Below are 115,343 nucleotides of genomic sequence, written 5' to 3' on the forward strand. Positions count from 1 at the left end.
TCGGCGGCGCCGGCGTCGTTCGCGTCGGGAGGCGTCTTATATGCGGGACACACCGAACCGCGCAAGCACTTTTTTCAGCCCCATGACGATTTTCTGAGTGACCCGCTCAGAAGGCGGCAGACGGGATTTCGTCGTCGTGCCAGGTACGACCGTCGCGCTCGATCAGGGCGATCGACTGCGAGGGACCCCAAGTGCCGGCGATATAGGGCTTCGGCATCTCATGCCGGGCCGCCCAGCCGTCGATGATCGGCTCCGCCCACTGCCACGCAGCCTCGACCTCGTCGCGGCGCATGAACAGGGTGGAGTTGCCGCGCACCACGTCCATCAACAGCCGTTCGTAGGCATCGGGGAAGCGGCCTCCGAAGGTTTGGGCGAAGCTGAGGTTGAGGGCGGCCGGCCGCAGACGCATGCCGCCCGGTCCGGGCTCCTTGGTCATCAGGTGCAGGCGGATGCTCTCGTCGGGCTGCAGCCGGACGATCAGGCGGTTGGCCTGTAGCTCGCCGGCGGCCTGCGGGAAGATCGAATGGCGGATCGGCCGGAACTGGATGACGATCTCCGACATCTTGGCCGGCAGGCGCTTGCCGCTGCGCAGGTAGAAGGGCACGCCGGCCCAGCGCCAGTTGTCGATCTCCAGCTTCAGCGCGACGAAGGTCTCGGTGCCGCTGCCGGCCGGGATGCCTGGTTCGTCGAGATAGCCGGGCACGGCGCCGCCGGCGACCGCACCGGCGCGATACTGGCCGCGGACAGTGCAGCCGCCGATCTCGTCGGCCCCGATGGGCTTGAGCGAACGCAGCACCTTCAGCTTCTCGTCGCGCACCGATTCCTGGGCCAGCGAGATCGGGCACTCCATGCCGACCAGACAGACGAGCTGCAGCAGGTGGTTCTGCACCATGTCGCGCAGGGCGCCGGACTGGTCGTAGTAACCGCCGCGCTCCTCCACGCCGACCGTCTCGGCGACGGTGATCTGGACATGATCGATGTGGTTGGCGTTCCACAGCGGCTCGAACAGCGAGTTGCCGAAGCGCAGAGCCAGCAGATTCTGCACCGTCTCTTTACCCAGATAATGGTCGATGCGGTAAATCTGCTGTTCCGAGAAGACGGCGCCGACCTGATCGTTGATCTCCTGCGCCGATGCGAGGTCGCGGCCGATCGGCTTTTCCAGCACGACACGGGAGTCCGCCGTGGCGAGACCGAAGGCCCGCAGTTGGTCGCAGATCGGGCCGAACAAGCCGGGCGAGGTCGCGAGATAGAAGATGCGCACCGCGCCGGCGCGCTGGGCCGGCGGGTTTTCCAGCCGCTCCGCCAGATCGCGCCAGCCGTCGTCGGAGGTGGCGTCGACCGGAACATAATCCAGCCGCTCCAGGAAACGCGCGATCAGTGCGATGTCGCGTTCGTCGGCGTGGACATGCTGGAGGATCGCCTGCTCCGCCTTGGCGCGGTAATCGGACGGGCTCAGCGGGCTGCGCGAAACGCCGATGATGCGGCTTCCGTCGGCCACCTGCCCCGCCTTGTCGCGCAGATAGAGCGCCGGCAGCAGCTTGCGCAGCGCCAGATCGCCGGTGCCGCCGAACACGGTGTAGTCGAAGGGAGGCAGTGCGGGGGCGGCGACGGTGGAGCGGGGTTGCATCTTCGGACCTCTCGACATCGGTGACACGGTGCCTCAGGCAACCCGTGCGTCATGGTGCCACAGGGATGGGCCGGTCACAATCCGGGGCGGGCATGGCCCGGCGCCGGCCCGAACGTCCATGGAATTCCGCCGGATCAGCCCAGTAGGCTGAGGACCGAGGCGCCGCTCTCCGCCGGGCCGGCATTGTTGCGGAACAGGGAGAACAGCTCGCGACCGCAGCCGTGGGAGGCATCCTCGCTCGGCGGCGGCGGGGCGCCGCGGCCCTCCCACTCCGCCGCGTCGACCAGGGCGTCGAGCGTCCCGGCCTCCGCGTCCAGCCGCAGGATGTCGCCGTCGCGAACGCGGCCGAGCGGGCCGCCGCCCTTCACCTCCGGCGTGACATGGATGGCCGCCGGCACCTTGCCCGAAGCACCGGACATGCGGCCGTCGGTCACCAGCGCGACCTTGAAGCCCTTGTCCTGCAGCACGCCCAGCGGCGGGGTCAGCTTGTGCAGTTCCGGCATGCCGTTGGCGCCGGGCCCCTGGTAACGGACGACGACGATCACGTCGCGGTCGAGTTCTCCGCCACGGAAGGCGGCCTGGACGGCCTCCTGATTGTCGAAGACGCGGGCCGGCGCCTCGACGATACGGTGCTCGGGCTTGACCGCCGAGGTCTTGATGACGCCACGGCCGAGATTGCCGGTCAGCACACGCAGACCGCCTTCGGCCGCGAAGGGCGCCGCGGTGGTGGCGACGACCGTCGGATCGCCACTCTGGTCGGTGGCGGCGCGGGTCCAGGTCAGGGCTCCGCCCTCGTCGAGGTCCGGCATGTTGCGGTAGGGCTCCAGCCCGCCCTCGCCCAGGATGGTGGAGATGTCGGTATGGACAAGGCCGGCGTCGATCAGCTGGCCGATCACGAAGGGCATGCCGCCGGCCTGATGGAAGCGGTTCACGTCGGCGCTGCCGTTGGGGTAGACCCGGGCCAGCAGCGGGACGACCGCCGACAGTTCCGAGAAATCCTCCCAGTTCAGTTCGATGCCGGCGGCGGCGGCGATGGCCGGGATGTGCAGGGTGTGGTTGGTCGACCCGCCGGTGGCCAGCAGCCCGACGATGCCGTTGACCAGCGCGCGCTCGTCGACGATGCGGCCGATGGGGATGCCGGCGCCGGGCGCGGTCATCGCCACCACCCGGCGGGCCGCCGCATCGGTCAGCGCATCGCGCAGCGGTGTGTTGGGATTGACGAAGCTGGCGCCCGGCAGGTGCAGGCCCATGATCTCCATCAGCATCTGGTTGGTGTTGGCGGTGCCGTAGAAGGTGCAGGTGCCGGGCGCGTGGTAGGATTTGGACTCGGCGTCCAGCAACTCCTCCCGGCCGACCTTGCCCTGGGCATAGAGCTGGCGCGCCTTGGCCTTGTCGGCATTGGACAGGCCGGACGGCATCGGCCCGGCGGGCACGAAGATGGTCGGCAGATGGCCGAAGGCGAGCGCGCCGATCGTCAGGCCGGGGACGATCTTGTCGCAGATGCCCAGGCACAGCACGCCGTCGAAGGTGGCATGGGACAGCCCGACACCGGTTGCCAGCGCGATGACGTCGCGGCTGAACAGTGACAGCTCCATCCCCTCATAGCCCTGGGTGACGCCGTCGCACATGGCGGGCACGCCGCCGGCGACCTGCGCCACGCCGCCGGCCGCGCGCACCGATTCCCGGATCATGGCGGGATAGCGCTCGTAGGGCTGGTGGGCGGAGAGCATGTCGTTATAGGCGGTGACGATGCCGATCGACGGCTGGGTCTCGCCGCGTAGCGCCGCCTTGTCGTTCGCCCCACAGGCGGCGAAGGCGTGGGCGAGGTTGGCGCAGCCCAGGCGATGGCGGCGCGGCTTCGCGCCGGCGCTTTCCAGCCGCGCCAGATAGGCCGCACGGCGGTCGCGGCTGCGCTCGGCGATGCGCTCGGTCACGCGGGCGACGACAGAATTCAGGGGGGCGGGCTTGCTCATGATCGCGTCTCGACCGTTAGAGGGAGGCGATGATTTCCGGAACGGACCATACGCCAGGGGCGGCGGCATGTGAAGAAAATTTTTTTCATATATGGGGTTCCAACGCCGGATTTCTCGCCATTTGCGGAAAAATTCTTCATAATGACCGCCGCCTTCCGGCAGGGATGCCGTCCCCCGCGGGGCTTTCCAGGAAAGTAACTTTACGCCATGCCACCCCCGGTCAACAGCGCTGCCGCAAACACTGCACCATTGGATATACTGGACGAGATCCGCCGGCTGCGAGGCGAGTTGAAGCGCTCGGAGGGACAGATCGCCGATCTGGTGCTGGCGGAACCGCGCCGGGTGCTGGACCTGAACGTCACGTCCCTCGCGCAGGCGGCGGAGGTGAGCGAAGCGACTGTCGTGCGCTTCTGCCGCAGCGTCGGCTGCGCCGGCTTCCCGGACTTCAAGCTGCGTCTCGCCGAATGCCAGGCACGCGACGCCCTGCGCGACGAGGTGCGGAGCGGCACGCCCTATGTCAGCCAGGACGTGGCGCCCGACGATGACGTCGGCACGCTGGCACGAAAAATTTTTTCATCGAGCGCCGCCGCACTGACGGCTGCCTCGGCCACGCTGGACGAACGGGCGCTGGAGCAGGCCATCGCCCTGTTGGCCGCCGCACCGCGGGTTCTGTGCGTCGGCACCGGCGGGTCCAGCGCGTTGGCGCAGGATGCGGCGCACAAGCTGCTGCGCTTCGGCGCCGATGCCCAGCCCTGCGCCGACCCGGTGCTGGCGCGCATGCTTCTGGTCAACATGGGGACCGGCGGGGTGCTTCTGGCGCTGTCCAACACCGGGCGCAGCGGGGCGATCAACGAGCTGGCGGCAGCGGCGCGGGCACAAGGCACGGCGGTGGTCGCCATCACCGCCCCGCGGTCTCCGCTGGCCAGCATGGCGAGCGTGGTCGTCGCCAGCCGGCCGGTGGAGGATACGGAGATGTACACGCCGATGGCCTCGCGGCTTGTGCACCTGACGCTGATCGACGTGCTGTCGACGGGCGTGGCACTGCGGCTGGGCGATCCGGCGGTGCGGCAGTTGGCGAAGGTGAAGGCGGCGATCAATGCCGGGCGGCTCCCGCCGCTGGCGTGACCGGAACGCGTGACCCTGCCGCATGCGTCATCCGACCATCGTCCAGGATGCCGCCGGACGATTCAGCCGGGCGTGAGCCTGGCGGTGCTCCGCGGCCTTGTACCATTGTCGAATAATTAAGCGAACGAACGATTGCTATCCTCGGCCGCAATTCGGCCCTGCAACCGTCCCGCATGCCCGCAAATCCTTGGGCAACAAGCAATCGGACTGCGGCGGAGCCACAAGAAGGATGCAGGAAGAGGACGCACCGATGACGCACAGCCCGGCCATGCCGCCTCCCCTCCCCCGCCGCCGTCCGGCACTGCATGCCGCCGCCCTGGCCGGCGTGCTGGCGCTGGCGATGCCCGGTCTTGTCCACGCCCATGGCGATGTCGTGCCGCAGGCGGTCGATACCAGCGGTCTGGAGAAGCTGGGCGACAAGTGGCGCGACAGCAATCCCTACCGCAGCAACCAGCGCGCCATCGAGATCGGCGCTTCCGCTTTCAACCAGAATTGCGCGCGCTGCCATGGGCTGGGCGCGGTCTCCGGCGGCATTGCCCCCGACCTGCGCTATCTGGAAAAGGGCGATGCCGGCGAGGAATGGTTCAAGGAGCGCGTGATCAACGGGTCCATCCGCAACGGCGTGACCTACATGCCGGCCTTCGGCGAGGCGCTGGGGCAGGAAGCGCTGTGGGCCATCCGCTCCTGGCTGGAAACCGTGCACGAGGAGTGAACACAGAGTCCCGGACCGAAGGGAGTAACACCGATGGCTGTGCGGCATGTTCGCGCACAAAACAATTCGCGTCATTCGCGGTGTTGCGCCTTCCCATTTCGGTCTGACACAATGACCGAGAGACTTTTTACCAAAACCCGTCCCGCCCGCCGCTGCACAGGGAACCGCAGGCCATGACCCGGATCCTGATTGCCGATGATCACCCGATGGTGCGCGATGCCTTGCGCAGCGCGGTTCTCTATTCCTGCCAGGCCACCGACGTGATGGAGGCGGACCGGCTCGACAGCGTCATGCAGGCGTTGGAGGAGCGCGGCGACCTCGACCTCGTGCTTCTCGACGTCAACATGCCGGGCATGAACGGGCTGGGCGGGCTGCGCACGCTGCGCCAGCGCTTTCCGGCGACGCCGGTCGTCGTCGTGTCCGCCCATGAGGAACGGCGCTGGGTTCGCGAGGCGATGGAGAGCGGCGCCGCCGGCTTCATTCCCAAATCGACCCCGCGCGACGCCATCGCCGCGGCCCTGCGGCAGGTGCTGAACGGTGAACTCTATGTCCCGCCGCAGGCCGGCGATGACGGCGTCGAAGAGGCGGAGGACGCCGAAACAGCGGAGATCGCGCGACGCATCGCAACCCTGACCGCGCAGCAGCTGCGGGTGCTGGAATTGCTCGGCACCGGCAAGCTGAACAAGGAGATCGCCTTCGACCTCAGCATCACCGAAACGACGGTGAAGGCGCATGTCTCCGCCATCCTGCAGAAGCTGAAGGTCTACAGCCGCACCCAGGCGGTGGTGATCGCCAACCGCGTGCTGGCCGAGCGGCGGTGAGGGGCAACTGCGAATTGCCCCCTCCCCGACCCTCCCCCGCTCTCGGCGGACCTACGGTCCGCCTGCCGCGTCAGCACAAAGCGAAGCTTTGTGCGAGAGCTTTGCGGGAGAGGGAGTTGAGTGCGGGAGCGGCGGAGTTCCCCCTCCCTCGAAGAGGGGGAGGGTTAGGGAGGGGGCACAGCTTCCCAAAACTCACCATCCTCCTCCTTCTACTCGCCTTCACCACCCCCACTCTCGCCGCCGGCATCCCCCAGCCCGATGGCTACCGCCTGTCCGACTACCGCTCCCCAACGCCGGACGGCATCACCGGAGGCGAGACGGTCGACACGCCGGCCGTACAGACCCTGCTGTCGCAAGGCCGCATCATCCCGATCTTCGTCCAGCGGCTGGAGCGCAGCACTCTGCCCGGCGCGCCCTGGCTGCAATCCAAGCCATACCGCCAGATTCCCGGCAGCGTATGGCTGCCCAATGTCGGCATGGGCGCGCCCGACGACGCGACCCTGACCTGGTTCGAATCGCAGCTGGAGCGGCTGACCGCAGGCGACCGGACCCGCGATCTGCTGTTCTATTGCCTATCCGATTGCTGGCTGTCGTGGAACGCGGCCAAGCGCGCAGTGTTGCTTGGCTATGCCCGGGTCCATTGGTACCCGACGGGCATCGACGGCTGGATGGAGGCCGGGCTGCCGACGGAGGAGGCGCATCCGCTGCCGCCCCCGCCGCCCGGCGCCGCACGCAGCCCGTCCGCACCCTGACGCGCTTGCGGACGGCGTCGCCGAAAGGGGTGGCGGATTGCACCATCGTAGCATGGCGGTCCTCCGCCCCGGACGGCTACTCTTCAACTCGCCAACCATCTTGGTAGGCAACAGTCAGCAAACAGGAGCATCACGCAATGAAGACCTGGCGCAAACCGAAGACCACCGAGATCGCCGTCGGCACCGAGATCAACGCCTACGCCTGCGCCGGTCTCTAAGCCGGTCGATGCGGAGCCGGGGAGACGGGATGCCGGCATCCCCTCCCCCGGCATCCAACCAAGAAACCGCGGCAAGACGGTTTTCAGATAAGACGTGAAGGCGGTGGCGATGAAGATTCTCGTCCTCGGTTCGGCGGCCGGCGGGGGCTTCCCGCAGTGGAACTGCGCCTGCGAGGGCTGCCGCCGTGCCCGCACCGGTGACCCGGCGGCCAAGCCGCGCACCCAATCGTCGCTGGCGGTGACCGCCGATGGCGAGCGCTGGCTGCTGCTGAACGCCTCGCCTGACCTGGGCGCGCAGCTGCTCGCCAACCCGCAGCTTCATCCGAAGGGGGGCTTGCGCGGCAACCCGGTCGCCGCGGCCCTTCTGACCAATGCCGACATCGACCATGTCGCGGGTCTGCTGACCCTGCGCGAATCTCATCCCTTCGCCGTCTACGCCACGCCGCGCGTCCATGGCGTGCTGGCCGCAAACAGCGTCTTCAACGTGCTGAACCCGGAGTTCGTCCCCCGCCGCCCGATGGCACTGGGCGAGCCTTTCCAGCCCGCCGGGGCCGACGGCCGCCCGCTGGGACTGGAAGTGGAGGCCTTCGCCGTGCCGGGCAAGGTCGCGCTCTATCTGGAGGATGCCTCGGCCGGTCCCGGCTTCGGCTCCGTCGCCGAGGACACCGTGGCGCTGCGCATCCGACCGACCGACGGGACTAACGAGGGCTTCTTCTATATCCCCGGCTGCGCCGGGATGCCGGGCTGGCTGGCCGACCGGCTGCATGGCGCGCCGCTGGTGCTGTTCGACGGCACGACATGGACCGACGACGAGATGATCCGCAGCGGCACCGGCGTGAAGACGGCGGCGCGCATGGGGCACATGCCGATGTCGGGGCATGCCGGCAGCATGGCCGCCTTCGCGCCGCTGAATGTCGGCCGCAAGATCTACATCCACATCAACAACACGAACCCCGCCCTGCTGGAGGATTCGCCCGAACGGGCGGAAGCCGAGGCGGCCGGCTGGCGCATCGCCCATGATGGGCTGGAGCTGACCCTATGACTGATTTGATGACCCGTGAGGAGTTCCGCGCCGCCCTCTATGCCATAGGCGAGCGGCAGTATCACGACCTCCACCCGTTCCATCAGCTGCTGCACGGCGGCGGGTTGAAGAAGGGGCAGATCCAGGCCTGGGCGCTGAACCGCTTCTATTACCAGGTGTCGATCCCGCGCAAGGACCTGACCATCATGTCCCGCATGGACGACCCGGCGCTGCGCCGCGCCTGGCTGCAGCGGGTGCTGGATCATGACGGGCTGACCCAGACCGGCGAGTTGGACGAGACCAAGGTCGGCGGCATCGAGCGCTGGCTGCGGCTGACCGACGGGCTGGGGCTGGACCGCGATTATGTGAAGTCGCTGGAGGGCATCCTGCCCGCCACCCGCTTCGCGGTGGACGCCTATGTCAACTTCGTCCGCGACCATTCGCTGCTGGAGGCGGTGGCGTCCTCGCTGACCGAGCTGTTCGCGCCGTCGATCCACCGCGAGCGCATCGCCGGATTCGAGCGCAACTACGCCTTCGCCAACGACAGCACCCTGTCCTACTTCCGCAAACGGCTGGACGAGGCGCCGCGCGATGTGGAGTTCGGGCTGGATTATGTGCTGACCAATGCCCATACAGCGGAACAACAGCGCCAATGCCTGCGCGCGCTCCGTTTCAAGACGGAACTGCTGTGGGCCCAGCTGGACGCCCTGCACCACGCCTATGTCACCCCCAACCTGATCCCGCCCGGCGCCTTCGTGCCGGAGGACATGGAACCGACACGGTACAGCCGGTGAACGCACTCACTCCCCATATCGGCGAAACCGACCGGCTGCGGCTGGCCCCCGGCGTCATGCTGCGCAACGACCGCCGCCGCGGTGAATGGATGCTGATGGCGCCCGAACGGCTGCTGGTGCTGGACGAGATGGCATTGGCGGTGGTGCGCGCCTGCGTCGGGGCGGAGGTCGCCGACGTGGCCGCCGGCATCGACCGGCTGACGGCGGAATACGACGCCCCCCGCCCGGAGGTCGCCGCCGACGTGCTGGAGATGCTGACCGACCTGCGCAACAAGGGCTATGTCGTCACATGAGGTGCGTCCAATGAGCTGCGCCCTGCCCGCCTTCGCCGCCGTAAGCCAAACCGACCCGGCACCGCCCTTCGCCGTGCTGATGGAGTTGACGCACCGCTGCCCGCTGCGCTGCCCCTATTGCTCCAACCCGGTGGCGCTCGACGCCGCCAGCGCCGAGTTGGACACCGCCACCTGGAAGCGGGTGCTGGACGAGGCGGCCGATGTCGGCGCCCTGCAGGTCCATTTCTCCGGCGGCGAGCCCTGCGTCCGCAAGGACCTGGAGGAGCTGGTCGCCCACGCTACGGAGATCGGGCTCTACAGCAACCTGATCACCTCGGCCGTCCTGCTCGACCGGGCGCGGCTGGAACGGCTGCAGCGCGCCGGGCTTCAGCATGTGCAGATCAGCCTGCAGGATTCGGAGGCCGCCGGTGCCGACCGCGTCGGCGGCTACAAGGGCGGTCATGTCAAGAAGCTGGAGGTGGCGCGCGCGGTGGTGGCGCAAGGACTGGCGCTGACCATCAATGCCGTGCTGCACCGCCACAACATCGACCGGGTCAACGACGTCATCGATCTGGCGATGGATCTCGGCGCCGGGCGGATCGAGATCGCCAACGTCCAATATTACGGCTGGGCGCTCGCCAACCGGGCGGCGCTGATGCCGTCGCGCGACCAGCTGCTGGCGATGGACGCCGCGGTTCGCGCGCGCCTGCCGGAACTGGCCGGGCGGATCGTCGTCGATTACGTCGTGCCCGATTACTACGCCCGCCGGCCGAAAAGCTGCATGGGCGGCTGGGCCCGGCGCTTCATGAACGTCACCCCGCGCGGCCGCGTCCTGCCCTGTCACGCTGCCGAGACCATTCCTGGCATGGAATTCGAGACGGTCCACGACCGCAGCCTGTCCGACATCTGGCGCGACGGCCCGGCCTTCACCCGCTACCGCGGCACCGCGTGGATGCCGGAACCCTGCCAATCCTGCGACCACAAGGAAGAGGATTGGGGCGGCTGCCGCTGCCAGGCGTTGGCGCTGGCGGGCAGTGCCGATGCGACCGACCCGGTGTGCGAACTGTCCTCCGCCCATGCGGAGGTCGCCGTGCTGCGCGACCGCGACGCCGCGGCGCTGGAGGCGGAGTGGCGGTATCGGGGGGTGTGAGGGGCGTCGGCAGGTTTAGGAGCGTCGGCTTCGAATGCCCCCTCCCCGATCCTCCCCCGCTACGCGGGAGAGGGAGTTGAGTGGAAGAGCGGCGGCAGTCCCCTCTCCCGCGTAGCGGGGGAGGGTTAGGGAGGGGGCACCCGCTCCAACCACTCCCCATCACTCATCCCGCCCTGACCCGCCCTTCTTCCCCCCGCCGTCCTGCTTGTTGACGGTGGCCCAGGCGCGCCGCTCCGCTTCATCGTGGGATACGCCGCGCTTCTCGTAGCCCTCCTCGATATGCTCCGCCTTGCGCTTCTGCTTGTCGGTGTATTTGTCCTTGTCGCCTTGGGACATCAGATCCTCCTGTCGCGATTTTCCGCTCAACAGCATCGACTGATGGAAGGTTCCCCACCGGATTAGGCTGAATCTCATATCCGGGACTGGACAGTCGGAAAGCGCGTCTTGCCGCGAGCGCTGCCGTCGCCCATCCTTTCCCCAAAGCTTACCGGGGGAGGATCAGGGGTGTTCACACTGTTCAACAGGGGCCGTGCCGTGATGGGCGCGGCGGCGCTGGCTCTGGGCCTGATCGCCGGGGCCGCGCAGGCGGCGGATGCGGTCCGCGTCGGCTCCAAGCTGGATGCGGAGAGCGGACTGCTCGGCACCATGATCCTGCAGATGCTGCAGGCCAACGGCATCCCGACGGAGAACAAGATCCAGCTCGGCCCGACCAAGATCGTGCGCGGCGCGCTGCTGTCGGGCGAAATCGACGTCTATCCCGAATACACCGGCAACGGCGCCTTCTTCTTCAATGTCGACAGCGATCCGGTCTGGAAGAATGCCGGCGCCGGCTATGAGAAGGTCCGCCAGATGGACCAGGAGAAGAACAACATCGTCTGGCTGAAGCCGGCCCCCGCGAACAACACCTGGGCGCTGGCCGTCCGCCGCGACGTGGCCGACGCCAACAAGTTGAAGACGATGGAGGATTTCGCCAAGTGGGTCTCCGGCGGCGGCAAGGCGAAGGTCGCGGCCTCCGCCGAGTTCGTCGAAAGTCCGGCCGCCCTGCCCTCCTTCCAGCAGACCTACGGCTTCGCGCTGAAGCCCGACCAGATGCTGATCCTGGCCGGCGGCGACACCGCCGCGACCATCCGCGCGGCGGCGGAGCAGACTTCCGGCGTCAACACCGCCATGGTCTACGGCACCGACGGCGCCATCGCCGCGCTGGACCTCGTCGTTCTGACCGACACCAAGGGCGCGCAGATGGTGTATGAGCCGGCGCCGACCGTCCGCGCCGCGGTGCTGACGGCAAATCCGAAGATTGCCGACCTGCTGAACCCGGTATTCGCCAGCCTCGACGCCGAGACGCTGCGGGGTCTGAACGCCAGGATCTCGGTGGACGGACAGGACCAGAAGCAGGTCGCCACCGATTACCTGAAGTCCAAGGGCTTCCTGAAGTAAGCCGGTGACGTGACCTTCCGGCTTCCCCTGTACAACCGCGTCGCCCTGCTGATGGCGATGGCCGCCGCCATCGCCGCCGTTGTGCTGCCCTTCCTGGGCTTCGCGCCCAACCGGCTGCTGTCCGGCCGGCCGGTGCCACTGTGGGCGGCGGTGCAGGGTCCGGGCGGCCTCGCCATCCTGCCGGGACTGGTCCTGCTGGCGACGCCGTTCCTGCGGCCGACGCGCATCGGGCTCGGCCTCACCGTGGCGGCGGGGGGGCTGTTCGCGGCCGGGCTGGTCTGGCTGGCGGGACACCACGCGACAGAGCTGGCGCAAGGGGCCTCGGCGGCGGCGCGCACCTCCTTCGCCTCCGGTTTCTGGGTGATGGCGGCGGCGGGGCTGCTGACTGCGGTCGATGCCGCGCGGTGGATGGGGCTTGGTGCCGTCGGCCGTCTGGCTGTCGGCGGGGCCGTCGCCGGGCTGGTGGCGCTGCAACTGGCGACCGGCCATCTCGACGCGCTGTCGATCCTCAAGGAATACGCCAACCGCCGCGACGTCTTCGCCGACGCCGTGCTGCGCCACGCCATGCTGGTCGCGGCGGCGCTGGTGCCGACGCTGCTGGTCGGCATCCCTCTCGGCGTGGCGGCGCACCGGTTCCAGGCGGTCGGGCGCGCGGTGTTCCCAGTGCTGAACGTCGTGCAGACGGTGCCGTCCATCGCCCTGTTCGGGCTGCTGATGGCGCCGCTGGCCGCACTCGGCGCCCTGCTGCCGGGCTCCGGCATCAGCGGGGTCGGGCCGCTGCCGGCGGTGATCGCGCTGACGCTCTATTCGCTGCTGCCCATCGTCCGCAACACTGCGGTCGGGCTGGACGGCGTTCCCGCCCCGGTGCGGGAGGCGGCGCGCGGCATGGGCCTGACGCCACGGCAGATCTTCCTGCGCGTCGACCTGCCGCTGGCCCTGCCGGTCTTCCTGTCGGGCCTGCGCATCACCGTGGTCCAGGCGGTCGGGCTGGCGGCGGTGGCGGCGCTGATCGGTGCCGGCGGCTTGGGAGCCATCATGTTCCAGGGGCTTTTCGCCAACGCGCTGGACCTTGTGCTGCTGGGAGCCGTTCCCGTCATCCTGCTGGCCGTGGCGGGCGACGCCCTGCTGTCCATCGGCATCGCCGCCGCCACCAGCCATATCGGCCTGTCGCCGGGAAGGAATGCGCCATGATCGATTTCGAGCGCGTGAGCAAGCGCTTCGGCTCCTGGACGGCGGTGGACACCGTGTCCTTCACCGTGGCGGAGGGCGAGTTCCGCGTGCTGATCGGGCCATCGGGCTCCGGCAAGTCCACCGTGCTGCGCATGATCAACCGGCTGATCCCGGCGGACGAGGGCGCCATCCGCATCGACGGCGAGGACATCGCCTCCCTGAGGCCGGAGGAGTTGCGCCGCCGCATGGGCTACGTCATCCAGTCGGTCGGCCTGTTCCCGCACTGGACGGTGGAGCGCAACATCGCCACCGTCCCCGCCTTGCTGGGCTGGCCCAAAGCGCGCATCCGCGACCGGGTGACGGAACTGCTGGAACTGCTGAACCTCGACCCGCGCCGCTACCGAACCGCCTATCCGCACCAGCTGTCCGGCGGGCAGCAGCAGCGCGTCGGCGTCGCCCGCGCCCTGGCGGCGGAGCCGCGCATCCTGCTGATGGACGAGCCGTTCAGCGCGCTCGACCCCATCACCCGCGCCAGCCTGCAGTCGGAGCTGTCGGCCATCCACCGCCGCACCGGCACGACCGTGGTCTTCGTCACCCACGACATGGACGAGGCCTTGCGGCTGGGCGACAGCATCGCGGTGATGGACCATGGCCGTCTGATCCAGTGCGCTACCCCGCTGGAAATCCTGACCCGCCCCGCCAGCCCGCTGGTGCGCGATCTCGTGGGTCGCGAGGAATGGGGACTGAAGCGGCTGGCGGTGGAAACGGCCGGCGACCGCGCCCGACCGCAGGAACGGGTGGGTGGCGAGCCGCTGCCGTCCGAAACCCCGCTTCACCGCGCCCTGTCGGAAATGGTCTCCCGCGGCGCGGAGCGGCTGCCGGTGGTGGATGGCGATGGCCAGCCGGCCGGGGTGCTGCACCTGTCCGACCTCGTCCGTCCTGCGCCGGACCGGGCGGCATGACAGTCGCCGGCATGGCCCCGCGGGAGTTTCTGACCGACCGGCTGATGCTGGGGCTGGTGGCGCTGGTGGCGCTGGTGCTCGGCATGCCCTCGCTGAAACCGCTGTTCGCCACGCTCTATCCCGGCCTCGACCGCCCGCTCTACGAGGCGGAGAGCTTCGTCCGCCTGACGTTGGACCATATGGCGCTGGTCAGCCTCTCCAGCCTTGCCGCCATCCTGCTGGGCGGCGGGGCCGGCATCGCCGTCACGCGCCCCTGGGGGCGGGAGTTCCGCGGCCTGCTGGAAACCGTCGCCACCATGGGCCAGACCTTCCCGCCGGTGGCGGTCCTGGCGCTGGCCGTGCCGGTGATGGGCTTCGGTCCCGAACCGGCGCTGATCGCGCTGACGCTCTACGCCCTGCTGCCGGTGGTGGAGAACACGGTCGCCGGTCTGGACGGCGTCTCCCCCGCGGTGCTGGACTCCGCCCGCGGCCTCGGCATGGGACCGGCTGAGGTGCTGTTCAAGGTGGAGCTGCCGCTGGCCGCCCCGGTGATCCTGGCCGGTGTGCGGACCGCCGTCATCATCAATGTCGGCACCGCCGCCATCGCCTCCACCGTCGGGGCGAAGACTCTCGGCCTGCCCATCATCGTTGGGTTGAACGGATCCAACCAGGCCTACGTCATCCAGGGCGCTTTGATCGTTGCCGCACTTGCGGTGGTGATCGACGCCGGGTTCGACCGGATGGCCGGATGGCTGACACGCTGGTCGCGGCGCTGAGAAAAATCGATATAATTCAGATAATTATATCGGCCGGGACACTTAATAAACATTTAGCATTCCGGTAAGAAACAGTTAGTACCGGAAATTCGATTAGCGTGCCTATGGTCGTTTCCGAACACGGACCGTTCGGAATGCAACATCGTCGCACGCCCCGCCGCTTGGCGGAAGAGGGGGCATCAGGCGCCGCAACGAAGAATCCCCGCATCCCAACGGTCCCCCGAATTCAGGGAGACCACCATGAGCATTCATCCACTGGACCCCGTCCAGGCTCTGGAACGCATGATGCTGATCCGGGCCTATGAAGAGACGTTGATCGACCTGCATGGCCGCGGCCGCGCCGCCGGAACCTGCACCTCGGTGGGGCAGGAGGCGCCGGCCGTTGGCGTCGTATCCGCGTTGACCGCCGACGACCTGATCCTGACCAACCACCGCAGCGCTGGCCATCTGCTGGCCCGCGGCGCCGATCCCGGCCGCATGCTGGCGGAGGTGATGGGCAAGCGCGACGGTTATTGCGGCGGCAAGAGCGGGTCGCTGCACATCTCCGCCAAGGAATTGGGCGTCGTGCTGACCTCCACCATCGTCGGCGGCGAACTGGCGCTGGCGACGGGGGTCGGGCTGTCGCGCAGCATGCTGAACAAGCCGGGCATCGTCGCCTGCTTCTTCGGCGACGGTGCCGCCACCGAGGGGCGTTTCCAGGAATCGCTGAACCTCGCCGCGGTGTGGACGCTGCCGATCCTCTATGTCTGCGAGAACAACCAGTGGCAGGCCTTCGTCCACCGCAAGGAGACCATGCTGGCCGACGGCATCGCCGGCCATGCGGCTGCCCTGGGGGTGGAGAGCGCGGTGGTCGACGGCAACGACCCGCTGGCGATGTTCGATGCCGCCTGCACCGCCATCGACAGCATCCGCCGCACCGGCAAGCCCTTCCTGCTTGAGGCGATGACCTACCGCCTGCGCGGCCATTTCGAGCCCGACGATCAGGCCTATGTCGACCGGACCGAACTGGCCCACTGGCGGGAGCGCGACCCGATCCTGCGCCTGCGGGCAAAGCTGGAACGCGAAGGCCGCCTGAGCGCCGACGGCATCGCCGCCATCGAGTCCCGCGTCCGCGCGACGATGAAGGCCGCGACCGCCTTCGCCGACGCCAGCCCCTATCCGGGCCCCGACGCCCTGACCACCGACGTCTACGCCTGAGCGGAGGCCAGCAATCATGACCACCATGACCGTCAACGACGCGATCTCCGCCGCCCTGGCCGAGGAGATGCAGCGCGATCCCACCGTGATGATCTTCGGCGAAGGCGTCGCCACCAAGCGCCGCGACCTGCTTGAGCGGTTCGGCGCCGCCCGCGTGCGCAACACCCCGCTGGCGGAGGGCATCATCGCCGGCACCGCCGCCGGGGCCGCCGCCACCGGCCTGCGCCCGGTGGTGGACCTGCTCTTCGCGCCCTTCCTCTGCTATGCCATGGACGAGATCGTCAACAGCGCCGGCAAGCTCCGCTACATCTCAGGCGGGCAGTTCAATTTCCCGATGGTGGTGCTGGCGATGACCGGCGCCGGCTGGGGCGTCGGCGCCCAGCACAACCACAATGTGGAGAGCTGGTTCGTCCACAGTCCCGGCCTGAAGATCGTCATGCCCTCCACCCCCGCCGATTTCAAGGGGCTGATGAAATCGGCGATCCGCGACGACAACCCGGTGCTGGTCTTCGCCGACATCGCGCTCGGCTACAGCACCGGCGAGGTGCCGGAGGAGGCCGACGCCATCCCGCTGGGCAAGGCGGCGGTGCGGCGCGGGCCGCGACGTGACGCTGGTGTCCTACGCCAAGACCGTCGGCACCTGCATGGCCGCCGCCGACACGCTGGCCGCCGCCGGCATCGACGCCGAAGTGATCGACCTGCGCAGCCTGAAGCCGCTGGACGAGGCCGCCATCCTGCGCTCCGTCGCCAAGACCGGCCGTCTGGCGGTCGTGCATGAGGCAAGCCGCCTGTGCGGCGTCGGCGCGGAGATCGCGGCACTGGTGGCGGAAAAGGCCTTCGCCAGCCTGCGGGCGCCGGTTCTGCGCCTGACCGGCCCCGACTCCCCGGCCCCGGCGAGCTTCCCGCTGGAGCAGGCCTTCGTCCCGCAGGCCGACGCCATCGTCGCTGCCGTCCGCTCGCAGATGGTCGGCTGACGCAGCGCCCGATCCTCCGCCATGTCCATTTCCCGGAGCACATCCCGATGATCCGCCACACCCTGTCCGCCCTGCTTCTTTCCGCGACCCTCACAAGCCCCGCCCTGGCCGACGACGCCGTCGCCCGCGGCAAGTATCTCGTCACCGTCATCAGCTGCGGCGACTGCCACACGCCGGGCCATCTGCTGGGCAAGCCGGACCTCGCCCGCGCGCTGAGCGGCTCGGATGTCGGGTTCGAGATCCCCGGCCTCGGCGTCTTCCACGGCTCCAATCTGACGCCGGACAAGGAGACCGGGATCGGCAACTGGACGGAGGAGCAGATCGTCACCGCCATCCGCACCGGCAAGCGCCCGGACGGGCGCATGCTGGCTCCGGCCATGCCCTGGATGTCCTTCGCCGCGCTCAGCGATGAGGACGCCCGCGCCATCGCCGTCTATCTGAAAAGCCTGCCCCCGGTCGCCAACAAGGTCGCCGGCCCCTTCGGTGCGACCGACAAGCCATCAGGCTTCGTCATGCGGATCTCGGCCCCGCAATGACAATAAATTCCGCACATCAAAATTATATTCCGAAAACTTGAAAAGGACGGATCGTCTGTTAGACTGACCGTCCGCGGGCCGACGTGCCCTGACTCAAGGTTTTCGGAGAGCGCCGATGCCGTCGCCGGCCCATACTGAAGCGGTTCCGTCCAATCCTGTCCAGTACGCGCGCCAGGGACGCATCGGCATCATCACCGTGGATTATCCGCCGGTGAACGCCGTCGGCCATGGCGTGCGCAGCGGGCTGGTGGCGGCGCTGGATGCGGGGCTCGCCGATGCGGAGGCAGCGGCGCTGCTGCTGGTCTGCGCCGGGCGCACCTTCATGGCCGGGGCGGACATCCGGGAGTTCGGCAAGCCATCGGCCCCGCCGACCCTGCCGGAGGTGGTGGCCCGCATCGACGCCTCGACCAAGCCGGTGATCGCCGCCATCCACGGCACGGCACTGGGCGGCGGGCTGGAGGTGGCGCTGGCCTGCCATGTCCGCGTCGCGCTGAAATCGGCAAAGCTCGGCCTGCCGGAGGTGAAACTCGGCCTGCTGCCCGGCGCCGGCGGCACCCAGCGGCTGCCGCGGCTGGTCGGTGCGGCCAAGGCGCTCGACATGATCCTGTCCGGCGACCCGGTGGGCGCGGAGGAGGCCCTGGCCATCGACCTCGTCGATGCGGTGGAGGACGGCAATTCGCCGCTTGAGGCCGGCCTGCGCGCCGCCGACCGGCTGCTCGCTGACGGGCGGATGCCGCAACCGGTCAGCGCCCGCACCGACCGCATCGCCGGGACCGACCCCGCCCTGTTCGCGGCGAAGCGGGCGGAATTGGCGAAACGTCATCCGCACCTGTTCTCCCCCCACCGGATCGTCGATGCGGTGGAGGCCGCCGTCACCCTGCCCTTCGCCGACGGCACCACGCGCGAGCGGCAACTGTTCCTGGCCTGCATGGACTCGCCCCAGCGCGCCGGCCTGATCCACGCCTTCTTCGCGGAGCGCGAGGTGGCGAAGGTCCCCGGCCTGCCCGCCGACACGCCGACGCGCAACATCCGCAAGGTCGGCGTGATCGGGGCCGGCACCATGGGCGGCGGCATCGCCATGTGCTTCGCCAATGCCGGCATCCCGGTGGTTCTGGTCGACAGCGCGCAGGAAGCCCTCGACCGCGGAACAGCCGCCATCCGCCGCAACTACGAAGCCACCGCCCGCAAGGGCCGGCTGACCGCCGCGCAGGTGGAGGAGCGGATGGGCCTGATCCACCCCACCCTGTCCTACGGCGATCTCGCCGACGCCGATCTGGTGGTGGAGGCGGCGTTCGAGAGCATGGAGGTCAAGCGGACCATCTTCCGGACGCTGGACGACACCTGCAAGCCGGGCGCGATCCTCGCCACCAACACCTCGACGCTGGATGTCGATGCCATCGCCGCGGCGACCGGCCGGCCGCAGGACGTGCTGGGCATGCATTTCTTCAGCCCGGCCAACGTCATGCGCCTGCTGGAGGTGGTGCGCGGCGCCAAGACTTCCGACACCGTGCTGGCGACCGTGATGACGTTGGCGCGGCGGATCGGCAAGGTGGGCGTGGCGGTCGGCGTCTGCTATGGCTTCGTCGGCAACCGCATCCTGCACCAGCGCGGGCGTGAGTCGATGGCGCTGGTCGAGGAGGGCGCCAGCCCCGAGCAGGTCGACCGCGTGCTGACGGAGTTCGGCTTCCCGCTCGGCCATTTCTCGATGACCGACCTCGCCGGAATCGATGTCGGCTGGCGCATCCGCGAAGAGCGCCGCAAGGCCGGCGATCCGGAGGCGCAGGCGCCGAACTGGCTGGACGTGCTGGCGGAACGCGGCCGCTACGGCCAAAAGACCTCGGCCGGAGTCTACCGCTACGAACCCGGCAGCCGCACCCCCATCCCCGACCCGGAGGTCGCGGCGGTGATCGAGGAGGACCGCCGGCACCGCGGCATCACCCCGCGCACCGTCAGTGACGAGGAGGTTCGCGAACGCTGCCTCTACGTCATGGTCAATGAAGCCGCCAAGATCCTGGAGGAGGGCATCGTCGCGCGTCCGGTCGACATCGACGCCATCTGGCTGCACGGCTACGGCTTCCCATCCTGGCGCGGCGGCCTACTGTTCTGGGCCGACCGTGAGGGGCTGGGCAAAATCGAAGCATCCGTGCAGCGTTACCACCGCGACATCGGCGGACCGCAATGGCGCCCATCCGCTTTGCTTCTGCAACGGGCGGCAGACGGACAGCCGATCGGATGCTGAATCCGGAATGTGGATTACAGCCTGGAAACTAGTTTGCGTTACCGATTGTTAGGGATCTTCCCTATACTCTTCACAGAGCCGCTCCACCGGCCCCCTCCCGTCCCCCCAGGCGGCGGAACCGGCGGAGCGGTCCTGAAAGCGACCCGGACCTGACCGAAGGGGAAGAGCATGAAGGACATCACCGTCGCAGCCACCGACTGGGGGCTCCACGCCGTCGCCTGCACCGGCCTTCCTCTTGCTCCCCCCTCCGCCTGGCTCGGGACGCTGCGCAACGCGCTGTCCGGCACCGGCACGGGCTCCCGCCTGTTCCTGGATTTGCGGGAAGTCGGCATTTCCCCCCTGCCGCCGTCCCATCTGGGAGCTTTGGCGTCGGTCCTGACCCAGGCCGGGTTCAGTGCGGTTCTGGTGCCGGACCTCCGGCTCGGCCACGCGCTGTGCGATGCGGTCCGCCGCAGCGGCGGCACGGGCGGCAGTGAGACAGCCACCGGCCTGCGCGTCCTCCCGACGGAGGGCCGCGACCGGGTCGCCATCGCCGCCGCCTACCAGTGGCTGCTGAACGGCCGGGAGCCTGCGGATGCCCTAAGGGTGTCCGATGGCCGCCCATCGGTCCTGGCCTTTCCCGTCACCGCCGCTCACCGGCCCGCGACCTCCCCCGGTCGTTCCGACCTGCGCCGCGCCGGCTGACGGGTTTCCCGTAACGGCTGTTTCTCAACCGTTTTTCCTGCAGTCATCGTCGTCTCACCTGCCTCTTCGCCCCGGTCGGACCTTGTCCCGCCGGGGCTTTTTATGTGGGCCGCAACTTGCCCCGAAAAAAAGAAAGCCCCTCCCCGCGCTTGGCGGAGAGGGGCAAGGCTTCGGGAGGACGCCCGAGAGGAAACGGTCAGATAAGGCCGGAGTCAGGCATGCGCGCCTGCGCCCTGCACCGCCGGCTTCGGCACGGCCACGGCGGCAACCGGCTTCTTCAACAGGCGCAGCGCCAAAGCCGTCACGACGGTGCCGACCACCAGGGCCACGACATAGCCCAGCAGATGCGTGACCGCGTTCGGGATGGGCAGCACGAAGATGCCGCCATGGGGGACCTTCAGCTCCGCCCCGATCGCCATGGAGATGGCGCCGGTCAGCGACGCCCCGATCATCAGCGCCGGAATGACGCGCAGCGGGTCGCGGGCGGCGAAGGGGATGGCGCCCTCGGTGATGAAGGCGATGCCCAGCACGGCGGCGGCGTTGCCGGCCTCGCGCTCTTCGGCGGTGAAGCGGTCGGCGAACAGCTTGGTGGCCAGCGCCAGGCCCAGCGGCGGGACCATGCCGGCGGCCATGGCGGCGGCCATCGGGGTGTAGACCTGCGACGCGATCAGGCCGGTGGAGAAGGCGTAGGCCGCCTTGTTGACCGGGCCGCCCATGTCGAAGGCCATCATGGCGCCGATCAGCAGGCCCAGCAGGATGGCGCTGCTTCCCTGCATGCCCTTCAGCCAGGCGCTCATCCAGGCCAGGGCTTCGGCGACGGGGGTTCCGACGACGTAGATCATCAGCAGACCGGTCAGCAGCGAGCCCAGCAACGGCAGGATCAGCACCGGCTTCAACCCTTCCAGATTGCGGTGCAGCTTGATGTGCCGGTTGAGGAAGGCAGTGCCGTAGCCGGCGATGAACCCGGCGACGATGCCGCCCAGGAATCCGGCGCCGATGGTGCCGGCCAGGATGCCGCCCACCATGCCGGGGGCGATGCCGGGGCGGTCGGCGATCGAATAGGCGATGTAGCCGGCCAGTGCCGGAACCATCAGGGCGAAGGCCCCCTTGGCTCCGATCTGGAACAGGGCATAGCCCAGCGTCCCGGCGTTGGATTCCTCATACACGTAGATGCCGCCCAGCGCGAAGGCGAGCGCGATCAGCAAACCGCCCGTCACCACGAAGGGCAGCATGAAGGACACGCCGGTCATCAGGTGCTTGTAGGGGCCGGTGCGCTGGGCCGACCGCTCCGCCTTGCCGGCGGCAACCGCATCGACCAGCGGGGTCGCGCCGCCGGAAGCGCTGCCGGAAGCGCCATGCGGCTTTGCTTCCGCCAGAGCGCGGGTGACCAGGGCCTTGCCGTCGTTGATGGCGGGCTTGGTGCCGCTCAGGAACACGCGCTTGCCGGCGAAGCGGGACAGGTCGATCTGGGTGTCGGCGGCGATCAGGACGATGTCGGCGTCGCGGATCTCCTCGTCGGTCAGCGTGTCGCGCGCACCGACGGAGCCCTGCGTCTCCACGCGGACCTTGTGGCCCAGCGCGGTGGCCGCCTGCTGGATGCCTTCGGCCGCCATGAAGGTGTGGGCGATGCCGGTCGGGCAGGAGGTGATGGCGACGATCCGGCGCGGTCCCGCGGCGGACGCCGCCGCAGACGCGGCGCCCAGCGCCCGTTCCAGCACCGCCGCCGGGCCGGCCAGCACTTCGTCGAGCGAGGCGCTGCTGCGCTTCAGCGCGGCGAAACGCCCCTCGTCGAGGTCGCCGCCGCCGACCAGGATGACGCCCTCGGCCTTGGACGGCGCCGCGGGGTCGAGCGGGGACTGGATGCCGAGGCTGGTGCGGATCTCCACCTGGATGCCATGGCCCAGCGAGGCCGCGGCCTTGCGCAGGGCTTCGGCCGCCAGAACGGCCTGGGTGGTGAGATCGCCCGCCGCGATCACGGCCAACAGGTTCGCCATTGTTTCCTCCTGGCGGGTTCGGTCCCGCCCCTGTCACTGTGTTTCAATCTCGTCCGATGTCATCAGCAAGGCAAAGTAGGCACACCCCGATCAGTCGGGTCCTGATCAGTCAGGCGACGTCAACGCCACCTGTGCGGCCAGCGACCGCACCGTCGCCGGATCGGGCAGGTTCGGGCCGAAGCAGCCCAGCTTGGCCGCGGCGAAGGCCACCGACAGGCGCGCCACATCCTCCAGTCCGCCATTCATCTGGAAGGCGGCGATCAGCCCGGCAACCATCGCGTCGCCCGCCCCGACGGTGCTCAGCGCCGTCACCGGCGGCAGCCGCCCGTGCAGCGCGCGCTCGCCGCTGACGAACAGCGCGCCGTCCGCCCCCAGCGAGACCACGACCACCGCCACCCCGCGCCGGTGCAGGCCGCGCGCCGCCTCCAGCAGGTCCGCGTCGGTCGGCAACGGCCGGCCGGCCCAATCCTCCAGCTCGTGGCGGTTGGGCTTGATGCAGTGGGGCAGCGCGGCGGTGGAGGCCAGCGCCGCCGCCAGCGGCGCCCCGCTGCTGTCCAGCACCACGCGGGCGCCGGCCGCCGTGAAATCGGCGGTCAGCCCGGCATAGGCGTCGGCCGGCAATCCGTCGGGCAGGCTGCCGGCCAGCAGGACCGGCGTCCCCGGCTCCACCAGCCCCAGCACCGTCTCGCGCACGCGGTTTAGAGCGTCCGCATCGGCGCTCAAGCCCGGCAGGTTGATATCGGTGGTGTCGTTGGCGGCGAGATCGGCGATCTTGATGTTGACGCGCGTCTCTCCCGGCAGCCGCAGGAAGGCGTCGGCGATGCCCTTGGCCGCGAACAGCGCCTCGAACGGCGCGGCGTTGCCGCTGCCGAGCAGGCCGGTGGCGACCACCGGCGTTCCCCAGTCGGCAAGGCAGCTGGCGACGTTCACGCCCTTGCCGCCGGCATTGTGGCGCACCGCCTTGGCCCGGTGGACGCTGCCGGGCTTCAGCACCTCCACCGTGATGGTCTGGTCGATGGCCGGGTTCAGCGTGACGGTGACGACCGGTTTCGTCATGACGCACCCCCCTCCAACGCCCGCACCTCGTCGGAGGATTCGCAGTCCAGCGCGCGCCGGGCGAGATCCTGCAAACCGGCGAGGTCGCTGTCGCGCAGCCGGTCCTTGACGCCGGGGATGTCGCGCGGGGTCATCGACAGCTCACGCACGCCCAGCCCCGCCAGCAGGGCGGCACCGAACGGGTCGCCGGCGATGCCGCCGCAGACGCCGACCCAACGGCCATGCTTCTCGGCACCGTCCACCGTCATGCGGATCAGGCGCAGCACCGACGGGTGCAGGCTGTCGGCCTCCGCCGCCAGTTCCGGATGCTGGCGGTCGATGGCCAGCGCGTACTGGGTCAGGTCGTTGGTGCCGATGGAGAAGAAATCGACATGGCGGGCCAGCACGTCGGCCTGGATGGCGGCGGCCGGCACCTCCACCATGATGCCCAGCGGCACCGCCGGCGCGTCCAGCTCCGCCCGGATGCGGTCGCAGACGGCGCGCAGGGTCTCGATCTCGCGCAGGGTGGTGATCATCGGGAACATGATCAGCAGCGCGCCCTCGCGGGCGTGCTTGGCGGCGCGGAAGAGGGCGCGCAGCTGCGGCTCCAGCAGTTCGGGATGGCGCAGAAGCAGCCGGGCGCCGCGCACGCCGAGGAAGGGGTTCTCCTCATGCGGCAGTTGCAGGTGCGGCACCTGCTTGTCGCCGCCGATGTCGAGCGCGCGGACGATCAACGGGCGGCCATCCAGCGCCTCCAGCATGGCGCGGTAGGTCTCGTACTGCTCCTCCTCGCCGGGGGCGTCGCCGCGCTCCAGGAACAGGAATTCGGTGCGCATCAGGCCGACGCCCTCGGCACCCTGGGACAGGGCCATGGCCACCTGATCGGGCCGGTTGACGTTGGCGCCGATCTCCACCGTGTGGCCGTCGCGGGTGCGGGCGGGCAGGCCGCGCCGCTCCTCCTGCTGGGCCTTCCTGACGCGCTGCTCCTCGAACCAGCCATGGGCGGCGGCGAGGTCGGCGTCGGAGGGCTCCAGGTACAGGCGGCCGGACTGGCCGTCGAGGATGGCGGTGGTGCCGTCGGCAAGCCCGGTCAGCGCACCGCCGCCCGCCACCATTGCCGGCAGCCCCAGCGTGCGCGCCAGGATCGCGGTGTGGGAGGTCGGGCCGCCCTGCGCCGTCGCCAGCCCGATGACCCGGCCCATGTCGAGCGCCGCGGTGTCGGACGGCGACAGGTCGTCGGCGATCAGGATGCAGGGGGTGTCCGGCAGGTCGCGGATCGAGCCGCCGCGCAGATCCGGGTCGATGCGGGTCAGCACCCGGCGGCCGACGTCGCGCAGATCGGCGGCGCGGGCGGCCAGCACCGGGTTGGGGTTGGCGGCCAGCGTCGCAGCGCTGCGTTCCACCGCCTCGTTCCACGACCAGCCGGGGCCGTGCCCCTCCACCATCAACTGGCAGGCCAGCGTGATCAGGTCGGTGTCGTTCAGCAGCTCCGCCTGCGCGGCGAAGATCCCGGCCTCGGCAGGCCCAAGGCGGCGTGCGGTGTCGTCGGCCAGCGCCTTCAACTGCTGCCGGGTCAGGTTCAGCGCCTCGTGCAGGCGGTTGCCGCCCTCCAGCAGCGGGGCCGGACGGTCGGGCACGGTCAGATCGGCCTTCGGCATCACATGGACCGCGCCGATGGCGAGGCCGGGGCTGGCGCCGATGCCGGCGACCACGGGCATCTCGCGGCCGGAAGCGGCAGGAGGCGTCCAGCCCTGCACCACCGCCTTGGCCTTGCGCGCCGCGGCGGCGGCATCCGCCTTCTCCCGCGCGCTCAAGCCGGTGATGGTCGCGCGCAGGCGGTTCAGCACCGCGCGTGCATCCGGGCCGTCGGTGGAGACGGTGATGCGGTCGCCGGGCCGCAGGCCCAGTTGCAGCAGCGCGACCAGCGTCTTGCCGTCGGCCGCCTCCCCGCCATGGCGGATGCGGACGCGGCCGGCAGCGGCACGGGCGGTCTCCACCCAGGCGGCGGCCGGGCGGGCATGCAGGCCGGTCGGGTAATCGACCACCCACTCGAACGTCTCGGCGAGGTCGCCGGCTTCCGAAGCAGGCGTCGCCGGCATCGAGGACTCGTCCGACAATGCTGCGACCAGATCGGCCGGATCGGTGGTGGCGAAGAGCGCCTCCAGCCGCGGCTCGTCCTGCATCAGGCGGGTCAGGCGGCGCAGGATGGCGATGTGGGCATCGGACTGCGCGGCAATCGCCACGACCAGCCGGGCGGTCTGCCCCTCGTTCCAGACCACGCCGTCCGGCACCTGCAGGATGGCGATGCCGTTGCGGCGGACCAGATTGCGATCGTCGACCATGCCGTGCGGGATGGCGACGCCATGGCCGAGGAAGGTGTTCGCCACCGTCTCCCGCCGGATCATGCTGTCGGCATAGGCGGGATCGATGCAACCCGCGGCGATCAGAAGCTGCGCCGCCTCGCGGATCGCCGCCTCCTTCCCGGCCGGAGCGGCGCCCAGGCGGACCAGATCAGGGGGAAGGCTAAGGGGGTGCGTGTCGGTGGCCATGGCAACCGTCTCCTCCGCATGTTCTTGTGTCGTCTCTTGAGAGCAAGTGAAAACGATTACAGTTCGCCTGTCAACGCTTGTTGCGTTGCAGCATTTGGACTTTTCCGGATGGACGGCTTGTCAGCCGCACGAAAATGGGGGATGTTCAGACGAAAGCACTGGAAACGTTTTCAGTAAGCTCGTCAAAATGCGTCGCGCTCTGGTCATCCCCGGCCGGCGCCGCTAGGGTTGCACCCCCATTCGGGGCATCCGCCACACGATCGGTCTGGACATGAGCGTCTCGGGAAAAACCGCCGGCATCAAGGATGTGGCCCTGGCCGCCGGGGTATCGGTCGCCACCGTGTCGCGCGTGCTCGGCAACGGCCCGGTCAGCGAGGCGCTGCGCAAGCGGGTGGAAGACGCGGTGCGCGCCACCGGCTACCGCCCCAACCTGTCGGCGCGGCGGCTGCGCTCCCAGCATTCGCAGACCATCGGGCTGGTGGTGTCGGACATCCGCAACCCCTTCTTCACCGCCGTCAGCCGCGCGGTGGAGGATGCGGCCTACCGGGCCGGCATGCGCGTCATCCTGTGCAACAGCGACGAGAATCCGGAGCGGGAGGAGTTGTATCTCCGCCTGATGCAGGAGGAGCGGATCACCGGCCTGATCTTCGCCCCCACCCGCAGCACGTTGGACCGGCTGGACGGGCTGGACCTGGATTTCCCCGTCGTGCTGATCGACCGCAATGCGCCGACCGGGCGGCACGACGCTGTGGTGCTCGACAATCCGCGCGCCGCGGCGATGCTGGTCGAGCATCTGCATGCCCAGGGCTACCGCCGCATCGCCGGCCTGTTCGGCAACACCAGCACCACTGGGCAGGAGCGTCATGACGGCTATCGCGCCGCCATGGCCGCCCGCGGCCTGACGCCCGCCGCCCGCTTCCTCGCGCCTTATGCGGACGCGGCGGAGGAAGCGGTGGTGGAGTGGATGGCCGAACCCGACCGGCCGGAGGCCTTCATCGTCAGCAACAGCCTGTTCCTGATGGGCGTGGTGAAAGCCGCCCGGCGTCTCGGCCTGTCGATCCCGGACGGGCTGGCGGTGGCCGGCTTCGACAACGAGCCCTGGACCGAACTGGTCGGACCCGGCCTGACCGTGATCGAACAGCCGGTGCAGGACATCGGCCGGTCCGCCATGGCCCTGCTGTTCGAGCGGCTGAAGGCGCCGGACCGCCCCAGCCGCCGCCTCGTTCTTGGCGGCACCTGCATCGTGCGCGGCTCCACCGCCGCCAGGATGGCTCCCGTGTTGAACCCCCGGCTGACCGACGCGGACTGAGCGTCCGCTCGTTATTGCCCATCGGCACTTCGGACATGGATCGAAGGTTCCATTTCACCGCCCTCCCAACCCTGGGGGCGGAGCGCGGTGGAGCGCTTGCTTCACCGGCCGTGCGCAGCCGGCGCATGTCCGGGGTAATCCCGCCGCTTTGAAATTGGTGTCGCCGATAATCGAGATCCGAAAGATACGTCGGGACTCCGGCAAATCTCCAACGAACGCCCAATAAAAAATACCCTTGCAGTGTGTTGGAAGAACAGTTCCGAAAGCGGCGTTGACCATCGCCGCGGTCTCCCACTACCGTTCGGTGTGCAAATGCGAAAGAACAAACCCGCTCAAGACTGAATAACGCTGTCGGAGAGAGTTTGTTTCTTCACGAGAAAATAATCGAGATCAGCGGAATTTTTGTTGGCAACGCCAGCAATCTTCGCGCGGGACCCGGTGTGACCGGTTCCTTGACTGAACATGCTGGGACTGAACATCCGGGCCACCGAAAGGGATGAACCATCCACCGCACATGCCCATCGCCGCAGCCTCAGGGGAGGGGCCGGCGCCGAATCCCGGACAAGAGCCGCGACGCCGCCGGGATGACGCGGGACCGACGCTTCAGGGGACACCAACGGGGGTGAGAGCGTAATGCAAAATGGTTCCACCGGTCAGTCTGCGGCGGCAGCACCGGCCCGGCGCAGCTTTGCGCGGGACGGCGTCGCCACCATTCTCGTCACCGCCGCCACCATGGGGCTGGGCCTGCTGACAGGCGTCCTGGTCGCCCGCACGCTGGGGCCGGACGGCCGGGGGGCGCTCACCGCGGTGCTCACCACGGCGCAGCTGCTGGGCTGGCTGTTCGGCATGGGCTGCGGCAAGGCGGTGACCTATGCCCTGTCCCGCGACCCGTCGGCCGGCGGGCGGCTGCTGACCACCTGGACGCTGATGCTGTTGCCGGTCGCCACGGCGGCGGTGCTGGCGGGCCACCTGCTTCTGCCGACCCTTCTGGCGGCCCAGCCGCCGGAGACGCTGGAGTTGGCCCGCCTCTATCTTCCGATGATCGCGCTGGCGCTTCTGTCGGAACTGGCGATGGGGCTGGTCCTCGGCGATCAGGATTTCCGCAGCTTCAACGCGCTGAACTTCCTCCAGCCGGCGGGGGTGGCCGTCTCCTATGCCGTGCTGTGGGCCGTTGGCCTGTTCACGGTCGAGACCGCGGTGATCGCCCAGGCGGCGATGAGCACGCTGGTGCTGGTCGCGGCATTGCTGCTTCTGCTGCGGCGCCACGGCATCGGCCGGCTCGACCTCTCGCTCGGCCGCAGCACCGCCTGGTATGCGATGCGCACCCACGGCGATGTGGTGGGGGGCGTCATCACCCAGCGGCTGGACCTGCTGATCATCCCGGCCTTCCTGCCGGCGGCGCAGGTCGGGCTCTATGCGCTGGCGACCAGCCTGTCCTGGCTGATCGTCAACCTGTCGAGCGCGCTCGCCACCGTGGTGATGCCGGCGGCCACCCGGCGCGGCCGGTCGGGACGCGATCTGGTGCTGAACAGCCTGCAGGCGACCTTCGCCGTCGGCGGGGTGCTGGGGGGCGGGCTGTTCCTGTTAGCCGACATCGCCATCGGCCTGGTCTACGGCCCCTCCTTCGCCGACAGCGCCCTGCCGCTGCGGCTGCTTCTGCCGGGCGCGGTGCTCTATGCCGCGGCGTCGATCCTGCTGAACGGCCTCTATGCCGAGAACCGGCCCTTCACCGCCACCCTCGCCAACCTGCTGGGCATGGTGGTCACGGTGGGCGGCCTGCTGCTGTTCCTGCGCAGCGGCGGGATCCTGGCGGCGGCGGTCGTGTCCACCATCGCCTATGCGCTGGTGTTCGTCGCCGCGGCGGCGCTCTACCGGCGGGCGACCGGGCTGCCCTGGCGGGCCTTCCTGCCGGACCCGGCGCTGCTCGCCTCGCTACCGCGCCACCTGCTCAACAAGCCGCCGCCGGCCGCCGCCACCGCGGCCGGGCCTACCGGCAAATAGCCCGGCCGGCAAATAACCCGGCGAAAAGCCTGAACCCGGAATTTGAGGAAACCCACAATGCGACTGTCGCTCTTGACGCCCGAATATCCGCCCGGCGAAAAGCTCGGCGGTATCGCCACCCACACCCACACGATGGCGCGCGCGCTGACCCGGCTGGGCCATGCGGTGCAGGTGGTGACTCCGTGGAAGGCCGGCGGTCCTGCGGCCGGCACCGCGATCGAGGACGGGGTGACGGTCCAGCGCGTCGATCCCGGCCCGCGCATCCAGCCGATGCTTGACCGCTTCCGCACCAACCGCCGTCTGGCCGACGCCGTCCGCTCCTTCCGCCCCGATGTGGTCCATGCGGCGGAGTTCGATGCCGACGCCTGGTGGCTCACCCGCTTCAGCACCATCCCGGTGGTGACGCGGCTCGCCACCCCGACCGGTCTGGTGGTGGACACCAACACCGGCAGCTGGGGTCCGCACACCCACCTGCTGAACGCGCTGGAGCGCGACCAGACCAAGCGCAGCGCCGCGATCTACGCCTCCACCCGCGCCATCGCCCGCCGGGTCGCCGACTACTGGCACATCGCGCCGGAGCTGATCCAGGTCATCCCCAACAGCATCGACCTCGCCGCGGTCAAGGCCGCCGGGGCCGGCCAACCGCCCATTCCCCTGCCCCAGCGCTTCATTGCCTTCTTCGGCCGCCTGGAAGGGCGCAAGGGCATCGCCGCCCTCGGCCGCGCCATCCCCGCCGTGCTGGCCGCCAACCCCGACCTGCATCTGGTGATGGTCGGCGGCGAGGACCCGGCGAGCGCCGCCGTCATCGACCAGTTCCGCCGCGACGTGGCCCCGGTCGCCGACCGCGTTCACTTCACCGGCGCCCTGCCGCGCGAGGACGCGCTGGCCGTGGTGGCGCGGGCGGAACTGGCCGTCGTGCCGTCGCTGTGGGAAAGCTTCGGCTTCGTGGTGGTGGAGGCGATGGCGCTGGGCGTGCCGGTGGTGGCCAGCGACTGCGGCGGCTTTCCCGAGATCGTCGAGAACGGCCGCTCCGGCTGGCTGGTCCCGCCGGGCGAAGCGGAACCGCTGCGCGACATGCTGATCGCCCGGCTGGCCGACCCCGCCGGATTGAAGGCGGCGTCCGATGCCGGGCTGGAGCGCGCCAAGGCCTTCGACGTCGACACGGTGGCCGCGCAGGTCGCCAGCCTGCTGGAGCATGCCAAGGCCGAGCGCACGCAGGCCGCAAGCTCCGGCATCTACAACAACGGCTACCGCCGCCATTTCCGCCCCGACCATCCGACCACCCCCTTCTACCGCATCTATGACGAGAAGCGGCGCGCGGTGGCGGCGGAGTTGGAGCGGGCGCCGCGGATGCGCATCCTCGATGTCGGCGGCGGCTATGGCCGCATCACCGGTCCCTTCGCCGAACGCCACGACGTGACCCTGGTCGACATCTCGCACGAGATGCTGGCCGAGGCGAAGGAGCGGTTCCCCGCCCTGGCGGTGCAGCAGGCCGACGCCCGCAAGCTGCCCTTCCCGGACGACAGCTTCGACCTCGTCATCGCCATGGATCTACTCTGCCACCTGCCGGATCTCGAGGCCGGCGTGCGCGAGCTGCAACGGGTGGTCAAGCCCGGCGGGCGGATCGCCTGCGACACCACCAACGCCAACCCTCTCTGGGTGATCGCCTATCCCCGCTACTACCGCTGGCGGCCCGACCGGCTGCTGGCGACCATGCGCTGCCACGGCGTCCTGCCGGAATGGAAGGCGCTGGTCCGCCACCACTGGGCGCCGGAGATGCGCAAGGCCATCGCCGCGACCGGCCTGACCCTGCAGAAGACCGATCACTTCGGACCGCCGGGGGTGGCGAAATGGCATCTGTGGTGGTGCCAGCGCGGCAATCAGGCGGGCAGCACCCTGGGCAAGGGTCCGGAGGGGCGCGCATCGTGACGAAACCGTCCCTGCTCCTCTTCCTCGCCCATGGCGGCGACCCGCACCGCGTCGCCATCGCGCCGGTGCTGGCCGCCGCGGCGGAACGCGCCGGCTGGGCCTTCGACCTCTATTATGACGGGCGCCGCAGCGGCCGCCATTTCGGCGGCTGGGAAGACGGCAACCGCACCGAGGCGACCGGCACCGGCAGCCTGATGGCCGGCGGCCGGCACCTCGACCACGCGCTGTGGCTGACCACCAGTTACCGTGTCGTGGCGCTGGGCGATCCAGCTTCGCCGCTGTGGCCGGTGGTGGAATCCTGCGGCGAGTGCGCCCTGCGCGGCACCGACCCGGCCGCCATCTACGAGACGGCCTTCCGTCTGCTGGAGCAGCCGTTGCCGGAGGAGGTCGCGGTGCTGGACATGGCGCCGCAGACCCCGCTCGGCATCGTCGCCGCCCCCTTCCTCTACCCGCGCCTGCTGGCCGAACCACGCCTGGGCATCGACGCCAGCGCCGACGCGGGACTGCGCGAGCGGCTGGAAGCCTTGGGTGCAAGGCGCTTCGTCGGCTTCTGCGTCGACCCGGTGCGCGCCCGCCATTTCCCCGGCGGCCTCGACGCCGTGGAGGGCAAAGTCGCCGGCGAAAGCTATGCCAGCTTCAGCGCCGGCCTCGCCCACCGCCTTGCGGAGTGGGGACGCGGCACCCTGCTGGGCGACCCGGACCTGATCGCGGCACAGCTGCCGCTGGCGGCGGCCAAGCGCCTGCTGCCGCTCTACGGCCGGCCGCAGACCGACGTGATCGACCGCGCCGCCGACCTGATCCGCGCCGGGGCCGACCCGGTCTATGGCCGGCAGTTCGACGACCACGACTTCTTCGCGCTGGGCCGGCTCGGCCGCGGGCTGCAGATCGTCGATCCCGACCCGCCCTTCGCCAGCGCCGCCGCGGTGCCGCTGCGCATCCAGGAGCCGCCGCAGCCCTTCACCGATTACGAGCCTGACGACGCCACGCTGCGCCGCTGGGCGGAGGAGGGGCGGGTCCTGACCACGCTGGTTCTGTGGTCGGGCATGATCCGCGAGCTGCACTGCATCCCGCGCATCCTCGATCTGGTGGCGGCGACCGGCCTGCGCTGCGGCCTGGTGGTCACGGTCGACAGCCTGACCCAGTCCAGCCCCGCCGACCTCGCTTTGCTGGCGGTGCCGGAGGAGCGCGGCGGCGTGCTGGGCCGGGTGGAGCTTCTGCTGGGCAGCACCGGCCGCGGCGTCTGCGCCGAAGGCGAGATGCAGGCGGACGAGCTGGCCCGCCTGCTGGCCGACGCGCGGGCGGAGGTGGCGACCATGCTGCCGCCCGGCCTGATGCCGCGGGGCTGGTGGCCGCTGGTCGACTCCCCCCTGGTGCCCGGCAGCACGCCGCGCCTGCATTGGGAGGAGGGCCGCCCGGTCCTGCGTATCTCCCCCCGCCCGCGCCCGTCGGAAACGCCGGCCGCAAGCGCCGAGAGCGCCGAGCCCGGAGTCGCGGCGCCGCGCAGCGCGCCCACCGCTCCCCGGACCGCCGCCCCGGCGATGGATGCCCGGCGGATGATCGGCAACGCGCTGCGCCGCTACCGGCTCGACCGCTTCTACGAGGCGTGGCGACCCTATGACGACGCCCGTCCCGGCCCGGTCCGGCCCGACATCGCCGCCGCCGTGCACTCCGCCGGCTTCGACTACATGTGGACCAAGGCCGGCTTCGGCAGCGCCGCGCCGGCCCTGGTGGACGGCGACTTCGTCGCCCTGCCCTTCACCGCCGGCGACTGGGACGGCTGGTCGCCCTTCTACACCATCCGCAACACCGCCCAGGTCCGCTCGGCCGAACGCCGGCTGACCCGCGGCGGCAAGCCGGGATGGCTGGCGTCCAACATCGATTCCATCCTGTGGATGCTGCCCGGCGAGGTTCTGGAGAAGGGCCGCGCGCTGTTTCAGGTCGCACAGCTCGTTGCCGGTGGCGGCGGGACCGGCAAGCTGGTCAACGTCACGCCCAACACCGTCGCCCGCTACGCCCGCATCCTGGCGGAGGCGGAGACGGAGGAAAAGACGGGAGAGCGGGCCGCCGCACATCCCGGACAGGTTCCGCCGCCGAACCAGCCGTCCGGCACGTCCGGGGCCGCACGCGACATCGCAGCAACCAACGCTGCCGGCTCCAAAACCGCAAAGGATCCGGCCGAAGTCGGCTGAGCCGCCGCCCGTTCCACCCATCGGACTTTCCCGCGCACAGTCGTTCGAGATAGAGGAGTTCAGCCCATGGAAGCACCGGAACACCGCCTGCCATCCGGCGCGGCCGGTTTCGCCTCCGGTCTGGTCGCACCGCCGGTCGGTTCGGGCGCCGACAAGGTCGACGTCAAGCGGCTGGCTCAGACCCTCTGGCGCCAGAAATGGCTGATCCTGGGCATCACCGCGGTCCTGTGGCTGCCGGCGGTGCTTCTGATCAACTCCATGACGCCGCTCTACAGCGCCTCCACCGTGGTGGTGATCGACCCGCACCCGAACCGGGTCATCAACATCCCCTCGGTGTCGGAGCCGATGGGCATCTATCAGGACACCGTCAACACCGAGGTCGAGATCCTGCGGTCCCGCGATCTCGCCCGCCGGGTGGTGGAGGCGCTGAACCTGGGGCAGGAACCGGAATACGCGGCGACCGCTGCCAAGCCTGGCCCGCTCACCCCGCTTCTGGAGGACGGCCGCGACCTGCTGATCGACGTGGCCGGCGCCCTGCCGGAGCCGCTGTCCGCCATGCTGACGCCGCCGCCCCGCCCCGCCGCCCCCACCGGCGACGCGGCCGAGGTGGAAAGCGCCCGCCTGATCGACGCCTTCCAGAAGAACCTGCGGGTCAGCCCCGGCGTGCAGTCGCGCGCGATCCGCATCACGGTGGAGGCCAAGGATCCGCAGCTGGCCGCCCGCGCCGCCAATGCGGTGGCCGACGCCTATATCGCCATCCAGGTGGAGGCGAAGCGCAATGCCACCCAGCGCGCCAGCGAATGGCTGCAGAGCCGGCTGGACGAGCTGCGCCAGGACATGACCGCCACCGGCCGCGCCGCGATCGACGCGATGCGGTCTGAAACCGGCATGGTGAAGGGCCGCGACGCCCCGCTGGTGAACGAGGAGATGTCGGCGCTCAACGCCCAGTTGGCGGAGGCGCGGACCGCCCACGCCAACGCCCAGGCCCGGCTGCGCCAGTTGCAGGCCGTTCGTCCCGGCAACCCGGAATCGCTGACCGGCGCCGACATCGGCGGCGATCCGCTGATCACCGGCCTGCGCCAGCGCCAGGCGGCGCTCAGCGCCCAATTGGCCGAATTGCGCGCCCAATATGGCGACCGCCACCCGGCGCTGACCCGTCCGGCCGCCGAACTGCGCGACCTGAACGCATCGCTCGCCACCGAAGTCGACCGCGTGGTCCGCGGCCTGCGCGGCGAAGTGGAACAGCAGGTCGCCAAGATCCAGGACCTCAGCCGGAGACTGGAGGGGCTGCGCACCGAATCCTTCGACACCCTCCAGGCCGACGTCCGTCTGCGCGAGCTGCAACGGCAGGCCGACGCGTCCGACGACAATTACCGCCGCGCCGTCACCCGCCTGAAGGAGACGCAGGTGCTCCAGGCGCTGGAAATGACGCCGGACGTGCGCGTCGTATCGTCCGCCTCGGTGCCGACGGGTCCGGTCGGGCCGGGCAAGACTGTGCTGGCCGGGCTGGCCGCGGTCGTCTGCGGCGCCATCGCCACCGGCATCGCGCTGGTGCGCACCATGGGCCAGCGCGGAGTCTACAGCTCCCATCAGGTGGAGGCTCTGCTGGGCCTGCCGGCGGTCGGCATCGTGCCGCTGCTGGGCCGGGCCAAGCGGGGACGCAGCGGCGAGGCCGCCCGCGACCCCTATGCGGAGACCGGCGGCGGCGACTTCGCCGAAGCGGTCTGGCGGCTCTGCGCCCGGCTGCGGCTGGTCCGCACCGGTGCCGAGACGGCAACGGCCAAGGGCGGCGAGGTCATCATGCTGACCTCTTCCGTCGCGGGCGAGGGCAAGACGACGATGGCGGTGGCGCTGTCCGCCTTCCTGGCCGAAGCCGGCCGCCGCGTGGTGGTGGTCGATTGCGACACCCGCCGGCCCAACGTTCACCGCCTGCTGGGCAACGGCCGGCCGCCCAAGGGCCTGACCGACCTGCTGGACGGCGACGCCACGCTGGATCAGGTGGTGCATCTGGACGAGCGCCGCCGGGTGGCGGTGATCGCCGCCGGCCGGCCGGTGGACCGGCCGCAGACCCTCCTCGGTTCCCAGGCGATGCTGTCGCTGCTGGTGGAGCTGTCCGAACGCTATGACGTGATCGTGCTCGACACGCCGCCGGTGCTGTCGGTGTCCGATGCGCTGATCCTGGCGCCGCTGGCCGACCGCATCCTCTATGTCGTGCGCTGGGCGCGCACCGCCTCCAGCCTCGCCGGGGCCGGCATCAAGCAGGTGCGGCAGGTCGGCGGGCGGGTCAGCGGGGCGGTGCTGTCGATGGTCAACGCCCGCGAACACGCGAACCTCGAATATGGCGCCCGCCCGCCCAGCGGCCGCTCCTACCGCCTGCGCCGCATCGCCTGAGCGGGCGATTCCCAGCCTTTCGCGAAGGCCTGCTCCTTGCCGGAGAACCCACCATGAAAGTCGCGATCGTCCATTACTGGCTCGTCGGGATGCGCGGGGGTGAGAAGGTTATCGAAGCCCTGTGCGAGCTGTACCCGGAGGCCGACGTCTTCACCCACGTCTACCGGCCGGAGCGCATCTCTCCCGTCATCCGCAGCCACCGGGTCGCCACCACCTTCATCGACCGGCTGCCGATGGCCCACCGGATGTACCAGAAATACCTGCCGCTGATGCCGCTGGCGCTGGAGCAGCTCGACCTCAGCGCCTACGACCTCGTCATCAGCAGCGAATCCGGCCCGGCCAAAGGCGTGCTGACGCGGCCCGACGCGCTGCATGTCTGCTACTGCCACACGCCGATGCGCTATGTGTGGAGCGGCTATCACGACTATCTGTCGTCGGCCGGCCCGGTCATCCGGCCGCTGATGCCCTACGCCATCCACCGGCTGCGGCAATGGGATCTGGCGACCGCCGCGCGGGTCGACCGCTTCATCGCCAATTCGGAAACGGTGGCCCAGCGCATCTGGCGGGTCTATCGCCGCGATTCCACCGTCATCAACCCGCCGGTGGAAACCCGCCGCTTCGCGACCGCCGAGCCGCCCGGCGACCATTACCTGTTCGTCAGCCAGCTGGTGTCATACAAGCGCGCCGACGTGGCGATCGAGGCCTTCAACCGCATGGGCCGCAAGCTGGTCGTCATCGGCGAGGGCGAGGAGTTCCGTCGGCTGAAGCAGATGGCCGGGCCGACGGTGGAACTGCTCGGCCACTGCACCGCCGAGGAGCTGGACCGGCAATATGCCGCCTGCCGCGCCCTGGTCTTCACCGCCAACGAGGATTTCGGCATCGTGCCGGTGGAGGCGATGGCTGCCGGCCGGCCGGTGATCGCCCTGAACCGCGGCGGCGCCACCGAAACGGTGAAGGACGGCCTGTCCGGCCTGTTCTTCGACCAGCAGACGCCCGAAGCGCTGATCGAGGCGGTCGAGCGGTTCGAGGCACAGGAACGCCGCTTCAACCCGGCCGTCATCCAGGCCTATGCCGCCCGCTTCGACCGGGCCGTGTTCAAGACGCGGCTGCGCGAAACCATCGACAGCTGGATGAACGGCGAGGAACCGTCGCTGGCTCCGGCCCGCCCGGCCGCCCACAGCGCCCGCGGGCGGGAGCTGGCCCCGGCATGAGCGAGACCATGAGCCCCACGGCCATTTCCCGACCAATTCCGCTGGTCCCCATCGATCCCGACACGACGGAGCGCCTCGGCGTCACCGTGATCGTTCCGACCTACCGCCGGCCGGACCAGCTGGCCGGCTGCCTCGACGGGCTGGTCCGGCAGACGCTGGCGCCCGCCCAGGTGATCGTCACCGTGCGCGACACCGACCCCGCTTCCGCCGAAGTGGCCCGCCGCTACGAGGGCGCGCTGCCGATGCAGGTCGTCGAGATCGAAGTGCCGGGACAGGTGGCGGCCATCAACCGCGGCATGGACCATGCCCGCGCCGACATCGTCGCCATCACCGACGACGATGCGGTGCCCCATCCCGATTGGGTGGAGCGCATCGAGGCGTGGTACCGCACCGACCCCAGGATCGGCGGCGTCGGCGGGCGCGACCATGTCTATCACGACGGCGTGCCGGAAACCGGCGAAAGGCAGGTCGTCGGCCGGCTGCAATGGTTCGGCCGGGTCATCGGAAACCACCATCTGGGCGTCGGCCCGGCGCAGGACGTCGATGTCCTGAAGGGCGCCAACTGGAGCTTCCGCCGTGCCGCCATCGCCGACGAACGGCTGAACACCCGGCTGCGCGGCAGCGGCGCCCAGGTCCGTAACGAGGTGGATTTCTGCCTGCGGCTGTCGCGGCGCGGCTGGCGGCTGGTTTACGACCCGCTGGTGGCGGTCGACCATTTCCCGGCCGTCCGCTTCGACATCGACCAGCGCGGATCCGACCATTTCCACCCGCTGGCGCAGGAGAACGCGACCTACAACGACACCATCGCCCTGATGGCCCATTTCAACCCGGCCAACCGCATGGCCTTCGCCGCCTGGGCCTTCCTGATCGGCACCTGCGAGTTTCCCGGAGCGGTGCAAGGGGCTCGGCTCGCCCTGCGCGGCGACCGGCATGCCGGGGCGAAGCTGCGCGCCACCCTGCGCGGCCGGCTGGCCGGAATGCGCGACTGGCGGGAGTCGCCGGCATGACCTTTGCCACTGCCGGCGCCGCCGCGGGAATCAACCAGACCCGGCCGGGCCACCACCAGGGTGGGGATGGCCTGCCGTCCGTCGCCAAGATGGCCCCCGCCCTCTTCTGGTTCGTGGTGGCGATGCCGGTGCTGATGGGCAAGGCCGGCCTGCTGGAGATCATCTTTCCGGTCGGCGCGCTCGCCACCGGCGCCCTGCTGGTGACGCGCGACCCGGCCCGCTTCGCGGCCTTCACCTGGTGGCTGTGGTTCCTGACGCCGGAGGTGCGCCGGCTGGTCGATTACCAGGCGGGATGGAGCGTCATCAGCCCGGTGATGGTGACGCCCTTCGCCGTCGGCGCCATGACCTGCCTGGTGATCGCGCAGTATCTGCCGATGCTGCGCTACCGCGCCTATTTCGGCTTCGTGCCGGTGATGATCGGGCTGTTCTACGCCTACGTCAACGGCATCAGCCAAGCCGGGATGGCGGCGGCGACCTTCGCGCTGCTGAACTGGCTGGTGCCGGTGACGCTCGGCCTCTATGTCGCCCTGCACTGGCCGATCTATCCGCAGATCCGCGACGCGGTGCTGCGCGCCTTCGTGCTGGGAATGGCGCTGGTCGGCGGATACGGGCTGATCCAGTATTTCGTCATGCCGCCTTGGGATGCGCGCTGGCTGATCAATGTCGGCATGACCAACCAGGGCCAACCGCTGCCGATGCAGGTGCGGGTGTTCAGCACGCTGAACAGCTCCGGCCCGCTGGCTTTCCTGCTGGTGACCGGGCTTGCCGTGCTGCCGGCGGCGCGCGGCATCCTGGTGCCGATCGCCGGCGCCCTGGCGCTGGGATCGCTTCTGCTCAGCCTCGTCCGCGCCGCTTGGTTGGCGGGGCTGTTCGTCTTCGTCTGGCTTCTGCTGACCATGCCCGGGCGGCACCGGCTGCGGCTGGTCGCGGTCGGCTGCGGTCTGGTGCTGTGCTCCCTGCCGCTGCTCAGCGTGCCGATGGTCAACCAGTCCATCGTCAAGCGGTTCGACACGCTGAACTCGATGGAGAACGACCGCAGCTATCAGGAGCGGCAGGAGTTCTACGGCCGCTTCCTGATCCAGGCGCTGACGGAGGTGCGCGGCGCCGGCCTCGGCACCGTCGACACCGCGACCAAGCTGACCAACGAGGACGGCCATCTGGGCGCCATGGCCTATTTCGACAGCGGCATCCTGCGCGTCCCCTACGAGCTGGGCTGGCCCGGCACGCTGGGCTACGTCGCGGGCATCGTCACGCTGATGGTCGGCCTTCTGCGCCGCGGCGGAGCCCCGCCCGATCCCTTCGCCCGCTGTGCCGAGACCGCCGCCCTGACGATCCTCGGCTGCATGGTGTTCGAACACACGCTGGTGAAGGTCACGGGGGTCGGCTTCTGGTTCTTCCTGGGCATGGGCATGGCCGCGAAGAATTACGGGCTCGCCAGCCTCCAGCCCGCCCCGCAACCGGCCGCGCTCCCTACGGAGCACGGCCAGGAGGACAAGCCCCAGGAGGACAATCGATGGACGGAAGCCTGACCTTCCCCGCGGAGATGCGGGAGGCCAGCGTGCTCCAGCTCGGGCTGGGCTGGTTCCCCGAAACCCATGGCGGGGCGGAGAACATGTTCTACCACCTCGCCCGCCATCTGCCGCAGCAGGGCATCGCCTTTTCCGGGCTGGTGCTCGGCAACACCTCCGCCACGCTGGACAACGGCGCCCGCATCGACAGCTTCGCCCCGCCGACCGCCTCGCTGCCGCGCCGCGTGGCGGCAGCCCGCACCGCCATCGCCGCGGCGCTGCGCCGGCAGGCGCCCGACCTCGTCGCCTCCCATTTCGCACTGAACACGGTGGGGGCGCTGCCCGCCCTGCGCAACCGGCCTCTGGTCGTCCATTTCCATGGCCCCTGGGCATTGGAAAGCGCAGCTGAGGGGGCCGGCGCCCTGTCAGTGCGGCTGAAGTTCCTGGTGGAGCGGCTGGTCTATCACCGCGCCACCCGCTTCGTCGTGCTGTCCCGCTCCTTCGGCACCATCCTGGCCGAGCGCTACGGCGTGCCGCCCGACCGCATCCACCGGGTGCCGGGCGGGGTCGAGGCCGACCGCTACGACCTTCCCGACAGCCGGCAGCAGGCGCGGGCGCGGCTGGGCTGGCCGCAGGGGCGTCCCGTGATCCTTACGGTCCGCCGTCTGGTCAAGCGGATGGGGCTGACCGCCCTGGTGGACTCCATGGTGGAACTGCGCCGGCGGGTGCCCGACGCGCTGCTGGTCGTCGCCGGCCGTGGGCAGGAGGCGGCAGCGCTGCAGGACCGCATCGGCGCCCTGGGGCTGGAGGAGCATGTGCGGCTTCTGGGTTTCGTCCCCGACGCGCAGCTGCCGCTGGCCTACCGCGCCGCCGACCTGTGCGTGATGCCGTCGCAGGCTCTGGAGGGTTTCGGCATCACCGCGCTGGAATCGCTGGCCTCCGCCACGCCGGTTCTGGTCACCCCAGTCGGCGGACTGCCGGAGGTGGTGGAGGGGCTGGACGGCGATCTCGTGCTGGCGGGGACCGACGCGCGCGCCATCGGCACCGGACTGGCGGAGGCGCTGACCGGCGTCCGCCGCCTGCCCGACGCCGACGCCTGCCGGTCGCTGGTGCGCACCCGCTTCGACTGGCCGGTGATCGCCGCCCGCACCGCCGCCGTCTATCGCGACGCCCTGCAATGAGCCCGCCGCCATGAGCAGCATCGTCATCCTCTGCGACCACGCACACCCCAGCGGCGGGCTGGCCAAGGTCGCCATCGCCGGGGCGGTCGGGCTGGCGCGGCGCGGCCACCGGGTGCATTTCTTCACCGCCGTGCCGCCCGTCGACCCCGCCCTCCTGATCGACGGCATCACCGTCCATTGCCTGGAACAGCCCGACCTGAAGGGCAACGCCGACCGTGTGCAGGCGGCGCTCCGCGGCATCTGGAACCGGGAATCGGCCCGCGCGCTGGACGAGTTGCTGGCCCGCTGCCCGGCCAACGACACGGTGGTCCACATCCATGGCTGGGCCAAGGCGCTGTCGCCCAGCGTCTTTCCGGTCTGCCGCCGCTCCGGCCTGCCGGTGCTGCTGACCCTGCACGATTACTTCCCGCTCTGTCCGAACGGCGCCTTCTTCGTCTTTCCCGACGGCGTCAACTGCCCGCACCGGGCGCTGTCGGCCGGCTGCCTCGCCACCGACTGCGACGCCCGCGCCCGGCATCACAAATGGTGGCGGGCGGCCCGGCACGCGGCGGGTGCGCTGGCCGGCGGCTTCACCGGCGGCATGGCGCTGGTGACGCTCAGCGACCGCCAGCGGGCGGTGATCGCGCCGCATCTGCCCCCCGGCACCGTCACCCTGCCGATCCCCAACCCGGTGGAGGTGCCGGACGGGATCCGCGACCGCGGCCCCGCTCCCGTCGCCGACAACCGCCATGTGCTGTTCGTCGGCCGCCTGTCGCGCGAGAAGGGCGCCGCCCTGTTGGCGGAGGCGGCGGCCCAGGCCGGCATTCCGGTCCGCTTCGTCGGCGACGGCGACGAGGCCGAGGCGGTCCGCCGCCTGAACCCGGAGGCCGAATTGGCCGGCTGGCTGCCGCCCGACACCGTGCTGGAGGAGGTCCGGCGGGCGCGGGCGCTGGTGGTGCCGTCGCTGTGGTACGAGACCTTCGGGCTGGCGGCCTACGAGGCGCTGGCCAACGGCGTTCCCGCGATCGTCAGCGACAATTGCGCGGCGGCGGAGGCGGTGCGGACCGGCGAGAACGGCTTCCTGTTCCGCAGCGGCGACGTCGCCGACCTCGCCCGTTCCCTGCGCCTGCTCTCCCACCGCGGCGAGGTGGAGCGGATGGGTCGCATCGCCCATGCCGGCTATTGGCGGGCGCCCTTCACGCTGGACCGCCATCTCGACCGGCTGGAGGAGGTCTACCGCGCCGCCCTCAGCGGCGGACTGGCGGCAATGGCCCGGCTCGACACCAGACCGCCGCCGGGCGCGGCGCGGGCCTGCGCACCATGACGCCCCCTCCCCCATTTGTCCCCCCCATCGGCAGGCGCATCGGCAGGCGCCTGCTGCTGGCCGCGGCGCTGGCCTTTCCCGCTGCCGCACAGACCGCCGCACAGGCAGCACAGGACAAACCGTTGCGCCCCCGGCCCGAACCGTCGCCGTCAACCGGTCCCGCCCTGTCCATCCGCGACCGCGGCGCCATCGGCGACGGTCGCAGCCATCCGCTGTCCGAACGCTACAAGAGCCTGGAGGCGGCGCGGCGCGTCCATCCGCATGTCCGCTCGCTCGACCAGGAATGCGACTGGGCCGCCCTGCAGGGCGCCGTGCTGGAGCTGTCGCGGTCGGGCCATGGCGGGACGGTGTTGGTGCCGCCCGGCCATTACCGGCTGGACGGCGAGATCGTTCTGCCCAACCTCGACCGCTATGACGAGGCCTTCAACGAGGTGGAGATCGTCGGCGCCGGCATGCGCGCCTCGCTGCTGTCCTGGCCGGAGGATCTCGGCCCCGGCCGCTTCGGCATCCGCGCGGGCAGCCGTTTGGCGGCACGCGATGACGACGGCTACCAGCGCAGCCGCATCGCCCATCTCAGCCTGCAGGGACCGAAGCCCGGCAACAAACCGGGCGACCCACCGCCGGACATGGGCGGGGTGGCCCTGACCTCCCGCTTCGTGCTGGACCGGGTCGGGGTGTTCGGCTTCCGCGCCGGGGTGGATGTCTGGCGCGACCATTCCTCGCTGATCTCCTGCCAGCTGACCAAGAACCACATCGGCGCCTATTGGTCGGCGGGAACGGAGAGCTTCGGCGATCATCTGTTCCTCGACACCGACCTCGCCGGCAACGCGCTGGCCTCCATCGCCGTGGCGCCGGAGAACGGCATCGACCATTCCAGCTTCATCTCCTGCCATTTCGGCTTCTCGCCCTACGGCATACTGGCGGAGGACGGCCCTCCCAAGCGCACCTTCCTGTCGAACAACAAGTTCCTGGACTGCGCCTTCGAGGCCTGCGGCAACGGCTGGATCCATGGACCGGCGGCGGAGATGTACGGCAACAGCCTGATCGGCTGCAGCGGTTCGCTCCTGCCCCGATACCGGCTGGCGAAACAGCCGACGCCCGGACTGATCGTGGTGCGTTCGCTGGAGCGCAACCAGTTCACCGGCGGCACCGCCAGCTTTGGCGACGGCACCAACGACCGCGCCGCCGACATCGGAACCGCGGCCATCGTCGCCGCCAGCGCAGTCGGCAACCGGTTCGACGATGCCGACCGCCTGATCCGCCTCGGTCGCGACGGGCTCGCCCCCGCCTTGTCGGTCTCCGGCACCTGCCGCGCCAACCGGTTCGTGGCGATGGAGTGTACCGGCGAGTTCCGCAAGGTCGGCACCGGCGGGGTCGATGCCGGCAATCTGGTGCAGCGCGACTACGACCGCGTCCGCCGTCTGGAGCCGGACCGCCCGGCCGACGGCGTCGCCCTCACCTCCGCATCTGCCGGGGGCGTCGTCCCCATCGCCACCACCGGCACCGCCCCGGTCGGCAAGACACGCGGCGCCATCCGCATGGGAACTGTCCTACGCCCCGCCGGCGCCATGCCGCACCGGGTCGACCCGGGCCCCGGCCCCGCCGCCGCGGTGGGCATTGCCGTGGCGGACGCACCGGCGGGCAGCGACAGCGTGATGGTCGATCTGCGGCTGGAGATCAGGTGAAGCCAGCCCCCCTCAAGACGCCGACCTGACCAGCGTCCCGCTCACTCCGATACCACTGGCCAGCGGCCCCATCGCCTCCAGAAGGTCCACATACTGCCCTGCCGTCACCGGCCAATCGTGGCGTTCGGCGATGCGGCGGCCGGCTTCGCCCATGCGGCGGCGCTCCTCCGGATCGGCGGCCAGACGGCGCATCGCCCCCACCAGTGCGTCATGCGCATCCGGGTCGTCCAGCACGACGGCCGCCCCGTCCTCCAGCAGCCAGCTGGCGCCGGCAAGCCGCGTGGTGATGACCGGCAGGCCGCTCGCCGCCGCCTCCAGCAGGACCAGCCCGAAGGGCTCGTAGCGGGTCGGGAAGACGAACAGGTCGGCCGCCCGCATCAGCACCGCCACGTCGCGCCGGTGGCCGAGAAAGCGCACGCGCTCCTCCACCCCCAGTGACTGCGCAAGCGCCGGAAAGGGGCCGCCGCGTTCGTCCCCCACCACCGCCAGCGACAGGTCCGGTACCTCGGCCAGGGCGCGCAGGATGCCATCCAGATTCTTGCGGTCGCTGCGGGCGTCGCCGACGAACAGCGCCACCGGACGGCCGGGCGGCAGGCCGAACACGGCCGGATCGGGCGTGCCGGGGCGGAATTCCGCGACGTCGACGCCGTTGTCGATCACCGCCAGCCGGGCCGGGTCGATGCCGTCCCGGCGCAGCTCCTCCGCCACCGTGCGCGACACCGCCACCAGCCGGCCGGCGCGGCGGAAGCTCCAGCGCTCTAACCCGACATTCAGCAAGGTATAGAGCGCCCGGTACAGCGACAGCGGCGACAGGTCCTTGCGCACGGGATGGGTGGGCGAGCGCATCCAGGCCGAATGGACGAAATGAACGGCGTTGACGTCCGACCGCGCCCAGCTGACGAAGCCGTTCACCACCACCCGGTCGATCCCCGCCCGCCTTGCCCGCGCCAGCGCGCGGCTCGCCCGCCAGGCAAAGAGCTGGTCCTTGGCCAGCTGCGTCGGCACCCCGCCGCCATCGACCGGCACCCAGCGCAGGCTGGGATGGCGCGCCAGTTCGTCGGCCACTTCCGTCGCGATGGCGACCACCTCGTGCCCGCGGCGCAGAAGCTCCTCCACGACGACGGCATTCACCCGGCCCTGCCCGTCATGGCGGACGATCTTCTGCGTGACCACGGCAATGCGCATCGCGCTTCCCCTGCTCGGCTGTATCGACGGTATCGGCGGCGGTTCAGCCCCGAGTGGACCACGGAGCCGCCGCGCACACCAAACAAACGAAAGAGACCGACTGCGCTCAACAGGCGTAAGTCTGCCGTTGTCGATCCAAGTCTTTCAACACCCGAAGAAATCAGCCAGACCAAATCGATATTTACGGAAGAGTCAAAGATGAGTCAAAGACATGTCCCATCTTTGACTCTCCAAGTTGTCGCGACGACCTGTCAAGACTCCCGAACGAACAGGGTAATCCAATCGATCTAATTACCCCGACCTTGCGGTTTCTTAATCTTTCGTTAATGGGAGTCGTGCCGATGGCGATCACCGGGTCCAATCTCATCGATGTCACCTTCGCGATCGACGCTTGGGGGCAAGAAGCCGGTGGCGTCTGGCCGCATCTGGCGCTGAAGCTGGACGGCGCGACCATCGGACAGGCGACGGTGAGCAGCGCCAGCGCCGGGCGCTACACCATCAGTGCCAAGGTCGCTGCCGGCACCGCGCACAACCTGCAGCTCGTCTACGACAATGACGGGATGGTGGGCGGCGCCGACCGCAACCTGTTCGTCCGCGCCATCTCCGTGAACGGCACCCCGATCGCCATGACCGACCCGTCGGTGACCTACGACAAGGGTGCCATCGACGGTCGCGACGTGGTGAAGGGCCAGGAAGCGATGTACTGGGGCGGCGCGCTGAACGTCCCGCTGCCGGCGACCCTGTTCCCGGCGCCGGACGCGGTCACCGCCGAGCCGGCCGCGACCAAGGCCTTCAGCGTCGTCGTCAACGCCTGGGGCAAGAGCGCCGGCGGCGTGCCGCCGCACTTCAAGCTGCTGGCCGACGGCAAGGTGGTGGGCGAGGCGAAGGTGTCCGCTACCGCGCAGACCGCCTACAAGTTCACGGTCGACCTCGACCCGGCGCTGGCGCACAAGATCCAGGTCCAGTACGACAACGACGCCGTCGTCAATGGCCAGGACCGCAGCCTCTATGTCGGCTCCGTCGTGGTGAACGGCCACAGCGTCTCATCCACCGCCGCCGGGGTCACCTATGACCGCGGCGCGCTGGACGGCAAGGACGTCATCGCCGGCCAGCAGGGGCTGTGGTGGAACGGCACGCTGAGCGTCCCCGTCACCAAGGCGATGCTGGGCGGCAGCTCGACCACCGCCCCCGCCGCGCCGGCCCCCTCCCCGACGCTGCCGAAGAGCGAGCACACCGCCAGCGCCGGGGTCAGCAGCGACCGTCCGCCGCTGAAGTCGGACGTGTCCGCCATCTCCTGGGGTGCGGACCGCGGGCTGGCGCCGCAGCACCTGTTCTGGGAATCGGTGCCGGACTATGCCAGCTCCACCCACCTGAAGGAGACGCGCGACGTCGCCGCCGACCATCTGGCCGACGGTGTGATGCCGCTGATCGGCCTGCAGCTGTGGGAGGACACCTTCGAATATTCGCAGACCGGCGGCGAGTTCGCCAATCTCGGCGGACACAAGGCCTGGGTCTCCTGGGTCAAGGCGCACCAGCAATATCTGGGGCGCGATGCCGACGGCAATATCCTCAATTCCGACAGCGGCAACCCCTATGGCTGGGGCTATGTCAGCCCGCTGATGCCGCTGGACGCCAAGGACGCGCCGGCCGGCTGGACCGGCGGCACCGCCCATTACGGCGACTGGATGGCAGACAAGCTGGGCCGCCTGTCCGCCTTGACCGGCACCCGCGGCTATGAGCTTGCCGACTTCTTCGACGGCAGCCCGCATTCCGGCGTGATGGACTTCTTCAACACGCGGATGATCGCCGAATTCAGCGCCAAGACCGGCATCAAGGTCTCCGGCACCACCCTGGCGCAGCAGGCCGACTACATCGTCGCCAACCATCCCACCAAGTGGCTGGACTATTTCGTCGACGGCTGGGCCGACAGCTGGAAGGCGCTGGACGAGGCCATCGTCAAGAACACCGGCAAGGCGGCATGGCTGACCACGCAGGTGTCCTTCACCCCGGCGGCGATGCGCGAATTCGCGGGCGTCGACGCGCGGGTGATCGCCGAGAAGATGAACGAGGACGACATCCTGTTCAACGTGCAGACGCTCGAGCGCTTCACGATGCAGCACAAGCAGGCGCCGGCCTCCTACGAGCAGGCGATGCTGGGCATCCACGCCGCCCGCGCGCCGGACGCCCATTTCGGCCATATGATGTCCTCGTCGGAGGATGATTACTGGGGCGCCGTCGACAGCCTCTACACCGGCGTCACCGGCACTGCGCGCGAGGAGCTGGGCTGGGGCCGCCTGGAACAGACTTGGCTGCAGAGCGGCTGGACGATGATCGCCGACGACCAGGGCGGCGTGCGCCGCGCGGCGGAGCAGTGGTCGCGCAGCTATCACGATTGGGGCGAGGTGAAGCAGCCCTGGCTGGACATGCTGCGCGACATCGTGCCGACCCGCCCCTTCGGTCCGGCGCTCTATTACAGCGTCAATGCCGAAAAGGCGATGAACGCGCTGGAGCCGGCCGGCAACTCCATCGGCAACGCCTATCTGGGCGAGCTGCTGACGCCGATCACCAAGCTGCACGATGCCGGCGTGACCTTCGGCTATTACGTCAGCGACGCCGCCCTGCCGGCGATGACCAAGGCCAGCGCGCCCAGCGCCTGGATCATCCCGCAGGCGACCTACAACGGCAAGAACCTGTTCAGCGATGCCGAGATCGCCGCGCTGAAGGCCAAGGCCCCGGTGCTGATCGGCGACGAGGCGCTGACCTACAAGCACCCGCTGACCTTCACCGACAAGGACCCGGATGCCCAGATCACCGGCTACGGCTTCTACGACCAGAAGGACCGGCTGATCGTGGTCGCGTCCGACCGGGTGGATTTCAACGACACCGCGGCGCGCAAGTCGGTGGCGACCCATGTGGAACTGCAGCTGGCCAACGGCCACTACACAGTCCAGGACCTGATCCACAACACCACCCAGAGCTTCGACGTGGTGAACGGCATGGGCAGCTTCGACACCACCATCGACCGCTGGGACACCGGCGTCTACGCCATCACCCAGGAAATGGTGGCATAAGAGGGCGGCGTAAGCCGGAACCGGAAGGTCGGGATGGGGACGGTGGCCCGCTTCGGCGGGGCTCCGTCCCCGCCTTTTTTCCGATCCCTGAATTTTCCGGCTGGCGGCGGCTGTTTAAGAGTCTATATTATCTTCGCAGATGGGCGGTAATGGAACGGCCTTCGAAGTCGCAGTTTCTAATTGAAATTGCTTTTTAAAAATGTTTCTCATGCAGTAAAGACGTGTTCTTTCAGACAGTTCGTCTACACCCCCTCTCCACAAGTCGTCATCCACTGGCGCTCCACGCGATTTAACGGGGTTATCACTTCCCATATCCGGTGCAAGAAAGCCCAATTACTGTTCGCCTTTCAGGGCCGGGCTTCTCCTGCCGGGATGAAACTCTCTCCCTCTGAACCTAGAAGCCTTCCAAAAGTGCTGAAGACAATGCCGTGAGTGCCGGATCATAGTTTGATCCAAATTCGATCGGACGAACACGCACCCACCGATACAACGTGCATCGTCCATCGATTTCGCATATCGCGCCGGTTCAGCGCGGCGGCAGTCGACGGAGCAATCGCAACGGCTTCGAACGGGGAGCCGAAGGCAAATCGCCGGACAGAGAAACCGGCAGCCTATATCGCCGCGCCGCCCTTGCCGCCCTACCGTTCAGCGTCCGGGGGAGGAGCCCTTGCGGTCCGGCCGCGCGATGATGCTGCCCGCCATATCGTCCATTCCTGGGGGAGACGGACATGCCCGATCGCATTCGTGTGATTGTCCATAATCAAAGCCGATTGCTGCGTGAATCCATCCTGAACATCCTGGATGATTGCTTTGAGGTCATCGATCCGCAAAGCCGGCTCGCCACGGGGCTGTCCCCGAAGGCGGCATGGAACGGGCGGGCGAATGGGGCGGGCGACCGTTATGCCGCCGGCTTTTCCGCCGGAGGGGCGGTTGTCACGCTGGAACCGCCGGCCGGCAACGGCGACACCGAGCGGGCCAGCGAACGGACTGCGGATATCGTGCTGTTCGATCTCGCCTCGCTGAAGACCGACGCCTGGAACTTCCGGAGTTGGTACGGCGAGGACGCCAAGCTGGCGATGATCGCGGACGAGTTCTCGGCCCACCACATGCGGATGGCGCTGCGTTTCGGCGTGCGCGGCTATCTCCTGAACCGGATGGCGCCGGCCGCCTTCGTCCTGGCCCTGCGCCTGATCCATGCCGGCGAACCGGTGGTGCCGGAGGAATGCTTCGACTATTTCTCGCCCACGGCACTCCGCCGCGGAGGTGAGGATGGGTCGGCGGCCCAGCATGAGTCCGAACTTCTGGGCTATCCCGGCCTTTACCCGCGCCATGCACGCATCCTGAAGCTGATCATGGACGGATGCAGCAACAAGGAAATCGCGCGCGAAATGCTGATGACCGAGGATCTGGTCAAGCTGCACGTGCGCCACATCATGCAGACCATCAACGTCCGCAACCGCACCCAGGCCGCCCTTTGGGCCGCCCAGAGCGGCATCATCCAGGAGATGGAGTATTTCCTGGAGCGGACCGTACCGTAAGATCCGCTCCTTCGAAGCGTATCCTTGCGGGTTGGGGGCGCGTCGGCTATGCACCCTGCATGAGCGCCGACGCCTTTCCCGAATCCATCCGCCCCCATGCCTCCCCGCCCTCGGTATCCGAGGTGCGCCGTGCCACCGGCATCGGTGCCATCGCCATCCTGCTGTGGTCGACGGCGGCACTGCTGACCTCGCTGTCCAGCGCGATGCCCCCGCTGCAACTGGTGGCGGTCACTTTCGGGCTGGCCTTCCTGACCGGCAGCACCATCGCGGCGGTGCGCGGACGCAGCGTGCTGGGCGCGATGCGCCAGCCGCTGCCGGTCTGGCTGGTCGGGGTCGGCGGTCTGTTCGGCTACCACGCCTGCCTGTTCCTGGCCTTCCACCTCGCGCCGACGTCGGCGGTCGAGGTCAATCTGCTGAATTACCTCTGGCCGCTGTGCATCGTGCTGTTCTCCGCCCTGTTGCCTGGAGAAAGGCTGAAGCCCGGCCACGTCGCAGGCGCGCTGTGCGGGCTGGCCGGCACGGCGCTGATCGTGTCGGGGCGCGGCGGCGGCCTGCACCTGGATGGCGGCAATCTGGCCGCATACGGCGCTGCCCTGGCGGCGGCGCTGATCTGGGGCGCCTATTCGGTGCTGTCGCGCCGCTTCGGCTCCGTCCCGACCGAAGCGGTGAGCGGCTTCTGTCTCGTCACCGCTCTGCTGGGCCTGACCGGGCACCTGCTGTTCGAGGAGGCGACCGTCTGGCCGCAGGAGATGCTGGGCTGGTTCGCCCTGCTGGCGCTCGGCATCGGCCCGGACGGGCTGGCCTTCTTCGTGTGGGACCACGGGATGAAGCGCGGCGACATCCGGGCGCTGGGCGTGCTGTCCTACGCCGTGCCGCCGGCCTCCACCCTGCTGCTGATCCTGTTCGGTCAGGCGAGCGGCGGCTGGACCGTCTGGGCCGCCTGCGCGCTGATCGCCGGCGGGGCGGTTATGGCCAGCTGGGACATGATCCGCGGCAAGTGACCTACTTCGCCGGCCGGTCCCCCCGCGCCTCCGCCAGCAGCCATTGGCGGAAGGCGGCAAAGGGCGGGTGGTTGGCCTTGCCGCGGGGGTGGACGAGGTAATAGGCCCGCGCGCTGCGGTGGGGCCGGTCGATGGCCGGGACCAGGGTGCCGTCCTCAAGCTCGGCGCGGACCAGCAGGGTCGGCAGCAATGCCACGCCCAGCCCGGCCTCCGCCGCCTGGGCGGTCGTGGCGAATTGTTCGAACACCATGCCGGCTCCGGGACGGGGCGCAAGGCCCTGGGCAGACAGCCACTCGTTCCAGGCGGCGGAGCGGGTGCTGGTGTGCAGCAGCGGCAGCGACAGCAGGTCGGCCGGCTCCGTGACCGGATGCGCCTTGAGGAAGGCGGGGGAGCAGACCGGCAGCACCTCCTCGTCCAGCAGATGGTCGCAGACGGCATCGGGCCAGTCGCCGAATCCGTAATGGATGGCGGCGTCCAGGTCGTGCAGACGGAAGTCGAAGGGCGCCAGCTTGGTGGTGAAGTGGATCGTCACCTGCGGGTGCGCCGCCTGGAAGGCCGGCAGCCGCGGCACCAGCCAGCGCGTACCGAAGGTCGGCAGGATGGCGAGGTTCAGAACGCCGCCCTTGGGCGCCGCGATGGTCCGCACGGTGGCCGCCGCGATCTGGCGCAGCGCGTCGCGGATCGGATCCGCATAGAGCGCGCCGGTCGGGGTCAGGCTCACCCGCTGGCCCTTGCGGGTGAACAGCGCGGTGCCGATCTGGTCCTCCAGCGCCTTGACCTGCCGGCTGACCGCTCCCTGCGTCAGCGACAGTTCCGCCGCCGCCGCGGTGAAGCTGCCGGTGCGGGCCGCCGCCTCGAAGGCGGTCAGCATGCTCATGGAGGGGAGGAGGCGGCGCTGCAGATCCATGACCGCTTCATTACCAAAGCTCATGACCGCAGGAAAGAAAGTCGTTTGCGCTCTGGCGTGCGGCACGGCACGGTCGGTATCCTGGAGATCCAGAATACTCCCACAGGCAGGGCGGGGCGGCATCGCGATGAAGACCGGTGGTCAGTTGATCGTCGAAGCGCTGGAGGCGCAGGGCGTGCGGAGGGTGTTCGGCGTGCCGGGCGAGAGCTATCTCGCCGTGCTGGATGCCCTGCACGACAGCCCGATCGAAATGGTCGTCTGCCGCCACGAGGGCGGCGCGGCGATGATGGCGGAGGCGCAGGCCAAGCTGACCGGCCGTCCCGGCGTCTGCCTCGTCACCCGCGGTCCCGGCGCCACCAACGCCGCCTCCGGCATCCATGTCGCCCAGCAGGACGAAACCCCGCTGGTCGTGCTGGTCGGCCAGATCGAGCGCGGCATGCGCGGCCGCGACGCCTTTCAGGAGGTCGATTACGGCAAGCTGTTCGGCGGCATGTGCAAGTGGGTCGCCGAGATCGACAGCGCCGACCGCGTGCCGGAGATGATCTCCCGCGCCTTCCACACCGCGATGACCGGTCGGCCCGGCCCGGTGGTGCTGGCCCTGCCGGAAGACACGCTGACCGAGACCGCCGATGTCGCGGCGGCCCCGCGGGCGGAGCCGGTCGACAGCGCCCCCACCCCCGCCCAACTCACGGCCTTCGCCGACCTGTTGGACAAGGCGGAAAAGCCGCTTCTGGTCGTCGGCGGCTCACGCTGGACGGAGGAATCGGTCGCGGCGCTGCAAGTCTTCGCAGAGAAGCTGTCGCTGCCGGTGGCGGTCACCTTCCGCCGCCAGATGCTGTTCGACCATTGCCACCCCCTCTATGCCGGCGACATCGGGCTGGGCATCAACCCGAAGCTGGCGGCGCTGGTCAGGGACAGCGACCTGCTGATTCTGCTGGGCGACCGCTTCTCCGAGGTGCCGTCGCAAGCTTACGAACTGTTGGGCATCCCCGATCCGGGCAAGACGGTGGTCCACATCCACCCGGGTGCCGAGGAAATCGGCCGCGTCTATCGCCCGACCCTCGGCATGGTCGCCACGCCGGCTGCCTTCCTTGAGGCGACGGCCGGCGTGCCCGTGACGGCCAAGCCCGGCTGGACCGCCCGCGCCGAAGCGGCGCACGCCGCCTACGAGGCATGGAGCACTCCGCCCGAGGCCATTCCCGGCGACGTACAGATGGGCCGCATCATGGTCTGGCTGGACGAGCGGCTTGAGCATGACGCCGTCTTCACCAACGGCGCCGGCAACTACGCCACGTGGATCCACCGCTTCCACCGCTTCCGCCGGTTCGGCACGCAGGTGGCGCCCGCCTGCGGCTCGATGGGCTACGGTCTGCCGGCCGCCATCGCCGCCAAGCTGCAGCACCGCACCCGCGACGTGCTGTGCTTCGCCGGCGACGGCTGCTTCCAGATGACCGGGCTGGAGTTCGGCACCGCCGTGCAGGAAGGCGCCGCCGTCATCGTGCTGCTGGTCGACAACGGCATGTACGGCACCATCCGCATGCACCAGGAGCGCGAATATCCCGGCCGCGTGTCCGGCACCATGCTGAAGAATCCGGATTTCGCCGCCTTCGCCCGCGCCTATGGCGGCCATGGTGAGACGGTGGAGACCACCGACCAGTTCGCCCCGGCCTTCGAACGCGCCCGCGCGTCGGGCCTGCCGGCGATCATCCACATCAAGCTCGACCCCGAAGCCCTGACCCCGACCCGGACGCTTTCCGAGATCCGTGCGGCGGGCAAGGGTAAGTGATTTAACTCTCCCCGCCCCTTTATCCCCTCTCCCCCCCGGGGAGAGGGTTAGGGTGAGGGGGAAGCACCGCAGGATTTTCGCAAACGTCCCGCGACGCATCCCCCTCACCCCGTCCCTCTCCCCGGGGGGGAGAGGGAGAATCCCGGACCCTAAGTAACGCCTCGCTTTTTGACCCAAGGAGCCACCCCGGTGCAGCACAGCGACATCCTCTCCCGTTTCGGCCTGACCTCCAGCGGAGCCGGGCTCACCGCCCGGTCGCCGGTCGACGGTGCCACGCTCGCCACGGTGGCGGAGACCGCGCCGTCGCAGGTGTCGGACATCGTCGCCAACGCCGCCCGCGCCTTCGAGGCGTGGCGCTCGGTGCCGGCCCCGCGCCGCGGCGAGCTGGTCCGCCTGCTGGGCGAGGAGCTGCGCGCCGCCAAGGAGGATCTCGGCCGTCTGGTCTCGCTGGAAGCCGGCAAGATCTACCAGGAAGGCCTGGGCGAAGTGCAGGAGATGATCGACATCTGCGACTTCGCCGTCGGCCTGTCGCGCCAGCTCTATGGCCTGACCATCGCGTCGGAGCGTCCGGGCCACTCCATGCGCGAGACCTGGCATCCGGCCGGCCCCTGCCTCGTCATCTCCGCCTTCAACTTTCCAGTGGCGGTGTGGTCGTGGAACGCGGCGCTGGCGCTGGTCTGCGGCGACCCGGTCGTCTGGAAGCCGTCGGAGAAGACCCCGCTGACCGCCGCCGCCTGCCAGGTGATCTTCGACCGCGCCGTCGCCCGCTTCGGCGATGCGCCGGCCAGCTTGTCCCAGGTCGTCCAGGGCGGCCGTGAGATCGGCGAGGCGCTGGTCGCCCACCCCGGCTTCCCCATCGTCTCGGCCACCGGCTCGACCCGCATGGGCCGCGAGGTCGCCAAGGTGGTGGCCGAGCGCTTCGGCCGCTCGATCCTGGAGCTGGGCGGCAACAACGCCATGATCGTGGCGCCGTCGGCCGACCTCGACATGGCTCTGCGCGCCATCCTGTTCTCCGCCGTCGGCACCTGCGGCCAGCGCTGCACCACGCTGCGCCGGCTGATCGTCCACCGCTCGGTCAAGGACCAGCTGCTGCCGCGCCTGAAGGCCGCCTATGCTTCCGTGTCCATCGGCAGCCCGCTGGAGTCCGGCGTGCTGATGGGTCCGCTGGTCGACGCCGACGCCTTCAAGGCGATGCAGCGCGCCCTGGAGTCGGCGAAGGCGGAGGGCGGCACGGTGACGGGCGGCGAGCGCACGCTGACCGACCGCTTCCCCAACGCGTACTACGTCACACCGGCCATCGTCGAGATGCCGGCCCAGACCGAGGTGGTGCGTCACGAGACCTTCGCGCCGATCCTCTATGTCCTGACCTACGACACGCTGGACGAGGCCATCGCGCTGCAGAACGGAGTGCCGCAGGGCCTGTCCTCCTGCATCTTCTCCACCGACATCCGTGAGACGGAGCGCTTCCTGTCGGCCGCCGGGTCCGACTGCGGCATCGCCAACGTCAACATCGGTCCCAGCGGTGCGGAGATCGGCGGCGCCTTCGGCGGCGAGAAGGAGACCGGCGGCGGCCGCGAATCCGGCTCGGATTCGTGGAAGGCCTACATGCGCCGCCAGACCGCGACGGTGAACTACTCCTCCGCGCTGCCGCTGGCCCAGGGCATCAAGTTCGAGATCATGGGCTGATCGTATCTGTCCCGCGGCGTCATCGCCCCTTGCGACCGGCACAGCCCGGCGCGACACTTCCGCCATGAACGGTCGGGAGCATGGGGCGATGGCGGACGCGGCAGCTCATACGCTTCTGGCACGCCTGCAGGCCCTGCGGGCGGCGCCGGAACCGCTGGCGGCGCTGCTGGCCGATCTCCGCGGGATCGAGCATGGCGGCGATCCGCGCTTTGCCATGACACTCGACCATTATCTGGAAAGCTGGTTGGGCAGCCAGCCGCGCGAGGTGTTCCGGCTCGCCGGCCCCCGCCTGCTGATCCTTGCCCCGGCCGAGGCCGCCCCGCTGCTCGACGCCGGGGCCAGGGCGCTGGCGCACACCCTGTTGTCGCACGGTTTCGGCACGCTCCATACCGTTCGCTACGACATGGCGACGGAAGGCGAGCGCCTGTTCACCGACCTGTTTCCCAACGACGCCACCGCAGCCCTGCGCGAAGCGGCCGAACACGCGCCGACCGCGGCGCTCGCCCATCTGCTGGAGGTGGAGCGGGTTCTGCACGGCGCCGACATCGACAGCATCGTGCGCGAACAGCCGGTCTGGTCCTTCGCGGAGGCCCGCGCAGCGGTGGTCACCACCGAACTGGCCATATCGCTGGAAGAGCTGGAATCGCGGCTTTCCCTGTCGTTGCGCCGCGATTCCTGGCTGCGCCACGAGGTGGCGGTGCGGCTCGACCGCGGGCTGTTGCGCCATATCGCCCGCGACCGCAGCCGCGATCCCCGCCCCTTCGCCATCGACCTGCACACCGCCACCGTGCTGGACGACAGCTTCGACGAATTGGCCCGCGCCATTCCGACGGAGATTCGCGCGCGGATCACCGCCGAGCTTCCCTGCTGGGAACTTTCGCTGGCCCCGGCGCGGGTGGTCGCGGCGGCCGGACGGTTGGCCGACGCCGGCTTCGCGGTGGCGTTGGACCATGTGCCGATGGCGGCGCTGGCCGGGCTGGAACTCGGCGGACTGGAGCCTGCTTTCGTCAAAACCCAGTGGATCCGCGGAGCCACCGGCGCCGCCGATCTGCTGACCGCCGCCGTAGAGCGTTTCGGCGCCGGGCGGCTGGTCCTCTGGCGCTGCGACGAGCCGGCGGCGCTGGAAACCGGCCACGCAGCCGGGGTCGCCCTGTTCCAGGGCCGCGCGGCGGATGCCGCCTCCGTCGCACCCTGGCACCCGAGCGAGAGCGTGCCGCGCCCGGCGGCGGAGGAACCGGAAGAGCCGGCCCCTGCCTTGGCGGAAACGGCGGCCCCTGTACCGCCCCCACCCTCCGGCCTGCTCGACCGCCTGTTCGGGCGCGGCTGACCGCCGCAGGACACTGCCGCTTCCAACGACTCGATCATCCTGAAAGCCCCTCTCCCCTTGCGGGAGAAGGGCTTTTTCACAAAGCCAATCTCAACGCAGGCACCCACCGCCCCCGATTGACAGCCGGTCATTACGGGTTCCTAATAGTTAAAATGCCAATGAACGACGAAGGCGTCGGATGTCCATCCAAGCGCCCGGCCAAGCGCCCACCAAGCCCGCCCCCTCCGCGGCGTCCTCCCGTCCCACCCGCCTGCTGAACGCCACGGCCGTCGGCCTTCTGGGTGCGGTCGGCCTGCTGTCCTACATCGGCCTCGGCCATGGGATGGAGGCTCTGTGGAACCCGACCGGCGCCGTCATCATCACCGGCGGCATCGCCGTGTCCGCCCTGATGGCCTTCCGGGCGAGCGAGCTGCGCGCCGCCCTCGCCGCCCTGCGCACCATCTTCCGCGACGACGAGTCCATCGCCACCGACATCGCGGAACTGGTTGCCTTCGCCCGGCTCTACCAGCGCGGCCAGATCCAGCGGGCGGAGGAGCAGGGCACCAGGGCCGGCAGCCCGTTCCTGCGGCTGGGGCTTCAGCTGATCGCCGACGGCACGCCGGTCAACGACATCCTGCATGTGATGAACTGGCGCATCCAGAAGCTGATCGAACGGGAATCGGTTCAATCGCGCCTGTTCCGCACGCTGGCCGGGCTGGCCCCCGCCTTCGGGCTTCTGGCGACGCTGGTCGGACTGATCGGCATGATGGCGCAGCTGGGAACCGCCACCATCGCGCAGGTGGGCGAACACATGTCGGTCGCGCTGGTGGCGACGCTCTATGGCGTGGTGTTGGCCAACCTCGTCTTCAAGCCGATCGCCATCAAGCTGGAACAGCGCACCGCACGCCGGGTGGCGATGCTGAACGTGCTGCTGGAGGGCATCATCCTGGTGCGGCTCGGCCGCTCGCCGACGGTGATCGCCGACGCGCTGGCCGAGTTCGTGCGCGAGCGCGGGGACGAACTCCATGGCACCTCGTGACGACAGACCCGCGAACGGCGGTCTCGTGCCGGATGACGCGGGGGATCTCGCCTCTCCGACCTGGGCGACCAGCTTTGGGGATGGTGGCGGGGCCGGCAACGGCATGCCGCAGGCCGGCGCGGAGGAGGATCAGGAGATCTGGCTGCTCAGCTACTCCGATCTGGTCACGCTGCTGCTGTCGGTGTTCGTCATGCTGCTGGCGATCACCAGCCTGAAGGACCAGCTGCCGACCACGCCGCAGCCGGAAACCCCGGCCTTGTCGCAGCCGGCCACACTCTCCGCCCCCCTGCCTCTGCCGCCCCTCTTTGATGAACCGGCCCCGCAAGCCGAACCTGCTGCGCCGGCAGCCGATGCCGTGCCGCCCGACCCGCGGCCGCGCCTGGACGATGGCGAGGTGGCGGTGACGGCGCCCGACCGGGTGGCGGAGCGCTGGCGCGAAACGCTGGCGGGATTGGGCGTGCCACGCAGCGTGGCGGTCGACGTGCGGCAGAACCGGGTCGGCATCGTCATCGGCGAAGGCATCCTTTTCGCTCCCGGACAGGCGGAACTCACGCCGGGCGGCGACGGGCTGCTGCGCCGGCTGGCCCCGACGCTGGCGGCCACCCGCGGCGACATCGTGGTGGAGGGGCACAGCGACTCCACGCCGATCGGCAACCGCCGCTTCCCCTCCAACTGGGAGCTGTCGGGCGGCCGGGCGGCCAGCGTGGTGCGGCGGCTGATCGAACTGGGGGTTCCGCCGGACCGGCTGTCGGCGGTGGGCTTCGCCGATACCCGGCCGCTCTCCACCGGCACCGACCCTGTCTCGATGGCGCGCAACCGCCGCGTCGCCATCACCATCCAGGCTGATGGTCTCCCGGATGGTCTCCCGGCGGCACAGGAGCCCGGCCGGGCGATTCCATAGGGGCAGGGTTTGATTTGACGCAATGCCGCAACGCAACGAAGGGGGCTATGCTGGGATCCGGTGGTCGATCTGGTTGACGCATTGCCCTCCACCCCCCACGGCGCCGCCCCACGGGAGAAATCCACGGGAGCATCCAGGCGCCCCTTCCCCCGCCCGCCGGGGGAAGGCCGGGTGGGGCCTAGATGCAGTAGCACTGCCGCAGCAGTGCCGGGGCACTGCCGTAACCGCGACCATCCTGCACGGTTCCCGTTCCGCCCAATCGGCCGGAGTGACCATGTCCGTTCAAACCTCCACGCGACCGCCTGCCGATCCACCTGCCACCCCGGACTCCGACCCGGCTCCGGGCCGGGTCGTCGCGGTCCGCGGCTCCGTCATCGACATCCGCTTTCCCGAAACGTCACTGCCGCCGTTGTTCGACGCGGTGGAAATCCTGTGGGACGGTCCCGAGCGGCTGGTGGCGGAGGTGCAGAGCCATCTCGACGCCGCCACCTTGCGGGCCATCGCGCTGCAGGGCACCTCCGGCCTGCGGCGGGGCACGCCGGCCCGCTCCACCGGCGGCCCGCTGACCGCCCCGGTGGGCGAGTCGGTGCTGGGCCGGCTGATCGACGTCATGGGGCTGGCGCGCGACGACGGGCCGGAGCTGCCGCCCGGCACGCCGCGCGCGCCGATCCACCGCCCGCCTCCGCCTCTGGCCCGGCGCAGCCCGCGCCGAGACCTGATGGAGACCGGCATCAAGGTGATCGACCTGCTTGCCCCGCTGGCCCGCGGCGGCAAGGCCGCGATGTTCGGCGGCGCCGGGGTCGGGAAGACCGTGCTGGTGATGGAGTTGATCCGCAAGATGGTGGAGCGCCACACCGGCATCTCCGTCTTCGCCGGCATCGGCGAACGCTCCCGCGAGGGGCAGGAGTTGTGGGAGGAGATGAAGCGCTCCGGCGTGCTTGACCGCACCGCGCTCGTCTTCGGCCAGATGAACGAGCCGCCGGGTGCGCGCTGGCGCGTCGGCCTGACCGCGCTGACCATCGCCGAGCATTTCCGCGACGAGGAAATGCTGGACGTGCTTCTGCTGATGGACAACGTCTTCCGCTTCGTCCAGGCCGGCGCGGAAGTGTCGGGCCTGCTCGGCCGCCTGCCGTCGCGCGTCGGCTACCAGCCGACGCTGGCCAGCGAGATCGCCGAACTGGAGGAACGGGTCGCCTCCACCCCCGGTGCGGTGGTGACGGCGATCCAGGCGGTCTACGTCCCGGCCGACGACTTCACCGATCCCGCGGTGGCGGAGCTGTTCAGCCATCTCGACAGCTCCATCGTGCTGTCGCGCGCCATGGCGGCGGAAGGGCTCTATCCAGCGGTGGACCCGCTGAGTTCCACCTCCAGCCTGCTCGACCCGCTGGTGGTGGGGGAGGCGCATTACCGGCTGGCGGAGGATGTGCGCAAGACCATCGCCCATTACCGCGAACTGCAGGACGTCATCGCCCTGCTGGGCATGGAGGAGCTGAGCGCCGCCGACCGTCTGGCCGTGCGCCGCGCCCGCCGCCTGCAGCGTTTCCTGACCCAGCCCTTCCTGGTGACGGAGGCCTTCACCGGCCATGGCGGCGTCAGCGTGCCGCTGGAGGAGACGCTGAAGGGCTGCCGCGCCATCCTGGACGGCGAGGGCGACGACTGGGCCGAGAGCGCCTTCTTCATGACCGGCACCCTGGATCAGGTCCGGGAGCGCGACCGCGCCGGGAGGGTGGGATGAACGAGAATCCGGGGAGTTCTCCCTCTCCCCCCCGGGGAGAGGGTCGGGGTGAGGGGGAGGCGCTGCGGGATTTTCCCAAAGGTTCCGCCACGCCACGCCCTCACCCTAACCCTCTCCCCGGGGGGGAGAGGGGACTCAAGCGGGGGCGAACAGGCAACCTCTCCCTCATCGTCACCACCCCCACCTCCGTCGCCGCGCAGCTCACCGGCCTCCGTCACCTGCGGGCGGAAGACGCCAGCGGCGCATTCGGCATCTGGCCCGGCCATGCCGACCTGCTGACTGCCCTGGCGATCTCCGTCATCAGCTGGCGCACCGTCGACGGGCGCGAGGGGCATTGCGCCGTGCGCGGCGGGGTGCTGACCATCCGCGACGGCGCCCGGATCGCCGTGGCGACGCGCGAGGCGGTGGTCGGCGACGACCTCCACGCCCTGGAACGCGACGTGCTCGCCCGCTTCCGCCGCGACCGCGAGGAAGAGGGGGATGCGCGCAGCGGCGCCCGCCGCATGCATCTGGCCGCGATCCGCCATATCCTGGCCTATCTGCGTCCCGACCGCCGGCCCTCCGGCCCCTTCGCCCCCACTCCCGACGGCGGGGAGGAGGCGCCATGACCGACGACAAGGATCCGCTTCCCGGCAGCGTCCGCCGCCGCCGCGAAAGGCGGGAGCGCTGGGCCCGCGAGGGCGAACGGCCGATGGGCCGCAACCTCGCCCTGATCGGCGCGCTGGGCTGGCTGGTGATCGTGCCGACGCTGGCCGGCCTGTTCGCCGGGCGCTGGCTCGACGAACGGGCGGGCGGCGGGATTTTCTGGACGGCGACGCTGCTGTTCGCGGGCGTGGTGCTCGGCGGATGGCTCGCCTGGATCCGTATCGAGCAGGAGCGCTGACGCGATGACTGCCCCCTATCTTCTTCCCATCCTGGCCGGGGCGCTGGCGGGGCTGGCGTTGGGAACCCTGTTCTTCCGCGGTCTGGCGGCGACCGCCCGGCTCTATGTGGCGGGCGGGGTCCGGCGGGCGGTTCCGCTCTATCTGCTGCGGCTGGCATGCGCCACCGCCGGCTTCACCATCGCCGCCCTGTGGGGCGGGGCGGAGGCGCTGCTGGCGATGCTGGCCGGATTCCAGATTGCCCGCAGCCTCGTGGTCCGGCGCGAAAAGCGGGCGGAGGCGGGAACGCCATGACGGACTCCCCCCTGACGACGCCGGTTGTCTTCGTGCTGGGACCGGTCCCGGTCACCCTACCGGTCGTCGTCACCTGGGGCCTGATGGCGGCGATGGCGCTGGGATCCGTCCTGGCGACGCGGCGCCTGCGGGTGGAGCGGCCCGGCCGCGTCCAGACCGTGCTGGAGCTGGTGGTGGAGACCCTGCGCCGGCAGATCGCCGAGACGATGCAGGCCGACGCCACGCCCTTCCTGCCGCTGCTGGGCACGCTGTTTCTCTATCTGGCGGTCGCCAACCTGTCCGGGCTGGTGCCGGGGCTGAAGGCGCCGACCGCCTTCCTGGAGACGGCGGCGGCGCTGGCGCTGGTCGTGCTTCTGGCCTCCCAGGCACTGGGCATCCGCCGCCGCGGCCTGTGGGCATATCTCAAGGGCTTCGCCCACCCCACCCCGCTTCTGCTTCCGCTGAACATCCTGTCGGAACTGACGCGCGCCTTCTCGCTGTCGGTCCGACTGTTCGGCAACGTGATGAGCGGAGAGTTCGTCATCGCCATCGTGCTGTCGCTGGCCGGCCTGTTCGTGCCGGTGCCGCTGATGGCGCTGGAACTGCTTCTGGGCCTCGTGCAGGCGTACATCTTCACCGTGCTGGCCGCGGTCTTCATCGGCGGTGCGGTCGGAACAATAGAAAAGGGGTAGGAATCATGGATGTCCATTCGATCAGCATCCTCGGCGCCGCGCTGGCCGTCTCGGTCGGCGCCATCGGGCCGGCCCTGGCGGAGGGACGCGCCGTCGCCGCCGCGATGGAGGCCATCGCCCGCCAGCCGGAAGCAGCCAACACCCTGTCGCGCACCCTGTTCGTCGGCCTGGCGATGATCGAGACGATGGCGATCTACTGCCTCGTCGTCGCCCTGCTGCTGCTGTTCGCCAACCCGTTCGCCTGACCGCGGCATTTCCGGAGCCCGTCATGCACATCGACGGTTGGACGATTCTGCTCCAGGCGGTCAATTTCCTGATCCTGGTCTGGCTGCTGCACCGCTTCCTCTACCGCCCGGTCCTGGCGGTGATCGCCGAGCGGCAGGCCGCCACCGAGCGCGTCCGCAGCGACGCCGAGGCCGCTCGCCAAGCCGCCGAAGCCGCAAGCCGGAGCCTGGAGGACCAGCGCGCAACCCTGCCGGCCGAACGCGACCGCCTGATCGCCGCCGCCCGCGCCGAGGCGGAAGCCGAACGCGCCGCGCTGCTCGACCGGGCGCGGACCGAGGCCGACCATGCGCTGGAGGAGGCGCGCGCCCGGCTGGCCGAGGAACGGGCGCAGGCGCTGGGCGCCCTGCAGCGCCACGCCGCCGATCTCGGCACCCAGCTGGCGACCCGCCTGCTGCGCGACGCGCCGGCACGCTCCCTGACCCGGCCGCTGCTGGAGGAGGCCTGCGCGGCGGTGGAGGCGCTGGACGCCTCCCAGCGCCACGCCCTGGCGGACGGGGCAGAGTCGGTGCCGGTGCGTCTCGCCGCGGCCGGCCCGCTGTCGGACGAGGACGCCGCCCATGCCCGCGACCGGCTGACGGTCGCATTGGGCCGGCCGGTGGCGCTGGAACTGACTGAGGATCCGTCGCTGATCGCCGGGGTGGAGCTGCATTTCGCCCACAGCGTCGTCCGCCGCAGCTGGAAACAGGCGCTGGCCGAGGCGAAGGAGGAGATGACCCGTCATGACTCCGCAAGAACCGATGCCGACTCCGTCGCTTGAGGACGCGCTCGACGCCTGGATGCCGGGTGCGTTGCGCCGGCTGGACGGGCTGGACACCGCCGCGCGGCTGGAATCGGTCGGGCGGGTGGAATCGGTCGGCGACGGCATCGCCCATGTCTCCGGCCTGTCCGACGTGCGGGTGGACGAGCTGCTGCTGTTCCCCGGCGGCGTGGCCGGGCTGGCGATGGATCTGGATGACCGGATCGGCTGCGTCCTGCTGGGCGATGCCACCCAGGTCGCCGCCGGCGGCACCGTCCACGGCACCGGAACGGTCCTGCGCGTGCCGGTCGGCGACAGGCTGATGGGGCGGGTGGTCGATCCGCTCGGCAACCCGCTGGACGACGGTCCGCCGATCGAGGCCGACGGGTGGGAGCCGGTGGAGCGTCCCGCCCCGACCATCGCCGAGCGCGCGGCGGTGTCCGAACCGCTGCTGACCGGCACCGCGGTGATCGACGCCATGTTCCCGCTCGGCCGCGGCCAGCGCGAGCTGCTGATCGGCGACCGCGCCACCGGCAAGACCGCCATCGCCGTGGACGCCATCCTCAACCAGACCGACGGGGATGTGTATTGCGTCTATGTCGCCGTCGGCCAGAAGGCGTCCGGCGTGCGCGCGGCGATCGAGGCGGTGCGCCAGGGCGGCGCCGCGGCGCGCACCCTGTTCGTCATCGCCGCCGCCGATTCCGCTCCCGGCCTGCAATGGCTGGCGCCCTATGCCGGCTTCACCATGGCCGAGCATTTCCGCGACAGCGGACGCCACGCCCTGGTGATCGTCGACGACCTGACCAAGCATGCGGCGGTCCACCGCCAACTCTCGCTTCTGCTGCGCCGCCCGCCGGGGCGGGAAGCCTATCCGGGCGACGTCTTCTACCTGCACAGCCGCCTGCTGGAACGGGCGGCCAAGCTGACGCCCGCCAGAGGCGGCGGGTCGCTGACCGCGCTTCCCATCGCCGCGACCCAGGGCGGCAACCTGTCGGCCTATATCCCGACCAACCTGATCTCCATCACCGACGGGCAGGTCTGCCTCGACGCCAAGCTGTTCTACGAGGGGCAGAAGCCGGCGGTGGACATCGGCCGCAGCGTGTCGCGCGTCGGCGGCAAGGCCCAGCCGCCGGCCCTGCGCGCCCTGGCGGAACCGCTGCGGCTCGACTACGCCCAGTTCCTGGAGCTGGAGGTCTTCACCCGCTTCGGCGGTCTGGTGGACGAGCGGACGCGCAAGGCGGTGGAGCATGGCCGGCGCATGCGGTCCCTGCTGGCGCAACGGCACCTGTCGCCCCGCCCGCTGGCGGTCCAGGCGGCGCAGCTGCTGGCGCTGGCCGACGGCACGCTGGACCGGCTGCCGCTGGAAGCGATGCCGCGCTTCCAGACGGCACTGGCGGGTCTGGTTGCCGCCCGCCCGCCGCATGTCGGCGAGACGCTGGACGACGCCACCAAGGCGGCCCTGCGCGACCTGATCGCGCAAGCCGTCTCGGGCTTGACCGGAGCGGCGCCATGACCGAACGGCTGGCGGAGGTCGAGGCACGCCGCGCCAGCGTGCAGGATCTGGAATCGGTGACCGACGTCATGCGCTCTCTCGCCGCCATGCGGCTGCAACAGGCGCTCGGCACGCTGGCCGGCACCCGCGCCTATGCCGAGGTGATCGCCGGGGCGTTGGCCCAGGCCGCAGCCTTGCTGGACGACGCGCCGCCGCAATGGCCCGTCAACGGGCACGGCCATTGCGCCTGTGTGCTGTTCGCACCGGAGCACGGCTTCGTCGGCGCCTTCGCCGAAAAACTGGTCGATGCGGCGCTGGCGGCACCGCCGGGCTGCGCCTTGTGGGTGGCGGGGTCCCGCGGCGCCGTCCTGCTGGAGGAACGCGGCCGTCCGCCGTCCTGGAGCACGGCGATGGCGACCAACACCGACGCCGTCACCGCCACCGCCCGGCGCATCGCTGAGGCACTCTACCTCGCGGCGGCGGACGGGCGGCTGGGCCGGGTGGAGCTGCTCTACGGCCGGACCAACGCGGGCGCGCCGCCGGAGCTGGTGCGCTGCCCCCTGCTGCCGCTCGGCCTGCCGCGCGATGGCGCCCGGACGGTGCCGCCGCTGATCAACATGCCGCCGCGCGACCTGATCGCCCGGCTGGTGGACGAGTATGTCTTCGCCCTGCTCGCCGACGCCGCGATGGAAAGCTTCGCCGCCGAGAACGCCGCGCGCCTCTCCACCATGATGACGGCCCGCCACAACATCGAAACCACGCTGGACGAACTGACCGCGACGGCGCGCCACCTGCGGCAGGAACAGGTCACGAATGAGCTGATCGAACTGGTGTCGGGGGCCGAGGCGATGGGGTGAGGAAAATGCCCTCTCCCGCCCTAGTCCCTTCTCCCCCCTGGGGAGAAGGTTAGGATGAGGGGGTTCGGCGCAGCCGAAAAAATCCTCGAAGCGGATCCCCCTCACCCCGACCCTCTCCCCGCTTTCGGCGGACCGGAGGTCCGCCTGTCGCGTCAGCGCAAACGAAGTTTGTGCGTGAGCGGGGGGGAGAGGGGGACACAGGAGGGAACCGCAAACGCCACCAGCAGTTCGGCCGCGACCAGGGCCGCGATCACCTCCGGCCGCTTGTCGCCGGTCAGCGCCGCACCGATGGGGCAGGTCAGCCCCTCCAGTGCTTGCACATCCCGCCCCCGCGCCCGGAACCAGCGCTCGAACTTCGCCCGCTTCGTCGCGGACCCGATCATGCCGACATAAGCCGCGTCGCCCCGGCGCAGCGCCGCCTCGGCGATCTCGAAGTCCAGCGCGTGGCTGTGGGTCAGCACCAGATAGCCGGCCCCGGCCGGTGCCGCCCCCAGCGGATCGAGCGGGCTTTCGGTCAGGATGCGCTCCACCCCGGCCGGGATGGTCTCGGGAAACTCCTGCGCCCGGCCGTCGATCCACCGCAGGCACAGCGGCAGCGGCGCGAAGGCCGTCGCCATGGCCCGCCCGACATGCCCGGCCCCGAACAGCAGCAGGGTCGGCCGCGCGTCCAGCGCCCGGCGCTCCCGTTCCTGCAAAGCCGCCACGGTGCCGCTTTCGGCCCGCTCCAGCCGAAGCACGACATGCCCGCCGCAGCACTGGCCGGTCGCCGGCCCCAGCGCGAGGTCGAGCGTCTCGGCGGCGGTGCCGTCCTCCAGCATCCGACGCGCGGTGGCGATGGCGGTCCATTCCAGCCGACCGCCGCCGACCGTTCCGGCGCAGGCCTCCCGCCCCACCAGCATGCCGGCCCCCTCCTCCCGCGGGGTGGAGCCACGCGCCTCGGCGACGGTGACGAGAATGGCGGGCCGGTTATGGTACAGCCAGTTGGAGAGGGTAGTGGAGAGTGCGGTCATTGTCGGGGGGAAGCCGCCGCCCGCTCCCGCAACGCCGCGATGCAGCTCAGCACCCGCTCCGGCGTGGCCGGCGCGTCGAGCCTGGGACAGACCCGGTGCCCAGCGACGCTCGCCACCGCGTCGGACAGGGCGTGGAACACCGACATGCCCAGCATGAAGGGCGGCTCGCCCACCGCCTTGGAGCGGAAGATGGTGTCCTCGCGGTTCGGCGCATTCTCCAGCAGCGCGACATTGAAGATGCGCGGACGGTCCGAACAAGCCGGGATTTTGTAGGTGCTGGGGGCATGCGTCCGCAGGCGGCCCTGCCCGTCCCACCACAGTTCCTCCATGGTCAACCAGCCCATGCCCTGGACGAAGCCGCCTTCGATCTGCCCCTTGTCGATGGCGGGGTTCAGCGAGCGGCCGCAATCGTGCAGGATGTCCACCCGGTCGACCACATACTCGCCGGTCAGCGTGTCCACCGTCACCTCGGCGCAGGCGGCGCCATAGGCGAAGTAATAGAAGGGCGTGCCGCGCCCGGCCGCGCGGTCCCAATGGATCTTCGGCGTCTTGTAAAAGCCGGTGGCCGACAGCTGCACCCGCGCCATGTAGGCTGCACGCACAAGTTCCGCGAAGCTCATGTCGCTATCGCCGACCAGCACCCGGTTGCGCTCGAATCGCACCGCGTCCGGCGCCACGTCCCATTTCTCCGCCGCGAAGGCGACCAAACGCTCCCTGATGGTGCGGGCCGCCGCCTGCGCCGCCTTGCCGTTCAGGTCGGAACCGGAGGATGCCGCGGTGGCGGAGGTGTTGGGCACCTTTCCGGTGCTGGTGGCGGTCGCCCGGATGGTGGAGATATCGACCTGGAACTCCTCCGCCACCACCTGGGCGACCTTGGTGTAGAGCCCCTGCCCCATCTCGATGCCGCCATGGTTCAGCTGGATGCTGCCGTCGGTGTAGACATGGACCAGAGCGCCGGCCTGGTTGTAATGGCTGGCGGTGAAGGAGATGCCGAACTTCACCGGCGTCAGCGCCAGCCCCTTGCGCAGGATGCGGCTGGTGGCGTTGAAAGCGTGGATTTCCTCCCGGCGCGCCCAATAGCCGCTGCTTTCCTCCAACTGCGCCACCAGTTCGGGCAGGATGTTGTCGGTGACGGTCTGGTGATAGGGCGTCAGGTTGCGGCCATCCCTCTCGGGATCGGTGCCGTAGAAGTTCCGCTTGCGGATTTCCAGCGGGTCCTTGCCCAGGGCGAAGGCGATCTCGTCGATCACACGTTCGGCCGCGACCATACCCTGCGGACCGCCGAAGCCGCGGAACGCCGTGTTGGACACCGTGTTGGTCTTCAGCGGCAGCGATTCCAGCCGCGCCGCCGGATAGAAATAGCCGTTGTCGGCATGGAACAGCGCACGGTCCGTCACCGGCCCCGACAGATCCGCGGCATAGCCGGCTCGTGCCGCAAACAGCATGTCGACGCCCTGGATCAGCCCGCTATCGTCGAAGCCGACGCGATAGTCGATCTCGAAATCGTGGCGCTTGCCGGTGACCTGGAAATCGTCGTCGCGGTCGGGGCGCAGCTTGGCGGCGCGGCCGGTGCGCTTGGCGACCAGGGCGGTGCAGGCGGCGAACAGGTTCGACTGCGTCTCCTTGCCGCCGAAACCGCCGCCCATCCGCCGCACCTCCACCGTCACCGCGGCATCCGGCACGTCCAGCACATGGGCGACGATGTGCTGCACCTCCGTCGGGTGTTGGGTGGAGACATGGATCAGCACCTCCTGGTCCTCGCCGGGCACCGCCATGGCGATCTGGCTTTCCAGGTAGAAATGCTCCTGCCCGCCGATGGCGAGCCGCCCCTCCACCCGGTGCGGCGCCGCGGCCAGCGCCGCATCGGCGTCGCCCATCCTAAGTGTCATCGGCGGGGTGACGAGCGTCCGCTCGCCGTCGCGGGCGGCGGCGATGGTCAGGACGGCCGGCAGATCCTCATACTCGACCACCGCCAGCTTGGCGGCACGGCGGGCCTGATCGCGGGTTTCGGCGGCGACGGCGAAGATGGGCTGCCCGACATGCTCGACCAGGGTCGAGGCGAACAGCGGCTCGTCATGCTTGCCCATGCAGCCGATATCGTTCACCCCAGGCACGTCGCCGGCGGTGAAGACCGCCACCACGCCTGGCGCGTGGCGCACCGGCGAGAGGTCGATGGAGCGGATGCGCGCATGCGCCCGGCTGCTCAGCCCCAGATAGACGTGCAGCAGCCCGGCCGGCTCGGCGATGTCGTCGACATAGACCGCCTCGCCGCTGACATGCTTGTGCGCGCTTTCATGCCGGCGGGAGTCATGGACGGCGCCCTCGATCCGGGCCGGGGCGGGGGCGATGGGGGTCGTGACGTCAGGCATGTGCAAGCCTCCGGTCGCCGACCAGACGGGTGTCCGCCGCCGGGTCGCTGGTCTCGACATACAGCTTCATCAGCAAATTTGCGGCCACCATGGAGCGATAGCCCGCGCTGGCCCGCCAGTCGCTCAGCGGCGCGTAGTCGCCGGCCAGTGCGTCCATCGCCTGGGTCACGACTTCCTCGGTCCAGTGACGGCCCAGCAGCAGCGCTTCGGCCGCGCCGGCGCGTTTTGGCGTGCCGGCCATACCGCCGAAGGCGATCCGGATGTCGGCGACGCGCCCCTCGCCGTCCAGCGTCAGGCGGAAGGCGCCGCAGACGGCGGAGATGTCCTGGTCGAAGCGCTTGGCGATCTTGTAGGCACGGAACCGCATGCCCGCCACCGGTTTGGGCAGGATCACCGCTTCGACGAATTCGCCCTCGCGGCGGTCCTGCTTGCCGTATTCGATGAAGAAGTCCTCCAGCGGCATCTCCCGCGTCTCCCCGCCGCGCCGCAGCCGCAGGGTGGCGCCGCAGGCGATCAGCGCCGGCGGGGAGTCGCCGATGGGGGAGCCGTTGGCGATGTTGCCGCCGATGGTGCCCATGTTGCGCACCTGCTCCGCCCCGATGCGGCGGATCAGCTCGCCGAAATCGGGATAGAGCGCCGCGATCCCCTCCGCTGCGTCGCTGTAGGTCACGCCGGCCCCGATCACCAGCTCGTCGCCGCGATCCACGATCCGCCGCAGGTCGCGGACCCGGCCGGTGTAGATCACGGTGGCCAGCACGCGCTGGAACTTGGTCACCCACAGCCCGACATCCGTCGCCCCCGCCACGATGGTGGCGCCGGGATTGTCAAGCAGGAGCTGCGCCAGCTGCGGCACGGTGGCCGGCGCCAGGAAACGGCGCCCGCCGGCTCCGACGCTGAGGATTTCCTCGTCCCGCAGGGCCGTCAGCTTTTCCGCCCACGCTTCGCGGTCGGCGAAGCGGTCAGCATCCCGTTCACCGATCCCGTACATGGCATGGGCGGCGCGGACGATCGGCTCATAGCCGGTGCAGCGGCACAGGTTTCCCGCCAGCGCGTCGTCGATCCGCTGCCCGTCGGGCCGCTCCTCGTTCAGGTACAGCGCCAGCAGCGACATGACGAAGCCCGGCGTGCAGAATCCGCATTGCGAGCCGTGGCAATCGACCATCGCCTGCTGCACCGGATGCAGCGCGCCGTCCGGTCCCTTCAGATGCTCCACCGTCAGCAGCCGGCAACCGTCCAGCGTGGCGAGGAAGCGGATGCAGGCGTTCACCGCCTCATAGCGCAGCGTATCGCCGTCCAGCCGCCCGACCACCACGGTACAGGCGCCGCAATCGCCTTCCGCACAGCCTTCCTTGGTGCCGACCCGCCGTTCCGACAGCCGCAGCCAGTCCAGCACGGTCAAGGTGGGATCGACCGCATCGATCTCCCGAAGCTCGTCGCCGAGATAGAAGCGGAGGCGCTGGCGCATGGCTGCTCCCGATGAACTGGTGACGATATGACGCAGTATTTCACCGACGTCGACTCTGTCACCAGATCGGCAGCGCGGGAAAGAGTTTCAAATGATTTGCGAAGGAGGCGGGGCTTGCCCCTCACGCACTCCCCTCCGGCGTCATCGTCGCCAATCCGCCATCCGCCCGCACCGACGCCAGCGTCAGCGCATGCCAGTAGAGGTCCAGCAGCGCCGCCGGCATGCCGCCCTGCTCATGACCCTCCATCGGCAGCACGGCGGCAGCGTGGGCCAGCGCCGCGGTGGCGGCGTTCGCGCTGCGCGACACCGCATCGCCCAGCAGCCCCAGCGTCTGGCCCAACGCCGCGGCGTCGAACCGCAGAAGCGCCGGCGGCACGGTGATCTGCGCCTCTCCCCCGCGCAGCCGGCCGACGGCGATGTAGACATGCAGCAGGTCGGGCCGCTCCTCCGGCCGCAACAGGGCGGCGACGATGCGATTGCCGGTCAGCGGCCCGGTGCCGTCGAACTCGTACATCGTGGCGCGCTCGCCCTGGCGGGTGGCGGCGAGGCCGGCGAGCCGGGCGGTCAGCGGGTCCCCGGCACGGCGGGCGGCCTCGTCGAACAGGGTGGAATGGCTGCCACCCTCGCTCAGCACCACCAGCGGCGCGTCGGTCGCGGCGGCGGCGGCCAGCAGCCGGGCCAGAACCGCGAAGGGATCGGTCCCCGCTTCATCCGGTCCGGTTTCCAGCAGGCCGGCGCCACGGCGCAGCATCGCCTCGGCAAAGCTGATGTCGATATCCATGGCCCCAACCCTTTCACTTGCCCCGAGATCCGGCCCGTTTTTAGGACGGGGCGCCTCCTCCGCTCAATGGTAACCGAAGCTGCCCGTCACCTTTCCACGGAACACCCAATAGGAATAGGCGGTGTAGCCCAGGATCGACGGGATCAGGAAGGCCATGCCGACCAGCAGGAAGACCTGCGTCTCCGGCGGGCTGGCCGCCTCCCACACGGTGACGCCGGGGGGGATCAGGTGCGGCCACAGGCTGATGGCGAGGCCGAGATAGGACAGGGCGAACAGCGCCATCGACAGCACGAAGGGCGCCACCTCCCGGCTGTTGTCGATGGCCCGCCACAGGGCGAAGGCCAGCACCGCGGTGACGATCGGCACCGGCGACAGGAAGATCATGTTGGGCATGGAGAACCAGCGCTCGGCGATCTGCGGCAGCAGGAAGGGCGTCCACAGGCTGACCACCGCGACCCCCGCCAGCACCACCAGCATCAGCCCCCGCGCCATGCGATAGCACCAGTCCTGCAGCGGCCCGATGGTCCGCCAGATCAGCCACGTCGCCCCCAGCAGCGCATAACCCACCACCAGCATCGCCCCGCAGAACAGCGCGAAGGGGGAGAGCCAGTGCAGCATGCCGCCGACGAACTGCCGCCCCTCCACCGGAATGCCCTGGATGAAGGAGCCCAGGATGACCCCCTGCGCGAAGGTCGCCAGCAGCGATCCGAAGAAGAAGGAGCGGTTCCACCAATGCCGGCCCGCCCGCGCCTTGAAGCGGAATTCGAACGCCACCCCGCGGAAGATCAGCGCGATCAGCATGACCAGCAGCGGGATGTACATCGCCGGCAGAACCACGGCATAGGCGATGGGAAAGGCCGCGAACAGCCCCGCCCCGCCCAGGATCAGCCAGGTCTCGTTGAAGTCCCAGACCGGCGCCACCGTGTTCATCATGGTGTCGCGGTCCTCCTCAGTCGGTGCGAACGGGTACAGGATGCCGATGCCGAGGTCGAAGCCGTCCATCAGCACATACATGAACACCGCAAAGCCGACGATCCCGACCCAGATCAGGGTCAGCAGGCTTCCTTCCGCTATTTCCTGCATGGGGGTCACTCCGCTGGTTCGATGGACTGGTCGGTGGCGGACAGCGGCCGTTTGGGCCGTTGCGCCTCCGGCGGCTGCTTGGCGTCATGGACATGCGTCGGGCCGATCCGCAGCAGGCGGATCAGGTAATAGGTGCCGGCGCCGTAGATGATGGCGTAGGCGACGACGAAGGACAGCAGCGAGATCAGCGCCGCTTCCGTCGTCAGCGACGGCGTGACCGCATCGGCCGTGCGCATATGGCCGTAGACGACCCAGGGCTGGCGCCCGATCTCGGTGGTGAACCAGCCGGCCAGGATGGCGATGAAGCCGATGGGCATGCAGCCGACCAGCACGCGGAAGAACCAGTCGCTGCCGTACAGCCGCCCGCGGAAGCGCAGCACCAGATGCACCACCGCCACCGCCAGCATCAGGAAGCCGATGCCGACCATCAGCCGGAAGGTCCAGAAGATGATGCGCGGGTCGGGCCGCTCGTCCACCGGGAACTGTTTCAGGCCGGGGACGCTGCCGTCGAAGTCGTGGGTCAGGATCAGGCTGGACAGCGCCGGGATGCCGACCTCCCAGTGGTTGGTCTCCTTCTCCACGTCGGGAATGCCGAACAGGATCAGCGGCGCGCGTGGTCCGCCCTCCCAATTGCCTTCCATCGCCGCGATCTTGGCCGGCTGATGTTCCAGCGTGTTCAGCCCATGCTCGTCCCCTAAGAAGATCTGCAGCGGCGCCAGCACGGTGATCAGCGCCAGCGCCATGCTCAGCCCCAGCTTCGCATGATCGAAATGGCGGCGCGTCAGCAGATAGAAGGCGCTGATCCCGGCGACAACGAAGCTGGTCGTCAGGAACATCGCCGTCACCATATGGGCAAGGCGATAGGGGAAGGACGGGTTGAACACCACCTGCCACCAGTCGGTGACGAAATAGCGGCCGTCCCGGATCTCGAAGCCGGCCGGCGTGTGCATCCAGCTGTTGGCCGACAGGATCCAGAAGGAGGACAGCAGCGTGCCAAGCGCCACGAGGCAGGCGGCCATCAGGTGGATGCCGCGCGGCACCCGGTCGCGCCCGAACAGCATGATGCCCAGGAAGGCGGCCTCGAGGAAGAAGGCAGTCACCACCTCGTACTGGATCAGCGGGCCCAGGACGTTGCCCACCGTGTCGGACCAGCGGCTCCAGTTCGTGCCGAACTGATAGGACATCACGATGCCGGACACCACGCCCAGGCCGAAGGACAACGCGAAGATTCGCGTCCAGAATTCCGACAGGCTGCGATAGATGCCCTTGCCGGTGCCGACCCAAAGCGCTTCCAGCAGCGCGATCCAGCAGGCGAGCCCCACGGTGAAACTGGGAAACAGGATGTGGAAAGAGATCGTGAACGCGAACTGAATCCGCGACAGGATCAATGGATCGAGTTCCATGGCCGCCGCCTCTTTTGTTGGGCGCGTGGAAACGCTCACGCTGGGCCGATGCCCGGCGCCGCTGTGTCAGGAGGCCATGTAGAGTGAGCGACTGCCGTGGAAAGGGGACTAGTCTTTCAGGCTTAAACCCGACAGCACAAGGGATCGGCGGGACATACGGAGTGATTGGACCGGAACGATCGGGGAGTGCCCGTCAGTGGGGCGGATAAACCGCCGTGATTCCGGAAATCACCGTCTGCGCCGCCAGCGCCGCCAGCACGATGCCCAGCACCCGGCTGACCGTGTGGATCACCGTGCGGCCCAGCAGCCGCCCGACCCGGTCGGCGCCCAGCAGGATCAGCGTCACCCCACCGATCACCGTCGCCGCCGCGCCCAGCACACTGACCTGTCCCGCCACCGTGCCGCCGGTGCGGTCCATCAGCAGCAGGATGGAGGTGATGGCGCCCGGCCCGGCGATCAGCGGCACCGCCAGCGGGAAGACGGCGATGTCGTGGGCGTCTTCATCGGTCAACGCTTCGCCGGTGTCGCGCTCCTTCCGTTCGGAGCGCTTGGCGAACAGCATCTCGAAGGCGATCCAGAACAGCAGCGCCCCGCCGGCGATGCGGAAGGCCGGCATCTCGATGGACAGGGTCTGCAGCACCACCTTGCCGAAATAGGCGAAGAAGACCAGCACCACGAAGGCGATGGCGGTGCCGCGCAGGGCGATGATGCGCTTGTGGCGGTCTTCGAATCCTCGGGTCAGCGCGATGAACAGCGGCACCAGCCCGGGCGGATCGACGACGACGAAGAAGACGACGAGATTGCTGATGTAGTCCGACAAAGCGGGCTCCAGCCTATGTGATTGTGGATTGGCAGCACCAAATCATAGGCTTGGCGGCGTGGGGTGTCACCCCTCCGCCAGCGCATGGGCGAATGCCTCCACCCCCTGCACGCCCGCCGGGGTCAGCCCGTAGGTGCCGCGCCCCACCCGTTCGAACCAGCCATAGACATTGCGCAGCAGCATCGGCCCGACATCCTTCGGCGCCCCCGCCTTGCGCAGCGCCGCCACGGTCAGCGGCCCGTCGCGCAGCATGCGTGCGATGCGCAGCGCGTCCTGGCGGTAGGCGGTGACGATGGACACCCGCGTAGAGCCGCCGCGGTTGGGATCGCCGACCCGGCGGGCATGCTCGCCCAGCAGCCGGTGAGCACGCTTCTTGTCCTTGCGCGGTGTGTAGGGAACCGGATCGAGCAGCACGGCGACGCGTTGCCCCTCCGCCAGGCCCGGATCGACCATCAGCAGGCCTAGCCCCAGCCGGCGGCAGAGCTTCTTCACATCGCTGTCCAGCGGCGACGGCCCGGTCGCCTTGCGCCCCGGCTGCGGCACGGCAAGATAGACGCTGTCGCTGATCGCCAGCCGGTCCACCCCCTGCAGCACGAGGTCGAGCGTGAAGCGCTTCTTCAACTCGACGATCACCGGCGGCTCGCCCCCGCGCGTGGCGACGAGATCGCAGCCGTGAATCTCCGCCTTCACGTCATAGCCCTGGGCTTCGAGGAAGGCTTTGACGGGCGCGTAAAGGTCGGTTTCGGAGGTGACCGTCAAAAGTCGCCTGTCAGAACATCGATGGCGCGGCGGATGTCGGATTGAGCATGAAGAGCCGAGGCGATGACGACACCAATTTTTGCAACCGGCAAAGCGACAATCTGCGGCGTCACAACCACGAAGTCTTCGTTGCCGACCGTGATCGACGGCATGATCTTGGGAATTGGAGTCTCAACTTCGGACGACCGGATCAAGGGAACCACAACACGGGTTCGGTCGATGCCGACATAATCACCCTGAACGATCAGAAAATAGGGAATGGGATGGTTCTTCTTCCCCTGCGCCGCCGGATTAAGGCAAACGTCAAGAAATCTCATTCGAAATTCCGATACTCTTCACCAAAAAGGCCAAGCCTGTCGACCAATGCATCATAGGCAGCAAAAGCTGCCCGATTGTCTTCCATCCATTTCTTCTTTTCAGCTTCAACGGCCGACACACGGGATGCATTTTCCAGCGCATCGGAGACCGGCAGCTCATTCTTTTTCGCTGGATCGATCCTGGACATCGAACGGCTCCCGATCATGCGTCACTGAGCTAAGGATAGTGCCGCTGCTCCACCCTGTCCAGTTCAGGGCAGCCCGAAACAGGAGCGGGAAGAGTCTTCGCTCTTCCCGCTTTCGTCGATCAAGCCGCTGCCTTCTGCTTGCGCAGGATGCCCAGGATGTCCGACGCCGCCTTCGGAATGTTGGTGCCCGGCCCGTAGATCGCCGCGGCCCCCGCCTTGTAGAGGAAGTCGTAGTCCTGCGGCGGGATCACGCCGCCGCACACCACCAGGATGTCGCCGGCGCCCTGTTTGCGCAGTTCCTCGATCAATTGCGGAACCAGCGTCTTGTGGCCGGCGGCCTGGGACGACACGCCGATGACGTGAACGTCGTTCTCCACCGCCTGCCGCGCCGCCTCGTCCGGGGTCTGGAACAGCGGCCCGATGTCGACGTCGAAGCCGATGTCGGCGAAGCTGGTGGCGATCACCTTGGCGCCGCGGTCGTGGCCGTCCTGGCCCATCTTCACCACCAGGATGCGCGGCCGGCGGCCTTCCTCGGCGGCGAAGGATGCCACCTCCTCCTGGATCTTCTTGAAGCCTTCGTCGCCCTCATAGGCCGAGCCATAGACGCCCGACACCGAACGGATGACGGCGACATGGCGGGTGAAGGCCTTTTCCAGCGCGTCGGAGATCTCGCCGACGGTGGCGCGGGCGCGGGTGGCCTCCACCGACAGGGCCAGCAGGTTGCCGGTCTTCTCGGTGGCCGCCTTGGTCAGCGCCGCCAGCGCCTCCTGGCACTTGGCCTCGTCACGGCTGGCGCGAATCTGCTTGAGGCGGGCGATCTGCGCCTCGCGGACGGCGGTGTTGTCGATGTCCAGCACGTCCACCCCCTCGGGGTTCTCCGGACGGTACTTGTTGACGCCGACGATCACCTCCTCGCCGCGGTCGATGGCGGCCTGACGGCGGGCGGCGGCCTCCTCGATCAGCAGCTTCGGCATGCCGCTCTCGACCGCCTTGGTCATGCCGCCCATCTCCTCGACGCGGCCGATCAGCTCCAGCGCGGCGTTGGCGAGGCTATGGGTCAGATGCTCGATGTAGAAGGAGCCGCCGAGCGGATCGACCACCTTGGTGACGCCGGCTTCCTCGGCGATGATCAGCTGGGTGTTGCGGGCGATGCGGGCGGAGAATTTGGTCGGCAGGCCCAGCGCCTCGTCGAAGGCGTTGGTGTGCAGCGACTGGGTGCCGCCCAGCACCGCGGCCATCGCCTCGATGGTGGTGCGGATGACGTTGTTGTAGGGGTCCTGCTCGGTCAGCGAGACACCGGAGGTCTGGCAGTGGGTGCGCAGCGCCAGCGAGCGAGCGTCCTTTGGCTGGAACTTCTCCTGCATCAGGGACGACCACAGCAGGCGCGCGGCGCGCAGCTTGGCGATCTCCATGAAGAAATTCATGCCGATGGAGAAGAAGAAGGACAGGCGCGGCGCGAACTTGTCGACCGGCAGGCCCTTGGACATCGCCGCCCGCACATATTCCAGACCATCGGCGATGGTGAAGGCCAGCTCCTGCACCGCGGTCGCCCCTGCCTCCTGCATGTGGTAGCCGGAGATCGAGATCGAGTTGAACTTCGGCATGTGCTGGGAGGTGTACTCGATGATGTCGGCGATGATCCGCATCGAGGGTTCGGGCGGGTAGATGTAGGTGTTGCGGACCATGAACTCCTTGAGGATGTCGTTCTGGATGGTCCCGCTCAGCTTGTCCTGGGAAACGCCCTGCTCCTCCGCCGCGACGATGTAGCCGGCCAGGATCGGCAGCACCGCGCCGTTCATCGTCATCGACACCGACATCTTGTCGAGCGGGATGTCGGCGAACAGAACCTTCATGTCCTCGACGCTGTCGATGGCCACGCCGGCCTTGCCGACATCGCCGACGACGCGGGGATGGTCGCTGTCATAGCCGCGGTGGGTGGCGAGGTCGAAGGCCACCGACAGGCCCATCTGGCCGGCCTTGAGGTTGGCCTTATAGAAGGCGTTCGACTCCTCCGCGGTGGAGAAGCCGGCGTACTGCCGGATGGTCCAGGGCTTCACCGCGTACATCGTGGCGCGCGGGCCGCGGGTGAAGGGCGGGAAGCCGGGCAGCGTGTCCAGTTCCAGCCCTTCCAGGTCGGCGGCGGTGTAGAGCGCTTTGACGTCCAGCCCTTCCGGGGTCTTCCAGGTCAGCTTGGCGATATCGCCGTCGGCGCCGAGATCCTTGGCGGCCAGCTTGTCCCAATCGGCAAGGGTCTTCTTCGGGAACTCGGTCATCGACGCCTCCTGAGGGCTTCTTATGGCGCAGGTAATGTTGGCAGTGCTTTACTCCCGATGCATCCCCTTCCAACGGTCGGATGAACCGCTGGAAGGGGAGCAAGGGGGTACGCTTCCTCTCGGTACTGTTCTTCTTATTATACGGTTACGCGAATTCCACGATCTTCTGATCGACCGCCAGGCTGCTGCCCGGGGCTGCGTGGATTTTCGCGACCGTTCCGTCCTGCGCGGCGCGCAGAATGTTTTCCATCTTCATGGCCTCGACCACGGCCAGCACCTCGCCGGCCTTGACCTCCTGGCCTTCCGTCACCGCCAGCGACACCAGCAGGCCCGGCATCGGCGACAGCAGGAACTTCGACATGTCCGGCGGCACCTTGACCGGCATCAGGGCGTCGAGCGTCGCCGCCTTCGGGGTCAACACCTTGACGATGGCCTGCGACCCGCTGTGGTGCAGGCGATAGCCGATGCCGACGCGGTCGACCTGGACGCAGACATGGTCGCCATTCACCGTGCCGCGGAACAGCGGCTCGCCGATTTGCCAGTCGCTCCACACCGTGTGATGCCTGCCGGCGATGTCCACCGTATAGCCGATACGCTGCGGGCTGCCGCCAGCCGGGTGCAGGTGCACCGGATGCTGGGTGCCGTCCAGCACCACAACCCAGTCGTCGCGCACCTTGGCCTTGTTGCCGGCCATCTTGCCCGAGATCTGGATGTCCCGGTCGTTCAGGCTGCGGTGGATCACCGCGGCCACCGCGATCAGCACCGCCGGGTCTTCCGGCGGCAGGTCCGAAGCGTGGAAGCCGGTCGGATATTCCTCGGCGATGAAGTTGGTGGTCAGCCGCCCGTCGACAAAGCGCTGGTTCGCCATCAGCGAGGCCAGGAACGGGATGTTGTGGCTGACGCCGCGGATGTAATACTGGTCCAGCGCCTCGCGCATGCCGGCGATCGCCGCGTCGCGCGTCGAGCCCCAGGTGCAGAGCTTGGCGATCATCGGATCGTAGTACATCGAGATCTCGCCGCCCTCGAACACGCCGGTGTCGACGCGGACATGCGGGTCGGCGGCCGGCGGCCGGTAGTGGGTGAGACGGCCGGTGGAGGGCAGGAAGTTGCGGAAGGGATCCTCCGCGTAGACGCGCGCCTCGACGGCCCAGCCGTTCAGCTGCACGTCCTCCTGACGGAGCGTCAGCTTCTCGCCGGCGGCGACGCGGATCATCAGCTCGACGAGGTCGAGGCCGGTGATCAGCTCGGTAACCGGGTGTTCGACCTGGAGGCGGGTGTTCATCTCCAGGAAGTAGAAGTTGCGCTCGGCATCGACGATGAACTCCACCGTTCCGGCCGACTTGTACTGCACCGCGTTGGCCAGAGCCACCGCCTGCTCGCCCATCGCCTTGCGGGTGGCGGCGTCGAGGAACGGGCTCGGCGCCTCCTCGATGACCTTCTGGTGGCGACGCTGGATCGAGCATTCGCGCTCGTGCAGGTACAGGCAGGTGCCCTGCCCATCGGCCAGCAGCTGGATTTCGATGTGGCGCGGCTGCTGGATGTACTTCTCAACGAAGACGCGGTCGTCGGCGAAGCTGGAGCGCGCCTCGTTGGTGGCCGAGCGGAAGCCCTCGCGCGCCTCCTCGTCGTTCCACGCCACGCGCATGCCCTTGCCGCCGCCGCCGGCCGACGCCTTGATCATCACCGGATAGCCGATGTCGCGGGCGATCATCACCGCCTCTTCATCGTCGGCGATGACGCCGAGATAGCCGGGAACGGTGGAGACGCCGGCTTCCTTCGCCAGCTTCTTGGACTCGATCTTGTCGCCCATCGCCTGGATGGCATGGGCGTCCGGACCGATGAAAGCGATGCCGGCGGCCGCAAGCGCCTCCTGGAATTCGCGCTTCTCCGACAGGAAGCCGTAGCCGGGATGGACGGCCTGGGCGCCGGTCTTCCTGCAGGCCTCGACGATGCGGTCGACCAGCAGATAGCTCTGGGCGGACGGGGCGGCGCCGATGTGGACGGCCTCGTCGGCCATCTCGACATGGAGCGCGTTCTTGTCGGCGTCGGAATAGACCGCAACGGTCTTGATGCCCATGCGGCGTGCCGTGCGGATGACGCGGCAGGCGATCTCGCCACGGTTGGCGATGAGGATCTTCTCGAACATGCTGCCGGCCCTCACAGCGGAATGTTGTCGTGCTTGCGCCAGGGGTTCTGGAGCTGCTTGTTCTTGAGCATGGACAGCGCCTTCGTGATGCGGCGGCGGGTGCCGTGCGGCATGATGACGTCGTCGATGTAACCGCGCGACGCGGCGACGAAGGGATTGGCGAACTTCTGCTTGTACTCTTCCGTACGCGCCTCGATTTTCTCGGCGTCGCCGATGTCGCTGCGGAAGATGATCTCCACCGCACCCTTCGCACCCATCACCGCGATTTCCGCGGACGGCCACGCATAGTTCACGTCGCCGCGCAGATGCTTGGACGACATCACGTCGTACGCGCCGCCGTACGCCTTGCGGGTGATGACCGTCACCTTCGGCACGGTGGCCTCGGCGTACGCGTACAGCAGCTTGGCGCCGTGCTTGATGATGCCGCCATACTCCTGGCTGGTGCCGGGCATGAAGCCGGGGACGTCGACCAGGGTCAGGATCGGGATTTCGAAGGCGTCGCAGAAGCGCACGAAGCGCGCGGCCTTCTTGGAACTGTCGATGTCCAGGCAGCCAGCCAGCACCATCGGCTGGTTTGCGACGATGCCGACCGTGGAGCCGTTCATGCGGGCGAAGCCGATGATGATGTTCTTGGCGTATTCCGGCTGCAGTTCGAAGAAGTCGCCCTCGTCCACGATCTTGAGGATCAGCTCCTTCATGTCGTAGGGCTTGTTCGGGTTCTCCGGCACCAGCGTGTCGAGCGAGAAGTCCTCGCGGTCGAGCGGATCGGCGCAGGGGCGGACCGGCGCCTTCTCACGGTTCGAAGACGGCAGGAAGTCGACGAAGCGGCGCAGCTGCAGCAGGGCCTCGACATCGTTCTCGAAGGCCAGATCGGCCACGCCCGACTTGGTGGAGTGGGTGACGGCGCCGCCCAGCTCTTCCGCGGTCACGACCTCATGGGTGACGGTCTTCACCACGTCGGGGCCGGTGACGAACATGTAGGAGCTGTCCTTCACCATGAAGATGAAGTCGGTCATGGCCGGCGAATAGACCGCACCGCCGGCGCACGGCCCCATGATCAGCGAGATCTGCGGGATGACGCCCGACGCGTCGACGTTGCGCTGGAACACCTCGGCATAGCCGCCCAGCGAGGCGACACCCTCCTGGATGCGGGCGCCGCCCGAATCGTTGAGCCCGATCACCGGTGCGCCGACCTTCAGCGCCTGGTCCATGATCTTGCAGATCTTCTCGGCATGCGCCTCCGACAGCGCGCCGCCGAAGACCGTGAAGTCCTGGCTGAAGACGAAGACGAGGCGGCCGTTGACGGTGCCGTGGCCGGTCACCACGCCGTCGCCCGGGACCTTCTGGTTTTCCATGCCGAAGTCGATGCAGCGGTGTTCGACGAACATGTCGAACTCCTCGAACGACCCTTCGTCGAGGAACAGCTCGATCCGCTCGCGCGCGGTCAGCTTGCCTTTGGCGTGCTGGCCGGCGATGCGCTTCTCACCGCCGCCCAGCCGCGCCGCGGCGCGCTTGGACTCCAACTTGGCCAGAATGTCTTGCATCGGGCGTTCCCATATCTTTGGCGTCGCAGTGACGGTCCCCGCCCCGGCGTCGAGCGACGCAATCATTCACCGGAACGCCGCGGATTATTCACAAACTTCGCAGCGCTTCAAACAGCCTCTTTGCAAAAACGTGCGAAGTTGCGAAGCCCTTTGCAAATGTGGCTTTGTGATTGCTAAGATTGCGAAGAACGGCGGATTTCCAAGGCCGTCCCGCGGGCGGGATTTTATACGTATGCAAAAGAAGCTATTCCTTGGCTACAAGCTGCGCCGCCTGCGCGAACAGCGCGGTCTGACCCAGGCGTCGCTGGCCAAGACGCTGGAGCTTTCCCCCAGCTATCTCAACCAGTTGGAGAACAATCAGCGCCCGCTGACCCTGCCGGTGCTGATGCGGATCGCCGCCACCTTCGAGCTGGAACTGTCCGCCTTTCTGGAGGATGAGGACAGCCGGCTGGTCTCCGACCTGCGCGAGGCGCTGGCCGATCCGCTCTTCGCCGGGGCGCCGCTGACCGCGGGCGAACTGCGCAGCGTGGTGGGATCCAGTCCGGAACTGGCCCGCCGGGTGCTCAGCCTGCATCAAGCCTACCAGAAGCTGCACGAGCGGGTGCAGTCGCTGGCCGACAGCCTGTCCAATCGCGAACCCAGCAGTCAAGAGGGCGACAGCTTCGCCGGCCCGCAGTTCCCGTACGAGGAGGTTCGAGACTATTTCCACTACTGCAACAACTACATCGGCCCGCTGGACGAGGCGGCGGAACGGCTGTGGGACACCGAGAAAATCCATTCCGGGTCGCTGCTGAACGAACTCGCCGCCTATCTGAAGCGCCGCCACGACGTGCGGGTGAAGATGGTCGCCGACGAGGCGGGGGAGACCGCCATGCGCAGCTACGACGCCTCCACCGGCACGCTGCGCCTGTCAGCCCTGCTGACCAGCTCCAGCCGCGCCTTTCACATGGCGAACCAGATCGCGCTGCTGGAATTCGGCGACCAGATCGACGAACTGGTGGATCAGGCCAAGTTCTCCAGCGAGGATGCGCGGTCGATCTGCCGGGTCGGGCTCGCCAACTATTTTGCCGGCGCGCTGGTCATGCCCTACCGCGCCTTCGCCGCGCAGGCCCGTACCCTGCGCCACGATGTCGAGCAGTTGCAGAGCCGCTTCTCCGCCAGTTTCGAGCAGGTCTGCCACCGGCTTTCCACCCTGCAGCGGCCGGGTGCCCGCGGCCTGCCCTTCTATTTCGTGCGGGTCGACATGGCCGGCAACATCACCAAGCGCCATTCCGCCACCCGCTTCCACTTCGCCCGCTTCGGCGGCGCCTGCCCGCTGTGGAACGTGCACGAGGCCTTCGCCCAGCCCGGCAAGATCCTGGTGCAGTTCGCCCAGATGCCCGACCGAACCACTTACATCAGCATCGCCCGCACCGTGACCAAGCGTGGCGGCGCCTATCTGAAGCCGTCACGCCAGTTCGCCGTCGGGCTGGGCTGCGAGGCCAGCCACGCGCCGGAACTGGTCTATGCGGCGGGCATCGACATCACCGACATGAAGGCGGCGGTGCCGATCGGCGTGAACTGCCGCCTATGCGAGCGCACCGACTGCCAGCAGCGCGCCTTCCCGCCGATCGGCAGCGAGCTGCGGGTGAACGAGCACCACCGCAGCTTCGTCCCCTACCTCTTCAACCCGCCGGACGTCCCGCCGCGCTGATCGGACTACCGGAGGAGGAGGCCATTTGGCCCACCGCTTGCTGAGAACGGGTCGCAAGATCGGAAAAGCTGTGCCCACGGGCGATTCCGGCCCCGATCTCTGCAAGCTGCGTTGCATTTTGCCAATGGCGGGTCATGGACGGTGACAATCTGCATCACTCTCCCGGCGGGAGGGTGACGGCCTTCGCCCCGGAAGCGCTGGCCCGCATGCTGTCGGTATCGACCGCGGCGCTGGCCCAGGCGCGCGAGGTCGCGCTGGCGGTCAATGTGCTGACCGGCACGCCGCCGCGGCTGGTCGGCGATGCCGAGACCGCAGGCGCGCTCTGCACCGCGCTCGCGGCGAGCGCCATCGCCAATGCGCCGCCGGGCTCCGGCAGGCTGGAAGTCCGCCTATCCGCCATGCCGGTGGCGGAAGAACGGGTGATCCTGCGGGCTGAACTGGCCGGCCGCTTCGAAACCCAGGGTCCGACCGGCTTCCACCAGGAACTCACCCGCCGGCTGCTGGCGACGATGGGGGCACAGATCGCCGTGCAGGATGGGGCGGACGGCCTGCGGAGGGTTACGCTGGACATGCCGGTCGCCCTGCCGTCGCGCACCACCGACGGCGAGGTGCTGATGAGCTGGGCACGGTCGCGCGGCGGCCGGCTGCTGGTGGTGGACGACAGCGCGACCAACCGGATGGTGGTGGCGGGGCTGCTCGTCAAGGCCGGCTTCTCCGTCGAGACCGCCACCGGCGGGGCGGAGGCCGTGGAGGCCGTCGCCCAGGCGCCGGTGCCGCCCGAAGCGGTGCTGATGGACGTCGCCATGCCGGACATGGACGGGGTGACGGCCACGACCACCATCCGCTCGCTGGGCGACGAGCGCGCCCGCATCCCGATCATCGCCGTCACCGCCAACGCCCAGCCGGAGGACCGCGTCCGCTGCCTCGCCGCCGGGATGAACGACTACCTGACCAAGCCGGTCCGCCGCGCCGACCTGCTCGGCGCGCTGGAACGCTGGCTGGCGCCGTTGCCGGTCTAGAAGGAAGACCCCGGCTCTTTCAGGAAGGCCTCCTCCTCCGGCGTGCTGGGGCGGCCGAGGACGGCGTTGCGGTGGGGGAAACGGCCGAAGCGCTGAATGATCTCGCGATGACGCAGGGCGTAGTGGACCGTCGTCTCATCGCCCACCCGTTCGGTGAACAGCGCGACCGACCGCTCCTGGCTCGCGAGGTCCTCGTGATGCTCATAGGGCAGGTAGAGGAAGATCCTCTCGTCCGTGGTGCATTCCAGATCGAAGCCGTTGGCGACGGCATGGTCGCTCACGCCCCGCGCCTTGGCATCGGTGGCGTAGGCGCGCGGATCGTCGCGGAACATGTTGCGCGGCACCTGATCGAGCAGGACGCACAGCGCGATGCAGCCATCGACATCCTCCATCCAGTGGTCGTAGTCGCCGCGGGCCGCCGCCTCGTGATGGGGGCCCAGCGTGTCGGCGACCGCCCGGTCGAAGCTTGCCGATTTGCGGAACCAATAGGGCTTCATCGCCTCGTCGAACCAGAAATCGACGATCTCGTCGATCAGCTTGTCCACCATCCGTCTTCTCCGCAATAAGTCCGCCGCCCGGACGACCCGTTCTCCAAAAGAAACAGGGCGCCCGAAGGGGCGCCCTGTCCAGGTCCGAATTGCCTCACCGAACCGTCGGGCTCAGTGCAGCGTGCTCCACAGCTTGCGCTTGGTGGCATACATCAGGCCGGCCAGCACAAGGAGGAACAGTATGACCTTGACGCCCATCTGCTTGCGGGCATCCAGGTGCGGTTCCGCGGCGAAGGTCAGGAAGGTCGCCACGTCGTGCGCCTGCTGCTCCACCGTCGCCTTGGTGCCATCGGCGAAGGTGACGCCGTCCGGCTGGAGAATGTTCGGCATGCCGACCTGATGGCCGGGGAACACCTTGTTGTAGTTCATGCCGTCCATCAGCTTGACGTCGGCCGGCGGCTCCTCGAAGCCGGTCAGGAAGGCATAGAGGTAATCCTCGCCGCCGACGCGGGCCTTGGCCATCAGCGACAGGTCCGGCGGCAGGGCGCCGTTGTTCGACGCACGCGCCGCTTGGTCGTTGGCGAAGGGCGATGGGAAGCGGTCGGCCGGGACGGCCGGACGCATGAACATCTCGCCCGCGTCGTTCGGGCCGGCCTGCACCTCATAGCCGGCGGCGATCGCCTTCAGCTCGTCCTCGCTGAAGCCGATGCCGGCCAGGGTGCGGATCGGGACCAGGCGCATGGAGTGGCAGGCGGCGCAGACTTCCTTGTAGATCTGGAAGCCACGTTGGGCCGACGCCTTGTCGATGGTCCCGAAGATGCCGCTGTGCGGCCAGTTCTGCTTGGGGATGTGCACGCCTTCCGCGGCCTGCGCGGCCCCGGCGATGCCCAGAGCCAGCGCCGCCGAGAGGATAGCAGTCTTCAACGCGCGCATCAGGCCTTCTCCATCGGCTTGGCATGGGCGCCGGCGGCGATGCCGCCCCCGCCCTTCAGAACGGACTCGGCGATGCTGTTGGGGAGCGGACTCGGCCGTTCCAGCTTGCCCAGCACCGGCAGCAGGACCAGGAAGTGGAAGAAGTAGTAGGCGGTGCCGATACGGGCGATGATCAGCCAGGCGCCTTCGGCCGGCATGGCGCCGGCATAGCCGAGAACCAGCGCGTCGAGCGCCAGGATCCAGAAGAACTGGCGGTAGATCGGCCGGAACTTGCAGCTGCGGACCTTGGAACGGTCGAGCCACGGCAGGAAGGCCAGCAGCGCGATCGAGCCGAACATCGCCAGCACGCCGCCCAGCTTGTCCGGGATCGCGCGCAGCATGGCGTAGAAGGGCAGGAAGTACCATTCCGGCACGATGTGCGCCGGGGTCACCAGCGGGTTGGCCGGGATGTAGTTGTCCGGATGGCCCATGTAGTTCGGCATGAAGAACACGAACGCCGCGTAGATGATCAGGAAGATCACCACGGCGAAGCCGTCCTTGACCGTGACGTAGGGGTTGAACGGGACGGTGTCCTGCGGGCCCTTCGGGTCGATGCCCAGCGGGTTGTTCGAGCCGCAGACATGCAGCGCCGCCGTGTGCAGGATCACCAGACCCAGCAGCACGAAGGGCAGCAGGAAGTGCAGCGCGAAGAAGCGGTTCAGCGTCGGGTTGTCGACCGAGAAGCCGCCCCACAGCAGGGTCACGATCGGGTCGCCGACGATCGGGAAGGCCGAGAACAGGTTCGTGATGACGGTGGCGCCCCAGAAGCTCATCTGGCCCCAGGGCAGCACGTAGCCCATGAAGGCGGTGCCCATCATGACGAGGAAGATGATGACGCCCAGGATCCACAGGATTTCGCGCGGGGCCTTGTAGGAGCCGTAATAGAGGCCGCGGAACATGTGGATGTAGACGGCGATGAAGAACATCGACGCGCCGTTGGCGTGCACGTAGCGGATCAGCCAGCCGTAATTCACGTCGCGCATGATGCGCTCGACCGAATCGAAGGCCAGCGAGGTGTGGGACGAGTACTGCATCGCCAGGAACAGGCCCGTGGCGATCATGATCACCAGCATGATGCCGGCGATGGCACCGAACGCCCACAGATAGTTGACGTTCCGCGGCATCGGGTAGTGGTTGTACTCGTGATCCAGCATCGTGAAGATCGGCAGGCGGCTGTCGATCCAGTTCACGACCGGATTCTTGAACTTGGTGGCTTGAACCTGAGCCATCTCGGGGTCTCCAGAACCGTTGGGCCGCTTAACCGAGCCGGATCTTGGTATCGCCCGTGAAGGCGTACGTCGGAAGGACAAGGTTTGCGGGGGCCGGGCCCTTGCGGATGCGCCCAGCGGTGTCGTAGTGCGAGCCGTGGCAGGGGCAGAACCACCCGCCATACTCGCCGCGCGGATCGGTGACCTTCTGGCCGAGCGGCACGCAGCCCAGATGCGTGCAGATGCCGATGACGATCAGCCATTCCGGCTTCTGCACACGGGCATCGTCGGCGGCGGGATCGCGCAGGTCGCCCAGGTTGACCTGCTTGGCGGCCTCGATCTCCTCGGCAGTGCGGTGGCGGACAAAGACAGGCTTTCCGCGCCAGGTGACCGTGATCGCCTGCCCCGCGGCAACCGGAGCCAGATCAACGTCGATGGAGGCAAGCGCCAGGGTGTCGGCCGCCGGATTCAGGCTGTCGATGAAGGGCCAAGCCGCCGAGGCCGCCCCGACGACGCCGACCGCACCGGTGGCAAGATACAGAAAATCGCGGCGGGAACCCCCCTCGCCGCTGGAGGCCGCGTGGCCACCCGTCCCGGGCGGATGCGTGGTCTGAGCCATAAGCCTGTTTCTCCTCAAGGCATGCCCGACGCCCTTTGCCCGCGCCGGACGACCGATGGACCATTTTTATGCATGACACGGCAAGCCCGCCCGCCGAAGGAAAAACCCTCAGGCATGCCGCATCGGTCCGGAGTGGGTATCTCCAGCTTCTGCGCTGCGGTATACCGTCGCGTCGACATCTTGAAAAGTCCTTGGCCGGGAGACAATTTGTCGCGTGTGTCGGGGCTGGACTATTTGTATGCAAAACAAACACTTCGAGGCAAGGCCCGCGTTGCGCCTTGTTCTGTTCGAACCCGACATTCCACAGAATGCCGGCACACTGATGCGACTCGCAGCCGGGCTGGGGGTGGCGCTCGACCTGATCGAGCCCTGCGGATTCGTGCTGGACGACCGCCGGCTGCGCCGCGCCGGGATGGATTACCTGGACCATCTCGACTGGACCCGGCACAGCTCCTGGGCCGCCTACCGCGCGGCGCCGCAGACCGGGCGGCTGGTGCTGCTGACCACGCGGGCGGCGATCCCCTACACCGATTTCCGCTTCGCCCCCGGCGACCGCATCCTGGTCGGCCGCGAGAGCGCAGGCGTGCCCGACGAGGTGCATGACGCCGCCGACGCCCGGCTGGTGATCCCGATGGTGCCGCCCGCCCGCTCCTTGAACGTTGCGGTCAGCGCGGCGATGGTGTTGGGTGAAGCCCTGCGGCAGACCGCCGCACAAGAGACGCGGCAAACCGCCGGACAGGAAACGCCATGACCGCCGAAGCAAACGCCGACTCCAGCATCATCGAAGACCGCAAGGCCCGCGCCGCATCCTGGTTCCGGGAGCTGCGCGACCGCATCTGCGCCACCTTCGAGGCACTGGAGGACGAGCTGACCGGCACCCACGCCGACCTGCCCCCCGGCCGGTTCGAGCGCAAGAGCTGGACCCGCCCCGACCATGGCGGCGGCGAGGGCGGCGGCGGCACCATGTCGGTGATGAAGGGCCGGGTGTTCGAGAAGGTCGGGGTCAACATCTCGACCGTGCATGGCATTTTCAGCCCGGAATTCCGCGCCAACATCCCCGGAGCTGCGGAAACCGGCGAGTTCTGGGCGGCGGGCATCAGCCTGGTGGCGCATATGCGCTCTCCCCTGGTTCCGGCCACGCACATGAACACGCGCCACATCGTTACCACCCAGGGCTGGTTCGGCGGCGGGGCCGACCTGACGCCGATGATTCCCGACGACCGGGACACCGCCGATTTCCATGCCGGCCTGCGCGCCGCCTGCGACCGCCACGACCCGGACTATTATCCGCGCTACAAGGAGTGGTGCGACCGCTATTTCTTCCTGCCGCATCGCGGCGAGGCGCGCGGAGTGGGCGGCATCTTCTTCGACAACCTCGACTCGGGCAACTGGGAGGCGGACTTCGCCTTCACCCGCGATGTCGGCACCGCCTTCCTCGACAGCTACACCGCCCTGGTGCGCCGGCACATGAACCGGCCCTGGACGGCGGAACAGCGGGAACACCAGCTGATCCGCCGCGGCCGCTATGTGGAGTTCAACCTGCTCTACGACCGCGGCACCACCTTCGGCCTAAAGACCGGCGGCAACACCGAGGCGATCCTGATGAGCCTGCCGCCCGAGGTGAAGTGGCCGTGATCTAGCGGCGCTGCCCCATCCGAACCCAGGGCGCCCAGGCCTGCCGAACCATCTCGCCCCACAGCCGCATCGGCGCCATCCACATCTCGGCCAATCCGACGGCGGACGCCATCGGATTGGCGCCGAACGGGTGGGCTCCCGGCTTTCCTCCTGCGGGTCCCGCCAGCAGGAGCGGGTTCGTCAACGCAGGGGCGAGCAGCCCGGCGACCGCGTCGAAAGACGGGGTGGCGCGGAACTGGATGGCGATCACCTCCGCCCCGTCCTCACCGGCCTCGCGGTGACGGATCTGGATTTCCAGGTTCGGCAGATGGGCGGTCAGGGTCGTCTCGTCCGGTTTGTTGTCCATGCTCGCGGCTCCCTTCTGGATCTGGCGGTGCGAGGATAGGGTTTTTGCAACTGCGAAGAAACCCTCTCCGAAGGAGGTAACGGCAACCAACACCCGTTCCGGCCGTTGATGCCCATATGGACAGCACCATCCCTCCGTCCGATACGGACACCCCCTCGCCCGAACAGGAAGCCGCCTGTGCCGGGCTGACCTACAGCTCCGACGACACCCCCGGCATCCGCCGACGTCGCTACGGCAAGGGCTTCCGCTTCCTCTGGCCCGACGGCGCCCAGGTGACGGAGGAGGATACGCTAGCACGGATCCGCAAGCTGGCGATCCCACCCGCCTACCGCGACGTCTGGATCTGTCCCGATCCTGATGGCCACCTGCAGGCCACCGGCCGCGACGCCAAGGGGCGCAAGCAGTACCGCTACCATCACCGCTGGACCGAACTGCGCGAGGGCACCAAATTCGGCCGCATGCTGGATTTCTGCCGGGCGCTGCCCGCCCTGCGCGAGCGGGTGTCCGCCGACCTCGGCCGGCGCGGCCTGCCGCGGGAGAAAGTCCTGGCTGCCGTGGTCCGGCTGCTGGAAACCACGCTGATCCGCGTCGGCAACGAGACCTACGCCCGCGAGAATCAGAGCTACGGCCTGACCACGCTGCGCGACGGCCACACCGAAATCGAGGGGTCGGAGGTCCGCTTCTCCTTCAAGGGCAAGTCGGGAAAGGAATGGAACGTCGCGCTGCGCGACCGCCGGCTTGCCCGCGTCGTCGCCGCCTGCCGCGACGTGGACGGCGACGAGCTGTTCCAGTATCTGGATTCGGACGGCCAGCGCCATGCCGTGACGTCGGGCGACGTCAACGCCTATCTGCGCGAGGCGACCGGCGCCGATTTCACCGCAAAGGACTTCCGCACCTGGGCCGGCACCGTCCTGGCGGCGATGGCGCTCAGGGAGTTCGAGGCGTTCGACAGCGCGACCGGCGCCAAGCGCAACGTCACCCGCGCCATCGAACAGGTCGCCACCCGCCTCGGCAATACCCCCAGCGTCTGCCGCAAGAGCTACGTCCATCCCGAGATCCTGGACGCCTATGTGGAAGGCGACCTGCTGGAGTCGCTGAAGCGCGAGGTGGAGGCGGAGTTGCGCGACGAACTGGCGGGCCTGAGCGGCGAGGAAGCCGCCGTGCTCGCCTTCCTGCGCGAAAGGCTGGAACGGGAAACGGCCTCGCGGGCGCGGGAGGGCGCGCGGGGGAAGAGGTAGGGGGGTTTGGGAGGTGTCGGCTTGCGAATGCCCCCACCCCAACCCTCCCCCGCTGGGCGGGGGAGGGAGTAAGCGCTTGTACGGGAGAGTGGCGGCAGTCCCCTCCCCCGCCCAGCGGGGGAGGGTTAGGGAGGGGGCACCGTCAGCCGACACTCCCCCTCAAACCGCCTCCGCCGCCTCCGTCACCGGCAGCAGGCGGCGCATCGCCAGGCACACCAGATCCCCGGTGACCGCACCCTCCGCGGCATGGGCCTGGACACTGCGCAGGACCAGCTCGGCACGGTCGCGGGCAGACATGCCGCGGCTGTGGGTCAGGGCGGCGGCAAGGCGCTCCTCGCCGAAGGGCTCGCGCTGTCCATCCACGGACTGCAGAATGCCGTCGGTGCACAGGAACAGCGTCTCGTCCTGGTTCAGCACCGTGGTCGCCTCGCCGTAGGGGGCGCCGCGGCGGATGCCCAGCGCCGGGCCGCCGGCCGCGGACAGGAACTCCACCTCGCCCTCGGCGGTGATGCGGCAGGCGCCGCGGTGCCCGGCGGCGGCATGGACCAGCGTACCGGCCACACGGTCGTAGACGGCGACGAAGGCAGTGGCGAAGCCGTTGAAGGGGCTCTCGCCGCACAGCCGCTCGTTGGCGCCCGTCAGGATGGCGGCGGGGCCGACGCCGGGGCGGGCGGTCTCGCGGATTGCAGCGCGCACCATCAGCATCAGGAAGGCCGCCGGCACGCCGCCGCCCGACACCCCGGCGGTCACCAGCAGGCTGTGGCGCTCGTCCAGTTCGACCACGTCGTAGAAATCGCCGCTGACGGCATGGCCCGGCACCAGCGTGCCGAAGAACTGGCTGTCACGGCCGACCGGCAGCTGGCGCGGCAGCAGGTTGGCCTGCACGTCGCGGGCGGCACGCTGCTCCTCCTCGATCAGCTGTTCGGCGGCGGCCAGCTTCTCGCTCTTGGTCTCCAGCTCCGCCCCGCGCATCACCAGCTGGGCGTCCAGGGTCTCCTCGCGCGCCGTCGCCTCCATCGCCATGCGGCGGAAGACGCGCGACAGCCGGCCGAACTCGTCGTCGCGGTCCGCTGCCTCGTTGAGGCTGAGGGGGTTGAAGCGCCCGGCCTCCACCGCCTTGACCGCCTCGCTCAGCCGTTCCACCGGCGCCATCTGGTCGCGGGCGAAACGCAAGCTGAGATAGACGCCCAGCGCCAGCACGAAGACGCCGACCAGCCCGCCGATCTTCAGCTGCCGGCCCAGCATCGCCCCCGGTTCGGTGTAGGGAACGCGCACGGCCGCGACCGCCGGCAGGCCGGCCGCGGCGGCGTTGGCCCCAGCATTGGCAGCGCCATAGCGGATGGGCGCCAGCGCCAGCAACCCGTCGCCCGACACGCGGGTCGTCACGTCGCCGGCGGTCGCCGCCGCCTTGGCCGCGGCGGTGTCGGCATCGGACAGCGGGCCGCCCGATCCGTTGGCCAGCACGGCGCCGCGCGCCAGCACCCGGCCGTCGCGGTCGATCAGCCAGGCCGCCTCCACCGCGCGGGTGGCGATCAGCCCATCGATCGCTCCCTCGGCCCCCGATTTGCGCAGCAGGTCGCCCAGTCGCCGCATGTCGGCGCCGACCTGGACGATGCGCGGCCGGTCGACACCGGTCACGCCGGCGAACTTCATCAGCCGCCCGCTTTCCATCGCCGGCTCCGACGCCAGCGACGCGGGCGAGCGGTTCAGCAGGCCGCTGTAGGCGCCGTGGCGCGGCCCGCCCTTGGCATCCTGGCCGAAGACCGGATCGGGACCGGGCACATTGTGCAGATAGGCCCGGCCGCGGTTGTCGGTGATCCACATCTCGTCCGGGCCCCCCGACTCGGCGATCTGCTTCAGCCGGTCGTTGATGGCCTTGGGCGGCAGCTTCGCCGTTTCCGCCAGCGCCACCAGATGGGCGGTCAGCGTCGCTTCCGACAGCAGCCGTTCGGACAGCATGGCATCGACCTCCCGCGGGAGGTCGCCGGCCTGGGCGGCGCCACGGGCGAGCAGGCCGGCGGTCAGCCGCGCCTCCGCCTCGATCCGCTCGGTCAGCACCGCGCGCGTGGTGAATGCCATCGTCGTGGTGACCACCACCACCGCCAGCAGCACCAGACCGGTGACCAGCAGGATCAAACGCTGTTGGAACGTCATGGGATTGCGCCCGCCCCCTCTGGCTGAAGCAAATGGCCGAAGCCATGGCCGATGGGACCGCTTCTACCGGTCCGGGGCACGCAAGTCCAGTTGCCGGGCCGCCGCACCGGTCATGGTCACGCCGGCCGCGGGCGGGGTGAAGCGGCCGGATGCGCAAGATTCGACCGCAGTCGCGACATTATCTCTTTCGTAACCACATGGTCCGTAAGACGGAAGGACCGCGGACGGTTTCCCGCCGCGGTCCTGTGCTCTTTCAAATCCGCCACCACTCAACCGCCACCACTCAACCGGTGCATGCCCATGCCGCTCAACGTTCTGGAAGTCGCCGTCTACGCGATGGTCCTCACCGCCAGCCAGCCCAGCTCCTTCGAGTGCGTGGCCGTGAAGCCGGAGGGCGTGAACTGCACCAACGGCCTGTCGGCGAAGCAGGACGGGCCGAACCTGCTGTTCAGCACCGGCATCCAGGTGATCAAGGACAACCAGGGCCGGGTGCGGCTCAGCAACGGGCTGCAGACGCGCTTCGACAGCTCCGCCTGGGTGGAATTCCAGGACACCGGCAAGAAACCGGTGGTCAGCGTCCGCAAGACCGGGCCGCTGCGCTTCAAGTTCTCCAACGGCTTCCAGTGCGAAGCGATGGGCAACCCGGAAGACATGGCCCGCTGCCACAAGCCCTGACGGCTTTCCCTACCGGTTGATGCCGCGGCGCTCCATCTCGTCCTCGATGGCGCGGCGGTTCTGCCGGATCTGGCGCTGTTCCTCGCCCAGCCGGTCATACTGGTTGCGCAGGTCGCGGTCGGAATAGTCGCCATAGGCGTTGCCGCGGCGGTTGCCGGCCGAATTCCCCGACGAGCCTTCATAGCGGCGCCCGTCGCGGTTCATCTCGCGGTCCTCGGCCGTGCGGTCCTGCGGATAATTGTTCGGGTTGACGGCGCGGTTCAGCTGGTCGAGCGCCCCGCCCCAGCCGTTTTGCGACTGGCCGCTCTGCGATTGGCCGCTCTGGGCCAGGGCCGGCGAGGAAAGAGCCAGGACGGCCGCGGCCGCGAGAATGATTGTACGCATCGGACGAACTCCCTCATGCGGTTGTCGTTTCCTTCTGACAACCGCCGGGGAGCCGATCCGTCACGCCGCCAGCGGTTCCGGTCCCAGATCGCCCCGTCCGTGCGGCGCGTCGAGATCCAGTTCCGGCCCCTTCGGCACGATGCCGGTGGGGTTGATGGTGGCATGGCTGCCGTAATAGTGACGCTTGATGTGGTCGAAATTCACCGTCTCCGCCACGCCCGGCACCTGATAGAGGTCGCGCAGATAGCCCGACAGGTGGGGATAGTCGGCGATCCGCCGCTTGTTGCACTTGAAATGCCCGACATAGACCGCATCGAAGCGGACCAGTGTGGTGAACAGGCGCCAATCGGCCTCGGTCAGCCGGTTGCCGACCAGCCAGCGCCGGGTCGCCAGCTTGGCGTCGATGCCGTCCAGCGCCGCGAACAGGGCGTCGAAAGCGGCCTCGTACTTGTCTTGGGACGTGGCGAAGCCGGCCTTGTAGACGCCGTTGTTGACGGCGTCATAGACGAAGGCGTTCTCCCGGTCGATCTCCTCCACCAGATCCGGCGGGCAGAAATCGGTGCGCATGTCGGTGAAGGCGTCGAACTCGCGGTTGAGCATGCGGATGATCTCCGCCGACTCGTTGTTGACGATGCTGCCGGTCTTCTTGTCCCACAGCACCGGGACGGTGACCCGGCCGCTGTAGCCCGGCTTGGCCTGAAGATAGACCTCATAGAGGCGGCGGGCGCCGGTCACCGGTTCCGGCTCGGCGAAGGTCCAGCCTTCCGACAGCATCAGCGGATCGACCACGCTGACGCCGATCACCTCGTCCAGCCGCTTCAGCTTGCGGAAGATCAGCGTGCGGTGCGCCCAGGGACAGGCCAGCGACACCATCAGGTGATAGCGCCCGGCCTCCGCCGCATAGGGGGTGGAGCCGTCGGCCGACACCCGGTCGCGGAACTGCGCCTCCGTCCGGACGAACGCGCCGCCGGATTTCTTGGTGTCGTACCACTGGTCTTGCCATTGTCCGTCGATCAGCAGGCCCACGGCTCCCTCCCCTCTTTTCAGCGTCTACCTGTCGTCAACCGTGCAGCTTGGTCGCGATCTCGGCGACATGGCGGCCCTGGTAGCGGGCACCGTCCAGTTCGACCACGCTCGGCCGGCGCGAACCGTCGCCGCCGGCGATGGTGCTGGCGCCGTAGGGCGAGTTGCCCATCACTTCCGAAACGCCCATCTGGCCCTGGAAGGAGTAAGGCAGGCCGACGATCACCATGCCCAGATGCAGAAGCACGGTGTGGGTGCTGAGGATGGTGCTTTCCTGGCCGCCATGCTGGGTGGCGGTGGAGGTGAAGGCCGCGCCGACCTTGCCGACCAGCGCGCCCTTGGCCCACAGCCCGCCGGTCTGGTCGAGGAAGTTCTTCATCTGCGAGGCCATGTTGCCGTAGCGGGTCGGCGTGCCGATGACGATGGCGTCATACTGGGCAAGCTCGTCCACCGTGGCGACGGGGACATCGCTCTCGTCCTTGTAGTGGGCGGACTGGCGGACCGCTTCCGGCACCAGTTCGGGCACGCGCTTCACCGCCACCTCGGTACCGGCGACGGAGCGGGCGCCTTCGGCCACCGCCTGCGCCATCTCCGACACATGGCCCCAGCTGCTGTAATAGAGGACCAGAACCTTCGCCATCGTCGCCACTCCCTGTTTCGTTGCGTCATCCCGTCGCCGCGACCGATGACGGCCCGGCGGTGACACCAGAAATAGGGCGCGGCGACGTTTCCGGTAATGCCGGATCTTGGCACCTCATTGTTTCCGGGTGTACAACAATGCCATGGATCGCCTCGACGACATGCTCGCCTTCATCAAGGTGGTGGACACCAAGAGCTTCACCGCCGCCGCCGACCGGCTCAATTTGTCGAAGTCGGTGGTCTCCCGCCGCATCGGCGAGCTGGAGAACAGGCTCGGCGCGCGGCTGCTGAACCGCACCACCCGCAAGCTCAGCCTGACCGAGGTGGGACAGGCCTATTATGAGCGCTGCACCCGCATCCTCGCCGATTTGGAGGAGGCGGAACAGGCGGTCGCCGACCTGCATGCCGCCCCGCGCGGCCGGCTGCGGCTGAACGCGCCGGTCAGTTTCGGCATCATGCATCTGGCCCCGGCGGTGGCGGAATTCCTGGAACGCTATCCGGCCATCGAGATCGATATGGATTTGAACGACCGCACGGTCGATCTGATCGATGAGGGATATGATCTGGCGGTCCGCATCGGGCGGCTGCGCGACAGCTCGCTGATCGCCCGGCGGCTGGCTCCGGCGCGCATCGCGCTGTGCGCCAGCCCGGCCTATCTGCAAAAGCACGGGGTGCCGGAAACGCCGGACGATCTCGCACGGCACAGCTGTCTGCTCTACACCAACGTGCCGACACCCGACGTCTGGCAGTTCACGGTCGATGGCGAGACGCGCAACGTTCGGGTCTCGGGCCCGATCCGCAGCAACAACGGCGACCTGCTGCGCGAAGCGGCGATGTCCGGCGTCGGCTTCATCATGTCGCCGACCTTCCTATGCGGACAGGCGCTGTCGCGCGGCGAGCTGGTCAGCGTGCTGCACCGGCACATCCCGTCGGAACTGTCGGTCAACGCGGTCTATCCGCAGAACCGCCACCTGTCGCCGAAGGTGCGGGTGTTCGTCGATTTCCTGGTCCAACGCTTCGGCCCGCGCCCCTATTGGGACTGCGCGCTGCTCGACACGCTGCCGCAGGAGATGAGGCCGGCTGAAGCGCCCCAACTTATGACGGAGAATTCGGCCGGCGGCGGGAGCGCAGGTTCAGCGCGGTGATGAAGTTCGGCTGCTGGCCGACCACCGGGCCCTGGGGAACCGGCTTCTTCGCGGCGGTCGACAGGAAGCCGCCGACCCGGCCGCGCAGCTCGACCGCATGATGCGCCGCCTCGTCCGCGCTTTCCGCCACCTGACGGCGGACCGACGGGTCCAGCGTGTTGAAGGCGCGGGAGGCGAATTCGAAGGCCGGCTGCGACTTGGTGGCGATCACCTGACGCAGAGCCTTGGACACCAGCACCGTGTCGAGACCGCCCGGCCCCTCCACCCCGTCCAGCACGTCGGCAAGGATGCCGATGGCCTGGATCGTGCCGTTGTCGTCCAGGGAAAGGTCGTGAGCGTCCATACGGGTCTTCCGATCGTCTCAAGCGGTACGGGTCTCGCCCCTGCGGACACCCGGGTTGCACCTTTGAAATCATAGTGTTTGCACCGGCGTCTGGCAATGGACGCCCGCGGGGGACGGCGGTGAAATCGTTAAGACCCGGCTTGCCCCGGTCCCAGCGACACCGGGAACGCAGCCCGCAGCGATGGCCACAGCGCCGGCCAGTCGCCGTCATGCTCCATCCCCGGCACCACGCGCACCGGCGCGCCGACAAGGGTCCCGAAGCCGCGCACCACGTCCGGCGGCACCACCCGGTCGTTGCCCCCGGCGATGTGCCATTGCGGCACCAGGGCCAGCCGTCCGGTCTCCCGCGCCGGGTCGAGCGATCCGGTCAGCGGCGTCAGCCGCTTTGCCGCCGCCCAGGCCGCAAGGTCGAGCGGCGCCACCACCGTCACCAGGGCCGCCACGTCGCTGCGCCTTGCCGCCAGCAGCGCCGCCGCCACCCCGCCGCCGGAATAGCCGACCAGCACCAGCCGGTCCGCCCCGCTCTCCCGCTTCGCCTCGTCCAGGGCGCGGCCGAGGGCGCCGATCACCTCCGGGGCAAAGCGGTGGGAGGTCCAGATGCGGGTGGAACAGGCGGCGTCGGTCGCCACCCCGCCATACTGGCAGGGCCGGCCGAGATAGAGCAGCCGCGGCGCGGGGTCGGTCAGCGCCAGCGACAGAGCCACCGGGTTGAAAGGCGTGGGGTCGCGCGACGGTTCGGTCGGGCTGTTCCAGGCATGGCCGTCGCCCTCGATATAGACCACCAGCGGCCCCGCCCCACCGGACCGCAGCCAGCCGGCCAGGGTGAAGGGCGCCGCCGCGAAGCGCCGCGGCAGCAGGCCGGCGGCCCCGGTGGCCTCGTCCACCGCCGCCACCCGCTCCCGAGGAATTGCGGCGCAGCCGGCAGGCAGCAGCAGTGCGGCGGCAAGAACGGCCCGCAAAAGGCGGGGGGCCATCGTCACGGCGCTGGCAGCCGTGTGGCGAAGGTCGGCGGCAGCAGCCGCTCGACGCAGGCCCCGGCGTCACCGGTGGTCAGCGTCTCGACGAAGCGGGCGGCGGCGGCCCGGCCGCAAGGGCTGACGCCCAGCACGTCATGGCCGATGCCGCGGAAGGACATCAGCGTCGCCCGGCGCAGGCTGCGCCCCATCGTCTCGGCGCGCGCCGGGGCGGTGAAGGTGTCATAGGCGCCGGTCAGGATCAGCGCCGGCACGTCGGACTCCACCGGCCGGTAGAAGGACGCATCCACCGGCGGCAGGTTCAGCACCGGACAGGCCGCGTCGTAATCGGTCTCCACCGCGTCCGCCACCACATGGGGACGCAGGTCGGCCGCGGCGCGCCGGGCGGCGGCGGCATCGATGCGCGGACGGTTCTCCCGGCATCCCACCGTCAGGTTCAGCCCATAAGCGAGGCTGTCCAGCACACCCCAGATGCCCGGCGGCACCACCAGCGACAGGGCCGCCGCATCCTCCAGCCGGACCGCACCGCCGGCCCGTGTGACAGCGCGGTCGAGACGGTCGAGCAGGGCGGGAACCACCACCATCCCGTCCGCACTGCCCAGCCGCAGCGCCAGCACAGTCGACAGCATCGGCCAGGTGAGTTGCAGGTTGCTCTCCCGCCCGGCGCCGGGATGGCGCAGGCGAAGCTCCAGCGGCTTGCGTTCCAGCGCCGTCGCCAGCCGCTCCACCGTTTGCCCCAGTTGGGGGAAGGCGCGGGCGCAATCGGGTTGGGCGGCGCAATCCTCCACCATGCGGCGATGGGCCTGCCGGATCGCGGTCAGCCGGTCAAGGTCGAGCCATGTCGCATCCGGCGCCGCCGGGGAGTTCAGCACAAGGCTGCGCACCGCCGCCCCATCGACGCGCAGCAGCGCCTGGGCCAACACCCCGCCATAGGAGGTCGCGACGACGTTCCAGCGCTCCACCCCCAGCGCGCCGCGCAGCGCCCGCAAATCCGCCGCGCTCTGCCCGCTGTCGAAATCCTCCAGCCGGTAGCCGGCGCGGCGCAGCGGATCGAGGCAGGCGACAGCATCCTCCGCCGTCACGCCGCCGAACCAAGTGCGCAGCGGGTCCAGCGCCGGGCAGCGCAATGAGGGCGCCGACCGGCCGGTGCCGCGCTGGTCCACCAGGACGATATCGCGGGTGGCGCGCATCGGCGCCAGCATCGCCGCGGTGCCGCGCGGATCGTCGCTGCCGCCCTGCCCCGGCCCGCCGGCCAGCACCGCCACCGGATCGGCGGCGGGCGCGCCGTTCAGCGCCGGCAACACCATCACGAACAGGTCGAGCGGCAGGCTGTCCGGCCGCTGCCAGTCCGACGGCACCCGCAGGCTGTGGCAGCGGGGCGACGGCCCGGCCGGCAGACCCGGCGGACATGGCGCTTCGGCGAGCACCGGTGGCGGGGCGGGCGCCGGGGTAGGGATTGCGGCCGGAACGGCGCCCGGCAGGGCAATGGGCGGCGGCGATTCCGCGATCACGACCGGCGGCGGCCCCTTTGGCGCCCCGGCCAGCCAGTCGATCCCAACCCCGAGAAATCCGCCCGCCAGGGCACAGAGCGCCAATGCGCCGCCGATGACGGCGAGGCGCCGACCGCTGCTGTCCATCGGCCGGGCTACTCGGCCACAGTGGTGAAGAAGGCGGACTGCACGACGACGTTCCCCTTCGCCTCGGCCTTGGCGATGGCCGCGCGCAGGCTCGCCAGATAGGCGCCGGCAGGCTCCACCTCCTCGCGCTCCGCCGGGAACAGCGGTTCGCGCGTCACCAGCGCCAGGATCATCGCCGGGCCATAGGGCGGGGCGATGGTGTAGACGCGGTCGGCGGGCGACTTGGCGACGCCCAACGTGATCGGCCGGCCGGCATCGACGCGGTCGTCGCGACGCAGGCGCATCGGCACCATGTGGATCGCGTTGCCTTCCATGTCGATGTAATCGACGGTCAGGTAGCCCGCCATCGCGGGCGTCACCGTGACCTCCAGCTTCTCGCCTTGGCGGTAGACCATCGACGGCCGGTTGAAGCCCAGCCCCAGCGCATCCGCCCCCTGTGCCTCCGCCCGCGCCGGCAGGCCGGCGGCACCCAGCGCCTCGCACAGCGGCCAGGGGCGCACGGCGACGCGCGCGTCGATGTCGACGCCGCCCGGCAGCCCGGTGATCGCCGCCTTCAGGGCGCCGGCATCGGCGTCACTGGCGACATAGCCGCCGATCCGCAGCCCCTTCCCCGTCTCAACCGCCCTGACGCCGGAACAGGCGAACCCGGCCGCCGCAGTCTCCACCGCCTTGCGTGCCTCGGCCGGCGTGATCGTCGGCGGTGCCGGTGGCGCGGCAGGAACGGCGGCCGGCACGACCTGGGGCGGTGCGGGAGTCGGGGCCGGTGCAGGCGGCGTGACGGTCTGAACCGCCGGAGTGACCGGCAGCGGCGGCACCGCAGCGGCGGGAACCTGCGCGACCGCGGGCTTGACCGGATCGGGTGCCGGCGTTTCTGCCTTCACGGGCGCCGCAGGCGTGGGAGAAGCGGGCGCGCCGAGCGGCGCGGTGGTCATGGCGGGCGGCGCGGCCGGCGTCGGGACCGCTGGCGCGGCGGGCTGAGTGGCGGGAGCCGCAGGAGCCGACGCCTCCTTCACCGGCGTCTGGGTGGGCACCTGCGCAGGCGCCTGGGTCGCCGTTTGGGCGGGCGGCTGCGACTGGCCGAACAGCAGGAAACCGGCGACGCCGGCCGCCACCAGACCGCCGACGCCACCGGCGATCAGCCCGACCGGAGCCTTCTTCGTCTGCCCGGCGGCTACCTCCACGCCCTTCGCCTGAACACCGACCTTCGCGGTCTGGACCACCGCCGGCTTCGGCTCTTCCCTCACCACGGTCGCGGCCGGGAAAGGGGTGGCGTCGAAAGGCGTGATCTCCGCCGGGCGGCTGGTCAGCGCGCCGACCAGTTCCGTCATCGATTTGGCGCGGTTCTGCGGGTCCGGCTCCAGCATGGAGCACAGGACCCCGCGCAGCGGTTCGTCCAGCGCCGACAGGTCGGGCACCGACATGCGCCGCTCGATCATCGCTTGCGGCGTACGGCCCATGTCCAGCGGACGGCCGAGCGCCGCCGCGGCCAGCACCAGACCGGCGCTGTAGATGTCGGACTGCGGCCCGACCTGACCGCCGAACAGCCCGAACTGCTCGGGCGAGGCATAGCCGTACTTGCCGGCGAAGGCGTCGCCGATGACGGTCCCCGCCCCGCCGGCGGTCTGCTTGGCGATGCCGAAATCGATGATCTTGGCGTTGGCGATCTGGCGGCCGGGCAGGATGACGTTGTCGGTCGACATGTCGCGGTGGACGATGCCGCGCTGGTGCGCCGCCGCCAGCCCCGAGGCGATGCGGTCGAGCAGGATGGCGACGTCGTCCGGGTCCAGCGGCCCGCCCTGCAGCACCTCCTGCAGCGACGGTCCGTCGAGATACTCCATCGACAGCAGGATCCGGCCATACTCGTCGCGGAAGACGCCGTCGTAGGACACCACCGCCTCGTGCCGGATCTCGCGCAGCGCCGCCGCCTCGCGCCGAAGAAGCTCGACCATCTTGGCGTCCTGCGCCAGTTCAGGCCGGATCACCTTCACCGCATGCCAGGTGTTCATGTCGACATGGCGGGCTCGGTGCACCTCGCCCATGCCGCCGCGGGCGATCAGCCCCGCCACCTCATAGGTATGGCTCAGCAGGGTGCCCGGCCCGATCGGCGCCGGCGACGCCCGTCCTCCCGCCGCGTCCACGCCGGAGACGGACGCCGCAGTGAGGGACGATGAGGTGACCGAGGTCGGGGCGACGGACGCCCCGGGCACCGAGGTGGCAGCGGCCGGCGGCGTGGTCAGCCTTGTCGCCTCTGCATCCGCCCCCTGCTTCGCGCCTCCGGACGCGGCCGGCAGGATGGCGGTGGGCTCGTGGCTGTCGTCGGGGGTCTGGGCCATGTCGGGATGCGGTCCGGTTCGGGAAGGGGCAGGTGGTGTCGAAGGGTGGAGCGGCGGCGGATCAGTCCGGCGATCCGCCCTCCGGATCCCGGCCGGTATCGCCGCGCACGAAGCGGTCGTATTCACGGGCGATGGCATCGCCGACGACCCGGTCGAAATCCTCTTCCAACTCGACCACCAAATCCTTGTAGAGCGTCTCGTACTGGTCCCAATAGCGGGCCTTGCGCGCCGCCGGGACGATGCTGTCGAGAAGCCGCGTCTCCAGCCGCTGGCTGAGTGCGCCGGGATCGAACTTGGCGACCACCTGCTTTAACGCGGTCTGCAGCGCCGCGGCATAGGCGAGGTGGTGGACCTGCACGTCACTCGCCGCCTCGCGCACCGCGTCGGCCATCGGCAGGAAGCCGCGCAGGCGCGGGTTGGCCAGCACCGACACAGCCTCGTCCAGCGTCTCGCAGCGCTTCAGCGGGTTCTCCCCCGCCGGGCGGAAGCTGGTCTGCTCCAGATGGAACTCGTCCTTGAAGCGGGAGCGCGCCCGCAGTGACGCATGCAGCGCCCCCAGGCTGACGCGCAGCGCCTCGCCCAGGTTGCGCATCATCGCAGTCGGGTCCGGCAGCCCGTCCGCCGGCAGCGGCGCGCCGAACCCCTCATAGAAGGCGGCGACCGCGGCACCCGCATCGGCCACGGGCGCGGCGGCAGGAACGGCGGCCGGCGCGGGAGGAGACACGGGCTCGGGCGGCGGCGGTACGAACTGCTGCGCCGCGTGGGGAACGATGACGGAATCGTCCGGCAGCGGGAGCGGTTCGGCCGCCCGGTCGACCGGCGGAGGCTCCACCGGCAGCGGGTCGGCCGCCGGATCGGGAAGGGTCTCGTCGATGTTCCAGTCTTCCGGCAACGGCTGGGCCGTCTTCGCCACAGGGGGAAAGGCCGGGTCCGGGAAGGGTGAAGCGCCCGGCTGCGGCGCGCCGAGGAGGTCGTCGTCCCAATCGTCGGGGATGCCGCCGCCCGACGGCTGCGGCGCCGTGGCAGGCGGCTGATACGAGACGCCGATGGAAAGCGACTGGTTCAGCGGATCGGAATGGTCGTCCACCGTGCCGAACCGCCAGTCCTCCGCCCGTTCGCGCGGGGCGGCGCCACTGCTGGAGGCGGTCCAGGCGTCGAAAGGTGCATCTTCCGACCGCAGCGGCTGGTGCTCGAACGGGCGCACCGCGGGATCGGCGAACATCTCGTCGAACTGGTCCGGTGCCGCGGCATGGACCGGCGGCGGCACGAAGGGATCGGGCGAGCCATCCGTCCCGCCCAACCGGAAGGCGCCGGAGATCTCGGTGAAGCTGGGGGCGGACAGCGTTTCAACCGTCGCCTCGATGATGAAGCGTCCGATGCGGACGCGGTCGCCCGACCTGAGATCCGCCGGGACATTGCGGCCGAGCGGCCGGTCGGAGCCGTTGAGGAAGACGCCGTTGGTGCTGGTGTCGATCACCCGGTAGCCGGCTCCGGTCTTCTCGAAGACGCAGTGCTGGCGCGACAGCAGCAGGTCGGGATCGGGAAGGATCCAGCCATTCTCGACCCCGCGCCCGACGGTGAGGTCGCCGCCATGCAGCGTCTTCTCGGCATTGCCGCCCAGCGACGCCCGATGGTCCGAAACGATCCTCAGCCTCAGCATTCCACCTTCTCCAACCCCGCTGCCAATCCCTCTTGCCCGGCGTTCAGCCGCCGATCACGACCGTCGGCGCCCCGGTCACGATCACCCCGCCATGGGCGGTCTGGTCGCCCAGCCGCGCCGCCGGCCGTCCGCCGACGATCACCGTCGCCGACCCCTTCACGATCACGTCGGGCGGGCCGACGCAGACGCACATGTCCGTCACCACCGCGGCCGGCAGGAATTCGATCAGGACCGCCGGGACGCCGGGGCTGACGATGGGGCCGCCGACATGCGGGACCGGGCCGGTCGTCATCGGGCAGGTGTGCATGTCGGTCAGGCGCGCGGCGGGCGGCATCGGCGGTCTCCTCCAGCCTTCGGATCAGCGGCTTCGGGGCGCGTCCGCGCCCGGACCTGTCCGCAGCGGGATTTCGACGCGGCGCAGGTCGCCATTGACCGATTCGAACAGGACGAGCGCGTCGGCGCCCGCATCCTCCATCATGAACCGGATGCCGGGGCCGAACAATGCGGCGCGCTGGGCCTCGTCGCTGATCGGCAGGAAGCTGCCCAGCACCGCCGGATCGTAGAAGCGGAACAGGTAGGTCGCCCCGCCCTCGCCGTTCACGATGGTGAATTTGCGGAAATGGCGGCGCACCGTGTCGATGTCGCCGTCGGCCTGCACCAGGATGCCCCAGCCGCGTCCCCAGCCCTCCCCCACCAGCCAGTCGGCGACGGCGCTGCCGCGCGTCAGCCGGACCAGATAGGGCGCCACCTCCGCCAGCTCGCTCGCCGTGTCGCCCTGATAGAGGGAGCGCATGTCGGCCTCCTCCTCCCGAGCCAGCAGGCCGGGATAGAGACCTGGGTCGCGCGCGGCGTCGACGATCATGTAGAGGCCGCCGGTCTCCCCCTGCGGCCACAGGTGATGGCCGAGGCGGGCGACCACCTCCTGCGGGGAGCGGCGGGGGGAAGGCTCTGTCATCGCCCTGCTCGTGCCTGGGTTCATGCCGGGGTTCATGTCTGGCAGATCTCGCACAGCGGCGTGTTGGACGCGGCGGCGCTGCGCATCACCATGGCCTGGGCCGCGGTCTTCGGGGTGTGACTTTGCGCCGGGCGCGGCAGCTTCGCCTTCGGCGGGGCCGGGATCGTTCCGCCCTTGTCCTTGTCGGCGGGCGAGGGCTTGACCGGCTTGGCCGGCGAGGCGCTCAGCCCGTTGGCGGCGCCGCCGCTGTTGATCAGCACCATGGTGCCGTTCATGGCGATGCCGGCCGGGCTCAGCGTGATGAAGTTGCCGCCGACCTTCAGCGTCAGCGAGGCGCCGGCCTCCAGGCACAGGTTCGCCCCGGCATTGACGGCATAGTTGGTGCCGATCTTGTCGTGCAGATCGACGCCGACCGTGCGCGACACGCCACCGCCGATGGATTCCACATGGTCGCCGTCCACCGTGGCGTGGTGATTCTTGCCAACCCACTCCCACAGGCCGCCGGCGACGTTCACATGCTGGCCCGATGCCACTGACGTCCGGCTGTCATGGCCGATGCGCAGGTCGTAGTCGCGTTGGGCATGGACGAAGACCTGTTCCTTGCCGGCCTTGTCCTCGAAGCGGATTTCGTTGAAGCCGCGCCCGCCGGGCGAGCTGCGCGTCTTGATGCCGGAGCGCGTCTTGTGTTCGGGCAGGGCGTAGGTCGGCAGCGCGTCGGCGTTGTTGACGACGCCGATCACCATCGGGCGGTCGGGATCGCCATCGACGAAATCGACCAGCACCTCCATGCCGATGCGCGGCACCGTCTGCATGCCCCACTGATGCCCGGCCCAGCTCTGCGCCACCCGGATCCAGCAGGAGCTTTTCTCGTCCGACCGGCCGCGGCGGTCCCAATGGAACTGCACCATGATCCGGCCGAACTTGTCGGTGTAGATCTCCTCCCCCGCCGGGCCGACGACGAAGGCGGTCTGGATGCCGCGCACCGACGGCTTCGGCGTCCGCCGCGCCGGCCGCACCACCGCCTTGGCCGGCAGGGCGCGGAAGCTGTTGCCGTAGGACGCCTTGCGCTTGTCGCCGGGCAGGAAGCCCTCGTTGCAGGCGTCGAACTCCAGTTCCGCCACCACCACGGGCTGGTTGTTCTCCGCCGCCGTCGGGTGTTCGGTCAGGGCGAAGGTCATGCCGGGATGCAGGCTGCGGCAGGCACCGACGCCGCGCACCCCCTCCAGCCCACGCTCCTCCGTCTCCATCCGGCGGCGGGCGAGCGCCGATCCGGCATCGCGCGTGGCATAGCGGCCGGGATATTCGAACAGCTCGTACTTGGTGGAAACCGGCACCTTGGAAACCGACGCCTCGCCGCTGTCCAGCGCGGTGCGCGGCGCCTGGAAATCGTAGTCCTTGGTCGCCCAGCGACCCGACGCGATGGAATAGACCCGCTCCCACCGCTCGATCTGGTCGGCATACTGGCCGCTGGGGTTGAAGCGCAGGGTCGCCGGCGACAGCTTGGCATAGCCGGCGGCGCTGTCCGACAGGATCAGCTTGTGGCGGTCGCGCTCATGCGCGAAGTAGTAATAGATGCCCTCTTCTTCCAGCAGGCGGCTGATGAAGTCGAAATAGGTCTCGTTGTACTGGACGCAATATTCACGCGGCTGGTAGCTGCCGCTCAGGCTGCGGAATTCAAAGTTGGAGAAGCCGAATTCCTGGAAGATCGTCTCGACAATCTTCGGCACCGCCATCGGCCCGCCGCCGCCCAGGCTGTGGAAGATGCGGCAATCGCTGGTGTAGGACAGCAGCGACAGCCAGGGCACCACCTCTATCGTGTAATAGCGCTGGTCGCGCCCCACCGGCACGCCGACGCCAAGCGAGCGCGCGATGCCGTTGACGTAGTGGCGCTGCCCGTCCAGCTGGCGGAAGCCGATGTTGACGCTGTTGCCGACGATGGTCTCGGCCGCCAGCGGCTCGATGGGGCCGAGCGCGTCGATGCGGTAGAGGAAGGGGCTGGACAGCGCCTCGCGCCCCTGCACCCGCTCCACCAGCAGCACGTCGGGTCCGGCCGGGGTTTCCAGCGACAGCAGACGGTCGTCCTGCGTGAACTGCATCACGCCCCCTCCTCCTCGGCACGGCCGGTCAGGAAATCGGTAAAGCCGGCGGACGGCGGCAGGCCGGCGCTGGTAAAGCCCTGCTCCGCCACGCCCTCCCCGCCCAGCGTCCACCAGCGGGCGCCGGCGGACGGCGCCGCGTCAGCCAGATGCGGCACCGACAGGGCGGCGACGGAGCCGACGAAGGCCTCAACGTCCAGCGTGTGGGTCAGGACCGACAGCGCCAGCTCCTCCGCCGCCTCGAACCATGCGGCATCGGCTTCGGCCCCGGCGGCGGTCTGGCCGGGGGCGTACAGGGCGACCAGCGCCAGCGGGAACTGCCGCCCGGCCTTGTCGACGCTGGGCATCATCACGCCGGCCGCCGCCTGCGGCCCGCAGACCCCGGCCTCCAGCGTGAAGCGCCAGATCGGCGCGTTGAGGTAGCGGTCCATCCACCCCTCGCCCAGCGCGGCGCGGCTGGCCTGCAACCCATCGAGCAGCCAGTCGTGCCAGGGGTCGGCGAAGCTGCGCGGCAGCCCGCGCAGCAGGAAATCGCCCCGCGCCGGCAGCTTCCCGAAACAGCCGCTATTGCCCATCACAGACTGTCCGGGCATCGGAAGTCCTTGAGGTCGCGGATCGAGAAGGGGTTGACGGCGCTGGTCATCCGCACGTCGAAGCTGGCCGATTTGCCGGCGGCGCCGAAGCTCAGCGGGATGCGGTCGGGCACCGAACCTTTGCGGCCGCGGTTGGCATCCAGCGTGCGGAACCACGCCCAGCTGCCGGTGCGCTGGGTCATCTCCGGCGGCTCGGTCGGCTGGCCGGTGAAGGTGACGCGCAGGTCGCCCGCCCCGCCCGGCTTCGGCCATTGCAGCCCCTGCGCCAGCGTGGCGTTGCGGGCGAAGGTCATGCGCTGGCCATCGATGTCCAGATCCACCTGCTCCACCCCGGCGCCGAGATAGGTCGGGCGCAGCTCGAAGCGCAGCGAGGGAACCCGGCCGCCGTCGGGGAAGAAGGCGTCGCGGATCATTGCCGCATGCTGGAAGGCCGGCAGCACCGAGGACGGAATGCCGAGGTCGGCGGCGGACGGCTGCCAGCGCCACGGCTCCCGCGTGGTGTCGACGAAGGGGCGCAGCCGGTTGGTGAAGAAGGCGTCGATCAGCCCGCCGGGGGCGAACATCCGGGCGAAATCATCCATGCCGACATCGGCCGAGGCGCCCTTGACGAAGGGATAGCGGTTGTCCAGCGCGCGGCGGCACCAGGGCAGCACCGTGCTCTGCCATTCGGCGTTGATCTGCGACCGGGCGCCGCTCAGCGTGCGCGCCGTGCCCTGCTCCACCAGTTCCTCGGTCCAGCGGCGGACCGGCTGCGGGTAATAGGCCATGTCGGTGGCAAGCTTCTGGAACACCTCGCCGCCGCCGCTGGCCGCCAGATCGAACAGCTTCTGCCCGCTTCCCGCCCCCAGCGACAGCCGCGCCAGAACCGCATGCACGCCCTCCAGCTGGCGCAGCAGCTCCTCCAGCCGGGCATTGCCGCTGTTGCGGGTGAAGTCGTTCAGCGGGCGGAAGCGGTCGTCCACCATCTGGCTGACCAGCTTGGCGACGCCGCTGTCGGCGACCGCCGCGGCCACCGCCGCCACCGCGGGAGCGGCGCCGGCCGGCGCCTCCGGCACGCGCTGCAACGTCGTCTCGTTGGCCACCGCCGCCAGCAGCTTCTGCAGGGGGGAGTTGCGGCCGGACAGGATGTTGACCGCCTCGCCCAGCGCCTGCGGGTTGGCCGCCGGCACCAGGGTGATGTCGTTCAGCAGAGCGTCCCAGCGGCCGGCATAATCGCGCAGATAGAGCGTCAGCGCCGCCGTCTCCAGCTCCGGCCCGGCCTCCTCCCCGCGCGGGGGGCCGAGCAGCCAGCTGAGGTCGCGCACCGACCGCGCCGCACCGGGCAGACCCGGCAGCATCACGCCGGTGAAGCCCTGCAGGGTGTAGAAGCCCGGAACGCCGTCGCTGAAGCGTGCGCCGGAGGAGCGGCGGAACACCCGGTCGCCTTCCGGCCCGGCCTGGTCGGACGGGCGCCAGTCCGGCAGCTTGCGCGCGGCCTCGCCGTCGCGGATGGCGGCATAGGCGCGGGCGGCCAGCGGCGTGCGGGCCAGCACCTCTCGCGCCTGCCGGACCAGTTCGGCGTCGAGGTTAAGCTTCGGCAGGCCGGCGGGGGCGCCCAGCCCGGCGTCGATGTGGCCGAGGATCGCCTTGGTCTCGTCCTCGCCCGGCGGGGGCGAGACGCGGCGCAGCCAGCCGGCGGTCCAGGCCTTCACCTCCTCGCCGTTGACCGGGCCGGCGCCGCCCAGCGTCAGGTACAGCCGCAGCAGCGCCTCCACCGCCGGGGCGTCGTCGGCGATCAGCCGGTCGCGCAGGTCGCGCTGCACCCGCACCAGCATGCGCGGCACCAGCAGCCCATTGACCGCGCGGCGGTAGAGCGCGTCGCCGGCTTCCTCCAGCTTGTCGCCCTGGTAAAGCCCGAAATCGAGCGCCAGCTTCTGCTTCAGCGCCAGCGTGTCATGCCCGGCCGGCAGGGCGCGCAGTTCGTTCAGCACCGGCAGCACGCGGCGGATGTCGTCGTCGGCGACGGTGCCGGCGGCCAGCGCCTCCGCCTTCGGTCGATAGGCGTCGACCGCCTGCTGTTCGCGCTCGATCAGCCCGGCATTGCCGAGATAGCTGGCGACCCAGGCGGCGGTGGCGGCGGCCGTCACCAGCCCGAACAGGCTGTAGGCGATGCGCGGCACCCAGATGCGCCGCCGCTCCGCCGACGGGTCGAAGCCGACCAGATTGGCCTCGCGGAACACCAGATCGTTCAGCAGCCCGCCGAGGAAATAGCTGCGCTGCTGCCCGGCGGCGACGGCGCCGCCGCGGAAGGGTGCGGCCGGCAGGCCGAAGCTCTCGGCCAGCCCGCCGATCAGCCGGTCGATCTGCGTGCCCTCCTGGGTGCCGCTGGTGAAATAGATGCCGCGCAGCCGCAGCGCCGGCTCGTAGCGGTTGGCCTTGAAGGCGGCGGCGACGAAATCCAGCAGCGGCTCCTTCAGCGAGGCCAGCTGCGACGGGAAGGCGAAGATGGCGCCGCGGCGCTCCTGCGCATGCTCCTGCTGGATGCGGTCGACGGCGCGGGCGGACAGCCGCCCGGCGATGCCGTCCAACTCGCTGCCCAGCGTCGCCATGCCGGCATCGCCCAGTTCGCTTTCTGCCGCCGGCAGGGTGACGCCGACGATCTGCCGGCGTTCGTCCCGGTTCAGGTCGTGGAAGAACTCGTTGAAGCCGGCGATCAGGTCGGCCTTGGTCAGCAGCAGATAGACAGGCGCCTTGACCTTGAGGGTCTCGTACAGTTCGCGCAGGCGGCGGCGGATGGCGGCGGCATGCTGCGCCCGCTCCTCCGGCCCGGCGGCGGCGAGGTCGGGAACCGCCATCGCCACCAGCACGCCGTTGATCGGCTGGCGCGACCGCGCGTCCTTCAACAGCTTCAGGAAGGCACCCCAGCCGGTCTGGTCGACCGCCTCGTGGCTGTCCTGGGTGGTGTAGCGCCCGGCGGTGTCGAGGAAGATGGCTTCGTCGGCGAACCACCAGTCGCATTGCCGGGTGCCGCCGACGCCCTTCAGCGGCTTGGCCCCGGTCTGGTCCGCCAGCGGGAAATTCAGGCCGCTCTTCAGCAGCGCCGTGGTCTTGCCCGCGCCCGGCGGGCCGATGATGACGTACCAGGGGGTGGAGTAGAGATAGCCGTCGCCCAGCCCCCGCTGCTTACGCCCGGCCTTGAGCAGGGCCAGCGATTCGGCAAAGGTCTTGCGCAACCCGGCGACCTCATCGGCTTGGTCCATCGCCGCCATGCGGGCCGCGTCGCTGCCGCCGGTCAGCTCCGCCGTCATCCGTTCCTCGGCCTTCGCGTCGCGCCGCTTCAGCAGCACCAGCACGACCGCCAGGATCGGGAAGGGCACGGCGGCGGCCACGGCCAGCCAGGGCATCTCCAGCCCGGCCAACGGCGCCAGCAGCGCGATCAGCGCCGCCGCGATGGCCGCACCGATGAAGCCCAGCACTGCGCGGGAGAGCAAGATGGCGGTCAGCCGACTCATTCCGATACCCCTGTCCCTGATCTTTTCCGGCCGCTGGCACCGCCCCTTTTCCGAGGCGGCTCCGCTCACTTCTTGAGGATGATGTCGATCCGGCGGTTCGCCGCCCGGCCCTCAGGCGTGTCGTTGGACGCCACCGGCTCGGTATCGGCCTTGCTCTCCGCCTTCAGGCGGGACTTGTCGGCGAAGAGCGGGTCGAACTCCGCCATCACGGATTCGGCGCGGGCCTTCGACAGGTGCCAGTTCGACGGGAAGCGCAACCGCCCGCCGCCGGTCATCGGCACATTGTCGGTGTGGCCGGTGATCAGCACCGCGCCCGGCTCCTCCGCCACCGCGCGCCCGACGCGCAGCACCGATCCCCGCACCTTGTCGTTCAGGCCGGCGCTGCCACTGGCGAACAGGTTGCTGCCGCGCATGCGCACGGTGATGGACAGCGCGTCCTCCGTCACCTCGACCAGCCCCTCGGCGATCTCCGGCTCCAGGAACTTGCGCACGCGCTGGACCTGGGTGGTCTGCGGCGGGGGCGGCGGGGCGATCTGCGGCGGCGGCGGTGCCGCTTCGGCCAGCTTGACCGGGGCCGGCGTCTCGATCACCACGCCGCCATGCGGCGGCAGGCCGCCCATGCCGGCGAACAGCCGGTCCGACGCGCCGTTCAGCAGGAAGCTCAAGCCCAGGAACAGCAGCAGCAGGAACAGCGCCGTGCCGGCCCCGGCTACCCAAACCGGCAGCGAACTGCGCGGCGGACGATAGTCCATCGCTAGCGCCGCCGCGTTCGGGCAGAGGATGCGGTCAGCATAGCCGCGGTGCTTGACCAGGATGTTGTAGACGTCCTCGCGGATGCGGGCATGCTCGCTGTCCTGCCGTCCGGCGACGCGGTAGCGGCCGCGGAAGCCCAGCGACAGGCAGAGATACATCAGCTCCAGCAGGTCGCCGTACTTGCCCGGATCCTGCCGGGCCGAGGCGAGCCGCTCATAGAACTGGTCGCCGCCGACGACGTTCTTGTGGAACATGCTGGTGACGTTCTGGCGCGTCCAGGAACTCTGGCTGCCCCATTGCGAGTTCAGCACGATGTCGTCGATCAGGGCGCAGAGCGCGTAATGGGCGGTCGCCTGGGTCGCGGCGTCCATGCCGGACTTCGTCACCCAATGCTGGAAGTCGCGCAGGGCAGAGATCACGCGCTGGCGCAGCGATTCCAGGTCCGGAACCCCGGTCACGTCGTTCAGCCGGGCCGCCAGCAGCAGCACCGGCGAGGCGGCGGCGGCCAGCGGCGAGCGGGCGGCGAAGATGCCGGCCAGCGCCGGCCCGGGAACGCCGACGGCCTCCACCCGTGCCGCGGCGGGTGGTTCCCCGCCACCGGGCGTACCGGATGCGCGCCGGCCACCCGGCGTCGGCATCAGGACCGTACGTTCCGTTTCCGGTCCGGGCATGCCGCCAAACTGATCGCCGCCTTGCATGTCCACCCCAATCCGCGCGCCGTCCCGAAAGCGGTCCGGCCCCTATTTTAAAAACACTGTGAACGAACTAACCGAACTTTATCTAGCCATTTCTAGCTGTCGAATCCGGGGTATGCGCGGCGGATGGTCCTACCGCCGCGCCTGCCCGGCAGGGGGTCCCGCTCAGGGTTGACCGGGCTGCGGCGCCGCCAGCGGGAAGGGATTCAGCTCGTTGCCGCCGGTCTTGAAGATTGCGGACTGGCTCCACTTCTTCTCGCGCGCCAGGCGCGGCACCGCGCGGTTCACATACTGGCCGAGCGTGAGGTTGTAGATCGCCTCGTCCCCCGGCAGCAGGGCCTTGCCCTTCAGCCCCTCCAGCACCGCATGGGCGAAGATGCCGTTGCGGCCGTCATAGCTGTCCAGCGCCTCCTCCTGCTCCGACGAGGCGGCCAGCAGGTAGCGCTGTCCCATGTCCTGGTACAGCTTGTCGACCGTACCCGCCGACACCGCGCCCGAATGGCAGGTGTCGAGCATCACCAGCACGTTGCGGGCGGAAATCGCGCTGACCAGCCGGTTCAGCTCCTTCTCCGACAGCCCCTGCTCGCTGATCGCCTGGGGGGTGGCGGCGGTCACGTTCTGGGTGATGAAGTGGTAGAGCTTGACCGAGGGGTCCTTCGGCGACGGCACGATCACGCCATGGCCGGCGAGATAGAGGACGACGGTATCCTCCTCCCGCGCGTTGGCGGCGAGATCCTCCAGCCCGGCGATCACGGCGTCGCGGCTCGCCTGCTCGTCATAGAGCGCCTTGGACAGTACCAGCGACTGCTCCCGGTCGTAACCGGCGGGAACGCGACCGCTCAGCGCCTCGGCGAAGGAAGAGGCATCGGCACGGGCGAAGCGCAGCTGCGTGCCCTCCGGCCGGTACTTGTCGATGCCGACGACGAAGGTGATCAGCCGCGGCTTGGCCGGGGCGGCGCGCTCGGCCTTGGCGCCCGCCGTTGACGTATCGGCGGTCTCCACCGGCTTGGGCAGCACGAAATCGACCAGCGGCGAGCGTTCGTAGATCGCGTCGCTGCCGTTGTAGGCGCGGATCTGCACCCGGTTGCTGCCGGGATCGAGACGGACGGTGCTGACGCGCTCCTCCGGCGGCGGGGGCTGGTCCTTGTTGGCGTCCGCCGGCGTGGCGCCGGCCGCAGGCTGGGCTTGAACGGCTGGCGGGGGGGCCGGCTGGAAGGCGGGCGCCGGCTCCTTGGCGCGGGCGAAGGCGCGGGACTTGTCCTGGCCGCTGACGTTGCGGCCGTTGCGGAACAGGTCGACCGAGCCGATGCCGCCGCCGGTGTCGGCCAGCCGGTAGCGCAACCGCACCGATCCGACCCCCTCAGGCAGCGTGACCGACAGGCGCGGCTCCTCCGCCGCAACGTCAAGCTCCGGTCCCTGCGGCGCGGGCTTGGCAATTGCCTGGGGCACCGCCTGCGGGGCGGGCGCCGGTTCCTTGGCGCGCGCGAAGGCGCGGCTGACCGGCGTCATGTCGAGCGGATGACAGGTTTCGGCGGTCGTGGGAACCGTCGCGGATGCCACGGGCGCCGCAGCCGCCTGAACTGGAGCCGCCGCCGCTTCCGTGGCCCCGGTGCCGAGCGCCAGACCACGGCTGGCGGCGGGCACGGTGCAGTAATCCAGCAGGGTCACCTGCGGACGGCGCTGGGTCAGCAGGCGGATGTCGCCGATGGCGGACAGCCGCGCGGCGATCTCCGCCTGACCGCTCTGCTGCAGCTTGGCGCGCACCAGTTCCGGGGCGTTGAACACGCGGTAGACCTGCTTGAACTCGACCCACTGGCTGCCCTTCTTCTTCGGGTCGTTCAGGTGGAAGCCGACCAGCGTCTCGCCCCCGCTTTCGGAATGGTCGAAGAAGGCCTCCGGCGTCCACAGCACCCAGCGGCGGCCGTCGCGGTGCGGGAACAGCGCCGCCAATTCCTCCAGCGGGCGGGATCCTCCGGACAGCGCGTACCAGCGCAACGTGCCGTCGCCCAGCGCCGCCACGGCGACGCGCCCGTCGGCCGACGCGACGACGCCCCACACGGCGGCCGGCACCTCGGCGCGGGCAAGCTCGGCCCCGGCGGAGTCGAGCAGGCGCAGGCTGAATTCCCCGCCCAGCAGGACGCGGCGCTGCTTGCCCAGGACCGTGACGCTGCGCGCCCATTCGCCGCTGTCCAGCTTCACCGGCTGGCCGTTGACCTTGGGGGTGCGGGTGTTGCGCCAATCGGAAACGCCGATCCCCGGACCGTCCGCCGCCGGCCGGGCAAGGCCGGGCAGCGCGTCCGCCGCCGGGGTCAGGCTGCGGGCCAGCACGTCAAAGCGCATCGGCCGCCCGCCGCCCTGTTCCATGCCGAATTCCAGCACCAGCCCGTCCTCGGACAGGCCGAAGCGGCCGAGATGGATGTCGCGGTAGTCGGCGACGTCGCCCATGCGGGCGAACTGCAGCCGGCCGGCCGGGTCGATCACGCCCCATCCCGGATCGGCGGCGGCGAAGGCGACCCCGCCGCCCGGCAGGGCAAGCAGATGGGTCACGGAATCGCGCGCGGCGGGCGTGTCGGTGTAGGCACCCTTGCCGGCATCGGCCCAGCGCCGCACCACGTTGCGCTTGCCGTCCACCGTCGCGGTGCCGGCGGCGACCAGCGCCGTCCCGTCCCAGGCGACCGCGGCGAAGCTGCCGCCGGTGACGCCGGTGGCCTTGGCGGTGTGGCGCGTCTTCAGGTCGGCGGCGGCCAGCACGTCGACCTGCGCCTGATCGGCATAGCCGACCGCCAGCAGCGCCCCGTCCGGCGAGAAGGCGACCGAATAGGGCATGCCCTTGCCCGGCTTGCGCTTGGCCTTCGGCTTGAAGGCGGTGTCGTAGAGACGGACATTGCCGTCGAAGGACGCGGTGGCGAGCCGCCCGTCGGGCGCGAAGGCGAGCGCCGACACCCGTGCCTCATAGGCGGTGTCCTCGGCGACCAGCTTGAAACTGGCGCTGTCCCACACGCGGATGCCGGCGGTGCCGCCGAAGGCCCCGGCGACGAAGCGCCCGTCGGGCGAGAAGGCGAGATCGTTCAGCACCTGCGGCTGCCCCGGAAGCCGGGCCTTCAGCCGCTGCGCCTTGACGTCGAACAGGTAGAGCGTGACGCCGTCGCCCCAGCTCGACCCGGTGTTGCCGGCGGCGACCGCCAGAGACCCGTCGGCCGACAGGGCCACGGCATAGAGCGCGCCCTCGTCCCCCGCCTCCATCGGCACGCGCAGGACGCCCAGCGGCTCCCCGCCGTCGCGCGCCCACAGGCGCAGGGACTTGTCGTTGGAAACGGTGGCGATCAGCCGGCCCT

95 protein-coding genes and 1 pseudogene (1 of these 96 running past the window's edge) are annotated in these 115,343 nt (G+C 69.5%); 54 read left to right on the plus strand and 42 right to left on the minus strand.

Going from position 1 to position 115,343, the window contains the following annotated elements:
• Positions 1-106 precede the first annotated feature (106 nt).
• Both zwf and edd read right to left on the minus strand, forming a co-directional pair.
• Positions 107-1,627, minus strand: coding sequence for a glucose-6-phosphate dehydrogenase (gene zwf / locus FZ983_RS25290; protein WP_149226622.1), 1,521 nt, complete (start codon positions 1,625-1,627; stop codon positions 107-109).
• A 134-nt stretch (positions 1,628-1,761) separates the two neighbouring features.
• Positions 1,762-3,600 (minus strand): phosphogluconate dehydratase, encoded by a 1,839-nt coding sequence (edd, locus tag FZ983_RS25295; protein ID WP_149226625.1) that lies wholly within the window; start codon positions 3,598-3,600, stop codon positions 1,762-1,764.
• A gap of 207 nt (positions 3,601-3,807) precedes the next feature.
• On the opposite strand from edd, the gene FZ983_RS25300 reads away from it, so the two are divergent.
• The 9 genes from FZ983_RS25300 to pqqE all read left to right on the plus strand — a co-directional run bounded on the left by FZ983_RS25300 (position 3,808) and on the right by pqqE (position 10,465).
• The gene (locus FZ983_RS25300) at positions 3,808-4,725 is read left to right on the plus strand and encodes an SIS domain-containing protein (RefSeq protein WP_149226627.1); all 918 of its coding nucleotides are present in this window, start codon (positions 3,808-3,810) and stop codon (positions 4,723-4,725) included.
• A gap of 250 nt (positions 4,726-4,975) precedes the next feature.
• A complete protein-coding gene (gene pedF / locus FZ983_RS25305) occupies positions 4,976-5,437 on the plus strand; it encodes a cytochrome c-550 PedF (protein ID WP_211102987.1) in 462 nt (153 codons plus the stop codon).
• A gap of 173 nt (positions 5,438-5,610) precedes the next feature.
• A complete protein-coding gene (locus FZ983_RS25310) occupies positions 5,611-6,258 on the plus strand; it encodes a response regulator transcription factor (RefSeq protein ID WP_149226629.1) in 648 nt (215 codons plus the stop codon).
• Between the two features lie 116 nt (positions 6,259-6,374).
• The gene (locus tag FZ983_RS25315) at positions 6,375-7,010 is read left to right on the plus strand and encodes a rhodanese-like domain-containing protein (protein ID WP_247883970.1); all 636 of its coding nucleotides are present in this window, start codon (positions 6,375-6,377) and stop codon (positions 7,008-7,010) included.
• Positions 7,011-7,147: 137 nt separating this feature from the next.
• Positions 7,148-7,228, plus strand: coding sequence for a pyrroloquinoline quinone precursor peptide PqqA (gene pqqA, locus FZ983_RS25320; protein ID WP_014249839.1), 81 nt, complete (start codon positions 7,148-7,150; stop codon positions 7,226-7,228).
• A 109-nt stretch (positions 7,229-7,337) separates the two neighbouring features.
• Entirely contained in the window at positions 7,338-8,270 is a 933-nt protein-coding gene (gene pqqB / locus FZ983_RS25325; RefSeq protein WP_149226631.1) for a pyrroloquinoline quinone biosynthesis protein PqqB, read from the plus strand.
• A complete protein-coding gene (gene pqqC / locus FZ983_RS25330) occupies positions 8,267-9,043 on the plus strand; it encodes a pyrroloquinoline-quinone synthase PqqC (protein WP_211102988.1) in 777 nt (258 codons plus the stop codon). Before pqqB ends, pqqC begins: the two co-directional genes overlap by 4 nt.
• Positions 9,040-9,336, plus strand: coding sequence for a pyrroloquinoline quinone biosynthesis peptide chaperone PqqD (gene pqqD, locus FZ983_RS25335; RefSeq protein ID WP_149226633.1), 297 nt, complete (start codon positions 9,040-9,042; stop codon positions 9,334-9,336). The genes pqqC and pqqD overlap by 4 nt, the downstream gene beginning before the upstream one ends.
• 10 nt (positions 9,337-9,346) lie before the next feature.
• Complete coding sequence (gene pqqE, locus FZ983_RS25340; protein ID WP_149226635.1) at positions 9,347-10,465, plus strand: pyrroloquinoline quinone biosynthesis protein PqqE; 1,119 nt, start codon at positions 9,347-9,349, stop codon at positions 10,463-10,465.
• Between the two features lie 159 nt (positions 10,466-10,624).
• Here pqqE and FZ983_RS34305 read toward each other — a convergent pair whose 3' ends face one another.
• A complete protein-coding gene (locus FZ983_RS34305; RefSeq protein ID WP_188092505.1) occupies positions 10,625-10,801 on the minus strand; it encodes a hypothetical protein in 177 nt (58 codons plus the stop codon).
• A 168-nt stretch (positions 10,802-10,969) separates the two neighbouring features.
• Here FZ983_RS34305 and FZ983_RS25345 point away from each other — a divergent pair, with 168 nt between their 5' ends.
• From FZ983_RS25345 to FZ983_RS25385, 10 genes and pseudogenes are all read left to right on the plus strand, one after another.
• Positions 10,970-11,902 carry an ABC transporter substrate-binding protein gene (locus FZ983_RS25345; RefSeq protein WP_149226637.1) on the plus strand — a complete coding sequence of 311 codons (933 nt, stop codon included), beginning with the start codon at positions 10,970-10,972 and terminating at the stop codon, positions 11,900-11,902.
• A 9-nt stretch (positions 11,903-11,911) separates the two neighbouring features.
• Positions 11,912-13,093, plus strand: coding sequence for an ABC transporter permease (locus FZ983_RS25350; RefSeq protein ID WP_149226639.1), 1,182 nt, complete (start codon positions 11,912-11,914; stop codon positions 13,091-13,093).
• On the plus strand, positions 13,090-14,034 hold the full coding sequence (locus FZ983_RS25355) for an ABC transporter ATP-binding protein (protein ID WP_149226641.1): 945 nt from the start codon (positions 13,090-13,092) through the stop codon (positions 14,032-14,034). Before FZ983_RS25350 ends, FZ983_RS25355 begins: the two co-directional genes overlap by 4 nt.
• Positions 14,031-14,789 (plus strand): ABC transporter permease, encoded by a 759-nt coding sequence (locus FZ983_RS25360; RefSeq protein ID WP_282187040.1) that lies wholly within the window; start codon positions 14,031-14,033, stop codon positions 14,787-14,789. Before FZ983_RS25355 ends, FZ983_RS25360 begins: the two co-directional genes overlap by 4 nt.
• 240 nt (positions 14,790-15,029) lie before the next feature.
• On the plus strand, positions 15,030-15,986 hold the full coding sequence (locus tag FZ983_RS25365; RefSeq protein ID WP_149226643.1) for a thiamine pyrophosphate-dependent dehydrogenase E1 component subunit alpha: 957 nt from the start codon (positions 15,030-15,032) through the stop codon (positions 15,984-15,986).
• 67 nt (positions 15,987-16,053) lie between these two features.
• Positions 16,054-16,437: pseudogene (locus FZ983_RS34905) on the plus strand (alpha-ketoacid dehydrogenase subunit beta); the annotation flags it as partial.
• A gap of 193 nt (positions 16,438-16,630) precedes the next feature.
• A complete protein-coding gene (locus FZ983_RS34910) occupies positions 16,631-16,960 on the plus strand; it encodes a transketolase C-terminal domain-containing protein (protein ID WP_247883971.1) in 330 nt (109 codons plus the stop codon).
• A 47-nt stretch (positions 16,961-17,007) separates the two neighbouring features.
• The gene (locus tag FZ983_RS25375; protein WP_149226645.1) at positions 17,008-17,496 is read left to right on the plus strand and encodes a cytochrome c; all 489 of its coding nucleotides are present in this window, start codon (positions 17,008-17,010) and stop codon (positions 17,494-17,496) included.
• A gap of 115 nt (positions 17,497-17,611) precedes the next feature.
• Positions 17,612-19,735: a 3-hydroxyacyl-CoA dehydrogenase NAD-binding domain-containing protein gene (locus tag FZ983_RS25380; RefSeq protein ID WP_149226647.1), complete on the plus strand. Its 2,124-nt coding sequence runs from the start codon at positions 17,612-17,614 to the stop codon at positions 19,733-19,735.
• Between the two features lie 168 nt (positions 19,736-19,903).
• Positions 19,904-20,419 carry a hypothetical protein gene (locus FZ983_RS25385; protein WP_149226649.1) on the plus strand — a complete coding sequence of 172 codons (516 nt, stop codon included), beginning with the start codon at positions 19,904-19,906 and terminating at the stop codon, positions 20,417-20,419.
• 212 nt (positions 20,420-20,631) lie between these two features.
• On the opposite strand, the gene FZ983_RS25390 is transcribed toward FZ983_RS25385, so the two are convergent.
• From FZ983_RS25390 to ptsP, 3 genes are all read right to left on the minus strand, one after another.
• The gene (locus tag FZ983_RS25390) at positions 20,632-22,413 is read right to left on the minus strand and encodes a fructose-specific PTS transporter subunit EIIC (protein ID WP_149226650.1); all 1,782 of its coding nucleotides are present in this window, start codon (positions 22,411-22,413) and stop codon (positions 20,632-20,634) included.
• Between the two features lie 105 nt (positions 22,414-22,518).
• Positions 22,519-23,469: a 1-phosphofructokinase gene (pfkB, locus tag FZ983_RS25395; RefSeq protein WP_149226651.1), complete on the minus strand. Its 951-nt coding sequence runs from the start codon at positions 23,467-23,469 to the stop codon at positions 22,519-22,521.
• A complete protein-coding gene (gene ptsP, locus FZ983_RS25400) occupies positions 23,466-25,997 on the minus strand; it encodes a phosphoenolpyruvate--protein phosphotransferase (RefSeq protein ID WP_149226653.1) in 2,532 nt (843 codons plus the stop codon). Before ptsP ends, pfkB begins: the two co-directional genes overlap by 4 nt.
• Before the next feature lie 271 nt (positions 25,998-26,268).
• Between ptsP and FZ983_RS25405 the strand changes: the two genes are divergently transcribed.
• From FZ983_RS25405 to FZ983_RS25460, 11 genes are all read left to right on the plus strand, one after another.
• The gene (locus FZ983_RS25405) at positions 26,269-27,306 is read left to right on the plus strand and encodes a LacI family DNA-binding transcriptional regulator (RefSeq protein ID WP_149226655.1); all 1,038 of its coding nucleotides are present in this window, start codon (positions 26,269-26,271) and stop codon (positions 27,304-27,306) included.
• Positions 27,307-27,939: 633 nt separating this feature from the next.
• Positions 27,940-29,307 (plus strand): oligosaccharide flippase family protein, encoded by a 1,368-nt coding sequence (locus FZ983_RS25415; protein WP_149226659.1) that lies wholly within the window; start codon positions 27,940-27,942, stop codon positions 29,305-29,307.
• Between the two features lie 57 nt (positions 29,308-29,364).
• Entirely contained in the window at positions 29,365-31,236 is a 1,872-nt protein-coding gene (locus FZ983_RS25420; RefSeq protein WP_149226661.1) for a glycosyltransferase, read from the plus strand.
• A complete protein-coding gene (locus tag FZ983_RS25425; RefSeq protein WP_149226663.1) occupies positions 31,233-33,425 on the plus strand; it encodes a hypothetical protein in 2,193 nt (730 codons plus the stop codon). Before FZ983_RS25420 ends, FZ983_RS25425 begins: the two co-directional genes overlap by 4 nt.
• A gap of 66 nt (positions 33,426-33,491) precedes the next feature.
• Positions 33,492-35,816, plus strand: coding sequence for a Wzz/FepE/Etk N-terminal domain-containing protein (locus tag FZ983_RS25430; protein WP_149226665.1), 2,325 nt, complete (start codon positions 33,492-33,494; stop codon positions 35,814-35,816).
• Positions 35,817-35,869: 53 nt separating this feature from the next.
• Positions 35,870-37,027, plus strand: a complete 1,158-nt coding sequence (locus FZ983_RS25435) for a glycosyltransferase (protein WP_149226667.1) — start codon at positions 35,870-35,872, stop codon at positions 37,025-37,027.
• Positions 37,024-38,034, plus strand: a complete 1,011-nt coding sequence (locus FZ983_RS25440) for a glycosyltransferase family 2 protein (protein WP_149226669.1) — start codon at positions 37,024-37,026, stop codon at positions 38,032-38,034. The genes FZ983_RS25435 and FZ983_RS25440 overlap by 4 nt, the downstream gene beginning before the upstream one ends.
• The gene (locus FZ983_RS25445) at positions 38,031-39,563 is read left to right on the plus strand and encodes an O-antigen ligase family protein (RefSeq protein WP_149226671.1); all 1,533 of its coding nucleotides are present in this window, start codon (positions 38,031-38,033) and stop codon (positions 39,561-39,563) included. Before FZ983_RS25440 ends, FZ983_RS25445 begins: the two co-directional genes overlap by 4 nt.
• Positions 39,548-40,723 carry a glycosyltransferase family 4 protein gene (locus FZ983_RS25450; protein ID WP_247883972.1) on the plus strand — a complete coding sequence of 392 codons (1,176 nt, stop codon included), beginning with the start codon at positions 39,548-39,550 and terminating at the stop codon, positions 40,721-40,723. The genes FZ983_RS25445 and FZ983_RS25450 overlap by 16 nt, the downstream gene beginning before the upstream one ends.
• 10 nt (positions 40,724-40,733) lie before the next feature.
• Positions 40,734-42,026, plus strand: a complete 1,293-nt coding sequence (locus tag FZ983_RS25455; RefSeq protein ID WP_149226673.1) for a glycosyltransferase family 4 protein — start codon at positions 40,734-40,736, stop codon at positions 42,024-42,026.
• On the plus strand, positions 42,023-43,711 hold the full coding sequence (locus FZ983_RS25460; protein WP_149226676.1) for a DUF2190 family protein: 1,689 nt from the start codon (positions 42,023-42,025) through the stop codon (positions 43,709-43,711). The genes FZ983_RS25455 and FZ983_RS25460 overlap by 4 nt, the downstream gene beginning before the upstream one ends.
• Positions 43,712-43,723: 12 nt before the next feature.
• Here the strand turns inward: FZ983_RS25460 and FZ983_RS25465 are convergent, their stop codons facing one another.
• Complete coding sequence (locus tag FZ983_RS25465; protein ID WP_149226678.1) at positions 43,724-44,896, minus strand: glycosyltransferase family 4 protein; 1,173 nt, start codon at positions 44,894-44,896, stop codon at positions 43,724-43,726.
• Positions 44,897-45,237: 341 nt separating this feature from the next.
• Here FZ983_RS25465 and FZ983_RS25470 point away from each other — a divergent pair, with 341 nt between their 5' ends.
• The 3 genes from FZ983_RS25470 (at position 45,238) to FZ983_RS25480 (ending at position 50,506) form a co-directional block, all read left to right on the plus strand.
• Complete coding sequence (locus tag FZ983_RS25470; protein ID WP_247883973.1) at positions 45,238-47,967, plus strand: carbohydrate-binding domain-containing protein; 2,730 nt, start codon at positions 45,238-45,240, stop codon at positions 47,965-47,967.
• Positions 47,968-48,695: 728 nt separating this feature from the next.
• Entirely contained in the window at positions 48,696-49,505 is an 810-nt protein-coding gene (locus FZ983_RS25475; RefSeq protein WP_149226682.1) for a response regulator transcription factor, read from the plus strand.
• A 59-nt stretch (positions 49,506-49,564) separates the two neighbouring features.
• A complete protein-coding gene (locus tag FZ983_RS25480; protein WP_149226684.1) occupies positions 49,565-50,506 on the plus strand; it encodes an EamA family transporter in 942 nt (313 codons plus the stop codon).
• A gap of 1 nt (position 50,507) precedes the next feature.
• Here the strand turns inward: FZ983_RS25480 and gcvA are convergent, their stop codons facing one another.
• A complete protein-coding gene (gene gcvA, locus FZ983_RS25485) occupies positions 50,508-51,413 on the minus strand; it encodes a transcriptional regulator GcvA (RefSeq protein ID WP_149226686.1) in 906 nt (301 codons plus the stop codon).
• A 127-nt stretch (positions 51,414-51,540) separates the two neighbouring features.
• Here gcvA and FZ983_RS25490 point away from each other — a divergent pair, with 127 nt between their 5' ends.
• The 14 genes from FZ983_RS25490 (at position 51,541) to FZ983_RS25560 (ending at position 65,082) form a co-directional block, all read left to right on the plus strand.
• A complete protein-coding gene (locus FZ983_RS25490) occupies positions 51,541-53,199 on the plus strand; it encodes a thiamine pyrophosphate-binding protein (protein ID WP_149226688.1) in 1,659 nt (552 codons plus the stop codon).
• Positions 53,200-53,388: 189 nt separating this feature from the next.
• Positions 53,389-54,885, plus strand: a complete 1,497-nt coding sequence (locus tag FZ983_RS25500) for an aldehyde dehydrogenase family protein (protein ID WP_149226690.1) — start codon at positions 53,389-53,391, stop codon at positions 54,883-54,885.
• 88 nt (positions 54,886-54,973) lie between these two features.
• Complete coding sequence (locus FZ983_RS25505; RefSeq protein ID WP_247883974.1) at positions 54,974-56,212, plus strand: hypothetical protein; 1,239 nt, start codon at positions 54,974-54,976, stop codon at positions 56,210-56,212.
• Between the two features lie 178 nt (positions 56,213-56,390).
• Positions 56,391-57,230: a MotA/TolQ/ExbB proton channel family protein gene (locus FZ983_RS25510; RefSeq protein ID WP_149226694.1), complete on the plus strand. Its 840-nt coding sequence runs from the start codon at positions 56,391-56,393 to the stop codon at positions 57,228-57,230.
• Positions 57,217-58,131 carry an OmpA family protein gene (locus FZ983_RS25515; protein WP_149226696.1) on the plus strand — a complete coding sequence of 305 codons (915 nt, stop codon included), beginning with the start codon at positions 57,217-57,219 and terminating at the stop codon, positions 58,129-58,131. Before FZ983_RS25510 ends, FZ983_RS25515 begins: the two co-directional genes overlap by 14 nt.
• A 274-nt stretch (positions 58,132-58,405) precedes the next feature.
• Positions 58,406-59,866, plus strand: coding sequence for a F0F1 ATP synthase subunit beta (gene atpD / locus FZ983_RS25520; protein ID WP_149226698.1), 1,461 nt, complete (start codon positions 58,406-58,408; stop codon positions 59,864-59,866).
• Positions 59,863-60,474, plus strand: coding sequence for a F0F1 ATP synthase subunit epsilon (locus FZ983_RS25525; RefSeq protein WP_247883975.1), 612 nt, complete (start codon positions 59,863-59,865; stop codon positions 60,472-60,474). The genes atpD and FZ983_RS25525 overlap by 4 nt, the downstream gene beginning before the upstream one ends.
• Positions 60,471-60,749: an AtpZ/AtpI family protein gene (locus tag FZ983_RS25530; protein ID WP_149226700.1), complete on the plus strand. Its 279-nt coding sequence runs from the start codon at positions 60,471-60,473 to the stop codon at positions 60,747-60,749. Before FZ983_RS25525 ends, FZ983_RS25530 begins: the two co-directional genes overlap by 4 nt.
• Positions 60,750-60,753: 4 nt before the next feature.
• Positions 60,754-61,041, plus strand: coding sequence for an ATP synthase subunit I (locus tag FZ983_RS25535; RefSeq protein WP_149226702.1), 288 nt, complete (start codon positions 60,754-60,756; stop codon positions 61,039-61,041).
• Entirely contained in the window at positions 61,038-61,712 is a 675-nt protein-coding gene (locus FZ983_RS25540; protein WP_149226704.1) for a F0F1 ATP synthase subunit A, read from the plus strand. The genes FZ983_RS25535 and FZ983_RS25540 overlap by 4 nt, the downstream gene beginning before the upstream one ends.
• A 5-nt stretch (positions 61,713-61,717) precedes the next feature.
• On the plus strand, positions 61,718-61,957 hold the full coding sequence (locus FZ983_RS25545; RefSeq protein WP_014249776.1) for a F0F1 ATP synthase subunit C: 240 nt from the start codon (positions 61,718-61,720) through the stop codon (positions 61,955-61,957).
• A gap of 23 nt (positions 61,958-61,980) precedes the next feature.
• Positions 61,981-62,754, plus strand: a complete 774-nt coding sequence (locus FZ983_RS25550) for a F0F1 ATP synthase subunit delta (protein ID WP_149226705.1) — start codon at positions 61,981-61,983, stop codon at positions 62,752-62,754.
• Positions 62,717-64,246: a F0F1 ATP synthase subunit alpha gene (locus tag FZ983_RS25555; protein WP_149226707.1), complete on the plus strand. Its 1,530-nt coding sequence runs from the start codon at positions 62,717-62,719 to the stop codon at positions 64,244-64,246. The genes FZ983_RS25550 and FZ983_RS25555 overlap by 38 nt, the downstream gene beginning before the upstream one ends.
• The gene (locus FZ983_RS25560) at positions 64,243-65,082 is read left to right on the plus strand and encodes a FoF1 ATP synthase subunit gamma (protein ID WP_149226709.1); all 840 of its coding nucleotides are present in this window, start codon (positions 64,243-64,245) and stop codon (positions 65,080-65,082) included. The genes FZ983_RS25555 and FZ983_RS25560 overlap by 4 nt, the downstream gene beginning before the upstream one ends.
• A gap of 152 nt (positions 65,083-65,234) precedes the next feature.
• Here the strand turns inward: FZ983_RS25560 and xdhC are convergent, their stop codons facing one another.
• The 13 genes from xdhC to FZ983_RS25625 form a co-directional block, all read right to left on the minus strand.
• Positions 65,235-66,092, minus strand: a complete 858-nt coding sequence (xdhC, locus tag FZ983_RS25565; RefSeq protein ID WP_149226711.1) for a xanthine dehydrogenase accessory protein XdhC — start codon at positions 66,090-66,092, stop codon at positions 65,235-65,237.
• On the minus strand, positions 66,089-68,461 hold the full coding sequence (gene xdhB / locus FZ983_RS25570) for a xanthine dehydrogenase molybdopterin binding subunit (protein ID WP_149226713.1): 2,373 nt from the start codon (positions 68,459-68,461) through the stop codon (positions 66,089-66,091). The genes xdhC and xdhB overlap by 4 nt, the downstream gene beginning before the upstream one ends.
• On the minus strand, positions 68,454-69,926 hold the full coding sequence (gene xdhA / locus FZ983_RS25575) for a xanthine dehydrogenase small subunit (RefSeq protein WP_149226715.1): 1,473 nt from the start codon (positions 69,924-69,926) through the stop codon (positions 68,454-68,456). The genes xdhB and xdhA overlap by 8 nt, the downstream gene beginning before the upstream one ends.
• Positions 69,927-70,047: 121 nt before the next feature.
• Positions 70,048-70,707, minus strand: coding sequence for a hypothetical protein (locus tag FZ983_RS25580; RefSeq protein ID WP_149226717.1), 660 nt, complete (start codon positions 70,705-70,707; stop codon positions 70,048-70,050).
• 63 nt (positions 70,708-70,770) lie between these two features.
• Positions 70,771-71,790: a cytochrome d ubiquinol oxidase subunit II gene (cydB, locus tag FZ983_RS25585; RefSeq protein WP_149226719.1), complete on the minus strand. Its 1,020-nt coding sequence runs from the start codon at positions 71,788-71,790 to the stop codon at positions 70,771-70,773.
• Positions 71,791-71,795: 5 nt separating this feature from the next.
• A complete protein-coding gene (locus FZ983_RS25590) occupies positions 71,796-73,193 on the minus strand; it encodes a cytochrome ubiquinol oxidase subunit I (RefSeq protein ID WP_149226721.1) in 1,398 nt (465 codons plus the stop codon).
• Positions 73,194-73,386: 193 nt separating this feature from the next.
• Complete coding sequence (locus FZ983_RS25595) at positions 73,387-74,013, minus strand: MarC family protein (protein WP_149226723.1); 627 nt, start codon at positions 74,011-74,013, stop codon at positions 73,387-73,389.
• 66 nt (positions 74,014-74,079) lie between these two features.
• Entirely contained in the window at positions 74,080-74,772 is a 693-nt protein-coding gene (locus tag FZ983_RS25600; RefSeq protein WP_149226725.1) for a DUF2161 family putative PD-(D/E)XK-type phosphodiesterase, read from the minus strand.
• The gene (locus tag FZ983_RS25605) at positions 74,769-75,089 is read right to left on the minus strand and encodes a CcdB family protein (protein WP_149226727.1); all 321 of its coding nucleotides are present in this window, start codon (positions 75,087-75,089) and stop codon (positions 74,769-74,771) included. The genes FZ983_RS25600 and FZ983_RS25605 overlap by 4 nt, the downstream gene beginning before the upstream one ends.
• Positions 75,086-75,277: a type II toxin-antitoxin system CcdA family antitoxin gene (locus FZ983_RS25610; RefSeq protein ID WP_188092506.1), complete on the minus strand. Its 192-nt coding sequence runs from the start codon at positions 75,275-75,277 to the stop codon at positions 75,086-75,088. Before FZ983_RS25610 ends, FZ983_RS25605 begins: the two co-directional genes overlap by 4 nt.
• Before the next feature lie 119 nt (positions 75,278-75,396).
• Positions 75,397-77,550: a methylmalonyl-CoA mutase gene (gene scpA, locus FZ983_RS25615; RefSeq protein WP_149226731.1), complete on the minus strand. Its 2,154-nt coding sequence runs from the start codon at positions 77,548-77,550 to the stop codon at positions 75,397-75,399.
• Positions 77,551-77,695: 145 nt separating this feature from the next.
• On the minus strand, positions 77,696-79,696 hold the full coding sequence (locus tag FZ983_RS25620; RefSeq protein WP_149226733.1) for an acetyl/propionyl/methylcrotonyl-CoA carboxylase subunit alpha: 2,001 nt from the start codon (positions 79,694-79,696) through the stop codon (positions 77,696-77,698).
• Positions 79,697-79,707: 11 nt separating this feature from the next.
• Positions 79,708-81,240: an acyl-CoA carboxylase subunit beta gene (locus FZ983_RS25625; RefSeq protein ID WP_149226735.1), complete on the minus strand. Its 1,533-nt coding sequence runs from the start codon at positions 81,238-81,240 to the stop codon at positions 79,708-79,710.
• Between the two features lie 232 nt (positions 81,241-81,472).
• Between FZ983_RS25625 and FZ983_RS25630 the strand changes: the two genes are divergently transcribed.
• Positions 81,473-82,933, plus strand: coding sequence for a short-chain fatty acyl-CoA regulator family protein (locus FZ983_RS25630; RefSeq protein WP_149226737.1), 1,461 nt, complete (start codon positions 81,473-81,475; stop codon positions 82,931-82,933).
• Positions 82,934-83,067: 134 nt separating this feature from the next.
• Entirely contained in the window at positions 83,068-83,952 is an 885-nt protein-coding gene (locus FZ983_RS25635) for a response regulator (protein WP_149226739.1), read from the plus strand.
• Here FZ983_RS25635 and FZ983_RS25640 read toward each other — a convergent pair.
• From FZ983_RS25640 to petA, 4 genes are all read right to left on the minus strand, one after another.
• The gene (locus FZ983_RS25640) at positions 83,949-84,500 is read right to left on the minus strand and encodes a DUF924 family protein (protein ID WP_149226741.1); all 552 of its coding nucleotides are present in this window, start codon (positions 84,498-84,500) and stop codon (positions 83,949-83,951) included. The two genes, FZ983_RS25635 and FZ983_RS25640, sit on opposite strands and share 4 nt — an antisense overlap.
• A 111-nt stretch (positions 84,501-84,611) precedes the next feature.
• On the minus strand, positions 84,612-85,373 hold the full coding sequence (locus FZ983_RS25645; RefSeq protein ID WP_149226743.1) for a cytochrome c1: 762 nt from the start codon (positions 85,371-85,373) through the stop codon (positions 84,612-84,614).
• A complete protein-coding gene (locus tag FZ983_RS25650; RefSeq protein ID WP_149226745.1) occupies positions 85,373-86,641 on the minus strand; it encodes a cytochrome b N-terminal domain-containing protein in 1,269 nt (422 codons plus the stop codon). Before FZ983_RS25650 ends, FZ983_RS25645 begins: the two co-directional genes overlap by 1 nt.
• A gap of 28 nt (positions 86,642-86,669) precedes the next feature.
• Entirely contained in the window at positions 86,670-87,239 is a 570-nt protein-coding gene (gene petA, locus FZ983_RS25655) for a ubiquinol-cytochrome c reductase iron-sulfur subunit (RefSeq protein WP_149226747.1), read from the minus strand.
• Between the two features lie 271 nt (positions 87,240-87,510).
• On the opposite strand from petA, the gene FZ983_RS25660 reads away from it, so the two are divergent.
• Positions 87,511-87,990 carry a tRNA (cytidine(34)-2'-O)-methyltransferase gene (locus tag FZ983_RS25660; RefSeq protein WP_149226831.1) on the plus strand — a complete coding sequence of 160 codons (480 nt, stop codon included), beginning with the start codon at positions 87,511-87,513 and terminating at the stop codon, positions 87,988-87,990.
• Positions 87,987-88,874, plus strand: a complete 888-nt coding sequence (hemF, locus tag FZ983_RS25665; RefSeq protein WP_149226749.1) for an oxygen-dependent coproporphyrinogen oxidase — start codon at positions 87,987-87,989, stop codon at positions 88,872-88,874. The genes FZ983_RS25660 and hemF overlap by 4 nt, the downstream gene beginning before the upstream one ends.
• 1 nt (position 88,875) lies before the next feature.
• Here the strand turns inward: hemF and FZ983_RS25670 are convergent, their stop codons facing one another.
• Entirely contained in the window at positions 88,876-89,220 is a 345-nt protein-coding gene (locus tag FZ983_RS25670) for a hypothetical protein (RefSeq protein ID WP_149226751.1), read from the minus strand.
• Positions 89,221-89,336: 116 nt separating this feature from the next.
• On the opposite strand from FZ983_RS25670, the gene FZ983_RS25675 reads away from it, so the two are divergent.
• Entirely contained in the window at positions 89,337-90,458 is a 1,122-nt protein-coding gene (locus tag FZ983_RS25675) for a DNA topoisomerase IB (protein WP_149226753.1), read from the plus strand.
• Positions 90,459-90,617: 159 nt separating this feature from the next.
• On the opposite strand, the gene FZ983_RS25680 is transcribed toward FZ983_RS25675, so the two are convergent.
• Complete coding sequence (locus FZ983_RS25680) at positions 90,618-92,612, minus strand: PP2C family protein-serine/threonine phosphatase (protein ID WP_149226755.1); 1,995 nt, start codon at positions 92,610-92,612, stop codon at positions 90,618-90,620.
• A 300-nt stretch (positions 92,613-92,912) separates the two neighbouring features.
• On the opposite strand from FZ983_RS25680, the gene FZ983_RS25685 reads away from it, so the two are divergent.
• On the plus strand, positions 92,913-93,287 hold the full coding sequence (locus tag FZ983_RS25685; RefSeq protein WP_149226757.1) for a hypothetical protein: 375 nt from the start codon (positions 92,913-92,915) through the stop codon (positions 93,285-93,287).
• 9 nt (positions 93,288-93,296) lie between these two features.
• Here FZ983_RS25685 and FZ983_RS25690 read toward each other — a convergent pair whose 3' ends face one another.
• From FZ983_RS25690 to wrbA, 3 genes are read right to left on the minus strand one after another with little or no spacing between them, the layout of a single operon-like run.
• Complete coding sequence (locus FZ983_RS25690; RefSeq protein WP_149226759.1) at positions 93,297-93,671, minus strand: hypothetical protein; 375 nt, start codon at positions 93,669-93,671, stop codon at positions 93,297-93,299.
• Between the two features lie 60 nt (positions 93,672-93,731).
• A complete protein-coding gene (locus tag FZ983_RS25695) occupies positions 93,732-94,697 on the minus strand; it encodes a glutathione S-transferase family protein (protein ID WP_149226761.1) in 966 nt (321 codons plus the stop codon).
• 34 nt (positions 94,698-94,731) lie between these two features.
• Entirely contained in the window at positions 94,732-95,334 is a 603-nt protein-coding gene (wrbA, locus tag FZ983_RS25700; RefSeq protein ID WP_149226763.1) for an NAD(P)H:quinone oxidoreductase, read from the minus strand.
• Between the two features lie 142 nt (positions 95,335-95,476).
• On the opposite strand from wrbA, the gene FZ983_RS25705 reads away from it, so the two are divergent.
• On the plus strand, positions 95,477-96,478 hold the full coding sequence (locus tag FZ983_RS25705) for a LysR family transcriptional regulator (RefSeq protein WP_149226765.1): 1,002 nt from the start codon (positions 95,477-95,479) through the stop codon (positions 96,476-96,478).
• Here the strand turns inward: FZ983_RS25705 and FZ983_RS25710 are convergent.
• The 12 genes from FZ983_RS25710 to FZ983_RS25765 all read right to left on the minus strand — a co-directional run.
• A complete protein-coding gene (locus FZ983_RS25710) occupies positions 96,429-96,821 on the minus strand; it encodes a hypothetical protein (protein WP_014249743.1) in 393 nt (130 codons plus the stop codon). The genes FZ983_RS25705 and FZ983_RS25710 overlap by 50 nt on opposite strands.
• Before the next feature lie 128 nt (positions 96,822-96,949).
• Complete coding sequence (locus FZ983_RS25715; RefSeq protein ID WP_149226767.1) at positions 96,950-97,801, minus strand: alpha/beta hydrolase; 852 nt, start codon at positions 97,799-97,801, stop codon at positions 96,950-96,952.
• Entirely contained in the window at positions 97,798-99,432 is a 1,635-nt protein-coding gene (locus tag FZ983_RS25720; protein WP_149226769.1) for an alpha/beta fold hydrolase, read from the minus strand. The genes FZ983_RS25715 and FZ983_RS25720 overlap by 4 nt, the downstream gene beginning before the upstream one ends.
• An 8-nt stretch (positions 99,433-99,440) precedes the next feature.
• Positions 99,441-101,765: a serine/threonine-protein kinase gene (locus tag FZ983_RS25725; protein WP_149226771.1), complete on the minus strand. Its 2,325-nt coding sequence runs from the start codon at positions 101,763-101,765 to the stop codon at positions 99,441-99,443.
• A 61-nt stretch (positions 101,766-101,826) separates the two neighbouring features.
• A complete protein-coding gene (tagH, locus tag FZ983_RS25730) occupies positions 101,827-103,425 on the minus strand; it encodes a type VI secretion system-associated FHA domain protein TagH (protein ID WP_149226773.1) in 1,599 nt (532 codons plus the stop codon).
• A 43-nt stretch (positions 103,426-103,468) separates the two neighbouring features.
• Positions 103,469-103,759: a PAAR domain-containing protein gene (locus FZ983_RS25735; protein WP_149226775.1), complete on the minus strand. Its 291-nt coding sequence runs from the start codon at positions 103,757-103,759 to the stop codon at positions 103,469-103,471.
• Between the two features lie 24 nt (positions 103,760-103,783).
• Complete coding sequence (locus FZ983_RS25740; RefSeq protein WP_247883976.1) at positions 103,784-104,380, minus strand: DUF4123 domain-containing protein; 597 nt, start codon at positions 104,378-104,380, stop codon at positions 103,784-103,786.
• A 32-nt stretch (positions 104,381-104,412) separates the two neighbouring features.
• Complete coding sequence (tssI, locus tag FZ983_RS25745; RefSeq protein ID WP_149226779.1) at positions 104,413-106,476, minus strand: type VI secretion system tip protein TssI/VgrG; 2,064 nt, start codon at positions 106,474-106,476, stop codon at positions 104,413-104,415.
• Positions 106,476-107,069, minus strand: coding sequence for a type VI secretion system-associated protein TagF (gene tagF / locus FZ983_RS25750; protein ID WP_149226781.1), 594 nt, complete (start codon positions 107,067-107,069; stop codon positions 106,476-106,478). The genes tssI and tagF overlap by 1 nt, the downstream gene beginning before the upstream one ends.
• Positions 107,051-110,560, minus strand: coding sequence for a type VI secretion system membrane subunit TssM (gene tssM / locus FZ983_RS25755; protein WP_149226783.1), 3,510 nt, complete (start codon positions 110,558-110,560; stop codon positions 107,051-107,053). Before tssM ends, tagF begins: the two co-directional genes overlap by 19 nt.
• Before the next feature lie 65 nt (positions 110,561-110,625).
• Entirely contained in the window at positions 110,626-111,951 is a 1,326-nt protein-coding gene (gene icmH, locus FZ983_RS25760) for a type IVB secretion system protein IcmH/DotU (RefSeq protein ID WP_247883977.1), read from the minus strand.
• A gap of 222 nt (positions 111,952-112,173) precedes the next feature.
• Positions 112,174-115,343, minus strand: the 3' portion of a protein-coding gene (locus FZ983_RS25765; RefSeq protein WP_247883978.1) for a caspase family protein. 202 nt of this gene lie beyond the right edge of the window; the window shows 3,170 of its 3,372 coding nt (coding positions 203-3,372); its start codon lies beyond the right edge, outside the window — the gene reads right to left on this strand; it ends in the stop codon at positions 112,174-112,176.

It is taken from the genome of Azospirillum sp. B21 (assembly GCF_008364825.1).
GTDB lineage: Bacteria > Pseudomonadota > Alphaproteobacteria > Azospirillales > Azospirillaceae > Azospirillum.

Excerpts from the sequence above, each read along its gene's own strand:
- FZ983_RS25455 (WP_149226673.1), top strand. The coding sequence starts at position 40,734 with ATGAGCAGCATCGTCATCCTCTGCGACCACGCACACCCCAGCGGCGGG.
- FZ983_RS25300 (WP_149226627.1), top strand. The coding sequence starts at position 3,808 with ATGCCACCCCCGGTCAACAGCGCTGCCGCAAACACTGCACCATTGGAT.
- FZ983_RS25390 (WP_149226650.1), bottom strand. The coding sequence starts at position 22,413 with ATGGCGAACCTGTTGGCCGTGATCGCGGCGGGCGATCTCACCACCCAG.
- FZ983_RS25640 (WP_149226741.1), bottom strand. The coding sequence starts at position 84,500 with ATGGTGGACAAGCTGATCGACGAGATCGTCGATTTCTGGTTCGACGAG.
- FZ983_RS25490 (WP_149226688.1), top strand. The coding sequence starts at position 51,541 with ATGAAGACCGGTGGTCAGTTGATCGTCGAAGCGCTGGAGGCGCAGGGC.
- FZ983_RS25510 (WP_149226694.1), top strand. The coding sequence starts at position 56,391 with ATGTCCATCCAAGCGCCCGGCCAAGCGCCCACCAAGCCCGCCCCCTCC.
- FZ983_RS25460 (WP_149226676.1), top strand. The coding sequence starts at position 42,023 with ATGACGCCCCCTCCCCCATTTGTCCCCCCCATCGGCAGGCGCATCGGC.
- FZ983_RS25680 (WP_149226755.1), bottom strand. The coding sequence starts at position 92,612 with ATGACGTTCCAACAGCGTTTGATCCTGCTGGTCACCGGTCTGGTGCTG.
- FZ983_RS25405 (WP_149226655.1), top strand. The coding sequence starts at position 26,269 with ATGAGCGTCTCGGGAAAAACCGCCGGCATCAAGGATGTGGCCCTGGCC.
- FZ983_RS25735 (WP_149226775.1), bottom strand. The coding sequence starts at position 103,759 with ATGCCGCCCGCCGCGCGCCTGACCGACATGCACACCTGCCCGATGACG.
- FZ983_RS25470 (WP_247883973.1), top strand. The coding sequence starts at position 45,238 with ATGGCGATCACCGGGTCCAATCTCATCGATGTCACCTTCGCGATCGAC.
- FZ983_RS25535 (WP_149226702.1), top strand. The coding sequence starts at position 60,754 with ATGACTGCCCCCTATCTTCTTCCCATCCTGGCCGGGGCGCTGGCGGGG.
- FZ983_RS25440 (WP_149226669.1), top strand. The coding sequence starts at position 37,024 with ATGAGCGAGACCATGAGCCCCACGGCCATTTCCCGACCAATTCCGCTG.
- FZ983_RS25540 (WP_149226704.1), top strand. The coding sequence starts at position 61,038 with ATGACGGACTCCCCCCTGACGACGCCGGTTGTCTTCGTGCTGGGACCG.
- FZ983_RS25580 (WP_149226717.1), bottom strand. The coding sequence starts at position 70,707 with ATGGATATCGACATCAGCTTTGCCGAGGCGATGCTGCGCCGTGGCGCC.
- FZ983_RS25515 (WP_149226696.1), top strand. The coding sequence starts at position 57,217 with ATGGCACCTCGTGACGACAGACCCGCGAACGGCGGTCTCGTGCCGGAT.
- FZ983_RS25645 (WP_149226743.1), bottom strand. The coding sequence starts at position 85,373 with ATGCGCGCGTTGAAGACTGCTATCCTCTCGGCGGCGCTGGCTCTGGGC.
- FZ983_RS25465 (WP_149226678.1), bottom strand. The coding sequence starts at position 44,896 with ATGCGCATTGCCGTGGTCACGCAGAAGATCGTCCGCCATGACGGGCAG.
- edd (WP_149226625.1), bottom strand. The coding sequence starts at position 3,600 with ATGAGCAAGCCCGCCCCCCTGAATTCTGTCGTCGCCCGCGTGACCGAG.
- xdhB (WP_149226713.1), bottom strand. The coding sequence starts at position 68,461 with ATGCCTGACGTCACGACCCCCATCGCCCCCGCCCCGGCCCGGATCGAG.
- FZ983_RS25650 (WP_149226745.1), bottom strand. The coding sequence starts at position 86,641 with ATGGCTCAGGTTCAAGCCACCAAGTTCAAGAATCCGGTCGTGAACTGG.
- FZ983_RS25705 (WP_149226765.1), top strand. The coding sequence starts at position 95,477 with ATGGATCGCCTCGACGACATGCTCGCCTTCATCAAGGTGGTGGACACC.
- FZ983_RS25375 (WP_149226645.1), top strand. The coding sequence starts at position 17,008 with ATGATCCGCCACACCCTGTCCGCCCTGCTTCTTTCCGCGACCCTCACA.
- xdhA (WP_149226715.1), bottom strand. The coding sequence starts at position 69,926 with ATGCGCCAGCGCCTCCGCTTCTATCTCGGCGACGAGCTTCGGGAGATC.
- FZ983_RS25380 (WP_149226647.1), top strand. The coding sequence starts at position 17,612 with ATGCCGTCGCCGGCCCATACTGAAGCGGTTCCGTCCAATCCTGTCCAG.
- atpD (WP_149226698.1), top strand. The coding sequence starts at position 58,406 with ATGTCCGTTCAAACCTCCACGCGACCGCCTGCCGATCCACCTGCCACC.
- pqqB (WP_149226631.1), top strand. The coding sequence starts at position 7,338 with ATGAAGATTCTCGTCCTCGGTTCGGCGGCCGGCGGGGGCTTCCCGCAG.
- pqqA (WP_014249839.1), top strand. The coding sequence starts at position 7,148 with ATGAAGACCTGGCGCAAACCGAAGACCACCGAGATCGCCGTCGGCACC.
- FZ983_RS25545 (WP_014249776.1), top strand. The coding sequence starts at position 61,718 with ATGGATGTCCATTCGATCAGCATCCTCGGCGCCGCGCTGGCCGTCTCG.
- FZ983_RS25360 (WP_282187040.1), top strand. The coding sequence starts at position 14,031 with ATGACAGTCGCCGGCATGGCCCCGCGGGAGTTTCTGACCGACCGGCTG.
- FZ983_RS25415 (WP_149226659.1), top strand. The coding sequence starts at position 27,940 with ATGCAAAATGGTTCCACCGGTCAGTCTGCGGCGGCAGCACCGGCCCGG.
- pedF (WP_211102987.1), top strand. The coding sequence starts at position 4,976 with ATGACGCACAGCCCGGCCATGCCGCCTCCCCTCCCCCGCCGCCGTCCG.
- FZ983_RS25620 (WP_149226733.1), bottom strand. The coding sequence starts at position 79,696 with ATGTTCGAGAAGATCCTCATCGCCAACCGTGGCGAGATCGCCTGCCGC.
- tagH (WP_149226773.1), bottom strand. The coding sequence starts at position 103,425 with ATGCTGAGGCTGAGGATCGTTTCGGACCATCGGGCGTCGCTGGGCGGC.
- FZ983_RS25690 (WP_149226759.1), bottom strand. The coding sequence starts at position 93,671 with ATGCGTACAATCATTCTCGCGGCCGCGGCCGTCCTGGCTCTTTCCTCG.
- pqqC (WP_211102988.1), top strand. The coding sequence starts at position 8,267 with ATGACTGATTTGATGACCCGTGAGGAGTTCCGCGCCGCCCTCTATGCC.
- zwf (WP_149226622.1), bottom strand. The coding sequence starts at position 1,627 with ATGCAACCCCGCTCCACCGTCGCCGCCCCCGCACTGCCTCCCTTCGAC.
- FZ983_RS25685 (WP_149226757.1), top strand. The coding sequence starts at position 92,913 with ATGCCGCTCAACGTTCTGGAAGTCGCCGTCTACGCGATGGTCCTCACC.
- FZ983_RS25560 (WP_149226709.1), top strand. The coding sequence starts at position 64,243 with ATGACCGAACGGCTGGCGGAGGTCGAGGCACGCCGCGCCAGCGTGCAG.
- FZ983_RS25675 (WP_149226753.1), top strand. The coding sequence starts at position 89,337 with ATGGACAGCACCATCCCTCCGTCCGATACGGACACCCCCTCGCCCGAA.
- FZ983_RS25710 (WP_014249743.1), bottom strand. The coding sequence starts at position 96,821 with ATGGACGCTCACGACCTTTCCCTGGACGACAACGGCACGATCCAGGCC.
- FZ983_RS25740 (WP_247883976.1), bottom strand. The coding sequence starts at position 104,380 with ATGACAGAGCCTTCCCCCCGCCGCTCCCCGCAGGAGGTGGTCGCCCGC.
- FZ983_RS25630 (WP_149226737.1), top strand. The coding sequence starts at position 81,473 with ATGCAAAAGAAGCTATTCCTTGGCTACAAGCTGCGCCGCCTGCGCGAA.
- FZ983_RS25720 (WP_149226769.1), bottom strand. The coding sequence starts at position 99,432 with ATGGACAGCAGCGGTCGGCGCCTCGCCGTCATCGGCGGCGCATTGGCG.
- wrbA (WP_149226763.1), bottom strand. The coding sequence starts at position 95,334 with ATGGCGAAGGTTCTGGTCCTCTATTACAGCAGCTGGGGCCATGTGTCG.
- scpA (WP_149226731.1), bottom strand. The coding sequence starts at position 77,550 with ATGACCGAGTTCCCGAAGAAGACCCTTGCCGATTGGGACAAGCTGGCC.
- FZ983_RS25505 (WP_247883974.1), top strand. The coding sequence starts at position 54,974 with ATGGCGGACGCGGCAGCTCATACGCTTCTGGCACGCCTGCAGGCCCTG.
- FZ983_RS25525 (WP_247883975.1), top strand. The coding sequence starts at position 59,863 with ATGAACGAGAATCCGGGGAGTTCTCCCTCTCCCCCCCGGGGAGAGGGT.
- FZ983_RS25310 (WP_149226629.1), top strand. The coding sequence starts at position 5,611 with ATGACCCGGATCCTGATTGCCGATGATCACCCGATGGTGCGCGATGCC.
- FZ983_RS25725 (WP_149226771.1), bottom strand. The coding sequence starts at position 101,765 with ATGGCCCAGACCCCCGACGACAGCCACGAGCCCACCGCCATCCTGCCG.
- FZ983_RS25625 (WP_149226735.1), bottom strand. The coding sequence starts at position 81,240 with ATGCAAGACATTCTGGCCAAGTTGGAGTCCAAGCGCGCCGCGGCGCGG.
- FZ983_RS25530 (WP_149226700.1), top strand. The coding sequence starts at position 60,471 with ATGACCGACGACAAGGATCCGCTTCCCGGCAGCGTCCGCCGCCGCCGC.
- tssM (WP_149226783.1), bottom strand. The coding sequence starts at position 110,560 with ATGAGTCGGCTGACCGCCATCTTGCTCTCCCGCGCAGTGCTGGGCTTC.
- xdhC (WP_149226711.1), bottom strand. The coding sequence starts at position 66,092 with ATGACCGCACTCTCCACTACCCTCTCCAACTGGCTGTACCATAACCGG.
- FZ983_RS25420 (WP_149226661.1), top strand. The coding sequence starts at position 29,365 with ATGCGACTGTCGCTCTTGACGCCCGAATATCCGCCCGGCGAAAAGCTC.
- hemF (WP_149226749.1), top strand. The coding sequence starts at position 87,987 with ATGACCGCCGAAGCAAACGCCGACTCCAGCATCATCGAAGACCGCAAG.
- pfkB (WP_149226651.1), bottom strand. The coding sequence starts at position 23,469 with ATGACGAAACCGGTCGTCACCGTCACGCTGAACCCGGCCATCGACCAG.
- FZ983_RS25355 (WP_149226641.1), top strand. The coding sequence starts at position 13,090 with ATGATCGATTTCGAGCGCGTGAGCAAGCGCTTCGGCTCCTGGACGGCG.
- FZ983_RS25430 (WP_149226665.1), top strand. The coding sequence starts at position 33,492 with ATGGAAGCACCGGAACACCGCCTGCCATCCGGCGCGGCCGGTTTCGCC.
- FZ983_RS25450 (WP_247883972.1), top strand. The coding sequence starts at position 39,548 with ATGGACGGAAGCCTGACCTTCCCCGCGGAGATGCGGGAGGCCAGCGTG.
- tagF (WP_149226781.1), bottom strand. The coding sequence starts at position 107,069 with ATGCCCGGACAGTCTGTGATGGGCAATAGCGGCTGTTTCGGGAAGCTG.
- FZ983_RS25555 (WP_149226707.1), top strand. The coding sequence starts at position 62,717 with ATGACTCCGCAAGAACCGATGCCGACTCCGTCGCTTGAGGACGCGCTC.
- FZ983_RS34910 (WP_247883971.1), top strand. The coding sequence starts at position 16,631 with ATGGCCGCCGCCGACACGCTGGCCGCCGCCGGCATCGACGCCGAAGTG.
- petA (WP_149226747.1), bottom strand. The coding sequence starts at position 87,239 with ATGGCTCAGACCACGCATCCGCCCGGGACGGGTGGCCACGCGGCCTCC.
- icmH (WP_247883977.1), bottom strand. The coding sequence starts at position 111,951 with ATGCCGACGCCGGGTGGCCGGCGCGCATCCGGTACGCCCGGTGGCGGG.
- FZ983_RS25385 (WP_149226649.1), top strand. The coding sequence starts at position 19,904 with ATGAAGGACATCACCGTCGCAGCCACCGACTGGGGGCTCCACGCCGTC.
- FZ983_RS25435 (WP_149226667.1), top strand. The coding sequence starts at position 35,870 with ATGAAAGTCGCGATCGTCCATTACTGGCTCGTCGGGATGCGCGGGGGT.
- ptsP (WP_149226653.1), bottom strand. The coding sequence starts at position 25,997 with ATGGCCACCGACACGCACCCCCTTAGCCTTCCCCCTGATCTGGTCCGC.
- FZ983_RS25445 (WP_149226671.1), top strand. The coding sequence starts at position 38,031 with ATGACCTTTGCCACTGCCGGCGCCGCCGCGGGAATCAACCAGACCCGG.
- FZ983_RS25475 (WP_149226682.1), top strand. The coding sequence starts at position 48,696 with ATGCCCGATCGCATTCGTGTGATTGTCCATAATCAAAGCCGATTGCTG.
- FZ983_RS25550 (WP_149226705.1), top strand. The coding sequence starts at position 61,981 with ATGCACATCGACGGTTGGACGATTCTGCTCCAGGCGGTCAATTTCCTG.
- FZ983_RS25365 (WP_149226643.1), top strand. The coding sequence starts at position 15,030 with ATGAGCATTCATCCACTGGACCCCGTCCAGGCTCTGGAACGCATGATG.
- FZ983_RS25670 (WP_149226751.1), bottom strand. The coding sequence starts at position 89,220 with ATGGACAACAAACCGGACGAGACGACCCTGACCGCCCATCTGCCGAAC.
- tssI (WP_149226779.1), bottom strand. The coding sequence starts at position 106,476 with ATGCAGTTCACGCAGGACGACCGTCTGCTGTCGCTGGAAACCCCGGCC.
- FZ983_RS25635 (WP_149226739.1), top strand. The coding sequence starts at position 83,068 with ATGGACGGTGACAATCTGCATCACTCTCCCGGCGGGAGGGTGACGGCC.
- cydB (WP_149226719.1), bottom strand. The coding sequence starts at position 71,790 with ATGCAGGAAATAGCGGAAGGAAGCCTGCTGACCCTGATCTGGGTCGGG.
- FZ983_RS25610 (WP_188092506.1), bottom strand. The coding sequence starts at position 75,277 with ATGTCCAGGATCGATCCAGCGAAAAAGAATGAGCTGCCGGTCTCCGAT.
- FZ983_RS25480 (WP_149226684.1), top strand. The coding sequence starts at position 49,565 with ATGAGCGCCGACGCCTTTCCCGAATCCATCCGCCCCCATGCCTCCCCG.
- pqqE (WP_149226635.1), top strand. The coding sequence starts at position 9,347 with ATGAGCTGCGCCCTGCCCGCCTTCGCCGCCGTAAGCCAAACCGACCCG.
- FZ983_RS25605 (WP_149226727.1), bottom strand. The coding sequence starts at position 75,089 with ATGAGATTTCTTGACGTTTGCCTTAATCCGGCGGCGCAGGGGAAGAAG.
- gcvA (WP_149226686.1), bottom strand. The coding sequence starts at position 51,413 with ATGGATCTGCAGCGCCGCCTCCTCCCCTCCATGAGCATGCTGACCGCC.
- FZ983_RS34305 (WP_188092505.1), bottom strand. The coding sequence starts at position 10,801 with ATGTCCCAAGGCGACAAGGACAAATACACCGACAAGCAGAAGCGCAAG.
- FZ983_RS25590 (WP_149226721.1), bottom strand. The coding sequence starts at position 73,193 with ATGGAACTCGATCCATTGATCCTGTCGCGGATTCAGTTCGCGTTCACG.